Genomic DNA, 109959 nt, shown 5'->3' with positions numbered 1-109959 from the left:
GATCAACAACGCAATCGGCCAACTGAAATCAAGCAGGTAGTGTGCGACGACGGCAATCAATCCGGTCGTCACGAGGACGCCGATGGTTGCGAGTGATAATGCCGCCGGTAACACCGGCTTAAAGTTTTTCCAGCGCGTGTTGAGTCCGCCGTCAAACAAGATGATGACCAGAGCAATCGTCCCAAACAGCCGTGCTTGTTCAAAATCTGCAAAATCAATCCATCCCGTGACATCGGTTCCGGCGAGAATCCCGACAAAAACAAACAGAATCAGGGTCGGGACATTCAGACGAACGGCAAATTTCGTCGTGATGATGGCGAGTAACAGTAAGATGCCGGCAAGTAACAGGACGGTCGCTTCGTTCACATGCACTCACTCCCTTTGATGAAAGGTATCTTTTCTTTAGTATACGCCATTCTCTTGCACCAATTCGGAAAAATAGTTTTCAAGAACATGTGTATAAATCCGAAAAAAAAGGAAAACAGGTAGCATATGGTATCATCGATCCGAAAAGAGGAGGCAGTTTCATGAATATTTGTGTAGTTACAGGAGCAAATTCCGGTATGGGCATGGTCACGATCCAAGCATTACTCGAACGCGGGGACCGGGTCATCGCGACCGTCCGCTCAGCCAAGAAAGCGACGTTACTCGTCCAATTGTTGCGTGAGCATGGTGTCTCCCATACGAACCTGGAGGTTGAAATCGTCCAACTGGATCAACTGGACTCGGTCCGGCAATTCGCCGATTTGGTTTTTGATCGGATCGGCCGTATCGACCGGCTGATTCTGAACGCCGGTGTCATGGTCCCGCCGTACCATCGGACGAAGGATGGATTCGAGTCTCAGTTCCAAGTCAATTACCTCAGCCACTTTTATTTGATTGAACGGTTGCTCCCGCTTCTGGAACAAGGACAGGACCCCCGCGTCATCTCCATTTCGTCACTTGCCGGTGAAGGCGGATTGATCCGGACGGACATCGAACTCGAAGCGATGGCGCATGTCAAAAAGGAACAATACAATCCGATGCGGTCGTACCGGGAATCAAAATTGTTGCAGATGGTGCACATGCGTGAACTGGCGGAACAATACGGAGACCGGGTGACGTTCGTCAGTGTCCATCCGGGTATCGTCAATACGGACTTATTCTATCGCGGAAAATACGGCAAGGTGCTCAAAACCGTCTTAAAGCCAATTGCTCAAATCGGGTATTGGACCGGAAAACTGTATACGCCGGAATACGGAGCCAAAACGGCGTTGTACCTTGCGACGACGCAAGATCGTCTTGAAAACGGAGGGTATTATGCGGATTCGGCACCGCGCCTCAGTAATCCGGTCGTCGAAGACGAAACCTACCGCCGACAAGCGCGGCACCTCTCGAAACAATGGGTCGGGTTAACGTAACCAAAAGAAGGTCTACCGACTCGTGGGAAGTCGGTAGACCTATGTTGTGCAGACTGGGGGTCTGATCACGCTCCTAGCATACAATATAGGAGTATATAATTTTGAAATATGAAAAAAATCACAAATTGATGCTGTCATTTGAAATTTTCATGTAGTTTGTGCAAATCGGTTTTCTTCTGTGCTCATTTTCGTTAGGATGAAGAAGAATTTTTTTTCAGGAGGACTACTATGATTCGACAAGCTACAACACAAGATGTGAAACAGATTGCGGCACTTCTCAGACATAAGGCCGAATTATTACAAGCAGGCGGAAGCGAACAATGGTCCGCGTATCTGAAGGCAGATCTGGACGCGCTCGTCGCAGCAGATCTTTCAGCAGGACGTTTGTACGTATATGAACAGGACAGCCGCCTTCTTGGTTCGATTGCGCTGTTGCCTTCACTCGATTGGGACAAAGCCTTATGGGATGATGCGGAAGGTTTGTATATCCACCGGATTGTCGTCAGTGAATCGGCAAAAGGGTTGGGTGTCGGAAAACAACTGATCCAGCATGTCATTGCTGTCGCGACGGCTGAACAGGAACGTCTCCGGTTGGATTGTGTCGCGACGAATTCGTTTTTAAATACGTATTATCCGTCCTTCGGGTTTGAAAGCCGGGGAATTCGTGACGGTTTTTCGACATATGAGTATCCGGTTGCCGTCCTTTCGCACTGAGACCCTCTTTAGTCAGGACAAGTGACGTGTGCTTTGGTATGGTTAGTAAAAAGAATGATTCGAGGAGTGATCAGATGCGTCTTCAGATTGGTTTCATCGGTTTTGGAAAAAGTACGACCCGTTATCATCTACCCTACGTCATGATTGAGGAAAATTTTGATGTGACGTGGATTTACAATCGAAAAGCAAAACCTGATCTCGAAAAAACGTATGCTGATCAGTTACCCGACGTCCGGTTTACGACGGATCTCGACGCGATGCTGCGGGATCCGGAGCTGCAAGTCGTCGTCATCAATACACCACCCGCCACACATTTCGCCTATGCGCTGCAAGCGTTGCAACACGGAAAACACGTTCTGGTCGAAAAACCGTTTACGGTAACGGAGCAGGAGACGGCGCAGTTGTTCGAAGTCGCCAAGCAGCAGGGAGTTAAACTGCTGGCCTATCAAAACCGGCGTTTTGACAGTGACTTTCAAGTCGTCGAGCAAGTCATCCGGTCCGGTAAACTGGGACGCCTCGTTGAAGTTGTCTCGCATTTTGATCTCTACCGCCCGGAAGCGGCGCCGGCCATCGCGACAAACGAGAATGGCGCGTTGTACGGTCTCGGTGTCCATACGATTGATCAAATTGTCGCCTTGTTCGGAAAACCGGACCAAGTCGGGTACGACATCCGTTCGGTCCGCTTAGCCGGGAATCCGGATGACACGTTTGCGCTTGATTTTTATTATCCGGAACTCAAGGTCAGTGTCCGGACAAGTCATGTCGCCTTAGCCGGCGCGCCGCGTTGGATGTTGCACGGGACAAACGGTACGTTCATCAAACAACACGTTGACCGGCAAGAGCTCGATCTGAAGGCGAATTACTTCCCGGGAGAAGAAGGCTTCGGAGAAGATTCGGAAGATGATTACGGGCGACTGTTGTATCATGATGACCACGGTCACTTGCAGGACGTCCGGATTCCGAGTCCGGTCGGTGATTACGGGAAGCTGTATCGGGCCTTTTACGACAGTATCGTCCACGATAAACCTTTACCTGTCACCGAAGAAGAGACAAAACTCGTCGCACATTTGATGGAACAAGGTTTCTCCCAACCGTCTCCTTTCATTTTGAATGTTAAAAAATGAATTTTTTTCGATATCAATATAATTACATCTCAGCAATCTGCCTAGGCAGAGCTGAGATTTTTTGTTATAAAGGAAAAGATATCACAATTTTTCAGAATTTTCTTATGGAATGTTGATTAATATTTCAAAAAGATGGGAAAAACTGTGTATATTACATCTAAAGGGGGTTTATCATGAAAAAAATCATTTCGTCCTTCATCATTGCGGGGGTGTTGATCGGCTTGTTTAGTCCGTCGCTCATCGCAGAAGCCGCCACGAAGTTGACCGTCACGACCGATGTGTTGCGTGTTCGTGAAAAGCCGTCGACGACGAGCAAGATTCTCGGAAACATCACGAAAGGTGCCGTCTATACGTCAAATGGCACATCCGGCAGTTGGTACAAGATCACGTATAAATCACGGACCGGTTACATACACAAGGACTATGTCCGAACGTCGACGACCTCGAAATATACGTCGACCGGTGCCCGTTATACGACGGTTGGCACGTTGAACGTCAGAACAGGTCCAAGTACAACGTCTAAAACCGTTACGCAATTGAACAAAGGGGTCAAAGTGGCGTCATACGGCACATCCGGCAGCTGGACCCGTATCTTGTACAACGGCAGCTACCGTTATGTTTCGACACAATACTTGACGAAGACTGCTCCAAGCAGTTCATCGAAACAGTTAAACGTACCGTATTACAATCAGTACTCATTGGGTTATCCATCCGGTTGTGAATTCGTTTCGTTGAAAATGGCACTGGAGTACAAGAAGAAGGCGGTCTCTGCTGCTTCACTGTATAACCAAATGCCAAAAAGCATGAAAAATGCCACATACAAAAACGGGAAATACTACTGGGCGGATCCGGAAAAGATGTTTACGGGAAATCCGGCCGGAACCCTCGATTACTACAAGAACTGGGGCATATATCCAAAAGGCATCTTACCGCTCGCGAAAAAATATCGGAGCGGGGCAGCTGATATTTCAAAGCAAGGGGTCAGCAAGATCGAAAGTGAAATCCGCAGCGGAAATCCGGTCATCGTTTGGGCGACGGTTGATTTTAAAAATCCATATGGTTACTTCTCGTGGATCAAACCGGATGGCAAAACATTTACAGGATACCGCAATTACCATGTCATGCTCGTGACGGGTGTCTCAAGCAGCTCGTTTACGGTGTCCGATCCATACCGTGGAAAATATACGGTCAGCCGGTCACAATTTACATCTGTCTACAATACGACAGGACAATATGCCTTATCTGTCCGTTAATCTGTCTGCCGGTGAAGCTTTCCGCTTCACCGGTTTTTTTATTAGACTCCGTAAGTATGAAGCGATGACCGCGTTACGGATTTTAAAGAAATGGGAATTGATTAAAAGACAAGTAAAATAATTACAACCCCTATGCTTTTATCCAGCAAGTCATCCAGAAAGGACCGGTGAGAAGATGGATGAAACACGTTTGGAACAGCTTGAGCAAGAAGTCGCACAGTTAAAGGCACGATTGGATCGATTGGAACAACAACCGGCGGCAGACGCAGGCATGAAAGGCGAACCGGTTTCTTCTGTCGCCCGTCCAGCCGTCCGTCCGGCGTTCGTCAAAAAGCAACGGACACCTGTCGTTAAGAAGGTCCGGACACGGGACGAATGGGAAAATGTTTTGGCAACGGTCTGGTTACCGCGGATCGGGGCGATTTTTGCGGCAATCGGCGCGATTTTCCTGTTTTCGTACGCTTCCGTGGCCGGTTTGATCAGTCCGGCAGTCCGGATCGGAAGCGGAGTCATCATCGGCTTACTCGTCATGGCACTTGGTGAGTTTCAGTATGAGAAGAAACGGCGGGAGCTCGGTGTCGGGCTTGTCGCAACAGGAACGATTGTTTCCTTGTCCGCGTTATTCGCCGGTATGGCCTTATATGAATTTTATCCGCCGCTGTTGGCCTTTTTACTCGAAATCGTCGTGCTTGCGATTGCCTACGGATTGATGTTGTGGATGCGGTCAACGGCGCTACTGATCCTGGTCTCAGTTACCGGTTTTTTGTTACCGTTCCTTCAATTATCCGATGAACCGGACGTCTTCTTGTTTTTACTGTATGAAGTCCTGTTATTTACGGCAGTATGTATTGCCGTCCTGCGTTTAAAGTCGACGAAAGCCTACCCGGTGGCAGCCGGAATCTTTTTCCTGGCGTTGATTTTCGGCAGTCTCACTGTCAATTTTGAGACACGCCCCTTAATTGATGAAATCACCTTACTCATGGCATCCTTCATGGGCTATCTCGGTCTTGCATACGTCGGGACCAGACTTCCGATCACTTACAATTATCCGAGCTGGATAGCGGGCGGGTTCGTCCTGCTCAGTCTGTCCGTGGTCGATTGGCCGTTTGTTTACGGACTCGCGGTTCTGTTTGCACTACTCGCTTACGTCGTCGCGAATCAAACGAAGGATGCCTGGCAAAATGGTGTCGGTCATATCGCCCTGTTGTTTGCGATCTCGCAATTACCGGTCGACACACTCAGTTTAGGCGATCAGTTCCGGACCGTTCTCTATGCGCTCGTAGTCGTCGGATTGTGGTTCGTCGAGCGGCAGCAAGTACCATATCAGCGATTCTTCGGCATCGCTGTGTACTTGATGCTTACGTTGTATACGATTGGAAACTATGAAGCGTATCGACTGAACGGTCAATCGTATGCCGTATCTGTGATGGGGCTGACCCTCGCGACAGCAGCCTTCATCCTGTTACTCGTCCGGACGCACGGGGAAGCGATTTGGCGGAAGTATTGGCAGGTCGTCTTATTTTTCGCAGCGGTTGGTGTCTTCGTGACCTATACGTTGATTGTGATGGAACTGCCGTTTTATGCGGATCTCGACCAGACGGACCGCAGTACGACCTTATCCGTCGCCTATATCCTGCTCTCCTTTGTTCTGGTGGCGATCGGCCGCTGGCGCGGAACGGCTGCCTGGCGCTTGTCGGGTCTTCTGTTGCTGTCGGTCAGTGCCATTAAACTGTTATTGTTTGATTTGTCATTCTTGTCCTTGATTCAAAAAGCGTTTGTCTTCATCGGATTCGGTATCGTGGCGTTTGTCATTTCACGCACGTACTTCAAAAAGCGTCAATCCTGAACAGTGTTCTTCCTTTTCCGTCAGACGGTCACATCTGGCGGGGAAGGATTTTTTTATGGAAACATATTGATAACGATTATCATTATCGACTATACTGATTGATGAACTTACTTAATTATCAGGGGGAACCATCCATGCGACATACAAAATCACTCACCATCGGACTGTTATCGATGACGACATTATTGGCAGCGTGTACCGAACAACCGGCGGCAACGAAACCAGCAGCGAAGCCGGATCCATTCGAACAAGTCGTCGCCGATTACCGGATTTATGCGATCGCGGAACTCGATCAGTTCACGAAAAAGACGGAAGCGTTCACGACAGCGGTCAAGGAAGGAGACCTCGATCAGGCTAAAGCACTGTATGCGCCGGCCCGGATGCATTATGAGCGGGCAGAACCGATTGCTGAGGTGTTCGGCGACCTTGATCCGAAGATCGATGCCCGTGAAGGGGACGTCAAGGAATCGGAGTGGGGCGGATACCACCGGATCGAACAAGGCTTGTTTGAGAAAGGGACGACGAAAGGATACGAAGACTATGCGACACAATTGATGGAAGACGTTCACCTTCTCCGGGCGAAAGTTGAGACGGTCGACGTCACACCGGAACTGCTCGTCACCGGCGCAACGGATTTATTGAATGAAGTCTCGACTTCCAAAGTGACAGGTGAAGAAGACCGGTATTCCCATACGGATTTATATGACTTCGCGGCGAACGTCCAAGGGGCGGAAAAAATCTATCAGTTGCTCAACCCGGCGTTGAAGAAACAGGACCCGGTCCTGTCAAAAGAGATTGCGGCTCGTTTTGCTGATGTCAATGCCTTACTGGAAGCCAAGAAATCCGGCGACGGATACGTCCTCTATACCGACTTGTCGAAAACGGACGTCAACCAGTTAAGCCAGGTCATCAACGAGTTGGCGGAGCCGCTTTCGAAAATGGGCATCGTATTGGAGGGGTGAGTGATGACACGGACTACGTTAGAAGAAGGAGTCACACGTCGTGACGTGCTGAAGGTCGCCGGATTGACGGGGCTGGGCGCAGCATTGTATGCCAGCGGAATCGAACGGTTGTTGCCGCGTGCCTTGACGGCGCAAGCGACGGATCAGGTTCCGTTTTACGGGACATACCAGGCAGGCATTCTGACCCCTGTGCAAAATCATATTCAATTGGTCGCTTTTGACGTACAGACAGACCGACGGGATGAACTGATTGATCTGTTACGCCGCTGGACACGCGCCTGTGCCCGGTTGGCGGCCGGTCTGTCGCTCGGCGAGTCGGACAGCCAATACGTGCCACCGGAAGATACAGGGGAAGCGGAAGGGCTCTCGGCGAGCCATCTGACGTTTACATTCGGCTGCGGTGCCAGCTTATTTGCCGGGGACCGTTTCGGAATCGCCCATAAACGTCCGGCGGCGTTACGTGACTTGCCGACCTTTGACTTGGATCAGTTGGATGACAAGTGGTCCGGCGGAGACTTGATTGTTCAGATTTGCGCCGATGATCAGCAGGTCGTCTTTCATGCCTTACGGAACTTGACCCGGATTGGACGCGGAGTTGTCAAAATCCGCTGGACGCAAGCCGGTTTTCAGCGGTCGAAAGCGGCGGATGCGACTGGCGGAACGCCGCGGAATTTGTTTGGTTTCAAAGACGGGACCGGTAATCCGGATCTGACGAAAAACAAAGTCCGAAACAAGCATCTGTTTTACCAGTGGCAGGATGGTTCCCCTTGGCTGACAAACGGAACGTTTCTGGTCGTTCGACGGATTCAGATGCATCTCGAGGTCTGGGACCGGACGATTTTAAAGGAGCAGGAACGGACTTTTGGACGAGAGCGGGCGTCCGGTGCGCCACTGGGTTCAACCAACGAGTTCGCCTCTGTCACACCGGACCAACGGACGTTACACGGAGAAACACAACTGCCGGCGGATTCGCACACGGCAGTGGCACACGGGACAGGCAAGGAACAGCTGCTACGCCGCTCCTATTCGTATCAAGCCGGGGTCAATGAAACGACCGGCGCTCTAGATGCCGGATTGTTGTTCGTTTCGTTCCAACGCTCACCGGATCAGTTCATCACGATTCAAAAACGACTGGCGGCGTCCGACCGGCTAAATGAATACATCACCCACCGCGGCAGTGCCTTGTTTGCTTGTTTTGGCGGGATTCAAAAAGGAGGGTACATCGGCGATGCGTTATTTGCTTAACTTTCTGATCGTCCTGTTGTGTCTGTTCGGAACGATGCCGCTTGTTCAGGCAGATTCGCAGACCGACGCCTTATATGTATCGATCGGACAAGCAATTGCCGCTGTTCAGGCAAACGACCGGCCGGCGCTTGAGACGTCGATTGTTCGGCTTGCGCAACAAGTCGAGCAGCTCAAAACATCGGATGAGAAAGCGGTGATCCAAAAGGAACTGACGCGTTTACAGGATCAACAGGATGAGCCGTTTTCCAAAATCAGTCCTGTCTTGACCCGGCTGTCGACAGCTGTCCGTGCCTTGGAAAAAACAGCAACGAAGACGGATCCGGCAGCGAAACAACGTCTCAACGCATTATTTTTGCAGACCGACCAACTGCGTGAAGCAAAAACAGCCGCCGAACGGCAACGGCTCCAGTCGCAACTGCTCGCAGCATGGACCGATCGGGAGACAATTGTCCGGGAAACGAGTATCGGACATTACGGACAAGTCGAGATGGGACTGTCCGCCATTCGGATTGCACTTGCGCGTGAACCGTTTGACGAAATCGAATTCCGCAGCGCGCTTGATCAATTTGATCAAAGCATCCAGTCGTTTCTCGACGGGGATGCCGTCAAGGACGTCGAAAAGACGGGACTGCCGGCATTAACGACCTTACTGGAGCAGGCGGACCGGTCACTTGAACAAGGTGACATCAAGGCGGCGAAACAGTCGTTGACGACCTTCATCACACGTTGGCCTAGCGGGGAAGGGGAAGTCCGGACACGCAGCAGCGCGCTCTATACAACAATTGAATCGGACATCCCGGTCTTATTGTCACGCGTCAGTGCAGAGACACGCGTCTCCACTCAGGACGAACTCCGTCCAATCATCGCTTCATTACAAGTGTTGGAGCAAAAGACGACCTATACGTTCGTCGACGCGATGCTCGTCATGTTACGCGAAGGACTGGAAGCTTTGTTGATCATCAGTGCCCTCGTTGCCTTTACCCGAAAAGCAGGCATCAAGGGGGAACGGTTGATTTGGAGCGGAGCGGTCGTCGGATTACTTGCCAGTGGCGGTCTTGCGCTCCTGATTCAATCGTTTTTTTCAACGGCACTCGCCGGTGTCGGACGGGAGCAGATTGAGGGATGGACCGGTCTTGTTGCCGTCTTGATGATGTTAGTCGTCGGTTCATGGCTGCATTCGAAGACGGTCCTGACGTCCCGGAAAGGACAACTCGCGATAGCGTTTGTCGGACGTTCGTTGTTTGCCGTCAGTTTCCTGACGATTTTCCGGGAAGGGGCGGAGACTCTGCTGTTTTATGCGGGGATGGCTCCTGCGATGACACCGCTCGCTTTGACGAGCGGCATTTTACTCGCGATCGGTCTGATCACTGTCGTGTCGGTCGCCGTGATTTATTTCGGCGTCCGTCTGCCGATTAACCGTCTGTTTTTGGCAGCGACGATCTTGATTTACGTCATGGCCTTTAAAATACTCGGTGCCAGCTTGCATGCTCTGCAATTGACGGGCAGTGTGCCGATGCATGTTCTCGCGTCCGTTCCGTCCGTGCCCTGGCTCGGGTTTTACCCGACGTATGAGACAATCCTCCCGCAGGCGGCCCTCGGTCTGTTTATTGTTGTGACGGTAGTTTGGAAACGGCAGTCGGCCGTGCGGTTACGACAAGCCGGTTAACTCATTTTTCGATTCATGTTTTATTCATTATGTTTCGGGAATAACTTTATATCGAGAGTAGATTGTTCGCTCGCATGAAGGAGAGGAAACAACATGATTGAAACACGAATCGTCCGTAACATGACAGCCGTTGACGCAGAAGTGACAAGTCTGAAATCAAGCGGTTATTCGAATAAACAAATTTACATTTTTGCAAAAGACGAAGAGTTGGCAGAACGCATTGCAAGTGATACGCAGACACTCGCTTATCGGGTGACTAAAAAATCATTTTTCGAGACGCTGATGTCAACGGTCCGCAGCAACCGAAAAGACCGGATTGCCCAGTTATCGGAACTTGGAATGACGAAGGATGTCGCCGAAGATCTTGAGGATGAAGTCCGTCACGGTCGGATTGTCATCGTCGGGTCCAAGTCTGATTTGCTCAATCCAGCGTTTGCTGCATCCTACGTCGTGGATGAAGCGACAGATTACGGCGCAGGTGTCCCGAAACTGGAAGAGGAAGAGACGACAACAACTCTTCCGGCTGACCAGAACGTGAAACTAAAGGACGAATAAATTTCGTCAACTAAAAAAGGAGGACGCTGACAGCGTCTTCCTTTTTTAAGTGGATTCCCGTATATCAAGCAGACTGTCAAAAGCAATCCGGCGGTATAATCCTGTCGAGGTTTTAAGTTCAATTAAACCGCGGGCATGAAACAGGGTGGTGACTGAGCCGGTTAAGGCGGTCGCATTTCCATGCTGTAAGTAATCAATCGTCATCGTTTGACCAGTTCGAATCGCGTCTTCTAACATCCGCTGAAAAACAATCTTCGTTTGTGCCGTCGGTAAAACAGGATGCGTTTTGTACAAGTGTTCCAACTGCAGAATATGATTCCGGGTCGTACGTTGTCGCCACTTCCGCTCCGTTCGTTTTTTGGACTGTAACACGTCGCTCCACCTCCGATTGAATCGTTTGAATGTAGATGAACCACTGCATCAAAATATTCCCTGTTTATTTTGGAAATAAACACCGTTTACAGAGAAGCCGCTCCGATTGTCAGGTTGTTGGTCAGCAACTGGTTTTGAATACTCGATTTGCGGAAAAAGACTAGGAGTACGCCAGGAACAGAGGAGGAAATGTCTGATGGAACGCAGTACGTTAATCGCACTCGAAAAACACATATACGCCATTCATCTCGAATTGGATGGCCTTGCACGCTTGATCACCAAACAATTGTTACATCTCAGTCAAGTAGCAGGCTCGGTCGAACATTTTCGACGGATGAGTTTTGATCTCTACAAAAAGCGGGAAACACTGGACCGGATCGCACCACAGGTCTTGTACGAGACGGCGCTTGATTATGAAGATTTTTTGGAAGAAGAGTTTGATGATGTCCCTGCTTCATGGGCACTGTCCACAGACGAAGCTGAGGCGCTGGACCAATTATGGTGGTTCGAGTTTTTCCGGATTCAAGCCGAGATGGAAGACTGGCTGAGCTTGTACTTGATCCGGCGGATTCGGGAGGACATCCGTTACGTCCCTCCGGTCATCGAAAAAAATGCCTACGCACTCTCCGACGACGCCCGGCATGTCTTCTGGCGTCTGTTGCAACGGTCGGTCGCCAAACCGTCCTCGAAAATCAAGGCCAATCAACTTTCCTGCCGGATGGGAATTACAGAAATCGCCCGTTATGCCCGCTTTAACCTGGAGCGGACGCAGCTCGCGATCGAAGAGCTGACGGCACGGGGCATCATCTCGATCGAAGAAGACGATGAAAAATTGAAGTTACGTGTCCGCCTTCAAGTGATTTAAGCCGATGAACCGTTCAATCATCCGTTCGTCGTGACGGGCGGAAGGGCCAATCCAGATGAGATGACCCGGACTCTTCGATTCAATGAACTGGGCATGGGGAATGGCGCGTCGTGCATACAGCGCATGTTCAAACGGAACCGCCCGGTCTGCCTTCGAATGGACGATCAAGACCGGGCATGTGATGTCACGTAACGTCTGGCGCTCAATCTGTTGGGTCAAGTCAAACAGGACACCCCGTCCCGGACCATTCTGAAGACCGACTTGATAAAGCAGCTTCTCGTCGGCCCCGTTTAATTGGAGCCGGATGTCTTCCCGTTGCAAGAGACTGGTCATCTCGACCATCCGAACAGAGGCCTCTTGCGGGAATTTGACCAACTTGTCTTTGACGTAGTGCCACAACAGCTGTTGGATGAGTTGTAAAGGACGTTGTAACAACGGTTGAATGAGCCACGCCTGATAGGGTAAGGAGATTTGGTGCGTCATCGCGCAGGCCAGGACAAGAGAACGTACGGCGGGATTGTTGCTTGCGAGCGCCAGAGCAGTCGGTCCGCCGGCCGAGATGCCGTAGACGGTATATTGTGTAATGTGGCGTGACGCCATCCAGCCTTGATAAAAGGCTGCCAGTTCTACCGGAGACGCCGCCAATTGGAGCGGCGTTTTTCCATATCCGGGACGAGACGGGACGATTACCCGATACCCCGCTTCGATCAATCGTTCGACATGATATACTTCCCGGTAATCGGACTGGGTCCCGTGAATCAACAGGACAACCGGACCGGTTCCGCTGTCCCGATAATCAAATTGTTGGTCGTTCCAATCGGCGATATGCTGCATCCAAATTCTCCTATCTCTTAAATTTTTCCAAATTATTGTTAATCTTCTTTCCTAATTAAGGTATAATCCAATTATAATCAAACATCTTACAGATAGGAAATGAGGATGCCCTGTGCCTAATGAAAAATTATCCAATCGTGACCGGTTATTAGCGGTCCGTGACATTTTTGAACAATATTCGGATGAAGAAAAAACGTTGACGTTGGAAGAATTGAGTACGGAACTGTCGAAGCGGGGACTGATCGAAAAACTGTCCCGTAAGTCGCTGAAGGAAGACATTGCGGCGCTGGCCAAATCCGGCTTTGACATCGTCGCCGAGGAAACCAAAAACGGATTGGCGATTCCATACCATCTTGTCAGTCGTCCGTTTGAGTACCATCACCTGCGCCTGTTGGTTGATGCAATCGCCAGTGCGAAGTTCATCTCCGAGAGCGAAACGCAGATTCTTGTTCGTAACATCCATTCCTTGACGAGCAAACGACTGGCGGAAACACTGAATCCGGTCATCCATACCGTTAAGAAACCAAAAGGCGTCATCCCGTTTTCGATCGACACCATCCAAAAAGCAATCATTGATCAGGATATCATCCGCTTTCAGTACCAAGGGAAGTTCAACGAGCGGACACGGAAGTTCGAATTGCGTAAAGACGGTGATTATTACTTCGTGACACCGGCGCACCTGATCGTCGACAACGGCAATTATTATTTAATCGGTCGGGATGAACGGGTTGAACAAATCCGGACTTACCGCGTCGACCGGATCGTCAACTGCAGTGTCTTTGAACCCGCCCAGACACCGGTGCATGTCGAATCGACTTATCTGAGCAACATGTTTAATATGTATGGAGGGGAAAATGAACAGTTGACCTTGAAGTTCCATGAAAGTGTCATGCCGACGGTCGTTGATCGTTTTGGAACGGACATTCGTTGCCGTCGCATCGAGGACGATTGGTTTGAAGTCAAGGTCAGTGCCTTATTCTCCCAAGGATTCATGATGTGGTTGATTCAATTCGCGGAGCAGGCTGAAATTCTGGAACCGGTCGAATGCCGAGAAGCCTTTAAGGTAAAAGTGACTGAACTGGCGAAAGTGTATCAAACACGGTCCATCGCGCATTAAATCGAGTGGGAACGGATTCAACAGGAAAGAGACTGTCATCTGACAAAACAGATGCCGGTCTTTTTTGTCGTTTTTTGTCGTATATTCATATTTGAATATTTTTAGCCGTTTTTTCCGACTACCATTAAGGATATCTTATCTTTTCGTAGGAGGGACCGCATGCAACACATGGAAAAACCACGGATGGGAAGCTTTATTGCTGGGGTATCGTACCTCCTCTTTATTTGCTTGTCCTATACGACATGGTACTTATTATCAATTTTTGCGTTTAATCTCATCTTCAGTTCCGAATTACTCCTGTCAATGGACTTGGTAGTGTTTGGTTTCAGTCCTTTGTTTGCACTGGGAATCACGATGTTCTCCTTGAGCGTGCTGAAGCGTCACGGTCAACCGAAATTTGCGCCGTACATATTGGTTGTCTATAGTGTCGCGACTAGCGTCTTGATTTATTATTCTGTCATCTACTCGATTTTACCGCGCATCTAACGAGGCTTGCATGGGCTTGTCATTTGGAATATGCTACGTGTATAGCATTCATTTGAGGAGGGGATACGATGAATACACAGTATATCCTAGACTGGATGCCGCTTGTTCTTCCAGTCGCTGCCATCGTCTTTATTGTCATCATTGCGCGTAAAGCATCGAAGATCGATGCAGATAAATAAAAGACTCTTCTTCGGAGTTGTTTCAGGCTGAAGAAAAGGTGCACTCTCTCTTAACAGAAGGAGGGCACTTTTTTTATTTGTCTCAACGCCGTACTGGAATCAGTAGCGCGTCGCTACAAGTGTCTTCTTGATGCCAGATACACCATATAAAAGACCCGAATGCCTGAAAGGGATTATCCTCTCAGACGTTTGGGTCTTTTGGTTAATCGAGTTGTTTCGTCGGGGCCAAGACGATTTCCCGGATGTTCACATGTTGCGGTTGCTCGAAGGCGAACAGGACCGTATCGGCGACGACTTGCGGATCCAGCATTCCAATCCTCGACGCGATTTGCGACTGGGGTCTTGCGACAACACCACGGAATCAATTGATGCGTACTTTATGCGACGAAGCCCCTGCTCGATGAGCAAGGGCTTTTTGTCAGCGTTCGATTTGTTCCCGTACTAACCGGCGGAAGGTCTGAATATCATAAGCCGGTTCACTCGGACTGAACTCGATCCCGTCAATCAGACGGGCGTTGTGCAACGCATCAGGGAACTCGATGCGCGACAACCACTCAAACGTCGTCTCCTCATGACGCCGCGGGAAGGCTTGTTCGAGTTGTGATGCAATCTTTAACAGCGGATGATGACTGTGACGCTTTGGAGCACGCGCACGCGTCTGTTTTGGACGTTGGACGGTTTGTTCCATCTCGATGTGTACGACTTGGCGTTTCCGGATGACGTACAGCGTGACAGCGACGAGGATTACCGTCACGATGACGAGCACGACCCAGATCCAATTGGATGTACCGGCGTCGACTGTCGAGCGTCCGACGTTTTGAACACCTTTGATGTTTTCTAGACCCATCGCTTTGTTCGTCATCTGATCGGCCTCTCGTCCGATCGGTTCCGTCCAGAGAAAAAGTGACCCGAATGCTTCGAATATCGGACGAATCCAGCTGGTGACGGAACCGAACAACGCTTCCTTCATGAAGCGGAACATCCCTGCGAGAATTAGCCCTCCGCCCAGCATCAGAGCAATCGTTGGGAAGATCCTCCGCCATTCCGTCATGTACGTGACGACGAATGGATAGGCGACGACAAGGAATGAAAGCAACAGGGCGCCCGGCGGCGGCATCATTCCGGGGAAGAGAATCACCATGACACCAATGACGAGGGCACTCACCGCATAGCGCCATACAGACTCGACCGTATCAAGAAACGCTGTCCACGTGACGAAGACGAGCGCCAGGACACTTGCGGCCGGAGAAAGAAAGAACAACAGTCCAGCTGCGAGTAACTGGAGACCAATCCGCAACGGACGATGCGGCACGAACGCAAGAGCCGGAAAGGCGAGAGCTGCATACAGCGGAACCGGTAATAAACTCGCAAGGAATATCCACCAGAGAATCATGCGCTCACCCCTTTCTGTCGATGACCGAGATGAATCTCAGCCGTCGTCGACGGAACGCTGCGCTGCAATCGTTTCGTGAAATAGCGCCGTTCAAGCGGTAAATCGTATTCCGAAATCCGTGCCAGACATTCCATCGTTCGCAGGAATTGATGTTTTCCTGTACCGGACGGAACATGGTACCACTGACCGGATCGATTGACCATCGAGATCCAGAGACTGTAAGAAGCCCCTTGTTTCTCGAGCTCGCGGATGATCGTCGCGGCTCTGGACAGCAGCTTCTCGAAGTCGGAGCGAAGCGCGAGCCCGTCTGCTGACAGTCCATCAACGATCACGGCATAATCATGGTTTCGCTTCCGGTCATATTGATAGGAGTAGAGTTCGTTCGTCTTCGCGTAAGCGGACCAATAGATGGATTTCGCATCCCCGGAGTAGGGAACGACGGAGTGAAAGCTTGACCGGTCCGTAAATGGACTTGATCGATCAATCGTCTCACCAGGAATCATCTGCTCGTTCCATTCGACGGAAGCGGGGGCAAAATCAGGAAAGACATGCCCGAGTTCCTGAATGTCTTGTGTCACATAGACCGTCATCAGATGAAACGGGTCTGAAATCATGACGTCAAACGATTGGATGCGGATCGTTCCTCGGTGGGCAGCGAGGACATCAATTGAAAACGGGACAACCGACTGTTTCCCGACATACAAGTGTTGACGCCAAAATTGACTGCTTGCTTCCGCAATCTGAATCTGATCCCCAAGCAAACCGGAAACTGTGATTCGCCCGAGCGGCAACTTCGTCGCATTCGTCAATTCGAAGGGAATCTGGATTTCTTCATCCCGGAAAGCGCGGACGGTCTCAAGAAGGCGAACTTGAATCCGCTTTGCCAGATATTCGAGGTAAAGCGGCATCAACCAGCCGTATAACGTATAGGCAAGCAATATGGCCGCAATCCAGACGGAACCATATAACCCGATGATTAATCCAGTTGCCCCCGTCAACACTAGGATGACCATATGAAAGGATTTTGGTGTGATCAATTGCATGCTTACACCTCAGTCGGTACAGTCAGCGAATCGAGTACCTGCTGGACGAGTCGTTCGTTCGACAGCTTCAGCGTCGCTTCAAGCGTCAGGACGAGTCGGTGGGCAAGCAGCGGGGCAGCGAGATGCTTCACGTCCTCTGGTGTGACGTATGTCCGCTCCTGCATCCATGCACGCGCTTTTGCTGCTTTCAAGAGAGCGAGCGTCGCCCGGGGACTTGGCCCAATCTCAACGTCACGATGGGCACGGAGGGCATCACAGACGTCGAGTAAGTAATTTTCAACGCTGTCCTCGATTGAGACGGCGACGACCTCTTCCTTCCAGTCATTGAGTTGCTCGAGCGGGACTTGAAGTTCGGTTGCTGTGAGATGGGCGCCCCGTAATAACGCTTTTTCCGCCTGACGCGTAAGGGGAGCAAACGAGAGCTTAAACAAGAAGCGGTCAAGCTGGGCGTGCGGCAATGGAAATGTTCCTTGTCCGTCAAACGGGTTCTGTGTCGCAATCACAAGAAAGTGTTGCGGTAACGTATAGGATGTATCCCCAATCGTTACTTGGGCTTCAGCCATCGCTTCGAGTAACGCCGATTGTGTCCGCGGTGTCGTCCGGTTGATCTCATCGACGAGGACGATGTTCGCAAAAAGAGGACCGAATCGTTGTTCGAACGAGCCCGTGAGCGGATTGAACAGTTCCATTCCAAGCAGATCGGTCGGTAACGTATCCGCCGTACATTGGACACGCGAGAATTTCGCTTCAAGTGTCTGTGCAAGTGCCTTGGCCAGTGTCGTTTTCCCTGTTCCCGGACGATCTTCGAGCAGAATATGTCCTTCAGCAAGCAAACCCATCAACAAATGGTCAATCACATCGTCCTGACCTAAGACAGATTGTTTAAGTGATGTACGTAATGTTTGAAACATGGATGATTCCCCCTTTAAGATGCATCGTATTTCTAAAGTGTACGAAAATTCAGAAAAAACCGCCAGTGGTTTTCCCGAAACCGCCCTAAAGAATACGTCTATTTTCTATACTACCATTTTCATCCAAAAGTTTCGTGGAATATCAAAAAAATTGAAACAGGATAATAAAGTCACTTAGCGAATACAGTAAATACAGCTTGTCATGAAAGGGAGGGTGGAAAGATGAAACACCATTCGACAGAACCGAAAAACGCTCAGGTTGAACAACATGATGTTGCTCACAGTCCACTCGATGAGTATCAACGCGCCGTCGCTGGGGGACCACCCAACCGTCGTCCCTTTGCAGCGATTCGTCGACTACCGATTGGATTACGACTGGTTTCTTATACGCTAGGTTCCCTGTTCACGGTTGGAATCATCGCCGGACTACTCATCAGTCTACTAAACTAAAAAAACTCCCTCAGTGTCCTGAGGAAGTCGCTTCATTCTTCAAAAAGATCATCCATCAACGCGGTGATCTCTTTTTTGCGTGCATTCGTCTCGTCGCGTAAGATGCGGATCGAACGACCGGTCCAATCGAGTCGATCGCCAATCGTTGCCTGACGCGGCAAGCGACTTTTCGGCAACGTGATCGTCTCACGTTCGTCTGTCTCGCAAATCGCTAAATCGTCTTCAAAATCCGATAGAGTGAGCCGCATCTGTTTCACCTCCGCGTTCGATTATTCCGGCCGTAAATCGGTCCGGTTCGATTCCTTAATGCCATTACCGGTTGAGATATACTGGATCGTTCCGTTTTTGTCTGTTCGATCAACCGTAATCCGTTCCGTCTTCAATTCTTGTAAGACAGATGGGCGTGGATGACGGTAGGCGTTGTCCTTGCCAGCTGAGATCAATGCCCGCTTCGGATCGACGGCTTGTAAGAAGGGCAGGGAGGACGATGTTTCCGCTCCGTGATGTCCAAGCTTCAGGACATCGGCACTTAGATCCTCATTTGATTCCAGAAGTTGTTGCTCGGTCCGGATCGGTGCGTCGCCCATGAAGAGAAAACGATCCTGTCCGTTCTCGACCCGGAGAACAGCGCTCCAGCTGTTGAGATCCTGTGTGCCGTCGGTGACGGGTGCAAGAAAGGTGAAACGTGCGGCCTCACTTGGAATCGTTAGACCGGCTTTGACCGGCTTGATGGTCACGCCTTCTCGTTTGACGGCAAGCAGAAAGTCGCGGTACGTCTCCGTCGTATGGGTGACGCGCGGCGCGTAGACACTGTCAACCTCAAAGGCATCGAGCACGGTATCAAGCCCTCCGATATGATCGGCGTCCGGATGCGTCGCGACGACCGCGGTCAATCGTTTCACACCGAGCTGTTGCAGGTAGCGGACAACATCGTCTCCTTTGCCGTTGTTCCCGCCATCGATCAGGATCGCGTCATCTTTCGTCCGGATGAACGTACTGTCCCCTTGACCGACATCAAAGCCGTAGACCTCCATCTGGCCTGCCGTCGGGGCAGGGGGCGACTCTTCATTCCGTGTCGTATAGAAGATGACAATCAGGCAGAGAGCAAGTAAAAGGGTCGATCCCCATTTCAACATGTCGGTTGCTCTTTTTCGAACAGATACAATATGCCGTTACGCGGATGACCGAACCGTGGTCCGCGATAACCGCGACGCTTCAAGGCAGCGCGCATCAGAATCATCATTCCGCCGTGCCCAACGAGTAAGACCCGTTCATCGTCTTCGAACATCAATTGATTCAAAAGAACCTCGATTCGTTCGTTTGCATCCTTGATCTCGGCTTGAATCCGTTTACTAAACGGTGCCGCAATACGTCCAAGCACCGCCCAACCCAGGAATGGAAGTCGCAGATTCGACCGAATCGCCGGAAACGGCACTTCCCGTAATAGATCGGTTACGATAATCTCTTTGTCATAAACGCTCCGTGCCGTCTGGACAGCCCGCGGCATGCTGCTGGCATAACAGACGGTCCAGTCGATCTGACCGAGCTCTACAGGCTGGATATCGATGTCTGACGTATCGTAACGTTCAATCCACTTTTCAATGTCACTGGCGCTGATCCAGCCTTTCGTCGGGTATCCTTCCGTCACCCGATGATGTCTCACTAATCCGATTTTTTTCATGGTTCATGCGACGGTCTTGACCGTCTCCCTCACTTTCATTCATCGTTTTACAATGCGGCTCGGATGGCGAGTCCGCATAAAATTGCTCCTAAAATACTGAGCAAGCTCCCGATGATGTAATATTCCGCAAAGCGGCGATCTTCAAACTGTTTAAAACGGGCAAGTGCCTTCAAGGCGATGACGAATCCGATTGCCCCGGTGGCGTTCGTGACGACGAGCAGGGTGATGATCGCCCGTTCGACGAGACCGATATATCGTCCGATGCCGTTCAGTTCCGTCGTATAACTGCGGGCAGAATCTTCGACTTCATGCGTAACGGTCCGTGAGACCCCATCGAGTTGCTCTTTACGTGTCACTTTCCGTTCAAAATGCGCTTCGATCAACCTTGGGGCAAACGGGGCGAGCATCAAAGCGATTCCATGTCCGAGTAACTCTGTCGTCACTAAACTAAAGCAAAGGATCCAAAGTACTTGCTCCGGCCGTGAGAAGGTCAACGACCAGTCGAGTGGCACGAAAATCCAGGTCAAGGCGATGATCGCACCGATATGTAAGGCTTGATCAATCCAGTAGGCAGGCGCTTGCTGGACGCGGCGCTTGAGCGGGGAGGCATCGAGTAGGGCGTGAAACAAAAGGATACTCCCTCCAAGCAATCCGGCGACCTCTACCGGCAGCGTACCTCGCAAGACAAAAAACGTTAATACAAACAGCATGAGAATGCCGTGGACGGCGATGTGACGGAATAAAATCCGTCGGTTCCGGTGTTTATGCGTTGCCATTCGTTTCGTTTGCAACGGAAAATCGGCCAGGAGATGGATGAACAAAAGGCTCAGTAAGACGGTCACCGAATCGCCTCCCAAACTTGGAATTGTTCCAGTGCCTGCGTCAATGCTGCTTCGAGGCGCTTCCGTTGTTTGCGTTGCGAGCGGGAGACGAGTTTTGCGACATTTGCCCGGGCATCCTGTTCCTTGAATCCCATCCGGCGCCCGATTTCTTCATACGTATCATCCGGATATTGATCCATCAATTGATGAAGTTCGATTTGCCGGTCCGTCTTCCCGAAATACGCCGGATAAAGCATCTCGAAATAACCGTTCAGCAGGGCGGTCGGCAGATAAGGGGGACCAGCAAAGGCAATCCGTGACGGAAGCGTCTTTGCCTGCTCCTGCGCCTCGAAGGCATGGATGATCGCACTTCCATTTGCTTCTTCTGCCTTTATTGTCGACATTGTCTCATATTGACCGAAGCCGATACCGATATATCCTGTCAGCTCCTGATTCAATAACTTCAGGATGACCGGATAACTGACCGGATAATCTGCGAATACAGCCAATAAGCTGTCACCGGATTTAATCTGGAAAGGCACGATACTTGTTGGAAATGCCGTGTTCAGATCGTCTGCCAGTGTCCGGAGCGTCTGCAATAAGGCTTCTTTGCTCGAATAATCGCGGGAGCCTTTGACATCAAACGATAAGGCAACAGCTTGCATAACATGTCCTCCTGTCTATATGTTGCCGAAATCATGGCAACATGTCGTTTGTTACCGTTAATAGGGTAACATTTGCGGTGTTACTGTTATTAGAGTAACAAAAAATAACGTGGAAGACCATTAGGACGATGGACTGATTTTTATAGCGACAAGGTGAGACGTTAAAACAGACTAAAGAATCATTTTTTTATTTTAGTTAACATAACATATATTATCACTAGTTATAATATCTTGTCTCATAATTAAGGTAAACTCAATATAGTGAGACAAAACAAAAAAACACGGAGTTATCCGTGTTTTCGGCAATCGTAATGCTGGCTCCGTTCTAAACGATGAATCAACCGGTCCAAGAAAATATGATGGCGGCGTTCGAGCTGTGTGATCCGTTCCAGCGGCAACCACGCGAAATGGAAAAAATCACCGCAATCTTGACCGTCACCAGCAACACAATGCGTCCAACGATTTTCCTGACATTCGATATGTGCGTGGTAAAAATACGTGTAATGAACCCGCATTCGTTCCGGATACCGCATTTCCTCTTCGCCGACGTATTGGACGGTCGCGAGCGAAAGACCGCTTTCTTCCAGTGTTTCCCGTACAGCCGCTTCTTTGGCGATTTCAGCGTCTTCGATGGTACCAGCAGGAATTTGCCAATCACTGTCTGGAGCTGATTGCGGATGAAATACAAGTAGTTCCCATCCCTCTGGTTGTTCCCGTGTGATATAGATTGCTACTTTTTCGCGTCTTCTGAATTTCATCTTCATCACCTCTCCAGTTCGGCAGATTGCACAAAAGCAGCCGAGGAACATGTCCGTAGCTGCTTGATGAAAGAGATATAAGCTAAAGCTCCGAACTGCCCGCTCCACGTTTTTGTGGCGATCATGCCTTGACCATTTTCTTTTATTGTAGCGGTTATCGACAATCGTTTCAATTTGTAAACGACTGAATTGCTGATAATTCGAAGAAAAGTCTGAAAAAGATGCCGTGATGGGCGCTGGAAAGCCAGAAACGAACAGCAATCGGCGAGTTTTCACCCAATTGAACAAAAAAAGATGCCCCTCGTTTAAAATGAGGGGCATCTGACCATCAAACGGTATACCAATCGATCAAGGCACCGAATTTCTCTTCATCGTACGCAAACGAGCCGTTCGACAAACGATCCAGATAAGACAAGGATTGGACTTGAATCGTCTTTTCCTGCTCTTTTCCGATTAAGATGACTTCTTTTGCTTGGGTGACATCGATCAAAGCCGCAACTTGGTGAGGTTTTGATTTTAAATCACGCAGCAGCTGCGTCCCGCGTAAAGCGCGATTCGAAACTTGGAACTGGTCGGCAAGTCGCATTTTCTTCAGTGCGCCCCGCTGCGTCAAGAGGACGATGTTCGGCGCTTGTTTGAAGCCGATCGCCCCTGCGACGACATCCTGGTCCCGCAGATTGATTGCTTTCACACCAGCCGCCCGGACACCTACGACCGGGACATCGTCTTCCGTGAACCAGAGACCAAATCCATGCTGGGTCGTTAAGAACAATTGCTCTTGTCCGGTAGAAACCTTCGCATACAAGACTTCGTCATCGGACCGTAACCGGACACCTTGGAGGGGTTTTGATTTCCGCTGGGCGTTGTAATCACTCAGCTTCGAGCGTTTGACCATTCCTTGGCGCGTGACGAACAGACAGTGCGATGTTTCATCAAACGTCCGGACGAGATCGACGGATAAAATTCGGTCGCCCGGATCAAGTGGAACGAGATTGGCGACGTGTTGTCCCCCATCTTTCCACTTCGTATCCGGCAACTGGTGGACCGGAATCAAGAGATAGTTCCCCTGGACCGTCCAAACGATGACATGATCCGTCGTCATGGCTTGTCCTTGATACAGCAGGCGATCCTGCTCTTTCATCTCCGGCAAGTCGTTGGTCGCTCCGAATGAACGCATCGAAGACCGCTTGATATAGCCGTTTTTCGAGACGAAGACCATCGTTTCTTCGACCGCGATCATGACTTCCGTCTTCAGTTTCAACTCTTCGACTTCCGCTTCGACCGTCGAACGCCGGTTATCCGCAACCTGCTCTTTTAAGACCGTCAATTCCTTGATAATCAACCGGTTTCGCGTTTTTTCGTCGTTGAGAATCTTTTCGAGACGGGTGATTTCTTTTTCGAGCTTCGCAGCTTCGTCCTGTAATTCGACGATATCGGTGTTCGTTAACCGGTACAATTGAAGCATGACGACGGCTTCCGCTTGGCGGTCCGTGAACCGGAACCGCTCGATCAGCTTGTCTTTTGCTTCTGATTTGTTGGATGCGGACCGAATCAAAGCAAGTGTCTCATCGAGGACGGAAATCGCCGTCATCAAAGCAGAGACGACCTCCTGGCGGCGTTTCGCCTGCTCAAGATCAAATGTCGTGCGTCGGATGACCACATCCTTGACGTGGCTGAGATAGGCATCAAGTAAGGCCAGAACGCCCATCTGACGCGGTGTCCGCTCATGAATCGCCACCATGTTGTAGTTGTAGGCGATTTGCAGATCAGTCTGCTTCAGGTAGAAATGGAGCACTCCTTCGGCATCCGCTTCTTTTTTCAGTTCGATGACGACGCGGAGTCCGTCACGGTCCGTCTCATCGCGGACTTCCGCGACTCCTTCGACTTTACGGTCGAGGCGGAGTTCTTCCATCCGTTTGACGAGGTTGGCTTTGTTGACTTCATACGGCAGTTCCGTGATGATGATTTGTTGGCGTCCGCCGCGTAACGTTTCGATCGTCGCCCGCGAGCGGATGATGACTTTCCCGCGGCCGGTTTCGAACGCTTTTTTAATCCCGTCGAGCCCTTGGACGACTCCGCCGGTCGGGAAATCGGGTCCTTGCATGTGGGTCAATAAATCATCGACGGTATGCACGGTTCCGGAGATCCGACCGATCGCAGCGTCGAGCACCTCGCCTGCGTGATGGGGTGGGATTTCCGTCGCATAACCCGCTGAGATCCCGGTCGACCCGTTCATCAGAAGATTGGGTAAGAGAGACGGCAGTACAAGCGGTTCCTCTGTCGTATCATCAAAGTTCAGCGTGTAATCGACAGTCTGTTTATTGATGCCGTCGAGGATTAAGCTCGAGACTTTGGACAAACGGGCTTCCGTATACCGCATCGCTGCCGCACTGTCGCCGTCGATCGAGCCGTTGTTCCCTTGCATGTCGACTAACGGATACCGGAGTTTCCACTCCTGGCTCAGACGGACCATCGCTTCATACACTGATGAATCCCCGTGCGGGTGGTAGTTACCGATGACGACGCCGACTGTTTTGGCGGATTTTCGGTAAGCGCGGTCAAACAGGTTGCCTTCCGTATGCATCGCGTACAGAATCCGGCGTTGCACCGGTTTCAACCCGTCGCGGGCGTCCGGTAAGGCCCGGTCTTGGATGATGTATTTCGAATAACGTCCGAACCGGTCCCCGACGACTTGCTCGAGGGACAGGTTGAGGATGTTTTGCAGGTTAGACATATCAGTTCACACTCTCTTTCGTCACATGTTCATTTTCAATGATCGAGAGGTCTTCCGTCAGCCCAAACGCTACATTGTCTTCAATCCAGCTTCGGCGGTGTCCGACGTTATCGCCCATCAGGACAGATACACGTTTTTCAGCGACAGCTGCATCATCGATCGTGACACGAATCAACGTCCGTGTATCGGGATCCATCGTCGTTTCCCAAAGTTGTGGCGCATTCATCTCACCCAGTCCTTTGTAACGCTGGATCATATACCCTTTGCCGAATTTTTTCGTTGTTTTGGCAAGGGTTTCTTCGTCCCAGACGTACTCGAATTTCTCGGATTTGCCCTTCCCTTTCGAGACGCGGTAGAGCGGCGGCAAAGCGACGAAAACTTTTCCGGCATCGATCAACGGACGCATGTAACGGAAGAAGAACGTCAATAACAAGACTTGGATATGCGCCCCGTCCGTATCGGCATCCGTCATGATGATGACTTTGTCGAAGTTGCAATCGGACAGGTCAAAGTCTGCTCCGACGCCGCTCCCGATCGCATGGATGATCATATTGATCTCTTCATTTTTCATGATGTCGGCGAGCTTCGCTTTTTCCGTGTTCAGGACTTTCCCGCGTAACGGTAAAATCGCTTGGAACGTCCGGTTGCGTCCTTGTTTCGCTGAACCACCGGCAGAATCCCCCTCGACGAGGAATAATTCGTTTTTCTCGGCGTTTTTTGACGCGGCAGGTGTCAGTTTCCCGTTCAGGATGCTCGAACGTTTCTTTTTCTTGCCGTTCCGGGCTTCTTCGCGGGCTTTACGCGCGGCTTCCCGGGCCTGAGCGGCGCGGATCGCTTTTTTGATCAGGAGTGTCGCTGTTTGCGGGTTTTCCTCAAGATACGTCGACAAGCGGCGTGTAATAACGGCGTCGCAGCTCGTCCGGGCTTCCGGAGAACCAAGTTTTGATTTCGTTTGTCCTTCGAACTGCAGGAATTCTTCCGGAATCCGAATCGATACGATCATCGTCAACCCTTCGCGGATATCGTTGCCGTCGAGGTTTTTATCTTTTTCCTTAAGCAGCGTGTTTTTACGGGCATACTCGTTCATGACCCGTGTCATCGCCGTTTTGGCACCGACTTCATGTGTTCCACCGTCGCGTGTCCGGACGTTGTTGACGAACGACAGGACGTTTTCCGAATAGGCATCCGTGAACTGGAACGCGATATCGACTTCGATGTCATTTTCCGTTCCTTCAAAAGCGACTGTCGGATGTAACGTATCTTTGTCGTCGTTCAAATAGCCGACGAATTCGCTGACTCCGTCTTCGTATTGGAACGTGTCCGCTTTTTCCGACCGTTCGTCGGTCAGTGTGATTTTTAATCCTTTCAACAGGAAGGCTGATTCACGCAGGCGTTCCGCTAACGTATCGTAATTGTATGTCAACGTGCTGAAGATTTTTCCGTCCGGTTTAAAGTAGACGCTTGTTCCTTTTTGGCGAGTCGTTCCCGTTTCGAGCAAGGTCGTTTTCGGAATTCCCCCGTCTTCGAACGTTTGCTCAAACTGTTTCCCGTTGCGGTAAATCGTAACTTTTAACTGCGTCGACAGGGCGTTGACAACAGATGCCCCGACACCGTGCAGTCCGCCCGATGTTTTATAACCGCCTTGACCAAATTTACCGCCGGCATGAAGCACCGTGAAGATGACTTCTGCCGTCGGTTTTCCGGAAGCGTGCATCCCGGTCGGCATACCGCGTCCATGGTCGCGGACGGTAATTGCGTTATCTTTATGGATGATGACATCAATCTGTTCCCCGAATCCGGCCAGTGCCTCATCAATCGCATTATCAACGATCTCATACACCAAATGGTGGAGTCCGCGATGATCGGTCGAGCCGATATACATACCCGGGCGCTTCCGGACTGCTTCGAGTCCTTCGAGCACCTGTATGGCATCATCATTATAATTGTTTAAATCTGTCGCCATGTTTTTCACCTCAAATAGAAAAACGCCGAATATTCCAAACGTTCGTTCGTTTTTCTAGTAGTCTGTATCTAATTGTAGGCATCTTCTTGCTATCTGACAAGGATAATCTAGAAAACAAGAAAAAAAGACACCTACTGTCAAGGAGTAGATGTCTTGTCGGATTGCGATTACAAGTACTGGTGTTCAATTTTAATGCAACGATTTTCGATGTATGGAATACCGGCCCCGAGTGCTAAACTTTCCGCTTCGACACTCGATAACCCAAGTTGATTCCAAATCATGCCGACATCACCGTGTGCAACGGCATCTTTGGCGACGTCCGCCAGGAATTCCGAACGGCGGAAGACATCGACGATATCGATGTGTCCCGGGATGCTGGCGACACTCGGATACACTTTCTGACCATTCCATTCGTTTAAGGTCGGATTGACCGGAATGACTTCGTAACCGTGTTGGACCAGGTAGTCCGCAATCCAGTTGGCCGTTTTGCCGGAGTCGCTCGAAACACCAACGACCGCAATGCGTTTTGCATCTTTTAACAATTTACGTGCTTGTTGATCTGAAATCATGTTATGTCCCCCTCATGTTAAATACAGGATAGTCTTAGACTATATACCCCATTCGATTTGGATTAAGCCTCGAAACGGGCACATTCACAACGTCCGAAACCGGGAATTGACTAAAACGCTCTGTACGAAATCGAGATGACCAACTCCCTGTCGGAAGGAAGTTCGTTGCAACTGAGAGCGAATTCGGAACTTTCGATTTGTTCACGTTATTCGGTTGACATAATAGTATTATTGTCCTTGTATGTGCTGAAAAGGATTGTTCAATCAGTTGCATCGAGTCGAATGGTTACCTGTCTCGACCGATTTCGATGCAACTGAGCGCTCCCTGTCTGACAATTTAACATTGCGTGAAATAACTATTTCACGCAAACTAGTGTACCTTCTACCAACGTTTGGTATAGTAGTAACAGAGAGGGGATAGAATGATGAGCTTGTTTAAAAACCTAGGAAAAACCGTAAAACCGATACCCCTTCCCGCCCATACGATGGATCTTCCGGGATATGTCCGGATGCCGGATTTCATCCGGTCCTATATCGACCATTTGGCATCGAAGAATTTCTCGAAAGCGACGATGCGGCGGTACGTCTACGATTTTGATTCGTTTTTTCAGTTCGTCGCGGAAGCATCGGGAGAAGCAATTCAGGCGCGGGATATCACGCAGGACGCGTTTCTTGAAATTGATGGGTCCGGGATTGCCGCTTATGCGGAATACTTAGCTTTAACAAAACAGAACGCCCCGAGCGTCATCAATCGGAAACTGTCAGCACTTCAATCCTTGTTCCGGCATTTGATTGATATCGGTGTCCTGTCGGAAAATCCGGTCGCAAAAATCAATCGTCCGAAACAGGCGAAGCGGGATCCGGTTTACTTAACGAAACGCGAATGGGACGAACTGATGCAGCTGTTGCCGTCGAACGTCGAGATGAATGCCCGGGAAGCCGCGCATTATGAGCGGGATCGCGTTCGGGACGTCACGTTGTTTCAGTTGCTCGGGTACAGCGGGATGCGGCTCAGTGAAATGACGCAATTGACGTGGAGTGCCGTCGATTTTCACGAAGGGACGATTCGGGTCATCGGGAAAGGCAACAAGGAACGGGTCATTCCGCTCGCGAAGCCGGTCCGGGTCGCTTTACGGAAATACGCCGCGCATTACAGTCTGACGATGCGGGGGGCAGAACCGATTTTTCAGAAACAAGGCAAAGCGCTCAGTCCCCGGGCGGTCCAACATATCTTAAAACGGCACGTCGACCGTCTGCGTCCTGTTTTGCCGTTTTTGGAGCGGAAACAGATCACGCCGCATAAATTACGGCATACATTCGCGACGCGCCTGGCGACCGGCGGGGTCGATGTCTTGACGATTCAACAATTGCTCGGACACGAGTCGGTTGCGACGACGCAGGTTTATGCCCATATCGGTGATCAAGAGAAAAAACGGGCAATTGAATTATTTGATAGTGAACGATAATTGTATTATGTCACCTACATCCTAAGGAAAGGAGCAACGGGATGAATTATGGACTAAGTGAACGAAAAATCAAACAAATGTCGGATACCTATGCTTTCCGTCGCGGCAAACGGTATGTCGCCGCTAAAAAAGTCACGTTGCGAAACTACCAATCCGGTGACTTGCTCGTCGAAGCCGCTGTTCAAGGCGAAGACCTGTTCACCGTCACTGTCCGCGTCAAGGAACACGGCGTGGATGCCGGCTGCAACTGTCCGTCACTTGCGATGGATCAATCGTTTTGCGGACATATCGTTGCCGTGTTGCTAGCGATGCATCATGTGCAAGTCTACGGCACACCCGGTGGAAAGCAATCATTAATCCGTCCGTTTGCGACGACACGGCAGACGGAAGATGCCGCGGTGACGGCTTATTTGCAAACATTAAGTAAAACGAAACGGGCAAAAATCAGATTTGATGTCAACGGTTCGGCGATTGTGATGGAAAGCATCACGGCGCAACAACGTTTTATCATCAGTCCGATGTATTTTGACCGGCTCTTGCAAAGGCGTGACCACTTACGGAATCTGGCCGACGTCTGGCTCAGTCCCCCGCTCAAACACCGGCTCGTCAGCGGTCCGCCGACGGTCGAACTGGCGCTGGACCGGGAAGCTGGTGGACTTGAACTGCTCGTGACGTTTAGCTATCAGGGGGTTCGGATTAATCCGTTGCAAGAAACTGATTGGCTCGGACGCGATGGATTGCTCGAAGGGACCGTTCTCCGCTACGTGACGGAGAGTGGTTTCTTGGAGCGGAATGGTCGCTATCAATTAGAGGGAGAAGCGGCGGAATATCAATTTCTGAAAGGTTTGCTCGATCCCCGCGTCGTTTACGGCGAACTCGTCGTCCAAGTGACGGAAAGTATCCGTCAATCCTTACCGAACGGACCGTTTCATCCGCGGATTGATGTCGACACGACGGACCGCCTGGATTGGTTAACCTTCCGCTTTTCCATGGACGGCATCCCGGAAATGGAACTGAAACAGGTCTTGCAGTCGCTTGTCACCCGGAAAACGTATCACCGGTTAAAGAACGGTCAGTTTGTCTCGTTTGAGAACCGGGCGTTTGAACAGTTGCAACGCGTCTTTCGACAACTCGAAGCAGCAGAGCAGGACCAACTTGAAGCGGTGTTGCGCGCGCCGGCTCTGCCGAACCTCAAACATCTGGTCGGCGCCTCCTTCTTGCATGTCCATAAACAATTAACAGAACGATGGCTCGAGCTGAAAAATGGAACAGGAGTCTACCTGAACTTCCCGGAAGTACTCGACCGCCACTTGTATCCATATCAGCGGGCAGGGATCCAGTTCATGGCGAATCTCGCCGGACATGACGGGCACGGGATTTTAGCGGATGAGATGGGACTCGGGAAAACGATTCAGGCGATTGGGTATCTGGAGACGCTGCCGCCGGGACGGGTCTTAATTGTCGCCCCGGCCTCCCTGCTCCATAACTGGCAGGCGGAACTCACGCGATTTGCCCCGACGAGAACGGTCCATCTGTTGACCGGAGCGCGAAAGCACCGCTTGGACCAAATCGAGACAGTACCAGCGGACGGGATTTTTTTGATTTCCTACCCGTCGTTACGAGCCGACATGGAGGCACACCAGGCCGTCGAATACGACGTCGTAATTTTTGATGAGGCACAACATCTGAAGAATCCGGCGTCACAAACCGCTGTCCGCTTGCGCCGGATTCGGGCGAAACGTCGGTTTGCCTTGACCGGAACGCCGCTTGAAAACCGGACCGATGATCTCTGGTCGATTTTCCGGGTCATCTTCCCTTCCTTGCTGCCGGACTTACAGACGTTTCAAACGTGGTCGCATGACGAGATCAAACGATTCATCCGTCCGTTTCTGATGCGGCGGACCAAAGATGAGGTGTTGCAGGATTTACCGAAGAAGCAGATTGTCCATCACTACACAGACCTTGGTCCGACACAGAAAAAGCTTTATGCCTCCTACTTATCTAAACTGCAACTGGAAACGTTGCGTCATTTGGATGAAACGAAACGTGAGGACCGGATCAAGTTGCTCGCCGGTTTGACCCGCTTACGGCAGATTTGCTGTGATCCGGCGTTGTTTGTCGAAGATTATACAGGCGAATCGACAAAGCTCGAACGCCTGCTTGAAATCATTGAAGAAAAAGTAGCGAGCGGACATCGGATCCTGATTTTTTCCCAGTATACGAAGATGCTGGCCCGGATTCGGGAACGACTGGCAGCACGACAACGTGCCCACTTTCTACTGACCGGTGAGACGCCGGTTGAAGACCGGGTCGCACTGTGTGACCGGTTTAATGCCGGGGAAGTCGATCTCTTCCTGATTTCCTTGAAGGCCGGCGGGACCGGTCTGAATCTGGCGACGGCAGATACCGTCATTTTATACGACAGCTGGTGGAATCCAGCCGTCGAGCAACAAGCGGCTGACCGGGCCCATCGCTTGGGACAGCAGTCGCCGGTCGAAGTGATTAAGCTGTTGATGACCGGGACGATCGAGGAAAAGATGGCGGAATTACAAGATCGCAAAGCGACGATGATTGATGCCGTCTTATCGGATCAGAAGCCGGATATTTTAACGATTCGTGAACTCGTCCGTCTGCTCGATTCCCCCGCTTTTATCGATTCAGCAGGTGAGTAACCACACAAATCAAAGAAATTCTTAAAAAAATGAAGGACCTTCAATCCGTTGTCTATCAACAGGTTTGAAGGTCTTTCGACAATCAAATTCAGAAAAAAAGGTTTTAACTTTTGAAAGACAGGGGTATATCTACATTAGCACCGTACAACACGGTCGCTTTTCAATTATTGTTTCTCAATATCAGCGTAATGACCTGGGAGAGAAATGCTACTTACTCACTTCGTTTTTCATTTCTGAATGAAATCCAGTTGAACTAGCATTTAGCGCATGAATTTCTGTTGGAACCTATTGTTCCACTCCTACATTCATTACCTTTTGAGGGCTATACCAAATTCAAGGGGGAAATGAACATGTCAGTAACATTAAAAGTAGAAGAACGCGAAGTACGCCCACGCTCACTTAGAAAGCAATTACGTCATGAAGGAAAAGCTCTTGGTGTCGTGTATGGCTACAAAGTGGAAAGCACACCGATTTCATTCGATGAAAAAGAATTGGTCAAAGTTGTCCGCGAACACGGCGAAAACGTCTTGGTCGCTCTCCAAATCGGCGGTAAAAAGGTCAACACGTTGATCAACAAACTCGATATGGACATCTTTACACCAACGATCAAACACGTTGAATTCATCGCTGTTAAAATGGATGAAGAAACAGAAGTCGAAACGGATATCGTCCTCGTCGGCGAAGCAGCTGGCGCGAAACTTGGCGGATTCCTTTCACAAACACTCTTTAAAGTAACAGTTGCCGCAACACCAGATAAATTACCGGAACGCATCGAAGTGGATGTAACGGAACTTGCAATCGGAGATTCGATTACAGTCGCTGATCTTCCGGAAGAAAAAGATTTCCGTGTCGTCACAGAAGGTGACATCCAAGTTGCAGCGGTCGTTGAATCGACACTTGAAGCTGAACTTGAAGAAATCGAAGAAGCAGAAGCTGAGGCACAAGCAGCTGATGCGGATACAGCGACAGACGATTCAGAACAAACTTCTGAAGAGCAAGCTGAAGAAAACAAAGAAGATAAAGAGTAATCTTTTCTCCCCTCCCCTCGTGGGAGGTTTTTTTTATGCATATTGACAAGTCGCGGCGACAGCCGTACAGTGAAGAAGGTACACATCATTGACACATCCACTAGGGGAGCCCGCTCGGCTGAGACGATTTACTTCGGACCCTTTGAACCTGATCTAGTTCATACTAGCGTAGGAAAGTGGAGCGGAATCCTCGTGCTCTTTTTCTGCAGCTTGCAGGTTACACGACCGCTCTCTTTTCATAGAGGGCGGTCTTTTTTGTGGTTTCTTTGTGGGTGTGCATTCAAAGGAGAAGTGATTATGAACAGTTGGAAAATGAAAGAAATCATCGTCATGATGATGCTCGCCGTAGCTTGTGGTGTCCTCTACTTAGGATGGTCGACGTTATGGTTGCCGATCTCGGCCATCTTTGGACCGGTCGGAGCAAACTGGATGTTCGGCATCTGGGTCATCGCCAGTCCCCTTGTCGCCTACATCATTCAAAAACCAGGCGCGGCATTGATTGCAGAAGTCGTCGCTGCTGCCGTCGAGTTGTTTACAGGGAGTCACTTCGGCTTATCGGCACTGTTGATTGGATTTGCACAGGGAATCGGAGCCGAGATCGCCTTTGCCGTGTTCGGCTACCGGACGTTTAATACGTTCACCTTGATGTTGTCCGGTGTCTTTGCCGCCGTCGGAAGTATGGTCTACAGCCTCATCGTAAATGGATTTGCCTATTATACGACGACGACACTGCTGTTGACGTTTTCCCTGCAACTCGTCAGCGGAGCATTGCTCGGTGGATTGCTCGCCAAACTAATCGTCGACGCGCTCGTTAAAACCGGGACATTGAACGGTTATGCGATCGGACGGCAACGAAAGCAGCGTGCCGCATGATGCAGTGCGCGCACCTGTCCGTCCGTTATCCGGATCAGGATTCTCCGGTCTTACACGACTTGTCGATCACGATTCAAAAAGGAGAAACGACCTTGCTCGTCGGTCCAAGCGGCAGCGGCAAGACGACCTTTTTACACGTTCTTGCCGGTCTGTTGCCGGATACGATTGAAGCAGATGTCACCGGTCACTGGTCGACCGAGGGAACGGTCGGGATTTTGTTCCAACAGCCGGACGATCAGTTTTGTATGCAGACGGTCGGAGCGGAAATCGCCTTTAGTCTCGAGAATCGGCAGATTATCCGCAGTGAGATGGAGGAACGCATCCAGTTGCTGCTGGCGCGGGTCGGACTTGATCTTGCCTTGACGACACCGATTGCCGAACTGTCCGGCGGGATGAAGCAACGGCTCGCGTTGGCCTGTGTCCTCGCCCTTGAACCGGATATCTTATTACTGGATGAACCGACGGCACAACTCGACCCGAGTGGTCAACGGACGATGATGCATCTGATTGAAGAATTGCACCGTGATCCCGACATGACGCTCGTTCTGATCGAACATCAGCTCGATCAGTGCGTGACGTTTGCCGACCGGGTACTTGTCTTTGAAGGAGGTCGCTTATTGCTTGATGGCACACCGTATGACGTGTTTCATCAACAGCGGAATGTGATGACGGCGCTTGGGATTGCGATGCCGCTCCTCTACCCTTACGGACTGGAGACCTTACCGGAACTGTCCGGACAAGCCTGTCATCTGAAGAAACGTCCGGTTGAACGTCGAGCGGTTGGAACGGAGCGGACATTTGAACTGACGCGGGTCCGTGTCAAACGGGGGAAACGGACGATTCTTAACGATTTTTCATGGACGACCTTTTCCGGTCAATGGATCATGCTCGTCGGACGCAACGGGGCTGGAAAAAGCACAGTCCTTGAGACACTGGCGAAATTGCTTCCGTCCCGAGGCGATATCCGCTTGTTCGACACCCCGCTTCGGAGATGGTCGGACCGGACGTATTACCAACAAGTCGGCTTTGTTTTTCAACAACCGGACTTCCAGTTTCTTAAACAGACGGTCACCGACGAACTTGCCATCAGCTGTGCTACCTTTGATCCGGAACGGGTCCAGACAGCCTTGCGTCACTATCGACTGACCGATGTCGCGGATCAGTCTCCCCTCGCGCTCAGTCTCGGGCAAAAAAGACGGTTGAGTGTCGCGACGATGTTACTGGAACGAAAAGCTGTTTTGTTGCTCGATGAACCGACCTTTGGACAAGACGCTGAGACGACGGCACATATCATCGACGTGCTGCATCAAGCCCGTGAGGCAGGAACGACCGTGATCATGGTGACGCACGACATGGAGCTGGTCCACCGTTACGCCGACCGTGTCGTCGTCATCGGCGAGGAACGGGTCCAGTTTGACGGGACGCCGCTGGAGTTGTTTCAGGAAGAAGCACTTTTGGAACAAAACCAACTGTTCCGTCCAATATCGTTTCTGTATCAACAACTCGAGGAGGTGAAACACCGTGCAGGAAAACGACACACCGCTCGCGCGTATTAATCCGGCGGTCAAGCTCGGAACGCTCCTCTATGTGATGGTGTTGCTGATTACGACGTCGAGTCTGCAGGTGACGCTTGCCTTAGCGGTACTTGCTGCCGTCGGGATCTGCAGTTCCGGTTGGCGTTTGCCGACGCTTCTTCTGCGCTTGGCTCCCTATGGTGTCTTGTTTTTGTTGACGTTTTGGATGATGGCGGCGTTCGGCAAAGGCAGCACCGAACTTTGGACGTTCGGCTGGTTTCGGATTACGGAAGAAAGTCTCGATCATGCCTGGTTGATTGCGACCCGGATGCTTGCATTTGTCTTCCTGAGCTTGACGTTCGTTGCAACGACGGATCCGACACGGTTCGTCATGAGCCTGATTCATCAGTGCCGCCTGCCGGTCCGTCTGGCCTACGGTTTTTTAGCCGGTCTACGCTTTATTCCGATCTTTCGGCAAACGATTCGGACCATTCGCCAAGCCCGGCGTGTCCGCCGGCAACGGTCGATCTGGCCCTGGCAAACGTTTTTTGACATCAGCTTGCCGCTCTTTACGACGAGCATCATCCGGTCGGAACAGATTGCGATTGCGATGGAAGCACGACAGTTTCAAACAAACCGGACGTATTATGTCCGACCGATCGTCACCCGCTTCGATCTGTTGTTTTTCGGTCTCATCAGCAGCATCGCGACGTCGCTTCGTCTTTTTGTCTGACCGGCGCAAGATTACTTCCTGCTACATCAGGGAAATACCATCTCAGGTGTAAAGAATTCAAAAAAGGAGGTGAACGTCGTGACACGAATCATTTTAGTAGGTGCGGGCCATGCACATTTAGAATGTATTAAACAAGGCAGTCATCCGGATGTCGACTGGATCGTCATCAATCCTTCACGCTATCAGTATTATTCCGGGATGTTCTCGGGGTTGGCGGACGGGACCTATACGCTCGATGAGACCCGGATCGATGTCAAAGCGTTGTGTGAGCGCCACGGGAAGACATGGATCGAGGACCGGGTTATTCGAATTGACGCGGCGAATAAACAGGTGATATGCCAGTCCGGACAGATTCTGTCGTATGACATCGTGTCGTGTAACATCGGCTCGCGTGACTGGGAGATTGCCGGTGCGCCGCGTGTGACGATAAAACCGAACTACCGGATTGATCAAGCGCTCGAGGTGTTCAGGAATGCCGTTTCCCCTGTCATCGTCGGCAGTGGCGCGGCTGCAGTCGAGATGGCGGCGTCTTTTCGGTCCGCCGGCAGTCCGGTGACGCTGATTCACGAGGAACCGGTGCTCGCGGGTCATCCGGCTGGTCCAAAGGTTGCGAAACGGCTTGATCAACTGGGCGTCAAACGAATCGTCGATCGGTTTGATACGCTGGAAGGTCAAACGGCGTGGTTACAATCCGGTCAGTCGCTCGAGACGGATGCCCTGTTATTTTTAGGGGGTGCCCGTGCGAGCAAACTGTTTCAGGAATCGGATTTGTACTGTGATGCGCGGGGTTTCCTGCTCGTCCATGAGACGTTGCAGGCACTGGAAGATCCGTCAATCTTTGCCGTCGGTGACTGTGCGACACTGACCGCGTATCCGGACACACCGAAAAACGGAGTGACGGCCGTTCGTCAGGCACCGGTCTTGCTGAAAAACCTGCTTCGGTTCGTGAATCAAGAGCGTCTGGTGACGTTTCACCCGCAACGGCGTTATTTGACGATCCTGGCCCTCGGCGGTAAACAGGCGACATTGCTGTACGGGCGTCATCATCAGACCAATCATCTCAGCTGGTGCCTCAAACAATGGATTGACCGCCGGTTTATCCGCAACTATACGAATTAATCCACCAATCACGGATGTCCGTGATTGGTTTTTTTTGTCTGTGCTGACTCCTTGTTCAATAAAATAACCATTTTTATACAGGTCTGATATAGTAATATGATGGATATGAAAACAGAGGAGGAATTGTCATTAAAAAAGGTTTACTGATGGCGGCTCTTGTCTCCAGTCTTATTTTGACCGGCTGCGGACAAGAACGGTTGCTTCAACTGGAACCGGTCCCTGCCTATTGGACCGCGTATGCATTTGCTTCCGGTGAATACATAGAAGAAGAAGTTACCATGGAACAAAAGAAACAATTGTTGCGGACGTGTATGGAGAAAAAAACGGTTCCTCTACCGAAGTCATACCGGACGTTGCAGACATTCGGCATGTTTTTTACATTGAATGATCTAGAGCTTCAACCAACTCCGACCGAAGTGGTCTATCTTGCACAAGGTCAGCAACTGTATGTATCCTGTCGTTCGTCCAAGACACACGAATTACGTGTCCACCGGGTGAAAGCGGCGGATCATCCATGGGTCCGCGTAACAAAGGGTCAGGATCGCGCCTCGATGAAAGCACCGGCTCTCATTCCGCTGACGAAGGAACAACAGGACCGGCATGTCTCCACTAATCGGGACACGACGGCAGAAAATGAATTTGCGCGAGACTTGAAGCCGTTTTACGGTCTTCAATTGCCGGTTTCGGGACAATTGTTGTTTGTCATGACCGAGTCCGGCAAAGAACATGTCATTCGAAATATTCCGATGTCGTCCCTTCACCAGCAAGCAGAGTTTTACCTGGTGAGCCGCCGACATGCCGACGGCTCGACATCCCGTTCGCTGACCTTTTCACGTTACGATTGGGAAATCATGGACCGGCAAATCATGACGGCATACAAATCTGATCTGATCCGCATGAAGCAATATCCTTTGCCGAAAACTTTACCGTTGAATCAAACGATTCCGTTCGTGACGCTCCAGATAAAAGGAGATCAGCAGATGTTAGAAGAAAAGACACTCTCGATACGTTATCAGCCGGTGTATCGTCCGGTCGACGAATACCAAATTGAGGCTGAGCCGACGCAGGGAATGACAGCCTACTTCCATCCGACGATGACATCGTTTGAAAAAGCGAAACGGTCCGAAATGGTCACCCTGCCAAATCAGCTGTCCCGAGCGATTGCCAAAGAGTTAAAAGCTGTCACACCGGAAGAACCGCAAGGAGCAAATACACCGTTCTCGTATATGACGTTGCTTGAAGACGGCAACACTCAAACCTTTAAAGTCTACGTTAAAAAACGCGCCAACAAGACGGATCTTTACTTGCAAGAGCAGCGGACGAAAAAAAGTGCCAAGCTGTCCGGTGATGTGGCGCGGCAAGTCATTGAACAGTTAGAAGAAGAGTGATGCTGAGCGGCTTCTTGCTCCACTAGTAATGATAGGACCACTCAAAAACCCCATCTGCTTCTCCCGGAGGAAAAGCAGATGGGGTTACGTGTCTTTTACAGTTAGACCGTTTGGCTTGATTTGACGTATGAAACCAGTGTTTCCGTGAATTTTTCACGTTCGTCGAGGAACATCCCGTGTCCGCTCTCTTCGAATACTTCGAGACGTGAACCCGTGATGTTTTCATGCATGACTTCCGCGAATTCAAACGGGCAGACTTGGTCTTTTTTACCGTGCATGATAAGCGTGTCCACCGTAATCTTCGGCAGACCGTCACGTAAATCTTCATCACGTAAGGCAATCGCCGATTGGATCGTTCCGTGAGATGAAGCGACGACACTCAAGTTATGGAACCATTGCTGAAGTGGCTCCGGATGTTCTTTCGCAAAGAAAATTTCCCCAAATCCTTTCAGCATCGACGGGCGATCTTGTTTCGTGTCCTCGATCAATGCATCGACTTCGTCTTTTGTCATCCCGTACGGGTAACCGTCGCGTTGTGTGAAGACCGGTGCTGCCGCTCCTGCGAGAACCAGTTTCGAAACTTTTGACTCGCCGTGGTTCAAGAGATACTTCAAGGCGATGCCGCCGCCCATCGAGAAGCCGAGCAAGGTGACGTTCGTCAACTGCAATTGTTCGATGACTTGGTTGATGTCGGAAGCCATCGTTGTGTAATCATATCCGCTGGCTGGTGCGTCTGATTTTCCGTAGCCCCGGTAATCAACGCCGATATAGCGGTATCCTTCTTCAAGAAGGCGGTTTTTCTGATACTCGAACATGTTATTGTTTGCTGGCCATCCGTGTAATAGAACAACCGGTTGTCCTGATCCGATATCTTCTACATAAATCTTCGTTCCATCGACTGCTTGAATAAATGTACCCATTTCTGAAAAACCCCCATTGAATTAATAGTATTGTTTTCGTGCACAATTAGAAGATACCCCATTGATGCAGAAAACTAACATCTTAATATTAAAAGATTTTCAATTTTGAATTTTACTGGAAATAAAATGAGACATACATGGTAAAATATTGTTAAAAGAATGAAGAGGTGAGGATCATCAAAAGACAGATACTCAGCATCAGTCTTGTCAGCAGTCTGTTCCTGACAGGATGCGGATCAGAACGCTTATTGCAGCTAAAGCCATTACCGGATTACTGGGAAGCCATCAATTTTTCGAACGGTTCCTTTGAACCGGTGCCGAAAAAACAATCTGCCCGATTGCTTCAAACGTGCCAAGATACAAAAAATGTCGTGAAGATGCCCAAACAATACCGGACACTCGATACATATGGACTCTATTTTTCCCTGCAAAACATCGGGACCTACACAAGTCCGATTGAACTGCAATATATCGCGCAAGGGAATCAGTTTTATCTGACCTGCCGTTCACAGAAGACGTTCCGCCTCTCGGCTCACCCGATTAAACAAGCGGATCATCCATGGCTGAAGCAAACATCCGGTCAAGACCGTACACCGATTACAGCGCCGACCTTGAACGTTCATACATCCGATAAGGCAACGAAGCGTAAACAAGAAGTTGTGGACGTCTCGAACCAAGTTCAGCGTGTATCGGTAGAACTCCCGTCAAAGGGTCAACTGTTGCTCATCGAGGAAGAGGACGGGCAAAAGGAGACAATCTTTGGCTTGCCGGCTTCTTTTACCTATTCAGAGTTTGAACTGTCGCTTGAAAAGACGACGGATGGTTTGCCGTCGACGACCTTTACCCTGCAGTTCAAGGGAAATCAGTATCTCAATCAACGTGATGTTTTAAGGAATCTGGGCAAACGACCGGTCAAGCTGACCTATCACCCCTTGCCGGACACCTTGCCGGCAGACAAGACAATCCCGTATCTGACATTTCGTTCAACAGACGCAGAACAACCAGTCACTAAAACGATTTCCCTTCGTTACGAGACCGACGTTAAAGATATTCCAGTCCATGGATTTAACGGCATCGGAGACGACAATAAAAAAATCCACGGCTTCCTTCACCCGAACGATACGGCGTTACGTGAAGCCGACTTCCGCCAGTTGTCCTTGTTGTCTGACAAACTGGCCAAACAAGTGGCGGACGAATTAAAAGAGGTCACGCTCGAAACACCTCAAGGCAACCGGGCGGATGTCCGCTACTTGACGTTGATTCAAAGTGGTAAGCTCCAAACGTTTGACGTATACCTCAAAGCGCGGGCAAATAAAACAGATGTCTACCTGAAAGACATCCGAACGAAAAAAGCAGCCAAACTGTCCGGCGAAGTTGCAGCCAATCTCCTGACCGAAGTGGAGGAATGATGATGCGTCAACTGATTCCTGTAGTGATTGGAGCCGTCTTGTTAAGCGGATGTAGTCCGGACGCAAAACCAATCGAGTACACTTACTTACCGGAAGTCTACGACACGTTGAACCTGACGGACCTCAAGGAGGATGATCCGAAGCTTGGTGCCCTCATCAAACAGGTGTGTGCGACCAAACGGGTCGCTCCCCCAAAGGATTATGTAGTCGGCAAACAATATTTCGTTAATCTCGTCAGCCAGTTTCCGGAATCGATGGGTGAGCAAGCCGTCTATTTGAAAACGAAACAGAATCGCTTCTTGTATTGCCACGATTATGTGTCCAAACCGGGGTATCACAAGTTAACTCCAGAACAGGATCGATTTCCATCAAGTAAACTGTTAAAACCTGAAAAAGACATCACGTTTCAACCATTGTCTTCTGATTTTAAAAAAAGTATCAGTTCCTTCCGCAATTCACTGATGACGTCTGCGAGACAATTATCCTTACCGACCACCGGTTATCTCGTCGCACGGGCAACGAATGAACAAACCAAACAGACGGTCGTCACGAACGTGATAGAACTGACACCGTTCGTTGGAGTAGTCCCGATTTTCCTCGAATCGAATATCCAAATGCGAGAACCGTATGAAGTCCAGTTGAATCTGCTGGGTCAACAACGGTATCAAGCCACGTTCCATTCATCCAAGGAGCGAAGTACGATTGACTTCCAGGAGGCGCCACATGCAGACGGCACTTACGGTACGGTCACGGTCAAGGAAAAAAGCGGAAAGGCGACCCGCTACAAGCTGACGGTTAAGCAGGAACAACAACTCCCCTCTGGTCTGGACATACCGCCGGACGATCTTTACGATGCAGACTATTCTTTACCGCGTTTCGCCATTTTCCATGACCGACCATTCGGAAAGCTGAAATTTGAAGCGGACGGAAGTCTCAATCAAGCAGATCCCTTCCCGCTCGAGGGGTATATCGAGACGTCACTCGAAGAATCAAAACAGTTGGTCCGGTTGATTGAGGACAGTGAAGAGACGGAGCAAAAAGGACGATTGGCCGAGCGGCCGTATTTGACGTTACTGAACAAGGGGAAGGCGCAACAGTTTAAGATTTATCTCGACCGGCGAGTCAAGAAAACCGATGTCTATCTCGAAGATGTTCACCGGAAGATCAGTTTTAAGCTGTCTGCTGCCGGACGTGACTTGTTACTGGAGACCTATCACATCAAATGACTTAAAACACCAGATGTTCCACAGCGTAGATGACCCCGCAAAACAAAATAAAGGCGATCCCTTCGTGCAACCACTCTTTGCGGGTCAGCCGTTCCTGTAAAAAGGACGCACAGGCAATCAGCAATGCAAAAAAGTACAGATAGACAAACGCGCCGGACAAGAAAAAACCGATGATGAAAATCATGCCGAACAAGACCGTTAAACTCGAAACGATTCCTTTTCGTGTCGCCATCTTCCGCCACCCCGTATCGGTTAGTTTTTCATCTTTACCCGGTTTAAGATGATCCCATTCCATGATAAAAAAAGCGAGACCCGCTTCCGGAAAATTTCCGAAGAACGGTCTCGCTTTTTCAATTCAGACATGCGTGTGGTCGGCGACGACGGAATATTCCGTGACGGCGTTTGACAGAACCAGCGGCTTGACTTCCGATGTCCCCTCGTCCCGTTTTTTATGAACCCCTTTATACGCCTGACTGGCTTGCCAGGCATGGAAGTGTTCCTGTTTCTCCCACGTCGTCATAATCGTGACGACATCGTGTTCCTCTTGACTGAGGTCGACCAATACCTGCATCCGGACGAACCCTTCCATCTGTTCAATCCCTTTTGTTGTCTGAAAACGTGCCGCGACTTGATCGGCTTTCCCGTTTTGCACCCGTAATTGATTCATCACAATCCACATCATAACGTCCCCCTTTTTTCACGATTGCTTTCAGTATAACGGATTGGCCAGTTCTCCTCCCACCCGGACGTCTTTAATCGAGCGTATTCGACAAACGGCGTACCTGTTCGTGCCCATCCGCATCGACGGCATGGATGTCAAAAAACAACGACCGCGGAAACGCTTCCGGCAACGGTTGAATCGTATGGAAATGATCTTTCCGGTTGATGTTAAATGTCCGCTTGATGCCTGTGAGCGGCAACGTCTGCTCCCGTTCACCGCTTGACGTAACTTTATACGGATCAAACGTTAATTGCTGCATCGTCTGTGACGGATTTTCACCATAGGCGACAAGATAGCGTTTTTGATCCGCTTCCAGCAACCGTCCCTCAAACCAATCGGTCGGTTGCGGTGCTTGACGGATCAGATGGACGACACGATAGGTCGAATCCGTTTGTTTTAAAACAAGTAAAAACTGCACTTTCGCCGTCTTGACGAAGGCGATCGTGTGCCTGTCACCGAGCGGTTCGATCCAGTAAACTTGTTTGGTTGAGAACGGAATCGTTTCCGGTTGCTGCTTCATGACGTCGACCAGCGTTTGAGGGGTCACACCGTAAGCGTCGGGCTGCGCCGTCTGTTTTAATGGTGAGATCAGCAAACCGACGAGACAGGTGATGGCGAAGAATAACCCAATTCGTTGTTTCATGCCGAACCGGAAGACGGAACAAAGTGTTTGACGAGTGTGTACTGCGCAGAACCCGGTGGATAGTCGGGAATCACACCAGTCGTCTCGTATCCGTGTTTTTGATAAAAGGCATAGGCCTGAAAAGAAAAGGTCGTTACAAGCACCCGTTCAACCCCTGATTGACGGGCCAGCTGTTCAATCCGGTGCAACAGTTGGCTGCCGAGACCTTGTGCGCGTAAGTTGTCCGGGAGATAAAGAAACTCCACCTCGAGCCACCCCCAATAGATTTCGCCGTAAATACCTCCGACGATCTGCTCGTCATCAAGTACCATCACATGAACGGGACGAACCGCGGTACGGCGTTTTTCGGCATGGTGCGGAGAATGTTCGTCATTGTACGTGCGGATTTTTTCTTGAAGAAACGTTTTGTAGGGACCGGATTCTTCCGTCCCTTCCTGAATGGTCAGCATCCGCGTCTCCCCCTTCTCATTTTCCGATTGAAAAGCCATCAAAGTAACGGCCGCCGTGTTGTTCCAGCCAGCGTTCGACGAGCCGGATGACGGCTTGTTTTTGATCGAGTCGGAAATAGTCTTCAAATGCAGTCGTCAGCTGATCCGCTTCAGACGGATCGACGGCTGCCAAGCTCCGGATCAGCCATTTCCCTTGTCCGGTCCAGTGACCATGTGCCCGCAGATAAAACTGCGTTGCTTGTTCCAGTAAACGGGCCGCAATCCCGAGTCCTTCCGTCCGGTCTGTTACGCCGATGAAGTCATCCAGTAAATCCGTCAGAAAATAACGGGCCTGACTGGCTTCACTAGCTGAAAATACCGGTGGACCAGCCAGCAGCTCTGTCTTTGCCTGGTGTTTCAGTGTCGTCAGGACAGGATGATCCCGAAGGATTGTCCCTTCCGCCATCATCCGTTGCATCGACGGGCGTCCCCGTTTTTTGTCCTGCTGAAAGAAGGCAAGCACCGTCGTACTGGAATGGATAAAGGCTTCGACGGGATAACCGTCCGCGATAAACGATTCCCGGTACGAGGACGGGACCGTCTCATCGATGATGACAAGATCCAAATCCGATGTGGCGGTAGCTTGACCGCGGACAAAACTGCCGGCGAGCACTGCCGCATCACAGTTCGGATAACGCGTCGCGATGACGGCGCGTGCCGCCAAGAGCGCTTCTTGCAACCGGTCACTCATGGGTTTGATCCAACAGCATCGTGTGATCCGAAGCGAAGACCGCCAGTTCGTCTCCTGGCACAGCGACGATTGAGACGAGTCCTTCCTGCGGTAACTTCATGTCGATCGTCCAGGATTCGTAATAAGTGTCAGAACCGTTGATGACAAGTGTTTTACCGGAGCTGAACGTCAGGAACAGGTGCGGCGCGGCCTTGCCGATGCGGACAGCGATGATGCGTTCGGTATGTAATCTTACAATCAGTTGCAGCATCTCTTCTTTTGGCATATGTCGGACAACCCAGTCCTTCGTCGATTCGACGTCACCGTAATACAGACGGTCGGTTTCAATCCGGATGGAGATGTCGGGAATCGTCGCATCATATAGATTAATCAATTCGATGCTTGTGAAGCCTGTCAAGTGGACAGTGGCAATTTGCGTTCCTGTTAAGTAGGTCGAGACAAGCTTACGGGCCAGTTGATGATCTTCCTTATTCATAATTACACCTCTTTATAAAATATTCGATAGTTGAAATAAATAGAAAGATATACTTTCGGTACTTTTACCCTCTCAATTTACCACATATTAGCAAAGGGCGGGAGAGGGCAACAAAAAACAGATGCCCGCCACGCGGGCGTCATCTGTTTAGTCGTGCTTAGTTGGCCTTTTTTAAGATGTTGAGTAGCCACTTCTGAAGATCCTTGCCACCTTCGTAAAACGAACAATCACGGAGTTCGATCGTATGTCCACCCGCTTGGATCAACTCGTTAAACGTGTTTCCGAGATCACGGTTCTCCCATTGACGCTCATCATTGAGATACTTGAAACCGAAGTTACACTCGACGTTGAAGATGATATGGAACGGTTCCTTAAACGACTGGACGGCACGGATCATCTCAAGGAGAATCATCCGCTTCGGTGTTGATTTTTTGAACGTATCGATGACGGTTGTCCGTCGTCCGTGAAATTCGACGACGCGGACGGCGCGTCCTTCATCCGCTTTGAAATCATAACTCGTCCGAATCGAGACGATGATTTCGCGTTGATCTTGTTGTTGCATCGTATACCACTGCCTTTCTCTCGTTTGAGTATACCACCACCCTCCCCCCGCCTTGAAGTGTTATTTCACAATCCGTCCCAAGAACGATTGAAACCTCCTATTATTTGTCTTATAATGAAAAATATGCTGAAAGGAGCCCGATTGTGAAACCGTTATTTTCCATTATCCTGACGATTTGTTTAATTTTTACGGGCTGTTACTGTACGCTTGACGAGCAGACGGACGGACCCCATTTCAAATCGCGTGCTCGGACGATCTCGAAGTACCATACGTTTGACATCGAATTTTCAAAAGGGTTGCGACCGGACCAAGTTTCAAACCGGACCGTCACGATCACGGATTCGACCGGTGAACGGATGCAGACGGAGCTTGAAATCATCGACGGCAAGGAATTGCGGATCAAACCGCCCCGCTCCGGTTACCAAAAAGGCCGCCGGTACATCATACATATCCGGGATTCGATCGACGCACGTAAACAAGTAAAAAGCAATACGATAAAAGAACGGACCTTCACTGTTGATCGTTAAACAGGAGGCTCCGTTCTTTTTTTAATCGGCGCGTTTTGGAAAAATCGTATAACTGACGGCAATCAGTCCGTCGACCAGAAGGACAAGGAACCAGATCTGAACCGTTTGCAGCAAGGCTTCAGTCTGTTTGAAATCGGCAATCCAAAAGATCATTCCGGTCAACAACACACTTCCAATGATGAATGCCGTCAGGTGGCGGACAAATCCTTCGCGCTCCCGCTGCGCCTTGGAGCGGACGTCGCGGACGACGTCTTTACGGAGAATGAACCGTTGGTAAGTCTGATCCGCCCACGCAATCAGCGATTTACCGAAGGCGAGTGAGACACCGATATAAATGGCGGCGACACCATGGGCCCACGTCGCTTCCGTCCCTTGCCTTAAGTCGTAAACGGTCAAAACAAGCAAGACAAGATCGATGACCGGCGACATCGCCATCAGGCGCAGTCCGAGTCGTTGTTTCCGCCAGCCATAGCGGACGATCAGTCCGGCAAGGATGAAGACCCAAAACATGATTTCACACACGATGATGCCCCATGCAATTCCGTTCATATTGATTCCTCCTTTTTTAATACGGGTGTATTATAAAAATACCACATCCCACTCCGGTTGCCTATCATTTTAATACATTTGTATCAAAAAAATGGTATACTGACGTCATGCCAAAACAAGTCGATCACGAAAAAAGACGACGCCAAATCGCAGAAGCGACCTGGCGTCTCATATCAACTGAAGGAATTGAACAAGCGACCGTCCGTAAGATTGCCCAGGAAGCCGGTTTATCGCTTGGTGCGTTACGGCATTACTTTGCAACTCAAGACGAGTTGCTCCGTTTTTCGATGGAACTCGTCTCGGAACGGGCGCAACAACGGATTACCACCATCTTCGAACAAGGAGGTCCGCCGAAGCAAGTCTTGCTCGATGTTTTACTGGAAGTGTTGCCGTACAAAGAAGAATACCAGCTCGAAATGAGCGTGTGGTTCCAATTCATGATGGCGGCCTATCGTTCTAAAACCGATACCGGCACGGATGATATTTTCCTGATGTGCCTCGTCCTGCTCGAACGGTTGCCGGCAGGTACGTTACGGGACGGAATCGATGTCCGGCTTGAAGCGGAACGGTTGGCGGCATTAATCGATGGTCTGGCGTTTCATGCCTTATTCCGACCGGAACGGTTGACGAAAGACCGCTTGAAGACGATTCTTGTCCACCACCTGAACACCATTTCCCAGTCATGACGACACCCCGCCGCCCTCCTCTCAGGAGTGGACGACGGGGTGTTGTTTGTGTAAGCGGCGTTCTGCCAGGTGAAGCGATCCGGAACGCATCAGACCAAAACCTATGAAGGCGAGCCAAACGCCGTGATTGCCGATCCAGTTGATGGACAGCAGCAGCACGGCAAACGTGATAAATCCTTGAATCATCGAGTTCCGGACCGGTTTCGCTTGGGCGCGTCCGGCGAACACCCCTTCATACAGCATCGCAAATCCTCCGGTCAACGGGAACAGGAGAATCCAGCCGTAGTAGGCACCGGCGACAATCAAAAGTTCCGGGTCAGCCGAAAACAAGCGGAGAAAAGGCTGCTGGAACAGAAACAACAGGAGCATGATGAGGACAATCGACGCTAAACCAAACTGCCGGGTCAGCCGGACACTTTGTTGATAGCCCGCTTCATCGTTGCGTCCGCGCGCTCGTCCGACAAGAATCGTCGAAGCACTGCCGAGTCCGCCAAACCAGTACGCGATGACATACTGCATTTGCAACAGGATTGCATTAGCCGCCAGAATGTCCGGTCCAAACGACGCTCCGGTCCGGGTGAACCAGCCGGTGACGAGCAAAAGAAAAATCGTTCGGATGAACAAGTCGGCGTTGACGCTGAAAAACTGCCGGTAGTCCTGAAGGCGGAATAACAGGTGCCGGTACGTCGGTTTCCAAATCAGTTGCCGGACAATAAAGGATAAGGCCAAGAACACGGTACAGACTTCGGCGATCAGTGTCGCAGCGGCGACGCCGGCAACACCGTAATCAAGACCGACCACGAAGATGACGTCCAGCACAATGTTGATGATATTACTCACGATTTGAATCATCAGAGCCCGTTTCACCTGCCCCTGCCCAATCAGCCAACCGAGTACCGCATAACCGATCAAGACGAACGGCGCACCGTAAATCCGGTAATCGATGTATGTGTTGACGTCCGACAATAACGAGGCGGGTGCGGCTAACAGGTATAATCCGGCAGATGCCAAAGGGGCGCGGCAGACAATCAAGATCAGACCGATTACCAGTCCCAGCAGGACCGGCCGGTATAAAGCGAACTGCAACGAGGTCTCATCGTGGTGGACACTCGCTTGGGCACTGAAACCGGTGGTGCTGACCTTCAAGAATCCGAACAGCCAGTAAATCGTGTTAAAAAAGACGGCGCCAAGCGCGATGCCGCCGATTGCCGCGGCATCCCCCGTCTGACCGATCACGATCGTATCCGTGACGCCAAGCAACGGTGTCAAGATACTCGACAAGATCAACGGATAGGCCAGCACCCCATACTGCCGGGCCGTAACCGGTGCCGTCACCACGCTGCCGCCTCAATGAACGCCTTGGTGTAATCGGGGCGGTTCGGATTCCGTTGCTCCATCGTATCGAACCAATCGGTGATCCGACCATCCTGCAGCACCAGAATTTCGTCGCACAGGGCCGTCACACAGTCGAGCTGATGGGAAATGAAGACGTAAGACATCTGCAAGGACTGTTTTAAGTCCTGCAACAAATCGATCATCTCACGCAAGGCGAGCACATCGAGTCCGGTCGTCGGTTCATCCAGAACGATGACGGCGGGCTCAATCGAAATCGCCCGGGCGATCGCCATCCGCTGCAATTGACCGCCGCTGAGAGCCGCCGGCAGTCGATCGAGCAGGGAGTCGTCCAATCCGACAGCGGCCAGCAATTCGGCTGTCAGACGCTCTTCCGATTCATTTGAGAAATGGTTCAAGTCCGGTTGATGCAGACGATACGGTTCAAGCAGCGAGCGGCGCATCGTCCAATCCGGATTAAAGGAGCCGTGTGGATGTTGAAAAACGGCTTGAATATGCCGGCGTCGGGACCGCTGCGATCGGGTTGAGAACGGTTGTCCGAGCAACAGGACTTGTCCGTCGTCCTGCGCCTGCAGTTGTAATAACACCCGGGCTAACGTCGATTTCCCGCTCCCGCTTTCGCCGATGATGCCGAGGGATCGACCGGCGGAGAGCGCAAACGTGACATCGGTCAGGACGGGTTGATTCCGGTAACGGACCGAGACATGCTCGACCGTCAATAATACGGACATCTTCATGCCTCCTCTTATAAGTGCCTGTTAGTATACAAAGCCTGGGTATAGGGATGCCGGCTCGCGTGAATCGTCTCCGGAGTGACGGCATCGATGATGGTTCCCTCTTTCATGATATACAACGTATCCGCATAATGTAAGGCATGGGTCAGTTCGTGGGTGACGAATAGGACCGTCGCCGCCGTTTGTTGTTGGTAATTGCGGAGCCAGTCTAATAGTTGCCGGGTCGCGACCGGATCGAGGGCCGTCGTCAGTTCATCGGCTAAAATGAGGCGCGGTTTCAGGAAAACAGCAAGGATGATCGCCATGCGTTGGAGTTGTCCGCCGCTGAGTTGATGCGGCAGACGGTCCAGTAAGTCGATGTCGAGACGGAATGAGCGCAGTAACGATTCCGTCTGTTCTTTATCGTAGGCGACATGATGTGCCCGGCACAGATCGCGCATCGTTTCCTTGATTGTCAAAAACGGGACAAAGGACTGCTGGTAGTGTTGCGGAATGTAGCCGATCTCCCGTCCCCGCACCCAGTCCTCCCCTTCTGCAAACGTCACCGTTCCACCGACCGACAGCGTTTCCGGTACCAATCCGAGCAAGTGTTTCAGCAGGAGGGTTTTGCCGCTTCCGCTCGCACCGATCAGACAGATGAATTGATTGGCCGGAAAATCGACGGTGATGGCATGCAACAACGGCTTAGTCGGTGCCGTGACCGTCACGTGATGCAGTTGAATCATGTTCATGCTCCTTTCTTTGCCGTCTGCTGTTGCAGACGGCGGTTCCACCACATCGAAGCATTGACCGTCAGGACGATACACAATCCGGGCCAGATCATGAATCGGGGGGCGGCCTGAAAATACGGACGGGCTTCATTTAACATCGCTCCCCATTCGGGTACGGGAGGCTGGACACCCAAGCCAATGTAGGAGAAGGCGGACAAAAATAAGATGATTTTCCCGATGTCGACACTCATCAACACACGGACTTGCCGCAGGACGGACCATAACAGATGGCGCCGGACGATCATCGCATCCGATAATCCGTTGACCCGTGCCATCCAAATGTACTCGGATTGTTTCGTCGACGAGACGATTGTTTCCGTGAGCCGGGCATAGGACACCCATTTGATCAATAAGATGGCCAGGACGAGACTGTTGATTCCGGCACCTAACAATCCCGCCAATACGAGAGCGAGCACCGTATCCGGGAAGATGATCAGACTTTCTTCGATCCGGTGAATGATCCGTTTCAACAGACCGCCGTAGTAACCGGCAAACAATCCGAGAACCGTTCCGACGGTTGCCGTCAACAACACGGTCACCCCACTGAACAAAAAAGAAATCACTCCCGCCAGAATCAAGCGGGCCAGAAAGTCACGTCCCAGGGCATCCGTCCCGAGCCAATGCTGCATCGAGCTCGATGCGAGGCGTTGCGTGACGTCCGTCGTGTAAGGCGAGTGGGTGCCGAGATAGATCAGCAGAATCCCGATCCACACGCTGAAGATGAACCAACGCAACTGCTTCATCTCACGTCACCTCCCCGCCAATCGGGACGCAGATGTTGCGTCACCAGTCGCATGATCACGTTCAGCGTCACGATGATGGCCGTCGTCACCAGGATATAACCTTGAATCAGCGGATAATCCCGTTGCAAGACGGCGTCGACCATCAATTTCCCGACACCCGGATAGGCGAACAGTACTTCGAGCACGACGACGCCACCGGCCAGGCTGCCGAGCGATAAGGTAAAGACGGCGAGGACCGGGGGCAGACTCCCGCGAAAGGCGTATTTCCAAAAAATCGTCTGTTCGGAGATCCCGCGGGCGTGGGCAATCTGAATGTACTCCTTTGCGAGTTCCGTCTGTAGATTAACCCGTAACAGCTGGATGTAGACACTGGCTAGCGCCAAACTGAGCGAGACAGCCGGCAAGACGACGGATAGTGCCCCGTCCCGCCCCATGACGGGTAACCACGGCAGACGGATGGCAAACCAATCGGTCAAGACGAGCCCGATCCAAAAGCTCGGGACAGCCGCGCCGATCAGGGACACACCGTCAGCAGTCAGTCGGACGACGTGTCGGTTGGAACGGGCACTCCATGTTCCGAGCGGTACGGCGACAAGCAGGGCAAGCACCAAGCCGCTTCCGGCGATTTCAAAGGTTGCCCGGTAACTTTCTCCCAACATCAATAAAACCGGCCGTCCGGTCATGAACGATTCCCCGAGATCGAGTCGACCGACTCGGCTCAGCCAGTCAATGTACTGGGCCAGCAACGGTTCGTGAAAACCGAGTTCTTGGCGGACGGCCTCGATTTGTTCCGGTGACGCACTTAATTCGTCGATATTGAGCAACGTCAAGACCGGATCCCCCGGTAAAAAGCGTAAAAGCGCAAAACTGCCGAAGGTCATGAAAAACAGAAAAAACAGAAAAAACAGGGCTTCTCCTGTTTGACGGACGAAGAGACGTCCCATCTTACCGTACCTCGAGCTGATTCGTGATCATGTAGTATTCGCTTTTTTCCGTTTTCCAGCCTTTGACGTGAGTTTTGTCGTAGGCGACGAGCGTCGAGGGATGGAGTAAAAAGCTGTTCAGTTGCTTGGCATCAACCTCGCGGGCAATCTGTTCAGCGAGGACATTTCGTTCTGCGGGCTTGACGGTTCGCTTCAGACGATCAAGCTGTCGTGTCAGTGACGGATCGTTGACACCGCTGAAGTTCAATCCCCCCTGCGGATGATACGTCGCATGCAAGTAATATCCGGCATCTCCCCGCGGTGCCGTTAAATTGCTGTAGGTCGCAAGATCCCAGTCCCGGTGACTGCTCATGTATTCTTCCGGCACGTCAATCTGTTTGATCTTGATCGTTATTCCGATTTTCTTCGCATCATCCTGCAGGACTTGGGCAATCAACGGTAAATCCGGTCGTGCCGAGTAGGTCAGCAACGTCAACGTCAACGGTTGACCGTTTTTTTGCATTCGACCGTCCTGTAACGTATAGCCCGCCTGCTTTAAATAAGATACAGCCGTCCGCTGTGTCTGTTTTTCGTATGTCGGCGCAAACGGAAACGACTGGATGAACGGACCGGTCGCGACCGTCGCATATCCTTGCAGGACGTGATCGACCAACTCGTCCCGGTCAACTAACGCATCGATGGCTTGGCGAACGGGCAACGACTGCATCGGTCCGTTCGAGACGTTCATCGTCAGTTGATGGACACGGAACGTCTCCACCGCCTCGACCGTCAGTCCTTTGTTCTTCAGCTGATCGACGGATTCGACTTCCGGTCGATAGACGACATCGGCTTGTCCGGACTGCAACGCCATCGTTCGTGCCCCGGCATCCTCGTTGAATAGAAAATCAACGCTCTCCAGTTTGGCCTGCTCGCCCCAGTATCCGTCAAACCGTGTCAAATCAACTTTTGTCCCGGGAGAGAAGTTGCTGACGGCAAACGGTCCGGTGCCGACGGGTTGTGTATCAATCCGTTTTGCATCGATATCAATGATGGCCGTGTTCGGATTGACCAGTTCCGAGATGAATTCGGGGTAAACCGTCCGGGTCTCAATCAGCAGATCCGCGCCGTCAACAGTGATGGATTTGATGTTTAAGGCGTTCTTGACGCCCGCATTCTCGCGGATTGACCGCTCCAGTGAAGCTTTGACGGCGGCCGCATCAAGCGGCTCCCCGTTTTGAAATTGGACGTCTTTTTGTAAAACGATACGCCAAACGGTCGGACTCTCATTCGTCCAGCTTTTGGCAAGCCACGGCTCGACCGTCAGCTTGTCGTCGTCCAGACGGACCAAGGTCTCTGTCACGCCTGCCCGTAACGGGACGTAACTGCTGTCGCGATGCGGATCGAGGGATAACGTCGCGAAATTGTAAACAAACGTCAAGTGCCGATTTTTCGGGGAATCGGTTGCCGGACTGCACCCGCTAAGGAATGCCGTACCGATGGCGACGGTCACGAACATTTGTCGTGACCACTTTTTATATGTAGACATTTATGTTTCACCTCTATTTCGGAATAATTACGTTTTACATCATATCGTAATCATTCCGATTTAACAATAGTCTTTTAAGCATGAACAAAAAATCCCTTCCAGATCTTCCTGTTAAAAAAGATACGCGAAAGGGGTTATGGATTGCATACTGTTCATTTTACAAGACGCGGACAAAGTCCTTGGCTTGCCGTTCAAGTTGTTTAGCGGACTCGGCCAACAGATCAAATTCGTTGACGGTCTGTTCAAGTTGTCCGCTGCTCGTCTTGACCTTGGACGAAATCCGCTCGATGCTCGTCGAAACAGCTTCGATCCGTTTGACGATGCCTTCGATGTTTTCTTTCACCTCTCCAATCGACTGGGAGACCTTATTCGATAAATTCCTGACTTCGGTTGCGACGACGTTAAATCCACGTCCGTGTTCACCCGCCCGTGCCGCTTCGATGGCAGCATTCAAGGCAAGGAGGTTCGTCTGGGCGGCGATTTCCCGAATCGTCTTGACGATGTTGGTGATCGAATCGGCTTCCGCCTGGAGTTGCACGAGATTTGCCAGATTTTCAGTTGATTCCGCTTCGACTTGCTGGACGGTCGCGAGGACATTTAAGCCGTCCTGACGGCCGCTTTCCGACTTAATGGTCAGGAAAGTTGAGGTTTCATTTAATTCCTGAGCCATCCGCAACACGTCCTGTTGCCGGACGGTGATATCGGTCGCGATTTTCGACACGCCGACGACACGACGTCCGTCGTCGGAGAAGATCGGCATATAGGTTGCTTCCAGCCACTTATGTTGTCCATCGGCAGCCTTCCGTTCGATTTTATCCTGATAGGTGATGCCTTGCATCAACTTCCGCCAAAATACTTCATAAGCCGGACTGCTTGTATATTCGGGAAAACAGAGATCACGATGGTACTTACCGATTAACTCGTTGACTTCGTATCCCATCGTTCGGGCAAACAGCTCGTTGACATAGGCGACTTTGCGCCGGTCATCAAACCGAATGATGGCTAAGTTTTGTTCGATGGCACGAACGACTTGTGTATCCGTGACTTGAGTTGCTTGATCTTGCATCGACATATCTGTCCCTCCCTAAAGTTCGACTCGCTTGTCAGCATAATGCTTACACTGTCTTATTATCCCTCCTATTGTCTAATTCCTTCCATTTTAAACTGTAATCCAGTAAATAATTTATTGGTATGCAAAGATTTTGTAAGTCCTCTCGGGTCATGGCACCGTAAGGCTTCATTAAAAAAGGTCCCCTGCAAGGGAACCTGAGGACAATTCTTTAATAAGCGCTCCAACCGCCGTCGGCAACGACAATCGCTCCATTGACGAAGCTGCTTTCTTCCGACACGAGGAACAGTGCCAGCTTGGCAATTTCTTCAGGTTTCGCGGTACGTGGATTTAAGCCCATCCCGAGCATCGTCCGTCCCATTCCGAAGTCGTTGATGTTGGTCATCGATTGACCGATGTTCGTCTCGACCGCTCCCGGCGCAATCCCGTTACAGCGGATTCCTTCGTTCGCATAGAGATAGGCTGTGTTTTTGGTCAATCCGACGACGGCATGTTTCGATGCCGTATAGGCGGCCCCGGCCCGCGCCCCGTTTAAACCGCCGATGGAAATGTTGTTGAGAATGATGCCGTGCCCCTGTGCCCGAAAGATCGGCAGGACGAGACGCATTAACCGCATGACGCCGGTCGTATTGACGGAAAAGACCCGTTCCCAGCGTTCGTCCGTGACGTCTTCGACACCTTCCATTCCGTCCATGATTCCGGCATTATTAACGAGAATATCCAGTTTTCCGTACGTTGACAGCGTGTCGTCGATCAATTGGCGGACGGCGGCTTCTTCCGCGACGTTCGTTTCTACGGCGATTGCCGTTCCGCCGTTTTTCGTGATTGCTTCAGCAACTTCTTGTGCCCCCGCGTAATGAATGTCCGAGACGACGACATGTGTCCCTTCTGCTGCAAACAACTCTGCCATGGCTTTTCCCATTCCGGAAGCGGCTCCGGTGACGATGATGACTTTTCCCGATACACGCATGATGCCTCACCCTTTCTGATTGGATTCACCCTTACCTTCTTCTTTTCCCGTTTTTGGTCTGGAAAGTCATGTTGCATCACGAAATTCGACGAATAGTCCTTCGGTTGAACACAAAAAAACCAGAAACCCGTGACCGGATTTCTGGTAATACGTCTTGGTTTATTTTAATTCACGGCTTGTTTTTTCTTCTGCCTGTTCGTTTTTACTTTTTGCATCAAACTCGGCCCGCGTCATGACGTCTTCGACGTGCATGTTGACTTCGACGACTTCAAGACCTGTCATATCACCAATCGCTTTTTTGATTTTAGCGACGGTTTCTTGGAAGATGGACGGGATGTTTTTGCCGTATTCGACGATGACACGCAGGTCAAGCGCCACTTGCCGCTCGCCGACTTCAGCGCCGACTCCTTTTGTGATGTCTTCTGTGCTGCGGAGACGATCCGTCAAACCGCTCATGAATCCACCACTCATCGATAAGATGCCCTGTACTTCGTTTGAAGCAATCCCGGCGATTTTTTTGATGACCTGATCTTCGAAAGTCAATTTGTTTGTACGTACCTCTTCATTTTGTCCAGTCGTGTTTAATGATTCGTTTGCCATTTGAAATCTCTCCTTTTGAATAAAGTGTAAGTGTAAGTGTATTTATATGAATCAGTCCCGGTTAAAGAACTGAATCCATCCTTCAATATCGAGTGCTCCGTCGCGCCATTTCCCAATCAGAAAACCGATGGCGGTAAACACAAGGAGCAACAGCGTTGGTCCGAACCCGATCGTCAGGAACAGAACCGCAATCACGAGTCCAACAAGACCACCGATTAAGCGAAACCGATACGGATAGAGTTGTTCTTTCGTACTCATGTTCATTCCCTCCTTTAGACGACACGTTCTGACGTTTTGGTTTTGGTATCACTGATTTTGACTTTTGTACTCGTTACCGGCAGTTCAAGCAGGGATTCAACGGCATGTTTTGCCCGCTCTTGAATCTCTTTGCCGATCGTCGGTAATCCTTCTTGACCAAAGACCGAGCAGTCCACCGTTAAGGCGACCGTCTCTTTTTTCGAATGAATATCGGCGCGGACGCTTGGGGTTCTTACACCATTGAGTCCCCGAATCGATTCGAGTGCGGTCCGTTCAATCGTTTCTTTCGAAATCGTGATGTTGCCGTCTCCTGTCCGGATCAACAACCGTTGACCTTTCGAGCGGCTGAGTAATCCCGTGAATAAGAGAATGACGAATACGAAAGCTAAAAATCCACCAATCGAGAGAACCGTGTAACTGTACCATTGTTGATCTTGCCATTGTTCGAGTAACGGGCTGAGGCGAGGAACGTCATAAACGCCGAGTACGAGCAGGGCGACGCTCACTAACCCAAGTAGACCGATGAGAACGAGTAAAAAGCGATTGAACCCATTCATCTTCATCTCTCCTTTTAGGTTGTAAATTTCTTTCACACAAGACTTTCGCTAGCTGAAATATTATGTGTATGGTGTGTTTATTCCCGTTCACTAGACCCCAAAACATTTATTTCCGCATTTTAATAAAGTTCTATTATTCTGAAAATTTAGCATTGAGGTCGTGTTAATCCAGTGTTTAATCTACTATATTCGATAAAAAAAGCTCCTTTCATCCGGAATAGAGAAAGGAACTTTCATAAACCCTAACACTTTAAGTTGACTATCATACTAAAAAATAAATGTCAATATCATTTTACTTCGACAATGAACGCGACGTTTCCGTCGCCTTGCTTCCACCACCCGTAGATATGGTAGATGTAGCGACCTGGTTTGTTCGGTACGGTCAACCGTTCATTTTTCAGCTGAACCGTTTTGTTTGTTCCGTCTTCCAGCCAACGTTCGCTTTTGATACGTTCAGGCGACGGACCGTCGTTAAAGGCCACTTCAATCGTTGCTCCCGGTTCGACGACCGTCGGTGTATGTTTTGCCGTCATTTCAAGTGGTGTTGAATAAACGGTATCGGCACATTGACTGATGAAGAGACCATTCCAACAATAGGATCCACTCGTCACCTCGATCTCTTTCCCTTGAACGGACACGTCCGGTTCCGGTGGTGAACCACGAAACGGTTCAAAAAATAAAATCAAGCCCACTATCACTAAAAGACCAATCCACAATCCTTTTCGCATCTTTTTTAGTCCTTTCCGACCCCGAACTGTTCGTCAGAGGTTTGTTTGTATCGAAAACAGGTTAATACTTTTAGGGTTGAGTCAAAAAATATGTAGGAGGTTTTTTTCATGGTTGAAAACAAAGTCGTCATCATTACAGGTGCATCAAGCGGAATCGGGGAAGCTACGGCTAAGTTACTGGCGAAACAAGGAGCACGTCTTGTCCTCGCAGCACGCCGGGAAGATCGACTGCAAACATTACAAAAAGAAATTGAAGAGCTCGGTGGAAAAGCCGTTTACCAAGTGACCGATGTAACGGATTCGGCACAAGTCGAAGAACTTGCCAAACTGGCACAAGACACATTTGGTTCGGTTGACGTTCTCGTCAATAACGCCGGTTTAATGCCGTTGTCGAAGTTGAATAAAAACAAACAAGACGAGTGGAACACGATGGTGGACGTCAACATCAAAGGTGTCTTGTACGGAATCGGTGCCGTCTTGCCGTATATGCGTAAGCAACAACGCGGACACATCATCAACATCTCGTCGATTGCCGGACACGACGTCATGCCGTCAAGCGCCGTCTACAGCGGGACAAAATTTGCCGTCCGTGCGATTACGGAAGGTCTCAGAAAAGAAGAATCGGTCGAAAACAACATTCGGGCGACGATCATCTCACCTGGAGCCGTCGATACGGAACTGAAGGATCACATCACTGATGAAGAGATCAAACAAGGGATCGGCGACTTAAAAGCAATGGATGCGGATGCGATTGCTCGTGCCATCGCCTACGCCGTCAATGAGCCGGACGATGTTGCGGTCAACGAAATCTTGATTCGTCCGACAGCGCAACAATAAGTCGCACAAAAACACCGTCTCCGGTCTGGAGCCGGTGTTTTTCGTTTAATCGAGCAACTGCTGCGCAATCAACTGATAGGACCGGAGCCGTTTGTGTTGGTCAAAGGCGTTGTTGATCAACAAAAACTGATCGGTTTGATACCGGATTGCCAGTTGCCGTAATTCCGTCGCCACCTGCTCCGGTGTCCCGACGATCGTTCGCCGACGGTCATGCTCAATCCGTTGTTGTTGTTCCGTGTTCCATCGTTTCGTATCCGTCGTCGCAAAAGACGGGACGATCGAATGACCAAGACGGATTCCTTGTATCCAGGCATCCTGTGTCCGCGCCAATCGTTCCGCCTCTTGTTCCGTCTCGGCACAGATGACGAAGACGCAAACGATGACGTTTGGTTGACGCCCGTCGACGGTGATGAATTCGTCGCGGTAAGTCTGTAACGTTTCTTCCCAGCGGTCGGGATTGATGAAGTGGCCAAAGACGAGACCGTGTCCCCGTTCGGCGGCAAGCTTTGCACTGCGCGGAGACAACCCGAGAACAGAGAGCGGAAGCTCATCTGTGATACGGGGCGTCGTCTTGACAATCCGGTACGGATGGCGCGACGACAAGGAATCCGTCAAAAAGCCGTTGACTTCGTCAAGCAGCCGCGGAAATGCGGCTGCCTCGTTGTCTGCCCCGTCCGTCAATGCACGCCGTGTCCGTTCACTGCCACCCGGTGAATTGCCGATCCCCAGTTCAATCCGGTTCGGATAAAAGGCGGCTAACGTTGAAAACGTCTCGGCGATTTTTAACGGACGGTATTGCGGCAGTAAAACACCACCGGACCCGAGTTTGATCCGTGACGTCACGGCCCCCATCCGGGCGATGAACAGTTCCGGAGCCGCGCTCAGCAGACCATTGGTGTTATGGTGTTCGGCAAACCAGTAGCGTTCATAGCCGAGGCGCTCCGCCTCGATGACCAATTGTTGCGTCATTTCCATCGTCTGTTCAATCGTATCACCTTCATGTAACGGGACTTGATCTAAAATTCCTAAGCGCATCTGATCGCCTCCTCACACCTTAGTGTAAGCCGTCGCCACGCTGAATTCAAAAAGGAGGTCTCGTTACGTGCGGACCAGCCGGCGGTCTTCGATGATCAATCCGTCCCGCATTTCGATTTTCCGGTTCGCCCGCTCTGCAAGTGCTGGATCATGGGTGACGAACAAGACGCCGCACCCCTTCTCTTCATTCAGACTCCGTAACAGGTTGAAGATGATCTCGCCGGTTTCCGTATCCAGATTGCCGGTCGGTTCGTCAGCGAGTAACCATTTCGGCTCATGGACCAAAGCGCGGGCAACCGCGACACGTTGCTGTTGTCCGCCGGATAATTGGGACGGCAGCGAACCGGCTTTATCCGCCAGCCCCACTTTTTCGAGGAGCGACAGCGCGCGTTCCTTTTTATCATACGTCACCTTTCGTCCGAATAAGGGCGCCATGACGTTTTCGAGTGCCGTCAAGGTCGGAATCAGATGAAACTGTTGGAAAATGAAGCCGACGTTCTCAAACCGGAAGTCGGACAGTTCCCGACTCTTCAAGTGATGAATCGATTGGTCACCGTACGATAACGTTCCGTTCGTCGGCCGGTCGAGTGTCCCGATCAAGCTGAGTAAGGTTGACTTTCCGGAACCGGATGGACCGATGATCGAGATGAAATCACCTGCTTCGAGTGTCAGGTTGATGTCCGTCAAGGCATGTGTTTCGATACCGTCTCCGGTAAAAGACTTTCCGATCTGTTGGCAAATGAATGAATCTTGCATGTTTGTCCTCCTTGTCGTACTGGGATGTCTACATAATTCTCCTTTTATTTGGGAATTCCTGCAAAAAAAGACCTTCTTTTACGGAAGGTCTTTTAAGAAGACATCGACGGGTGATTCGACGAACGTTTTTTGAGATACAACCATTCGTACGGGACGATGTAAAACAAACAGGCAAGTGTCGCGAACTGAATGATGCCCCCGAGGTTGCTTCTCGATTCAACAAACGACATCTGACCAAAGTAATCATAAAAGCCGATGAACAACAGAATCGTGAAGACACCTGCTGTCAGATAGATCAAGAGACGTAAGGACAATGGATAGTGCCTTGTAATGAACAGCATCGGAAGACCAATCGCAAACGTAAACAACGTCGTCGCAAACGTTCCGAATTGGTATAAAAATTCATTTTCGATCGTCGTCACAAAGGCGTATGCCGTGAATAATAAAAAGGAACCAATCGCACTGACGGCTGAATAACTGACCAGACGCATGATAGTGTTTCTCCTCTCCTATGGAAACGATTACAAAAAAGTCCGGCAGACATCATCTTGCCTGAGCAAGATGGTGCATGACATCGGCCAATGTTTCGGCTTCAAGTTCGGCTTCGAGTGCCCGTTGCGCCCGCATGAAGGTGTTGTCGAGCGTCGATTGGATATTTCGACCGACGGGACAGGCCGGATTCGGGTGTTCGTGGATCGAAAATAAGTTATCCTTGGATTCGACCGCCCGGTAAATCATCAACAATGTGATGTCTTCCGGACGTTTCGTCAACATCGCTCCAGACTTTCCTGCTGTCGTCGCGAGCAGTCCAGCTTGCCGCAACGAGCCCGTCAATCGCCGAATAACGACCGGATTCGTATTGACACTTCCGGCGATGAATTCGGAAGACATGGCTTGATCCGGGTGGGACGCAATCAACGACAAGATATGAACGGAAACGGCTAATCGACTGTTAATCATCTGTTTCACCACCAATGCTTCTAGTTTAATAAGGACGACCTTTAATGTCAATTTCCTTGACAACCGTAATTTCTGTAACTAAAATAATTACATGTATCAGCTACATATTCCTTAAGGAGGCGTTTGTAATGAAGATTGCGATTATTGGAGCCAGCGGAAAAGCCGGTCGTGTTCTGTTGGAAGAACTGGCAGGACGAGGTCATGCCTTGACGGCAATCGTCCGGAATGCAGCGCGGACGAATCATGAGACGGTCCTTGAAAAAGATGCCTTTGCCTTATCAAAGGACGACTTATCGGGTTTTGATGTCGTCATTAATGCCTTTGGTGCCGCACCGGGACAAGAACAACAGCACGTCGAGCTGGGACAGCATCTGATTAAACAGCTGCAAGGGACACGAACCCGTTTGCTTGTCGTCGGTGGAGCCGGCAGTCTCTATGTCGATCCGGAACAAACCATCCAGCTGGCGGATACACCGGAGTTTCCCGACGCGTATCTGCCGACCGCAAAAAATCAAGCGAAGAATTTGGAAGACTTACAACAAACGACTGACCTGCACTGGACCTTCATCAGTCCGGCGGCCTTCTTTGATCCGGACGGTGAACGGACCGGTCAATACCAGCTGGCACATGATGTCTTGACGTTGAATAGTGCCGGAGAGAGTTATGTCAGTTACCGGGATTATGCGGTTGCTGTAGCGGATGAAGTCGAACACCACCGTCACGACCAACAACGCATTTCAATCGTCTCGAAATGACGTTTTTCCCCACCTGTTCCTACAGGTGGGGATTTTCGTGTATCGTTAAGGAAGATAAATATGATGAATAGGAGGAATGGACAGTTGACACGTTTTCCAGAAGTTATCGATTTAATCGCTTTGTTTCGTTCTGAACCGGTTGTCTCGGATGCAAGTGAAGCAAGCGATTTGTTTTACAACGAGACGACCTATCGATTTACGAATGCGTACGAACAATTCATTGTCGTTGTCTCCCCTGCCATGCAGGAAGTATCTATTCAAGTCACTCATCTAGATAGCGGTCACTTGATTTCATCATTGTCCTTAAAACAGGTAAAGACCTTTGAAATCATGCAAGATGATGCGCATGCGTCACGGATACTGTTGACCCTCGATCAAGGTGATATCCTTCAAACGGTTGAAATCGATTTGCGACCGCGGTTTTGTCAACAGATTCAGGAACACTGGGTTCGGTAGAGCTAGTACTTACAGTCAGTAGAGTGAGTGATGTTTTTTTTGGAAAAGATCGAGAACGCGATTGTCTCAGAATTCAGCGTCCAGGCGACGGAGATCGTCCCCTTTCCTTTCATCCATCTCTGATTTCCCTTATACTAGGAAGTGACCGATCGTTAAATATCGTATGAAGTTCGTTCAACGTAGCACCTATCTTCCCTAAAAAGGAACTATTTTGGCACTTTCTGTCTGAATGGTTTTTTGGTGTATTATGATTTCAGTGAGGAGAAAAACATGATTATTGGCTATATGCGACCATTTTTTGAAGATCCGGCTTGTGAGAAACAGGCGGCAATACTCGGAACGTATGAGGTCGATGACACGAGGAGAGAAGACCACAGTTCTTCCAAACGGCGTCACGTTCTCGATCAAACATTGGAGGATTTAGCGCAAGGGGATGTCCTGCTTGTCTCTCACTTGTATGTATTAGCCGATTCATCCCGGCATCTCATCGAAGTTTTAGACCTTCTTGACAGCAAACAGGCGTTTTTATGGTCAATCCGGGAAAACATCGACACCCGTCAAGCCTTGCCCCATTCATTTCGCGAAATCGTCCAGCACCTCGTCGCGCTGCAGAGTGATGTCGTCAGCATGACGACACGCGAAGGCTTATCAAAAGCAAAGGAACTCGGCAAACAGACGGGACGACCACGTAAACCGGACGAAAACGTCAAACGGGCGATTGAGATGTATCAAAGCAAGCAATACAGTTTAGCCGATATCCGTGAAAAGACCGGTATCAGTAAAAGTACGTTGTACCGGTATTTGGAACAATGACGACGTCCCCTTGTACTTCAGTACGAGGGGGTTTGTCCCATATGAGAGGAGCAGCAACATGCCAAAGGAGTATGAGGACTTACGAAAAACGTTACACGACCGCTTCATCCGCTATCCGGACCGCCACCCGGCGCTTACCTGGTCAACGGTTGAAGTTAAGCTGACAGACGATCATCTTCGTGCACTCGACTGGATGGAACAGACCGGCGGCGAACCGGATGTGGTGGTCATGCCGGACGGTCAGTGGCTGTATGTCGACTGTGCGGAAGAGAGTCCAACCGGACGGCGCAGCTTATGTTACGACAACGAAGCACTGGAAAAACGGAAGAAAAACAAACCGCTCGGCAGCGCCGTGGCGACAGCAAGCGAGTACGGTGTGGCCGTCTTAACGGAAGACCACTACCGTCATCTGCAGACGGTTGGGGCGTTTGACCTGAAGACGTCGAGCTGGATCGAGACTCCGGAGTCCATCCGCATGCAAGGCGGCGCCCTCTTTTGTGACCGGCGGTACGGCAACGTCTTCACTTATCACAACGGGGCGGACTCGTATTATGCGAATCGCGGATTTCGGACGTATCTGACGTTTTAACGTTCTAAAGAGTATCGTCTACTTTTATTCTGGTAGATTATACTCTTTTGTCTGTTTATGTCTAACAACTAATTGTGATTACGGAACGATCACCAGCGATACCACTCTCTCTTGATCTTCGTTGTCTCCTGATAACTGATGGTACTTTTCCATCAATGACCGGAGTTCGGATTGAAACTCATTAAATGATTCATCAGGTAAATTCAGTTTAACTAGCGAAAACGTTGATTTGTCTTGTAATCCCTCCTTCACGCTATTGTCATGATAGTTTTTATAATTCTGTAAGATATACACAAAGTAGAAGGATATGAAGTTGGCTTTTTCCGTGTACGTTGCAGAAGTCCAGTCCTCTTCTTTGATTCTGTAACCTGTTGTATTCAAGGCATATATCTTTTCCTCTACTTTTCCAACACGTTGATTTCCAACAATTTTTAGTAAAGAATCCTCGATCATCGAGTTTACATGCCGATACAGAGTGGCTTGTGGAATTTCTTTGAGCAACTTGTGGAGTTGCATGATCGACAATCCTTCGTCACGGTCAATCAACTCCAACGCGATTTTAAATCTTACCTGGTTTTTAAATAAATCAAAATCCATCGAATTTTATCCCCTTACACATCATAGTAAACGATACTTCTTTTTTTATTGTCCTTTTACGAGAAAATCCCATTCGTAAGCTCAGTTCATTCTATAGGGAATGTTTTGAATAAAATGATCCAACTTGATGCCAAAATAAGTTTCAATGTCCGATTTTAAATCGTTCTCCAATCGGAATAAAGCGACAACCAAGTCATTTAGAGGCAGCACGTTATATACATCTACCTCTCCCCAGATGGATGTGATTCTTCCTCGACTAGAAAAAGGCAACATGGACAGGATGGCTCCATCTTTATCATCATGCTCGACGGAATAGTAATGAAACTCTGGAACGTTAGTGGGTTTCACCTGTTCTTTCCAACGATACAATGCTTTGTATAACTCCAAAATCGGAACCGATATGTTTAAATAAGCGATTTGATTTATTTGAATCACAAACCATGCTTCAATCGAGAGAATCGCTGAAACATCTCTAGCCGATTGTTTTGAAAGTTCGTTGGGGCGGCTGATAAAAGTATAAGAAAATAGGATTGAATCAGGAATCATGACCATATTTCATCATCCTTCCTATCGATTTTCTGGCGTTTTTCCTTTGTCTTATAGTTCCTTATTAGTGAACATACCATATGCCCATGGATGTTCGGAATTTAATTTATCATTTTCATGAAAGGAAAAAATAGGATTGACTTATATATTATCATTATCGATAATGATAATATAAAGAGGTGACTATATGAATACAGATGTAACTGTTTTGTTGGAAATCGATTGGTATCAGATTTTCCCTTTAATCCTCCCAATTCTCCTGTTTAATTTTTTATTGATTGGCCTTGCTCTTTTGGACTGGTTTAAACGAAAAAAACATATTGCTGCACCATACGTCTGGTTAGTTGTCATCGTATGCATGCAGACAGTTGGTCCCATCGCGTATTTGATAGTTGGAAGGAGAGTGATTCGCGATGATCATAATTGATAATCTCCATAAGACGCTGGAGAACAGAAAAATCTTAAAGGGAATCAATCTATCGATTGCAGAAAATGAATGTGTCGGTTTAATCGGTCCTAATGGCGCAGGTAAAACGACACTTATAAAATGCATGACAGGAATTTTATCATACGAAAACGGCAGTATACGAATGGATTCCCAACCTATTGAACAGCACAAAAAGGATATTGGTTATCTCTCTCAATACACGGATTTTAAGGCGTGGATGACTTGTCGTGAATCTTTACTGTTTTTCGGGCAACTGTCAGGTCTTGAAAAAAAACTAGTACAAAAAAGAATTCCTACACTTTTGGAAGAAGTCGGCCTTTTCGGTAAGGATCATTTTAAGGTCGAACAGTTATCGGGTGGAATGAAACAACGACTGGGAGTCGCTCAAGCGATTTTACACAATCCGCGTCTTCTTATTTTGGATGAACCAATGTCTTCCCTCGATCCGATTGGCAGAAATGAAATGAAAAAACTAATGGAGCGTCTCAAGTTGCATACCACGATTCTTATTTCGACGCATATTTTAGATGATACCGGCGAAATTTGTGATCGATACATCATCATGAAGAATGGACAGGTCATCGGTAATATCAACAGTCGATTGCAACATGTCGATCGGAGAAAGGTTTTATTACAGGTTAAGGATATGAAAAACATTGATCGACTTAAGATGCATTCTGACTTTGAATCTGTGCAATTCCTATCTCCGCACACCATTCTTTTATCCGGTGATAAAGAATTCGTTTTAAAGAACGTCATTAAGGCATGTACGGCTCAATCTATAGAGGTTATCACGATTGGATTTCACCAAAAGGACTTAGAACAAGTATTTATTGAGATGGTGTCAGAGATATGAATAATCTTTTTATTCTCGTCCGAGCTGAACTGGCAGAAGCATTGAAGGAATATAAATTTATTTGGTTAACCTTGTTTTTCGGCACTCTCGGTGTCACGCAACCGCTCATTAATAAGTATATGGACGTCATTCTTAATCATATTGGTGACACATCTGGAATTGTTATTGATCCAAACAGACAAGTACCCAACGCAACAGACGTCTTTTTATCGACCATCTCCGGTCAATTCAATCAAATCGGTCTGATTATTTTAATTATCAGCTTTATGGGTCTGATTGCAACAGATCGTAACAGTGGTATGCAAGACTTTATATTGACTCGACCGGTTTCCTTGTACAGTTATCTTTATTCAAAATTAATTGGTCATTGGTTGATTAGCATGTTCTCTATTTCAGTCGGAGTACTTGTTTCTTATCTATACACCGTTTATTTGTTTGGGACGTTTTCTTTTCTGAAGCTACTCGGTTTTTTAGTATTGTACAGTCTGTGGATTCTTTACCTTATCAGTCTAGTGATTTTAATCAGCACGTTTGTTAAAAATCAAATTCTGATTGCTATCCTAACCATTACTTTTGCACTTTTTTGGATCTTCACTAAAAATTTTAGCCATGCATTATCTCAGATTGTCCCAGCAAAGATCTTGACGCTGGCCGAGCATCAGTTACTTGATCTCCATGAATTGAACTACGTAAGTGTCTTCATTTGTCTAATGTTAACGGTACTGAATATCAGTTGGGCTGGCGCAAAATTCAATAAATTTTAATCAGTTCAGGTGAAACGATCAAGTGAGTTGTCGAATTGCATTGTATAACATATACCTGGCCAAACGTACTTTCGACTAAAGCAGTGGGTAGAAGACACATTTATCAAAAAACGGTACCGGAGATTCCGAGTACCGTTTTTACATATATTTTTCATCGCCCGTTAAAGTAAGTAAAATTCCATTTTATGTATATAATAGTCAGGTGGTTTGTTATAATTTACTGTGTCTCATAAATCAGCGTTCCATTTGTTGTTAGGATATAGATCTTTTAGTGAATCAAATCAATGTACATAAGGCAGGTGAGCATCTTTGTTGTGGACAGGCATTACGATTGGAATTGGAATTACATTACTTTGTCGATGGCTCTTCAAAAAAGTTAAGCCGGTGTCACCTGTCCAATCGACTATTTCTACCTTTGGCAACCATTCCAAAGACATCATGTATATCTTCGAGGTGAAGCCCGTCTATCGGTTTCGCTACATCAGTCCTTCACTGGATGACCATATCGGTGCCGGAACCGTAAAAGCGAGTTATGCCGACCCGTCAGAGTGTTTCGACCGAATTCATCCGGAGGACGTCGAAATCCTGATGTCTAAATTATCCGGTAACTGCAATTACGAGGAACCGTTCACCCAACGTTGGCGGACGAACGACGGGACATACACCTGGTTTGAAGAGTACACGACACCGATTTACGAACGAGGAGAACTCGTTGCCGTTCAGGGCGTCATCCGCAATATGGACGCGGCAAAAACCAAACAACGGGAACTCGAGCAACTGTACCGGCAAGATCCGTTGACGGGTCTCTTGAACCGGCATACCTTTGATGGATTACTCAAAGAAATGATGCAAGCGTCCCCTGTCCGGCTCGGTGTCATCGCGCTGGATCTCAATGACCTCAAACAGATCAATGACCGATTTGGCCACGTCGCTGGAGATGCCTTGTTGCAACAGACCGCGCTTTGTCTGTCACGGTGTGCGTTTGAAGCGTACCGCCTCGGCGGCGATGAGTTTGTCATCATTTGCCGGGATCATGCGGAGCAGGATTGCCTGCTCTTGGTCGAACAGTTGCGCTCCGAATTCATCAAACACGAGTTGTCGGTCGCGATCGGATTTGCCTACAATCCGGCGACAACCGATCTCGCGGATGTCCTCCGAAAAGCGGATCAGGCGATGTACCGGGATAAACAGACGACGAAATTACTCGTTTGACTGTTGCAACACCTGGTTCAATTGGTGATTAAACAAATCGGGCTGATCGAGGTTCGCGGTATGGCCGGCATCTGGAATCAAATGAATCTGTGTGTTGGGATACTCGCGTTGGAAGCGGGATGCACCGGTGACCTCATGCTCTTGCACCATGCCGTTTAAAATGAAGACGGGAGCTTGCAGATGCTGTAACGATTGTTTGGTCATGGTAGGATAACGGAACGTCATCTGATGCAACACACGTTGCATCGTCTCTTGCCAACGTGTCCCGTGCAAGTCTTCGAACTGAGCGGCAATCAACGGCTCATGTTGTTTGATGTCGAGAAAGTAAGTGTATTGTTGTGCCATGACGTCCGTAAGTTCTTCCGGTACGACCGGTGTATATCCGGTCAAGATGATTCTACCAACCAACTCCGGTGCTTTCAGTGCGACTTGAATCGCGAGTGACGCCCCAAGAGACAGACCGACGAGATGACCGGGTCCGGTTTCGCGGATGCGGTTGATCAGACTGACCGTCGCCTGCTCGATGTATTCCACGGCTGCTGCATCTTCTGACGTACCATGTCCGGGTAAATCCATCACGATGATGTCATATTCTTTCTTGAAATAAGCGATTTGTTGTTCGAAATGGGTTTGTCCTGTTCCCATGAATCCGTGTAAAAAATAGATCCGTTTCATCGTCACACATCCTTTATTTGGTGTTGGTCAAGCGTTCGAATCGCCGCGATGACGAGATCCGGCCGGTCCAAGTGAATCGCATGACCTGCTGTTGGAGCGAAGATTAATTCAGCTGTTGCTGTCAACTTGGCTTGCCGTGCAATTAATCGATGCCACGTTTCTTCGAGTCGGCGGAGTTCGTGTTCCGGTAACCCGTCTTCGATTCCGTCTGAAATGCTTTGCTCCTTGTCCCGACCGAGGACGATCAGTGGCAGTTCCGGAAATTTGTCCGTCCGCATCCGTGCCGCATCCGTTTTCCAGTGCGTGACTTCTGTCGCCATCATCGCATAGAGGGCAGGATCGAGTTGGAAATCGAGCAGCGCTGACTGAACCGTTTCCGGTAAGCGTTGTTGCGCCGGCGTCAATGCCGGGTGGATCAACAGACGCAGCTGGTCGCTTGTTTGTGTTGCATAACGCCGGCATTGTTCAATCCAGGTGGCATCCGACGACAGAGTATCGAGTACGGGTGTATTGAGGTCATCAAGTTCGTGTAAATCAACTGACGTCGAATCGACCAAAAGCAACCCTTTTACCTGATCGGAATACCGGATTGCGAACTCTTGGGCAATCAATCCGCCATAGGAGTGACCGATCAAGAGAATTGGTTCGTCTACGTTGCAATGGGTCAAGAGCCTTTGCAGTTGTTGAACCGCGTGACTTGTCCGGTGAATCCCGTCACCTTCCTGCCAGGAATGCCGGTGGAAGCTGAGAATCCGGTTGGTTGGTCGCAATGTTTGAACGATCTCATACCATTCTTCATAAGAACACCCCATTCCGGTCAAAATCACGGTGGGTGTCCCGGTTGTGCCTGTATCCAAGTACTGTACTTGATGCAAAGAAGACACTTTTGTACGCATACCAGGTCTCCTCTCGTGTCGTTGTTGATAAAACAGGCAGTCCTACTGGTGTTCTGTAAAAGTTAAGGATATCCTTTTTGTTTTCTTTAAATAATTTAGAATAATAATTCGGTAATTGAAATATACATAATGAGTAGGAGTTGCGTGTCCATGACCATCTCGGCTGTTTTATTTGATCTCGATGGGACGTTACTCGATCGCACCACTTCGCTACGACGCTTTTTGGCCGTCCAACACGCCAAGCGAATTGCCCCGCGTTCGACTTGTCCGCTTGATCTGTACCAACACCTTTTTCTGGCACTGGATCAAAACGGTCACGTGTGGAAGGATATCGTCTATCAACAATTAATCGTCCACTTACACCTTGAGGGTGTCACCGTGTCCGAGTTGTTGCACGACTACGTCTCCGAGTTTGCAAAGACGAGTGTGCTGTTCCCTGAGACACGTCACATGTTGGAGCAGTTGCGCGTGTCCTGTCGGATCGGGCTCATCACGAACGGTCGGAGCGACTTGCAACGTGCCGTCATCAACCACCATCAATTGCAGACGTTTTTTGACCCGATCTTGATTTCGGAAGAAGTCGGTCTTTCCAAACCGAACCCTGAACTGTTCTTACGTCCTTTGATCCACTGGGAGCTTGCCCCGGAAAATGTTTTGTATATCGGGGATCATCCGCTTCACGATATCCAAGGAGCAGAAGCAGTCGGGATGACGGGTATCTTAAAAACAGATCATCCGGTTGTCGCCAGTCCGTCTTCCTATACAGTGAACGACTGGTCGGAACTCGAACCCTTGCTCATCCAACTTAACTTAGAAAGAAGGTCACGCTCATGACAACTGCCTATCAGATCCGCCCGTACCAAGATCAGGACTTCCCCGCCATTCAGCGCTTAAATGCTGAGGAAGGCTGGACCCAGCTCGTCCGTCTCCATGAACGGACCCAACTCGCTTGGCGACACTCAAACGCTGCGCTTGTCGTCGAACATGCGGGAGAGGTCATCGGTTATGTCCGTGGAATGACAGACACTCAGGTCACGTTATACATCTGTGAATTACTGATTGATGCCGATTTCCGTGGCCAAGGTCTGGCTCAACAGCTGTTCGCCCGTCTTCATGACCGGTATCCGTCGACCCGGATCGAAGTCCTCGCCTCAAGCAGCTCGGAAAGTTTTTACCGGGGTCAGGCATTTCGTCCGTTTTACGGTTTCCGGAAATCGTTTGAGTGATGCGGTTCACCTAATGCATTTCCGCCCAAACGGTTTCAAATGCGGTTCCCTTCACATCAAAATAAGCATGTATCGGTGCGTAAAAAAGATAGCCCTCTTTCATTAATTGGAACTGATTCGTGACTCCGTCGGCCAGTGTCACGTCAACCATCCGCAACTCCGGATGGTTCTGAATGCTGGATGGCAGTTCGGAGTCGGCCAGTGGCGTTGCCGTACTTAGACCAGTCAACAGATTTGTCCAGGAAGCGGACGGTGCAAGCGACGCTTTCCGCTCCGAATCCCGCGTCCGTTCGGTCTGATAGCTGATGTGCGTGATCGTTTGATCGAGACGAAGGTGTCGGAAATAGTCCGGTCGAAAGGTCGTTTGATCAAGGACCCGGACGATTCGTTGCCCATCCTCCTGACCGATTGCAAGCAGTCGGATGGAAGGGTCATATCCTTCCAGCTCGTAAATCGTATAGTCCGTCAGGTTCGAGGCGAAGGATTGTTTTGATAAAGTCGTTTCGTTTTCTTCAGTCAACGTGTTTTCGGACGTCCCTAACTTCCGACCGCGCAGTTGAGACACTGCTTGTCCGCTGATTGTCGTGTCCGCCTGGATATACATCTTCTCCTGATAGACGAGTCCGGGCAGCATCGAGGCGGTCGATTGGTCGATCGGCGTCTGGATCCAAGATTCGAGTCGGTCATATTGCAACAGACCAATCAGCAGGCTAGCTGCCAAAATCAGTTGCGGTAAACGATGCCTCCGTTTTTTGCGGCGGAGCCCCTGCTCCATCCGGGCGTGAACGGTATCCGGTACGGGAATGTCTTTGAACACGGTCTCAAGTTGCTGTTTCATCCGGATTCTCCTCCTTTCATTTGCTGCCGTTGCAGTTTTTGAATTGCCCGGTATAACGTACTTTTCACCGTACTGACCGGAATGTCGAGTAAGTCAGCGATTTCCTGAAAGGAATAATCGGCTTGGTATCGCAAGAGCAATAAAGACCGTTCTTTGACCTCAAGTCGTTCGAGCAAGTCCGCCAGATAAAGTTGATCGACGACCAGATTCTCAAAGGAGGAACTTTCGATATCGTCGACAGCCCCTGTGTCCTCATATGTCAACGTCAGCTGTTGATGTTTTTTTAACAGGCACAAGGCCGAGTTGATCGTGATCCGGGTCAGCCAGGTCTTGAAATACGTGACCTCTTTTAAAGACTTTCGGTATTTCCAGGCGCGGAAGGCGACTTCCTGGACGTTTTCGAGTGCTTCTTGCTCCTGTTTCAAGTACACATAAGATATCCGATAGATGTATTGTTCTTCTGCATACAAAGCAGTCAAGAACATTTCATCCGTCCAAGTGCCTGCTATTTTTTTGCGCAACACCCTTCCTCCCTCCTTTCCCTTCTAACCGTTAGACTCTGGATTGTTCCATTTGGTTTCAAAAAATCAAAATTATGTAAATTTTCTTTTCTTGTCATGAAAAGTTCGTTACGCTGATAGGACATACGATACGTAAAATGAAAGGATGATTCCAATGCCGACATGGCAACAAAATATCACAGCACTCATGCGCCAGCATGAGATTTCCGGAACGGTACGCGTAACGCAATCGGAACAACCGTTACTGGCAACGGCACATGGTTACGCCAACCGGACATACAACATTCCGAATCAACATTCGACCCGGTTCGGGATCGCTTCAGGATGCAAGCTGTTCACAGCTGTCGCGATTCTTCGGTTGGTCGAAAACAATCAACTGGCGTTAGAAGACGAAGTGTCGAGCTTTCTTGTGTTGGACGGCATCGATTTGCAGGGCGTGACGATTCATCACTTGTTGACACATACGTCCGGAATCGTCGACTATTTTGACGAAGAGACGATGGATGACTTCGAAGAGCTGTTTACGACATTTCCGATGTACCGATTGCGTACACCACGTGATTTTCTGCAACTGGCCGGCAACCGTCCCCGTGTCAACGAGGCGGGTGTCCGTTTTCAATACAACAATCTCGGTTATGTCTTGTTGGGTATGTTGATCGAAACCGTCAGTGGTCAATCCTTCCCCGAGTTCATCCAACACCATATCTTTGACCGGGCGCAGATGAAGCGATCAGGTTATTTTTCCTTTGACGCCTTGCCTGAACATACGGCAATCGGATACATCGATCAGACCGATGGATCGTGGCGGACGAATCAATACGCGCTTCCGGTCATCGGTGGACCTGATGGCGGGGCATTCGTGACAGCCGATGACTTAGAACGCTTTTGGCAGGCCTTGACAAGCCATGCCCTCCTGTCCCGATCCTTCACTGAACTGCTCTTCCAACCACATGTGATTGAACGGGAAACATCGGGGTATGGATACGGTGTCTGGCTTGATCTGACCGGTGCCGGAGACGTCTGGAAATACCACATCATGGGTTATGATCCTGGTGTCAGCTGTCACTCCGCCTACTACCCGCATGATGCTACGATTGTTTCTGTCTTATGCAATCAGTCAAAAGGTGCCTACACGATCAGCAAGGCTGTCGAAGAAACGTTGTTCAAGTGCGCAAAGGAGGAGCGTTCATGAATTTTTACACGGCAAGCAGCTTCCGCAACATCAAAGACGTCCAATTCATAAATGACCGACTGATCAAGCAAGGTCATCACCTGACGTACGATTGGACACAATCGGAACGGGTCAATATGCCGGCTGCCCTGCAACGGATCGGACAGCTGGAACTCGATGCCGTCCGGGCGAGCGATTGCTTGATTTTAGTACTCCCTGCCGGAAAAGGCAGCCACGTCGAGCTCGGGATTGCCCTTGCCAACCAGATTCCGGTGTTCCTTTGTATGCTCGATTCGACGAGTTGGACCGGTTCGGAAGCGAGCACGTTTTATCACATCGGTGATGTCAGACCGTGCTTCGGTCAGGTCAATGACTGGGTCCGGACCATCCTCGACGCGATGGCTGAGCTGACAGTCCGATGAGGCGGATCGTTCTTCTGACCGTCGGCAAGACACATGCCGGAAAATCAACGTTTGCCGATCGCTTGTCCCGGTTGTACCCATCGTTTCTTATCATCGATCAAGACGTGCATGCCCGTTTCCTGAACACCCATTATCAAAAATTGTTACCGCTCGACGGTCCAAACCGCTTAAAACATCAACTGACGGACACCATTGTCGAACATGCCCGTCGTCAGTCTGACCTGCATCTGATTGTCTGCAATGCCAACCTGTCAAAAAAACAGCGCATCCGCTTTTTACAACAGTTTCCAAAGGATCAGTACCGAACGATTCTCGTTCACTTTGACCTTGCCGAAGAAGTTCTGTTGGCGCGGGTTGACGCTTCCATAAAGGATCGGGCGGAAATCCGCGGTGCAGAAGATTACCGGCAGATCTTGTCCCGTCAACGATTGGAACGTCCTGAACCGGATGAGGCAGATCAGGTGATCCGGATCCGCACGCAAACCGACATCGAGTCTTTTCTGCAGGACACTGCCTGGTTCATAAATGAGAAAACGTCGAAAGGACCTGTTTGAGCAAACGGCTCAAGCAGGTCCTTTTTGCGGTATTTGAATTTGGGCAGACGTTCCTTGACCGGTTGTGCTGTCAAGAGTCACTGCCCCGCCGTGTAATTCGACGATCCGTTTGACAATCGACAAGCCAAGTCCGTGACCATCCGTTGTCCGTGAGGTCTCGCCTTGATAAAAACGGTCAAACACGAATGGGAGCTCCGCCGCCGAAATGCCTTTTCCTTGATCGGTGATGGTCAACGTGACATCCGTTGCTTGTGTCAGCCGAATCGACAGGATGCCGTTTGCCGGTGAGAAATAAACTGCATTTTGCAGAAGATTGAGTAAAACCTGTTGCATCAGTTCCTCTTCCCAGACGACCGTCACTTCCGCCAACTCGAGATCGAGGATCAGATGTTTGTCTGTCCACTGGGATTCCAGTAACAGCAAAGCATGACGGACCTGCTCGTCAAAACGATAGGCTTTCCGCTGGATGATTGACTGATGATCGAGGCGCGATAACCGGACAAGATTCGAGGTCAGGCGGGACAGACGGTCACTTTCCTGTCCGATGATCCGGATGTAATGCTGTTGCTTGTCTTCCGGAAGACCGGGCTGTGCCAGTAACCGGCTGAACCCATGGATCGAGGCGATCGGTGTCTTCAGTTCATGGGAAATCGCCGCCGCCAAATCTTTTGCCAAATATTCGTTTCGTTGCAAGGCGACGGTCATCTGGTTAAAGTTCTGAATCAAGTTCGCGACTTCATCATTCCCCTGATCCGGAATCTGAATGTCGTAGTTGCCTTGCGTCACTTCAACAGCGGCTTCGCTGATCCGTTTGATCCGTCGGGTCACAAGCCGGACGGCAAACCAGGTCAGGAAAAAAGCGACGGCAATCGTCAGACCGATTCCAACCAAGGACGAGTTGCGAATACTTGAGACAAGGTCCTGGTCCGGGTTGGGTGTCGCCACCAAGTAACGTTCGCCGACCTGCCGAATATGAAGCGGACGCTCCGAAAAGGTTCCGGCGACAGCCACTTCTCCTTTCTGTCGGAGCGTCTCTGTTTCAGTTTCAGACAGTGAGACCATGGTTTGTAAACGGTCGGCCGAGACTTCCGTCGTCTCGATCACCGATTGTTCGACGTAGCGGCTGGCTGAAGCGAAGGACAGTTCTTGTTCGACCATCAACCGTTCGACGGTACCCGTCCGTTCCGCCAGTTGTTGTGCGACGTCTTGGCGGACCGAATCGAATTGGAAAAAGAACGTCGCCCCGAGCGGAATCAATAACGGCAACAGCAGCAAGCCAAACAAGATGAGGAAAAACCGACCGGAGATGGACTGGAAAAACGGTTTCATAACACGACCCCTTTGTAGCCGAGTCCCCAGACCGTCTCGATCGTAAAGACTTCATACTGATTAAATTTATCCCGTAACCGTTTGACATGGACATCAACCGTTCGGCTGTCACTTTCAACATCATATCCCCAAATCTCATCCATTAACTGTTGGCGTGTGAAAATCTGTTTCGGTTGGGACAACAGACGATAGAGCAATTGAAATTCCTTTTGCGGTAACGCCAGTTCGCCGTCCGGTGTGACGACGGTCGCATCCTGCATCCGTAACGTCAACGTCTTCACGACAAGTTCCTGTGTCGCGACGATTTTGGATCGCCGAAGCAAAGCATGAATCCGTAACAGCCATTCATCAAGATCGACCGGCTTGACCAGGTAATCATCGACACCGGTCACGAATCCTGCTTCCTTATCAGCAAACGTATCGAGGACCGTCAGCATCAAAATCGGCAGATCATACCCGGCTTGGCGTAACGCACGGACGAGTTCGACGCCCGAAACATGCGGCATCATGACGTCCGTGACAAGCAGATCAATGTGTTGTTCGTCAAAGCAGGCAAGCGCTTGTGCTCCGTCTGCGGCTTCGATCGTCCGGAATCCTGCCGCACGTAAAGTCTCGCCTAACAGGTACCGGACATGTGGATCATCTTCTGCAATCAGGATGGTAACCATCCCACACCTCCTTTACGCATTGCGCAGGGCTTCAATCGGATGGAGCAACGACGCTTTTCGAGCGGGCGCGTATCCGAAGACGACCCCGACGAGCATTGAAAAACCGGCTGCGAGGAGCAACGTCCCGACGGAAATCGTAAACGTCGTTCCAATCAACAGACTGACGAGGTATGCTAGACCGACCCCGACGATGATGCCGATTCCACCACCCATCAAGGATAATAAGATCGACTCGAGTAAAAATTGGAGCCGAATCGCCCGTGGACGTGCGCCGAGTGCTTTGCGCAGACCGATTTCCGTCGTCCGCTCCGTGACCGAGACGAGCATCATATTCATGATTCCGATGCCGCCGACAATCAAGGAAATCGAGGCGATGCCGGTCAACAGCAACGACAACATCGTATTGATTTGATCAATTGAATCAAGAGCTTCATCAAGACTGACGATCGTATAGCGGTCTTCCTGTTCATTATAGAATTGATACATTTTCGCGGACAGATCCCGTTTGACGGTCGCGACGTCGGCCGACTCCTCCTTGAAGACATCGACTTGTTGCACCGTGTCGATGTCAAGCGTCCGCAGTGCCGTCGTATACGGAATCACGACTTCCTCCGAGTCGGCATCACTCACGCCGATGACCTGATACGTCAAACCGTTCAGGAACAGCGACTGTCCGACCGGTTCCTGTCCCGGAAAAAGTGTCCGGGCGACGGAGGGACTGATGACGGCGACGACGGTTTCCTGCTCGACATCACTGATTTTGATTTCCCGTCCCTGCGTGACATCGGCCGACTCTTGATAATAGATGTGATTGCGGCCGCTGATCGTCACGTCATCGAGTCGGGCGTCTGCCGACCGGATCGATAATTGAGTCGTCAACGTCGGGGCAATACCGCGTGTCCCGTCGACTTGATTTAACTCTTCCAGTTGCCCTTGGGATAATCCTGCTTTTAACGGAGACGCCGTCGTTTGAATCGTCAATTTGTTTGCCCCGAACGTCGAGACTTCGGCATTGATCGAGGCGGTCGCCCCGTTGACGATTGAAATCAGGGCGATGATGGAAGCGACACCGATGATGACCCCGAGTGTCGTCAGAAAGGACCGCATTTTATGATGGACGATATTCGTCCAGGCCATCCGAAAGGTTTCGCGTATCATGGATGACTCGCCTCCTGTACCTGTCCGTCTTCAATCCGGACGATTCGTTTCGCCTGTTTCGCAATCGTAATGTCGTGGGTGATCATGACGATTGTCTTCCCTTCGTCCGCCAACTCGTGAAACAAGCCCATGATTTGCTGACCGGTCTTTTGGTCGAGTGCACCGGTCGGTTCATCCGCCAGCAGCAGCGTCGGTTTCGTGACGAGTGCCCGGGCAATCGCGACCCGTTGTTGTTGCCCGCCGGACAACTGATGCGGATAGACACTCCCCTTTTCCCCGAGTCCGACCCGGGTCAGCAAATCGACCGATCGCTGGCGTCGTTCTTTTGGCGAGACACCCGCATAAATCAGCGGCAACTCGATGTTTTGCAAAACCGTCAATCGCGGTAACAGTTGGAACTGTTGAAAGATGAAGCCGACTTCCTGATTCCGGATCCGGGCAAGTTCATCTTCTGACAGTTGACTGACATCCTGGTGTTGCAGGTGATAGTTGCCGCTCGACGGGATGTCGAGACAGCCGATGATGTTCATCAAGGTCGACTTACCGGATCCCGACGGACCGAGGATCGTCACGTATTCCCCGGCCTCGATCGATAAATCCACATCTTTCAAGACCATTTGCCGGTTTTCGCCTGCTCCGTAAGCTTTCGTAATCTGTGTTAACTCGACGACGGCCATTACGATGCACCTCCCGGAGGAGTCGGTAACAGACCCGAACTGCCTTGTTCAGTCGGCAACACGACATAGTCATCAACGGACAGACCTTGTTTGATTTCAATGTCTTGCCCGTCCGTCACTCCGGTCGTGATGAACCGGCGGACAACTTCGCCTTCTTCTTCGACGTAGACGTACGGACGGTCATTTTCCGTATACTCGACGACATCAAGCGACAAGACGGGCGCCTCCTTGACCAATTGTTTGTTGATGCGGGCCTCGACGGTCATGCCGACACGCAGTTGGTCCGGCCCATCGATCGTGACGTCCGCCGTGAAGTACGACAATCCATTTTCCATGACCGCTTCTTTACCGACCGATTCCACCGTACCGTCTACAATTTCATCCAAGCCGTTTACACGCAACTCGACCGACTGATCTTGTTTGAGGCGATGGATATCCTGTTCGTCGACCTTCAGTTGAACGGTCAAGTCTCTGTAGTCCGTGATGACGGCGAGTGACGTGTTGGGTCCGTAGATGGCATTTGGTTCGACATCAAGCTTGGCGATCTCACCCGTAATCGGGGCTTGATACGTTTTGCCACTCACGCTTGAAAACAGAGTGTCCCCCGCTTTGACTTGTTGTCCGACTTTAACCTCGACCGCCTTGACTTCGACCAGCTCATTACTGACGACCGTACTGCGCTTGTCGGCTATGACTTGTCCCGTGAAATGATAATACGTCTGCAACGTTTTTTGTTTGACTTGCTCCCGTTTTAATCCATCCGCTGACGATTGTTGCCCCATCGCTGCGACACCGGCTGTCCCAATCAGCAGGATGACTAGCAATCCGATCCACCATTTTCGTTTTTTTGTCTGCTTCATCTGTTTGTTCCTCCCTTGTCTTGAATACTCATACTGTAGAAGGAAGTTATGAACCAATTATGAATTCGGAGGGCATTTGATTAAAAAAAGTCTTTTCTTGAATAGACAAAATTTTCAAATAACATTACACTTATTTTACCTTAATTTGTAAAAGGAGTGGTTTGGTGGATATCTTAGTTAAAGACGTTTCGCATACCTTCAGCCAGGCGGGATTACAGAGTGAAGTCTTAAAAGCGTTGACCTGTCAGTTTTCCGCGAGTGACATCACCGCCCTTGTCGGTCCGTCCGGCTCAGGGAAATCAACGTTTTTAAGTCTGATCGGCTCACTTGACCGGCCGACATCGGGGCAGATCGACTATGACGGACAGGACATCACGAAGTGGAAGAACCGGCAATTGTCGAAGTTCCGGGCGCAGGAAATCGGTTTTGTCTTCCAACAGTTTCATCTTTTGCCCGCTTTGACGGTCAAAGAAAATCTGCTCGTTCCCTTACTGAAACAAAAAACCGACTTCAACAAACAAGACCGGATTGCGGAAATCTTGGAAAAAGTCGGACTGACCGCGAAACAGGATGCCTTGCCGGCGCAATTGTCCGGCGGGCAACAGCAACGGGTCGCGATCGCTCGAGCTCTGATCAATCGGCCGCGCTGGATTCTCGCCGACGAACCGACCGGTAATCTCGACTCGGTCAACGGGGAGACGATCTTTCAACTGTTGCTCGATCTCCATCAAGAAGAACAATGCGGCATCCTGTTCGTTACGCACGATTTGGCACTCGCGGAGCGGGCGGATCGGATTGTGTTCATGCAGGATGGACAGATTGTCGAAGATCGGCGGAAGCAGACGGTTCGGAGTGTGTGAAAAAATAATAATAGAGGAGGTTCGAAATGTTACGTTTTGTCCTGAATCACTGGCGCCGGCAACGGTTTAAGTTCATTCTGACGCTTGTCGGAGCGCTCATCATTAGTGCCGGACTCAGTCTGATGTTCAACCTGACCGACTCCAGTCAAGGAACAGTTGAACAGACGTTACAAAAAAAATGGTCATCGGCTTATGATATCGTCGTCCGGCCAAAAGGCAGTCAAATGACGACCGAATCTAATAATCTATTGGAACCCAATTATCTAAACGGCATCAACGGCGGGATTTCTTTGGATCAATATGAAACCATCAAACAGATGAAAGAAGTTGATATTGCGGCACCGATTGCTGTCATGGGCTATGCCAACACGTTTGTCATGTTCAAGAAAGCCATGACGTTTCCGAAGGAACCCGGTATTTACCGCTATAAGAGAACGACATACACCGAGACTGGCCTTGGCAAAGAACAGCAATTCGAAGAGCAGATCCATATTGCTCAAGGAACAAAGATCCAATTACCAGAAAAAGTCCCCTTCTCAACCTCGCCGGTGGACAGCTTTCGGGATGTTTCTGCCGGTAACCCGGTTCTGATTGTCGCTGTCGATCCGAAAGAGGAAGCCCGACTAGTCGGACTCGATCAAAGCGTCAGTTCTAAAAATAATTCCCGGTATTTTTCACAGTTGGATCAACATGAGTCACCTCGAGGGGCTGACGACAATATTATTCCGGTTCTTGTCAATCCGCATTCCTTTAATAAAGGGACGTATGAATTTACGATTGAAAAGCTGGATGCCCCTTATAAAACTGAGCAAGATCAGCAAAAGCTGGTCCAAGAACTGGTCAAAAAACAGCCGGACGGTGACCGTGTAAATTCTATCCTTCAAACGTATCCAGCCAAATTGACGCAACGCCTTGAGATGCCGTCTTCTAAAGTCGAAGAAACATATCTCAAAACATTGTCGGAAGGGACAAACCTCCAGACGTTTGTTACAGAAGATGCTCCAGGCGCCCAGTTGCTGTATAAATCAGGTCCGCTTCAGTTCAAAGAAACCAAAAGTCCATATCCGACGCGCTGGAAAAATGCTTTTGAAGTCAGCACATCTGCGATTCATTTAAAAAACTGGTACTTTTCGGACTCGACACATCCTTCAAAAGGATATCGGTCACTTGTCTCGACCGGAAAAAAAGTTAAAAATCCGACTGAAATGGAAATTCCATTTAAGTACCCTTACCTCACCTTTAAAGTCGTCGGTCTCTATGATCCGAACAAAATCAAAGTCTCTAAAGATCCGCTTAATGAACTGCCGATGGAAACGTACCGTCCATCCTCTGCCGATCTCGTCCTCGATGCGGAAGGTGAACCGGTCAATCCGGCAACATCAATCGATACATCCGGCAATCCCGTTGGTTTGCTGACGAGTTCACCAAACATCCTGACGACACTCGACAGTGCACGTGGCGTCATGGGCGAACAAGCGATTTCGTCGATTCGCCTCAAAGTCAAGGGCGCAACGACCGTCAGTGAAGAGTCGGAACAACTGCTGCAAGACGTGAAAAAGCAAATTGAGCAGGAAACTGGATTGATGGCTACCATCACGAAAGGTTCCTCTCCCCAGCCTGTTGTCACGAAAGTCGTCGATAACGGCAAGACACTCGGTTGGATTGAACAGCCGTGGATTCACATCGGCGCTGCCATGACAATCTTCCGCGAGACGAGTGTCGGCTTCTCCGGTGTCATCTTCGCCATGCTTGCCGTTGCGATCGTTTATGTCCTTGCGACAAGTTACGTCTCGATGCTTGCCCGACGGAAGGAATTTGCCGTCTTGCTCGCACTCGGCTGGCGGACAAAAGACTTGTACCGGATTGTGTTAATTGAAGCCTCGCTCCTTGCTGGATTTGTCTCGGTCATTGCGTTACTCGTCGAAAGCATCTTCTCGTATGTCCGAAACGAGACGATGAACGGGTGGAGCTTACTTTGGATTACCCTGTTCAGTCTCGTGATTTACTTTGCCGGTGCCGCCTGGTCTGCCTTTACGATCCGGAAAATTTCGCCGTACGAAGCCATCAAGACAGGTGAATATGCGTCATCGTCCCACGTTAAACTCGGTCTCCGTTCGACCTGGACGCTCGCACTCAAAGAGATCTTTGGCAAGTGGAAGCGGAATGCGCTGTCGATTTTATCGATTGCCTTGCCGACGGCTCTGTTGACATTCTTCCTGTTCGTGACGTTCCACCTGCAAGGCGTGCTGTATACGTCGTGGCTCGGTCAGTTCGTCGCCTTACAGGTCGGTCCGATGCATTACGTGACGATGGGTGTCGCGATTACGATTGCCATCCTGACGACCGGCGAAATCATGTGGCAAAACGTCACCGATCGGCGGGCGTCGCTTGCCATCCTGAAAGCCGTCGGTTGGACGAATCGCTCCGTCCGCCAATTGATTGTGTTAGAAGGGATGCTGATCGGGTTCGTCGCCGGAATCGTCGGACTAAGTATCTCTTACATCACGATTTATGTCTTGTATGATCTCGTCCCGTGGGATGAGCCGTTGTTGATTGCTGTCTCCCTGCTCCTGCCGGTGCTGTTCGGAACGATTGCTTCGCTCCTGCCGGCGCAAATCGCAGCACGCGTCAATCCCTATCAGGAATTGAAAGATGCAGGATAATCAGAATCAGTAGACAACCTGAAGACCGGCTCTCGCCATACGAGGTCCGGTCTTCAGGTCGTTCTGGTCGTGTGGTTTGTCAGGCGTGCCGTCCCTTGATGGATGAGCCAGGCAACAACCAAGATGAACGGGAAGAATTGTAACGGAAATAAAAACAGCAGCAAGGTTGCGGTGACAAACGGCTGTTTGAGGATGATCGTACAACTGGCGGCGACACTGACTGCAATCAGCAAGCCCGGTGTATACGGAAAGACGGACGCTAAGGCAAATGCCATCGCTGTACTGGAAAAGACTGCCGGAAAGATTTTTCCGCCCCGCCATCCGAACGAAAAACAGACATGGGTCAAAAATGCTTTCCCGACGGCGATGCTGATTAAGAAGAAGACCGATTGATCGAAGGCAATCCGCGAGAACTCAAGAATTTTTTGTTCACCGGAAAATAAGAAATAGGACGACATGCTGCCGAACAGACCTAAGATTGCACCGGCGGCCAAAGCTAAACCCAGTGGATGTGGATAGTTTCGTGCCACAATGTCCGTCCAGCGGCCAAATAACAAAAACAAGTATCCGAATCCCGTCCCGATCATGACTGCCGGAAGCAGGAAGTACATCACCTCCACCGTCCAGTTCACGTTCGGTGTACTGATGGAAAATAAGATTTCGTGCGGGAACAGTCGATTCAGTGTCGTAAAGGCGAAAATCCCGCAGGCTGTCGTCAGTGCATACAACAAGACTTTGCTGGATTTACGCTTGAAATTGGTCCGGTTCACCCCGTCTTCGAGTGCTTCACTGACGCCGATCAACGGTGCGTAAAAAATCGTTGATAACATCGCTCCGATCCCAAGATCAAGCAACTCTTTTTTCTTCTGCAGGGTCCAGGTCATCCGGTCACCGGCCCACGTCATCAATCCGCCGAGAATGCTGATCAAGGCTGCTTCCGGACCGAGACTTGCTCCGAACGTCAAAACCAGCAAGGCAGCCACGGTATTTTTGACGACTGCCCCTTCATACGCAACCCGGCCTGTCGTCTTGAATTCCTCAAGCGTCTGATGCATCGTCCGGGGATAGTCGCCGATGTACGTCTGGAACAGACCAATCAACAGTCCGCCGAACAGGCAAATCCAAAACGGGTAAAACGGCGTGTCCAGCTGTTCCGGAATCGTCGTCCACGTCACATGAATCAGCAGATTCGACAATGCCAGAAAGAGCGACGCAAGTGCCCCGACAATCAGCCCGAGCAGACAACTGTAGAGGACGAATACCAGATTAAAGTTCATCTGCTTCACTCCTTATTCGCAAATACTGCCCGTCACTTCCGGTCTGGTTTGTTTTTGTTTAAGTGGAATTCTTTTAACGCCCGGTTAAAATTCACAATCAGGGCACTAATAACGCCGATTCCAAGCAAGACATACCCCATCGTAAAAATCTTGCCGATCGGCGTGACCGGATGAATATCACCATATCCGACCGTCGTCAGCGTCATGACGGAAAAGTACAGCGCGTCGAGATAACTCAGCTGTTCGACGCTGTGATAAAAAAACATCCCGACCGCCAGCAAAAAGGCGACGGAGAACATGACGGCTTTTTGTTCATCTTGACGAAACAGGATTTTCAGGACGTAATACATATTGCGTAACAGAATGAAAAAGGCAATCATCGCATCCTTCCTCTCCTCACAAGCAGACTTGACACGTGACGACTATCGTTCCTTTACCTTATCTATTGAACTACCCGAAAAAAGGGAGAACGATTCTTAAATCGTCTCCCTTTGCATCCATCCTCTTGTTCGGTTTCCAATCTGTTTGTCCACTCCCTTATTTCGGACGATAGAATAAGGTAATATGAAGGTTCCTGCAAAACATTCATCTACCTTAGAGGAGGTCAGAAACATGCGTATTCAAATCATCGGTGGTTCCGGTACCGGGAAAAGCACGCTCGGCAAGTGGATCGGGCAACAAGAAAGTATCCCCTGGATCGACAGCGATCATTATTTGTGGAAAGATCACACATTTACCGAAAAACGATCGGTCGCGGAGCGGTATGCCTTATATACACCGGATATTGAAAACCATCGACAGTATGTCGTCTCCGGTTCCGTCTTTTCGTGGAATTCGACCGGCTTCGACAACCGGGAGTTGCTTGTCTTTTTACGCTTGGATGAAACGACACGGATGAACCGTTTAATCCAGCGGGAACAAGAACGGTATCCTGATTTCACGGGAACGAATGCATTTCTCGACTGGTGCAGCACGTACCTGACGGCGACGGATCCGGCGATGATTGGGACGCTAGCCGAACACCGTCTGCAAATAGAACAATCCGCTTCTCCTGTCATTGAAATCGATGCGGCGTTACCGACGGACGAGATCTACAGGCAAATCAGACACGCCTATCAGCAACTGCAAACCGCACTGTGAATTTTCGTATACTTACCGAAACCAATCGGCTCCCTCCCGTGTCAGAAAATCGAGTTCCCGTTCGTAATGCGTGACATGTCCCTCTTCAATCATCCGCTGAAAGGCTTCGTCGCCTTCCGTTGCTTTCCGCTGAATCGTCGCAATCAGTGCCTGGATGCGGAGCAACACCGTTTCGTACAAGGCGGCTTTTACGTCTGGTTTTCCGTAAGCCGTCAAAAACAATTCGATTCGCCGCCGGATGCGTTCCTGATCTGTGATTCGATCATAGAGCACAGGCTCCCCTGTTTCCGTCATTTGATGGCGGCTTAACGGAACAAACGTATACATCGTATACGCGATATCCCAAATCCGTGGTCCCGGGGCGGCGACGTCGAAATCGATGATGCCGATCGGCCGCTTATTTTGAAAAATGACGTTATAGACGGCAAAATCATTATGGCAAATCAGTTCAAGTGGCTCGGGTGTTCCGTCGAGCGGTGGCCAATCATGTGGGATTGGAAAATCCGCGACGGCTTCGTGATAAGCACGTAATAGGCGTGCCGTTTCTTCCAAAACGGTATCCGAGCGCATGTATGGCTCGAGCGGATAATTCCCGGCCTCGCCTTTAATGTACGAGACGATTTCCCGATTTTGTGCGTCAATCCCTAAAAACCGTGGACTCCCTGTAAACCCTCTTTTCTCAAGATGGTGTAACAACCGATGAATCCGTTCACTGTCCGGTTTTTGTTCGCGTCTGACTGTATCCCCGATCCGTGAGACGTCGGAGACATTCCCGCCCGTCAATTGTTCTTCCTGCTCAGGTTGTGTCATGTGGTATCCTCCCCTTTCCGTTGACTCAGTGCCGCAACGAGAATCGATGCCCCGACTAAACTGATGACAAGATCGCTTCCTTTGAGCAACGCGAAGTCAAAATGCCACAACGTGTCAACCCCGTTCGTGATCACCATCCCGATGACATACAGCGTGATACTGAGCGGAATCATTCGTTTAATGAAACGTGGGACGCGAATCCAGATCCGTAACAAGCGTTCACCTGTCTTACTCATCATTTCATCCCCTTACACCCTAAAATTTCCCTGTTCTTGACTAGCTTATCATGTCTGGGTCGATCACTCAAAGTGTTCGCTGGCCTTGACAACTGGTAGACTAAAGGATAGAAAAGTCAGGAAATGGAGTCGATATTTATGAAAGCTATGACCATCACACAATACGGTCACGTCCCGCTTGAACTTACAGAACAGCCCCGTCCGCAGGTCAATCCCTACGATGTGCTCATCGAAATTCATGCCGCAAGCATCAATCCGGTTGATTTTAAGATTCGTGACGGGAACGTCAAACTGTTGATTCCTTATCAGTTCCCGTTGATTCTCGGCAATGATTTTTCCGGTATCGTGACGGAAATCGGTTCTGCCGTCACGAAGTTTCAGATCGGGGATGCCGTTTACGGTCGTGCCGAGAAGAACCGGATCGGCACGTTTGCTGAATACATCGCAATCGATGAACAGATGCTCGCTTTGAAACCAGCCACACTTTCGTTTGAAGAAGCGGCGTCGATTCCGCTGGTCGGCTTGACGTCCTATCAGGCGTTACATGACATTCTGCAGCTGACACCCGGACAAAAAGTTTTGATACACGCTGGTGCCGGAGGCGTCGGAACGTTTGCGATCCAACTGGCGAAAGCGATGGGACTATATGTCGCAACGACGGCAAGCCCCGACGGACATGAGCTTGTCCAGTCACTTGGGGCCGATAAAATCATTAATTACCGGACCGAAGCCTTCGAGGACCTGTTGCACGATTATGACGGCGTCTACGATACGATTGGCGGCGAGACACTCCGACGGTCGTTTAAGGTTGTCCGTCCGGGTGGACACATCGTCTCGATTTCCGGACTGCCGAATGGCCGGTTCGGTAAGTCCTACCGGTCCAGTTTTCTCAAGACTTCATTATTTAGACTGTTAACGCTCCGCGAGACACTTCTTGAACGAAAACATGATGTCACCTATACGTTTTTGTTCATGCGACCGAGTGGTCAACAACTTGAACACATCACGGAATGGATCGAGAGTGGACAAATCAAACCGATCATCGACCGGGTGTATCCGTTTGAAGACGCCCAAGCGGCGCTCGAGTATTCAGAGTCCGGTCGTGCCAAAGGCAAGGTCATTTTAAAAATCAAGTAATAGACTAAAAACGGTCCAGCAATCACCCGACGATGGGGTGTTTGCCAGACCGCTTTTTATTGATAGCTTATTTAAATTTATTCATCGACTTAAACAATAAATGATATAATATGTTAAAAATAGGATAATTAATTCTAGAGATAGGAAGGAAGAAATCAATGGACATACGTACCGGCACCCCGTACAAACATTATTTTTGGAAACGGTTTTTCCTGCTGTTCATTCCGCTGTTTTTGATCGGGATTCTACCTGAGCCGTTCATCACAGAAAATCCATTCAACAGTCTTGAAGATTATGGCGAATTTGCCTTCGTCTTTTTGTTGTATCTGATTGTGATGTCCGGAATTTCCGCTTTTTTGGTCTCGATGCGTTGGAGAAGAAAACAAAACCGTCGATGATGACCACTTCGACTAAAAGGAGACACAGATCATGCGCTGGAAAACAGCTCTTACGGCAGCTTTAATGGTGTCGCTTGTCGTCAATGCAGGATGTACCGATTCTGATTCAGCCAAGCAACCGTCGAAAATCAAGGCAGACCCGCAGGTGGCTGAGCCGATGCCGAATCTTGAACCGGTCAGTGCCCCTTTGTCTGACTATGGAAAATATGTGCCGCTGAAGCGACAATCAGAAACGGTTACGCTTGGAAGCCATCAGACATACAATCTGAGCCCGTTCTTTACCGGACAAACCGTCGTCATTGCGCCGGACTACCTGTATCAGCAATCGATCTACTATACGCACGTTAAACAAACGAGTGATACAACCATTAACAGTTACATTTACCGCTACAGCCAAGGGTCGAACGATAACCAAGTGCTGCATACGGTCAACCGGACGATCGGTATGATGACCGGAGTGTCGCATTACCTGTTTTGGGTCGAATACAATCAAACCAAGTCCGGACAAAAATGGGCGATTCGCTTGATGGACTTGAAGACGGAAAAAATCAATACGCTTGATCAAGGCATCAGCCGTTATGACACGGCGATTCCTTATCTGGATGCGTCCTCAAAACGGGTATCCTGGATGACGCATGAAGCGACACCGACCCGAACGAAAACCATCCTCAAGTCGTTTGATGTGGCGGAAGACGCCATCATCATCCATCAGCAATATATGTTAAAAGAAGGCGAAAAACGGAATGGACAGTACCCATTTGACTTCCGCCGGAGCGATGCTGGGCTGATTTTGCATACAAGTACGTTTAAGAACGGTCATAAAACGCCGACGCTCGAGACGTTTGACGGTGCATTCAGCCGACGAATGAACGGACTGATTGATTTTGAACACAATAAAAAGTATGTTGCAATCGGCGAAGAAGGCTCCGCTCTCTTCATGCCTAAGAAAGGACAACAACCGGGGTACCAGTTCAAACCGTCGGACAACCGGTTGACGGTTGATGCATTCCGCTTTTTATCGGCTGATCGGGTCATTTTCCGGGAGAGTATGACGCGACTCTGGTACGCCGATCTTGCGCGCGGCACCGTTGTTCCCTTGACGGAAATGGCCGATACGACGTCCAAACCGATTTATGTCAACGGGAAGCTCGCATATGGGGTATCGGACGACGAACAGATTGAATTCCATGTCATCGATTTAAAAAAATGATTGGTTAAGACCGTTCCTTTCGTGCTAAAAGGACGGTCTTTGTTTTGTCCGGAGGGGTCCATTTCGAGCGTTCGGTATGCTACACTTTTGGTAATAATTAGTCATGAGGAGGAAATACGATGACGAAACATCGGTTGTACACAACAGCGTTTTCGAGTGTCTATCCGCTTTACGTGACAAAAGCGGAACGCAAGGGTCGGACGAAACAGGAAGTCGATACGATCATTTGCTGGCTGACCGGTTACTCGGAGCAACAACTCGCAACGCTGGCAACAGATCAGACAACATTCGAAGCCTTTTTTGCGGAGGCGCCGGACATGCAGGAACGTCGATTGTTAATCAAAGGTGTCGTCTGTGGCGTCCGGGTCGAAAACGTCGAAGATCCGTTGATGCGGGAAATCCGCTATCTCGACAAGTTGATTGATGAACTGGCAAAAGGAAAAACGTTCGAGAAAATCTTACGGTAAGAATCGAAGGGGGAAAAATCGTATGCTGACTACCATTGCGTCACTCTTCGCTCTCGTCACGATGTTAATGAGCGGTTTGTACGGCTATGTCTATTTTCAGAAAAAACAAGAAGGCATCCCGCTTTCTCCCCGCACGAAAGCGGTCTTTACCTCGTTAATCATCATCTTCGGTACGGCGTCACTTCTGATCACTCAGTACTAAAAAAAACCGGACACCTCAGTCAGGTGTCCGGTTCTTCTGTCTGCTCTCGTTAAAAACGTTCCTCCAACCAAAGCAAGGTGTCCGCTATCATCTGATCCGACACGGTATGGTTGATGAATGGATATTTGAAAAACGTCAAATTATTGTTCGTTCCAACAGACTGTTGGACATAGTGTTCTTGCGTTTCAATCGGAATGACCGCATCGCGTTGTCCATGTACGAATAACGTTGGTGTAGACTGTTCTTGCAGGACAGGATCATACGCTTGCAAGCGTCGTTCTTCTTCCGGCGTTAAATCGTCTCTTTTGTCACGGCTTCGGAAAAACTGTTCCGAAAAGAGGAAGGAGCCGGACCCGTTGATGTTAATCACCCCTGCGCTACCGTTGTGTTTAGCAGCAGCTCCGCTTGCGATGAATCCTCCCATCGAGACACCAAGCCAAATGATGTCCTCTCTTGGAACGTTCAGCTGCTGAACGAGTGTGCTCGATTCCTCGATGCTTTGAAACACGACTTCCCAAAAGTGACGTTCGACGATTTCTTGACCAAAATACGCACCTAGCGCATCACGGCTGTCATGCAGGTGGAGTTCCGGCACAATGACGGTAAATCCTTTATCAGCAAGCATGTCGGCAAATTCCTCGTATTTGGTAATACTTGATCCCCAGCCATGATATAAACAAATCGTTTTGCGGTATTTTTGATGTTTGGCTGGATATGTCCGAATCGACAGAACGGAATCATTTAATGTATGCATCGGTATGTCCCCTTTTCGACTTAGATATAAATCGATTACAACTATGTAAGTTGCATGAATTATCCATTTTTTGTTATGTTTGTGAACGAGAGGAGGAGAAACATGCACTTACTCTGGTTCAATCTGATCATGTTTTGCTTTTACTTCCCCAGCCTGATTCTGCACGAATACGGCCATGCGATCGTTGGTCGCTTGGTTGGGCTACGACTAAAATCCATTTCCATTGGTAAAGGCGACCCCTTCTTACGAATCGGTCATTTTTCCGTTGCCCGAAAGCAATTTTGGGAGGGACTCTACCAAGCTCATCCGTCAGAGATTCCGCTCCGTCGCGGACAAAGAGCCGCCTTGTTACTAGGTGGAGTTGGCGCCAACTTTATCGGTGGTGTATTCGTCTTTATTCTGAGTCAACTCTTCCCAAGTCCAATCATGCATCTGTTGGCTCTGCCCTTCATTCAGATGTCAGTCATTTTCGTCCTGTTAAATCTGATTCCGATCCGCTTGACAAGTGGTGTTCCAAGCGACGGACTGCAGTTGAAGCAACTGTTTTTCAACAAAAATCAACGGATATCCTGACAGGAGTTGAGTTCATGTTAAAACCATTGCTGTTTGCAAGTAGTCTACTGCTCGTCGGATGTGTTTCTTCCGAGCAACCGAAAACCGTTCCGTGGGGGGAAAATACACCCGCTCAAATCGAGCGGCTGAAAGCTCATGATATTGAGTTTACGGTCAAGGGCGACCAGTTACTGATCCCGCAAGATCAGGTCGAAGAAGCAACGAAGTGTTGTACTTAATAGAAAAATAATCCAAATGGCTATTTCCTCATAATATGCAGGAGTTAGCCGTTTTTCGTTACTGAATTATCATGTAATTCATCATCAAATCAAAACACCGTCCTCGACCGTAAACGCCTTAAACGCGACGGGTGACGACAACCGGATCCAGGTCGACGGTTTACCGTACTTCATCGAGGCATCGATAAACGTTTCCAGTGTCTCGACGGACGGCGTATACAATTTGACCATGAAGTTAAACGTTCCGGCGAGCCGATGGCACTCGACGACATCCGGGTGGTCCTTACAAAACGTGATAAACGCGTCGCATCGCGTATCTTCGAACATCAAAATCGCCATGATTGTTTTTTTAAGCGCAACGGGATTGATGACGGCGCGGTACCCTTCGATGACACCGCGGTCCTCGAGTTTCTTGACGCGTTCGTTGACGGCAGGCGTCGAAAGACCCACCGTTTTGCCGAGTTCCGTCCAGGACATCCGCCCGTCTGCCTGCAACGTCCGGATAATTGCGTAATCAATTTCGTCCATTTTTAAAACCTCCTAATATTATGAAGACATATCTTAAAATTACCATTCATTTTCAGGTGAAGCTACTGAAAAACAAACAAAACCAGCTGTTCGGTCCCGTTTTTCTTTCGTACAATTAAGACAGATCAAACGAGACGTGAGGTGAACGACATGCAGGCAACAAATTGCACCCGCTGTGCGGAGACATTTGAAGAAGGTCAGGAAACGTACCACTGTTCGCACAACTGTACCTTTTGTAAAGAGTGTACCGAGACGATGAATTCGATTTGTCAAAATTGCGGGGAAACATTAGTCCGGGTAGAACAGTAATACATACAGCAAGGGAGCGGATCATTGGAATCCGCTCCCTCCTTTCGTTATTCATGTGTCGACACCTTGCGTTCTGCCAGCCGATCCTTCGCCTGTTCCTGATGTTTCTGAATCGTACTTTCTCCGACCGCTTTTGCCAGTCCCCGCGTCGGCAGATTGACATACATCGTCTCGTAGTTACTGATTTCAAACGTCTCATGGAAAATCCCGACGGCATGACTTGCCCGGGCCGACTGATTAAACTGTTTCCACGCGGTCAGGTGACGGTTACCGTGCGAATAGGCAATCAGAGCGTCGGAGGAACGCCAATACTGAATCAACGTGACTGACCGCCAACCGACGAGCATCTCATGCGACAACAAACCGACCTGCTGTTCATAACATTCCTTGATCATCGGTGTCATCGCCTGAACGGCCGGTAACCATTTCCGGACCGCTCGCAGACGGTTGATCCGTAACCCGATGATAAATACGACGACGTCTTCATTCGGTGTCGCGATCACGCGTTTCATCGTCTTTTCCTCCTTCAAGTGTCTGAATCGACGCCGCACACCATTCGAGCAAAGCTTGTGTCTTTCGTTTACCGTAATCGAGCGTCAACAGCCAATACATTGCTTCGTTTGTTTCAGGATAGGCACGAATCGTTTGTTCAATCATGTGGTACGTCTCCAACCGTTCCCGGAGCAGAGCGGCATGCTGGTCGATTTTTTGAATCGTTGTTTCTTTTGACTCATGACGGGCAAAATAGAGTTTCAGCAACAGTTCATTCCGCTGGACCGGCAGTTCTGTCGTCGGCTCCTCGACCCAGCGTCTGAGGTCGGCCTCTCCGTCCAGTGTCAGAACAAAGGTCTTCCGGTCATCCCCTTCTCCGGTTTCTTCAACGATTAATCCTTCCTGCGCCAACGTCTTCAGCATCGGATAGACCTGTCCGAAGCTGATCTTCCAAAAATGATTGAGACTTGTATCAATCGTATGTTTCATTTCGTAGCCTGACGTACAGCCGCTCGCAAGTAATCCTAAAATCGCATACCGGGTCATGTTTTCTTTTGGCATCGGTTTCTCCTATATCTTTTAGATAGTATCTTTTAGATATATATTCCCGGTCTTTCAATTACTAAACGAATATTCAGAATTTTTAACAGTTGATTTCATTTCTTTCACCAAGTATGTTACCCTATTTACAATTATTAACAAAGGAGGTACATGATGCACGCGATTCAAAGTTACTTCATCCTGTATTTAAAAATCATGGTGACGGATAAAATTCCTTTTTTGTGGACGATCGGACTGCCGCTTGTGCTCGCACTGGCGTATGGCACCCGAAATGACTTTACATATGCCGACTTCCTGTCCTTCATCCCGCTGTTCTGGGGCTATATCATCTTATCGACGTACTTGAACGGAATCGGACTCCAACTGGCTCGGATGCGGGAACGAGGGTTGATGAAAACCTATATCATGATTTCCGGAGATAAGCTGAGCTGTATTCTTGCGATGATCCTTGTTCAAGTCGTGTTCGCCGCTGTCAGTCTCGTCTTCTTTACGGTGACGGTGTCGCTCGTAACAGGATTCTTTTCGTTTCAACTGATCGGACTTTCCCTGCTCGTCCTGCTCGGCAGCCTGCCGCTCGCTTTTGCAAGTACATTGCTGACACTTGTGCCGTTTAAGATCTCCAGCATGGCGACACTTGCCAATATCGTCATGTATCCGTTGTTTTTAGTGTCAACCCGCCAGAGCGAGCAGTGGTTCAGTTACTTAAATCCGTTTTATACGATCCGTCAGTTGTCGTTTGAGATCCTTCACTTTTTCAAAGACCTCGATGTGTCAGTCAACGGACCGATTTTGCTGTTGGCGCTGATTCTTTATCTGCTGAGCGGTCTTTTCGCCATCAAACGTTTTAACTTATTGTCCATCTTGACCCGTTAAGGAGGAAACCCATGTTTGTTCAACACCTGCAATTTGCTTATCCAAAGTCCCGTGCGTTATTACACGACGTGACGTTTACGCTGCAACCAAACAAGCTCAATGTGTTGATTGGCATGAACGGCTCCGGGAAAACTACTTTATTTGATTGTATGACGGGTGCGTTGCGTCCGCAGGCAGGTGACATTGCCCTGCCGGACCAATCCGATATCCTCTATCTGACGCAATCCATCTATTATTCCGATGAATTAAAGGGAAAGGACGTCGCCTATTTCATCGGCCGGCTCGCCCAACTCACTGATTTTAAAAAACAAACGACCTACAGTGCTTCGTTACAGAGCCGACGCGAAATCGATTTATTCCATCATCTCTGGCAAATGAAGGTCGGGAAGATGTCGGCTGGCGAAAAGAAATGGTTGTTCGTCACATTGTTGACGACGATCCCCCGCGCATTGTACATGTTTGATGAACCGACGAGCGGTGTGGATCCCGCCACCCGCCTGCACATCATGCGCCGCTTCGAAAAGTTGATTGCCGACGGTCGGACCTGTTTGTTTTCGACTCATCAGCTGCATGACTTATTGCACACGGATGCGCATGTCATTTTCCTGCATGACGGATCGATTGTTTATGAAGGAGATTTTCAGGACTGGTTACAGACGTTTCAAACGACCGATCCGGACGTCGCGTTCACAAAAATGCTTGACCTCGCAACTGAACCGGAACGTGCCAACACGATGCCTTAAGGGAATCGTGTTTTTTCTTACATTCTTGTAAGCTCCCCTTCTTTTTTAGGGCAATGGATTCGTTTCGCTATACACTAATAGAGTTTTCATTTTCCTAAAACAGAACGGGAGTTTTCCGCTATGCCTTATTTTTTAAAACTCAGCTTATTCAGCCTTGTCCTGCTGCTTGTAGGATGCAGTCAACCGGAATCGGAACCAACGCCCCCGGTTCCAGCACCAAAAGAATTGATCCGAAGTGAGACGTTTTCGCCGCTCGGACAAAGCAACAGTTACGATTTAACGGCTTTCTATCAGCGGTATCCTTACCTGTCCGGTCCGAGTTACATCGATGAAACCGCCTTGTATTTTTACGCCTCAAACGAGAAAAACAGCTTCATTTTCCGTTATTCCTTAACGGATCAAAAGCTGCAACAATTGTATACGACGAAGCAATCCATTTACAAACTGGTCGGTGTCGGACGGCAGTTATTTTGGATCCGTTATCAAGATCATGCGAATGACAGCACATGGACACTCGAGACCATGGATTTAGCGACCGGTTCCATCCAACAACTGGATCAAGGAACCGAGCCGGAGCATTTTTACCCGGATTTGCAGACGACAGCGACGCATGTCTCCTGGATCAAGCATCTGAAAAAGAACCGTCAGACACAGTCGCTCGTCCAAAAATATGATGCAGCGACCGGGTACGTCACGACACAAAAAACATTGACGTTGAAGGAAACAGCAACCCGGACCGGAGCATATGCGCAACATCTCCGGGACGGAGACGGCGGAATTCTCCTCGATCAAACGACATACAAAGCGGATGAGAAAACGACCGCCTACACGACACTTTCCGGAAAAATGATCAAAAAAACCACGATGCCGCTTGATTTTGCTTATGGGCGGCACTATCTCGCAACGGGTGCGGAAGGAAACGCTCTGTTCCAGTCGCATGGATCGAACCGGACATCGTATTACTATACGACACCGGAACCATATGATCTGATTGATGCCTTTTGTTTCCTGTCAGCCGATCATGTCGTCTTCCGGGAAGAACAGCATCAACTCCTTTATGCGGACCTGATAAACGGAACGGTTGTCCCACTGACGGACAAGGAAGGCGAGTATTCGAAACCGGTTTTCACGAACGGTCGACTCGGTTACAGTATGCTTCGGGATGACGGAACATTACATTTCCACCTCATACAACTCAAAAAATAAGGAAAAACACAAAAACCCGTCCTGTCATGGAACGGGTTTTGTCGTCTTTCTTACATTCACTGTTGCTCCGCGTACGCTTTAAAACGATCAAGAATCGCCTGCCAGCCCGCTTGTTGCATTTCGGGCGGATTCATCGACTCCGCTTCAAATGTTTCAACAACTTCCGTTTCATCACCATTCGCCGTAAACAGAATCGTCACGTGGCGTCCGTCGTCAATCGTATACGCTAACTTTTCATAAAGGATGACCTCTAGGTAGACGCCGGAAAAATCAAAGCCGACACTTCCATCCTTTGCCGCCATGTGACTGGAAAAACGACCACCTGCTTGAACATCATTCGTCGCTTCTGTCGTATGCCAATCGTCCGAAGCGGCATTCCAGGCTTTGATGTGTTCCGGTTCCGTCCAATACGTCCAGACTTCGGCGACAGGACGTTGGATTACGGTCTGGATTTGAATTTCTTGAGCTTGGTTCATATGAATCACTCCTCTGTAAGTTCAGAATCTGTTCTTTGTTTAACGTTCTGCTTTAACTGAGCAAATCCTTCTTTTAAAAAATGGTTTATTTTGTCAATCATTCAGGTATACTAGCCTTACAGTTAATAAAAGTTAACCGGTTAATAAAAAGGAGTGTTAATGATGGAACAGCAGGCGATTTTGATTCTCGAACAGTACGAACAACTCAAAGTCATCAGTGATCCGATGCGGACAAAAATGCTGATGCATTTGATTGAACAACCACATACCGGTCAGCAATTGGCCCAAAAACTTGACGTCTCCCGGGCAAAGATTTTGTATCATCTGCGGGAACTCGAAAAGTATCAGTTGATTCAACTCGTCGAGGAAGAAGTCCGAGGCGGAAATGTATTGAAGTTTTATCAGGCAGTCGCCCGCGGATTCATTCCGGCTGATCATCTCCTGAATCTTGTCGAGACGAAACAAGCGACACGCCAGTCTTATGTCGAGGTGCTTGACCGAGCGAAAACACGTGTCTTGACGGCGCCTGACCGCTCGTTTGTCCCGCGTTCCTCTGACGTGGAGGACTGGGAAAGCCTGTCGTTCCAACAAGAACTCCGACTTTCACCTGAACAATTCTTGACGTTTACGAAACGGTACCGAGAACTGTTGCAGGACATCGAACAGTATCCGTCGACGGCTGAAGCGGACAAAAAATTATATTACGTGATGGCAACGGCTTTTGAGATTGAGGCACCGTTAATTCAAGCGGACCAGGAGGGAGGACATGCAGGCGACTGAGCAAAAAACGCATCACCCGCTCTTGCGGAACAGTTCGTTTCGAGCGCTTTGGCTCGCCAGCACCTGTTCCTTCCTCGCCTTATCGACCTACTTATTTGCCGAGCAATGGTATATCCTCCGCGTCTTGAAACTTGATGCTTATTTAGGTCTCGTCTTGATGCTGACATTGTTGCCGCGGATATTCTTGATGGTAATCGGCGGCGTGATTGCCGATCGATTCAAGAAATCAATCATTTTACGCTATTCCAGTCTGCTGCGATTCACCTTTGTTCTGCTGTTGCTGTCCGTCTATCACTTCGAGCTGTTGACGATCGTTCCACTCGCTGTATTTGCTTTTACGTTCGGTTGTATCGATGCGTTCTTCTCCCCTGCCAGTGCGTCTCTGTTGCCCCTTCTCGTTTCGAAAGAAGATTTGACACGGGCTAATTCGATTCTTCAAACCTCCAATCAGATGGCGTTGTTCTCCGGACCGTTGCTTGGCGGCGTACTGCTGACCTTTTCTTCGTTTCACTTCATATTTTTGACGGTTGCACTGTTTCTTTTGCTCGCATCGCTCTCTACCCTTTTCATTCGCGAACATCCCGTCGACAATCCGACTCGGACCTCCGCTTGGCTTGAGCTCGTGCAAGGATTTCATTATGTGTTTGCCGACCCATACTTAAGACGGATCCTCTTCCTGCTGATTATCATCAACTTCTTCTTTTTTGGTCCTTTGCTGATGGGGATTCCCCTGTTGGTCGACCGGGTTTTATTGGGTGAAGCCCTTGATCTGAGTTATCTCCAAGGTGCGTATCAGCTCGGCATGTTGCTTGGGGCTGCCTGGATCGGCTTCACCTACTCGATCAACCAGTCGTTTCGCTTGTTGCTGTCGTTGATTGGTCTGCTTGGAGTCGGTCTTGGGTTACTCGGACTAATCGGACACGTCTGGCAAGGCGTTCTACTGCTGCTGACAATGGGAGGCATCTCCTCCATCATCAATGTTCTGATATTGACGACGATTCAAACGACGACACGACCACAGATGATGGGACGGGTCATGAGCCTTGTCAACGCCTCGTCAAACGGTTTGGTTCCATTGTCTTATGCGGCCTTGTCTCTTTCGCTGTCATTTGATGTCCGTCTCGAACAGATTCTCTTGTTATGCGGCTGCGGTATCGTTTTTGTGGTGTGTGCTGCCTTCGTTCGAATTCGGTGAACGCGTCAAAAAAGTCATGTCCCGTCCGTTTCAGGGGGATATGACTTTAACTTGTCGAAATGAATAAACAGGAACGAAGAATCATGAGCCATTGAAACAAAACTAATCCGTGAGGAGGATTGCCTATATGAATATAAACATCCGTCAACTGTCAGCTCATGAGAGTCCTCCGATGGAGCTTTTGCTATTAGCGGACCCGTCTCAGAAACTAATCGAAGAATATTTGAAAAGAGGTCGTTGTTTCGTAGCTGAAACAAGGAATCAACTGATTGGGGTACATGTGCTTCTACCCACGAGACCGCAAACGATCGAAATCGTAAATATTGCAGTAGACGAGAAGTATCAAGGCAACGGCGTCGGAAAATATCTCTTAAAACATGCAATCCAAACCGCGCAAGCGATGGGCTACACAACCATCGAAATCGGGACAGGAAATTCAAGCATTGGCCAGTTGGCACTTTATCAAAAATGTGGATTTCGGATTGTTGGAGTTGATCTAAATTTCTTCTTGCGGCATTACGAAGAAGACATTATGGAAAACGGTATCCGGTGCACAGATATGATTCGGTTATCTCAAGACATACAAGAGTCTCTCCATACTCCTCTAGAACAACTCGTCGTCTATCATGAATGGAAACACAGAAGGAGCAATTGGTGCAATGAAGTTTGTCCCAGAAAAACGATTTGAAGCGATAAAAAAGTGGCCCTTCTCGATAAAGAGAATAACCACCATCTTGTCTTCAGTATTAAGTCATGTCCGAGCTTAGGGCATGACTTTTGCGTTTAAATAACTGTCGTGAATTTTTTTGCCGTTTCATTCAGTTCATGCGCCAATTCGCTGACGGTCTCAAACCGTTGTAACGTCTCTTCCATGACGGAGACACTGGACGAGGCATCGGCGTTTGCCCGCGTGATGCCCTGTTGAATCCGTTCCAGTTCCTTGTTCATCTGTTCCGTCGTGTCGCGAACGTTAATGACGGCGAGTTCAACGAGTTTTGAGAGGTTACGGACTTCTGTCGCGACGACGTTAAAGCCGCTTCCGTGCTCACCGGCGCGTGCTGCTTCGATCGAGGCGTTCAGCGACAATAAGTTGGTCTGGGCGGCAATCTCTTTGATCGTCCCGGTGATCTTTGTGATTTCGGAAGACTGTTCCTGCAGATTCGTTAAGGTCTGTAAATTTTCCTTGGCATCATCCGCCATCTTCTCGATCGTTTGTTTGAGTTGCCGGCTTTCCTGTTTGCCTTGCATGGAGCGGGCATCCAGATCCGTTGCGATGCCGGCAAAAGACGTCGCATACTCTTGGATGGTTTCTTGCCGGTCCGTGATATCAGAAGCAATCTTGACGACGCCGACGACTTTGTTTGCTTCATAAATCGGCATATAGGTCGCCTCCAGCCAAATCGAGTCGCCACGGGCGTCAATCCGCTCGATTTTATCAGCCGAGCTGAAACCGGACAGCAGTTTGCTCCATAATTTTTGATACGCCTCACTGTTTGCAAAATCCGCTCGGCAAAACAGGTGGTGGTGCATGCCAATCATCTCATCACGTTTGTACTTCATCGTCTTCGCGAACAAATCGTTGACATCAACGACCCGGCGTTGTGTGTCAAAACGAATCATTGCGACATTGTGGGTCAGAGCTTCCAAAATATCAGCAGAAGCAAGGGTTGGGTTTGTTAGTTGAGGTGTCGTCACGTGGTTAATCTCCTTCAGGTCATCATTTCAAATTTCATCCATTTAGTTACGAAACTATTTTATAGAAAAACGTTTTTGTTTGCCATTTATCATAACAAGTCCCATTTCCGCTTCACATGAATCTGCTCAGATTGAGGAAAACATTGACCATTCTCTCAAAACAGGTCTTTTTTGGGAATAATTTTTCCCTTCTTTAGAACTTAATACCAATCACGAATTGCTTTCGTCAGGAAGTGGTTCGTGAAGATCCGATGCACTAAAAAAAGCCCTCTCCGATTCACGAGGAATCGAGGAGGACTTGCTTATTTCAAAGTGAAACCACGGTCATTCAAAAGGTTTTCCCATTCGCTTAAGTACATGTAATCCTTTGCGCCGAGCGGATTGTCGAGCTTCGTGATGAACTCAAGACTGTTGCCGTCCGGATCATTAAAATGGATCTTCGCATGGGCATGCTGGGCAATCGGCATGACGAACGGTTCCGTTCCTTCAAAACCAAACGCCTTACGTGGCGTATAACCACGCTCCGTCAGCCAATGGACCGACTCACGTAAGCCGTCGAGTGAGACTTGAAAGGCGATATGCCTGATCGACGGATGGTACGGCAACTCAACTTGGTCCGCTTGCCAGAGACCAAGCCAGCTTTGCTCTTCGACAATCCAAAGAAAAGCGATTTTTTCATCCACGATGTGATCAAGCTTCAACCCAAGTCCTGTATAAAACGCGATGGACCGCTGTAAGTCGCGGACGGGCAGATGTGCTTCATATAGGCCAAGAATCATCGCCGTTCACGTGGCTTGACGTATCCGTTCAACGCTTCGATATAGCGGCTTGCCGAACGGGCGACGGCTGCATTCGCATCCGTAACGACGATCTTATGGAATGCATCGTAAATCTGATTAAAGCGGACGTCTTTTAAGGCGGACGCCATTTCAGCGACGGTCGTTGCCGGTAACGGAATCAGGTTCGGATAACTGTACATGAAGCTGACCCACGCCCGGTCGGCGACGACACGGACGATATCTCCCGTCAGTAATATCCCACGCCCGTCGTTGCCGGTTGTCCATTCGAGAACGGTCGCCCCGTCAAAATGACCGCCGATCCGGTGTAAGATGACATCCTCACTTAACGCGAGTTGATTGCCGGACCAGAAAACAATCTGTTTACTCGGTCGCGTCACCCACTCTTGATCCGCTTCGTGGATATACAGCGGGATACCAAATGTTTCCGCCCATTCGACCTGAGTCGCATAATAATGCGGATGCGATAACGCCATCGCATCGAGTTGACCCACTGCATCGATGACAGTCTGATCGAGATAGGTTACGCAATCCCAAAGAATCCGTTTTGTTCCCGTTACAAGATAAGCCGTCTGTCCGATTCCGAATTTCGGCGTCGTGACCAGACTTTGAAGTCCCGCTTGTTCTTCTGTCATCGTCGTCTGATACGTCCCGGACGAAATCATGTCCGACAGTGTCGTCCATGACTGACCGTTCGGATTGACGTATTGCCGCTCATCCGTACAAATCGGACAAACGTCGTCCCACGTCATGTTTTCATCCATCTGTACCCCGCACGTCGTACAAATCAAGTACTGCATCGAATTCCCCCTGCTGTTTACTTTTTTCTGAGACGCATCACTGCCCAATAAATCAGTGCGAAAATGACCGCTCCAATCACAAATCCGAGTAAGACACTGCCGTCAAACGTTCCTTTCACAGCGTACACAATGCTTAAGCCGATTAAGGCGCCGCATACAATCATCAAGATGCGGATCATCAGATTCGAGGTTGCCATGTTCATCCCCCCCTTTCGAATAGGGTGCTACAATGTCCTTGGCGCATCCGCCATCGCGTTCGCGAGAATCATGTAAATGATTAAATTGATCGGAAGCGGAATGACAATGAAAATCAGGCGGACGGCCAATGACGAGATACCGAAGTGTTCCGCGAGTCCGCCGCACACCCCTTGAATCGATCGATCCGTCGCTGATCTGCGTAATGATTGTGTCAATCGTCTCCCCTTCTTTCTCTGATCGTATGTTGGGTTAATCATCCATATGTTACAATAATTAGTATAACGTAAGAGCGACTGGTTTGCAGGGGGCAACCTCGTCGAACCAGCATTCGCTAGAAAGGAACGATGAGATGGATATCTGGTATTTAATCCAAGAGCGAGCCGTTCCGGTCACGATTCTCGCATTACTGATGATGGGAAGTGCGGTCGTCGTCTTTACGGTATGGAAAAGAGGTCTTGCCTTGTCGATGCCGCTGCGTCTGTTTACGACCATCGTTTGTTTAGTCTGCATTGTCGTTTCAGCCGGCTTACTGCTTTTTACGCTGTTCCTTGGGTATAACTCTTGAGAAGATGCACCCTATACGATTAAAAAGACGTTACTTCCCCGTTCGGAAAGTAACGTCTTTTTTTATTCTCTTTCATCAAAGGTCAGATTGACCGGTGTACGCGGTAACGACGTTTGACCCAGTTGGTTCGTGGAAGGAATGTTGGTCTCCACTTCATGGAACGAAAACGAGTCCGCCCATACAGTGCCTGCTTCCTCTAGCAGAAAACCGAAATGGAGCGACAGCGCCTCGTCCGGGACATCCAGTACGATGGCACAGTAAGTCCAGTCGGTCTCACCAGTTAAAGAACGGTCGGACATATTGTCGAACTGCAGCGGATCGCCGCTGATATCATCGACTCTAAACCACGCTCCGGCACGACCTGTTGCTTCCGTCTTTAAAAAACCGGCGAACATCATCCGTTTCCCGCGATAATCGACCGCTTGAATACTTTGCATCATCGTTGCAAATTTCCCTGTCGCCGATCCGTCGGACACGTGACGTAATTTTCCGGATTGAACCCCTTGATGTACGATTTCTGAATCGGTCTCAAAGTGGTACTCCTCGGTATGGGTACCGCTCATGAACCATCCTGTCAGTTGATTCGTTTGCATGTGTTGTCGCTCCTTATCGGTTAATGTACTGATGATTTGACGATAGCGCCGCGGCGGTAAACCATATTGTCCTTTGAAAACACGGGTAAATGCTTCTTGTGACTGATAGCCGCAGTGAAACGCGAGCTCTAAAATCTCAATCTCCGTTAATCGTAACAACCGTGCGCTGTCCGTCACACGCCGTGTCCGGATATAGTCTCCGACGGTCTGACCAATCCGTTTTTTGAATAAGCGCCCAAAATGAAACGGGGAATATTGAGTGAAGGCGGGCAGTTGCTCCGATAAATCATCTGCGTAAAGATGTGTTTCGATATAGTGCATGACGGTTTGCCAGTCTTGTTCGTTGATGGAAGCTCCCTCCTTTTCCGGATTATGTCATCACTCGTGCTGATTTCATTGTAACGAATCAAGTTTATGCCAATTTGATATTTTTTGCGGTCTTATTCAAATCAGTAAAAAAAGCCGACCTCAGTCGACTTAGCTCCTTCATTTTTTAACGGCCTGTTCAAACGTTTCTTCTGTCCGGTATTCTTTATCCTGCCAAATCCACCGTTTGGCTTTTCCTGTTGCCAACCGATACGTATTTTTCTCGAACTGATTGCCGGAACTCGTTTTGAAAAAATGGGCGACAAACAGATTATCTTGCCCCGTCGTAAATGTATTGCGGTCAATCCGGTTGTCTCGGACATCATGCTGGACCAGCAGTTGTCCCCCTTCCAGCCCTTTCGTATCATTGCCGGTGACTTGATTGACCGTAATCCGGACCTGTTTCGTTCCGCCCCGCTTCTTGTCGTATCCGCCGATCGATATGCCGGTAAACCGGTTTTGTTTGACCAGATTGCCGCGGACCGTGACTTGTTCTGCGTATTTTCCCGCATGTTCACTCGTCACTTCGATGCCGATATCATTCCGCTCGACGGTATTGTTTTCGATTGTCAGTCGTTTTCCACCGTCGACATAAATGCCGGCTGCATTGTACTCCTTGCCGTAAAAAGGATTTCCATAGCTAGAGCTGTCGGAGACAACATTCCCGGCAATCGTTCCGTTCCGTGCATAATCCTCCGCCGGATTCGTCGCGACCCCTTCATATCCGATTAAGTCGATCCCGATGTTATCGTTGCGCCGAACGATATTGTTCGTGACGGAAAATCCATCGATGTTGCCGTTCAGCACCAAGGCTTCGCTTGCGCCCAGCCGGTTGTCTTCGACCCGATTTCCCCGGACGGTGATTTGCTTCAAGCGACCGGTTCCATAAATCGCAATCCCGTGGGCGTTGCCGTCTTTGGCGTTCGTCCTAATCCGACGGACCTGATTGTCGATCAATTGAATGTTCCGCCCTGTGCCGGTGATAAACATTCCGATCGGCGTCTCATTGGTTCGTGTTGTTTCAATGTCTGCGACCACCAGTCCTTGAATCGTCACGTACTGTCGATTTTCAATCCGGACGAGTGCCGTGTCCCCGTCTTTCTGCTTCAGCGCCTTCCCACTTAACACCACTTTCTCCTTTTGATAATTCCGGAAGATGACCGGTGCATGTTTCGTCCCGCTATGCTTGACCGTCAACGCTTCCGTGTACGTTCCTTTGCGAAGGTACACCGTCGTTCCGGCTTTCGCGAGCTGACTGGCTCTTTTCAGCGTTTTCAGCGGTTGTTTGATTGAACCGGCATTCGTATCCTTGCCGGTTGGCGCGACATATAGAACTTTTTTGGCAGCTGTCGACTCCGCCGGTTCTTGATTCCAAGTCGCCGAACACCCGAACAGTCCGAGTGAAAGCAAGAGAATAAATCGTTTTTTCACGTAAATCTTCCTTTCCTTGAACACTTTTCTGATTTTTAATATCATCCATTCCCCTTACACTTAATATACCTACATATGAAGGGCGTGACATGGATGTTGAAGCAAGTGCTCGTCGGTTCATTATCGGCACTTTTACTTGCCGGTTGTAGCTCGGAAGAAGCTGTGCCGAAAAAGTTGTCAAACCGACGGAACTGCCGTTGACACTTAAATTGGATGAGTCCAAAAAACCATCTGATTCAATTAAGAACGAGGTCGTTTATAAAAACAGACCTGTCTCTTCGTAAAAAGAGGCAGGTCTGTTTCGTTCAGTGCCGCTGATGCGGCAAGGGAATCGTCAATGGTTTGAAGTCCGGTCCGAGCAGGATTTTCATCAAAAAAATCAGCTGTCCGGTGTGATAGGCATAATGCGCGAGCTGCCGTTCAATCGCGTCGACGACAAGATGCGGTTCACCGCGGATCAAAACGGTTCGTTCCAGATCGTCCGGTGTCAAGGAAGCAAGCGTCGATTCAACAAGTTGCCAGCCGTCGTTCCATAGTTTTAGCAAGGTCTCTTTATCATGCCCCTGGTCGACGAACTCGGCGTCCCGGTTGCGATTTGGCTTTTCCCCGTCTGTCGTCAAAAAGTCGGTCCAGCGTGAGGTCATATTGTTTGTCATATGTTGGATCAACAACGCGACGCTGTTCGTATCCGGTGCCAGTATCTGATGGAACTGTTCCTCGTTCAGCCAGCCGAGTGCCTGCTCCGCCGGTTCCCGGACCGCCCGGAACCGTGCTTGAATTGCCGTCAAATACACCTCTTCAAAAGCCATTTCATTCCCTCCCTTTACTGTTAATCCATCACGAAGTCCACGCCATTTGCTCCACTGACCGGTATCGTCCGTAACGTTTTTAAGTTATCATCCGTGACGATCAATCGCCCTTTTCCGGAAAGTGATGTTTTACTTTCAGTGAAATACGACGTCTTCTTATACGGATTCCGGTACAGGTAACGGTAGTACTTGCCCTGCTTCCAAAAATCCGGTCGGACCGTTTCAACTCGGAACGCTTGTCCGAACGTCCACTGGACGAGCCGTTGATCGGTATCATTTTCACCGGTGCCGATGATTTGATAACCCGTCTGGTTGTTGATCATCCGCATCGGTTCCGTCGCCCAGTAGTTGACATCATCCAATACTGAAAATGACTTTTGCTGCATCGTTCCGTCCGTCTTCAGCTTGATCATCACGCCGTCGGTCGTCGCAAAATACGCGGTATCTTTCGCGCCGTATAACGCCGTATAAGCATACGGTTCGTCCGCTTTTCGAATGACGCGTGATTTTCCGGTCGTCTGGTCGAGCAGGACCATTCCGGCCGCTTCTTCTTTATCATCCTCAGATCCGTTGTTGGCATAAGCAATCGTCTGATCCAATTCAAGGATCGGTGAATCAAAGACCGGCATCAGCCGGTCTTCAATCGGATACCGTTTGCCTGTGCGGACGTTGATTAACTGAATTTTTTCCTTTGGCTTCGAGGCATTCGATTCCAGCCAGACATCTTTCCCGTAATGGGCAACGGATGTTATCGCTGTATTCGGGACCTGATGTTTTGTAAACGTGCCCCGTTTTAAATCGTACGTAAAAAAGTGATCTGCTTCGATGCCTTGCGGGTGATGCGCATAAATGCGTCGCGGGTCGGTTCCTTTTTGTGACAGCCTCATCCAATAGAAATCCGGGTCAGCAATCGCTTCCCTCTTCAGCTCTTTACCCGTTTTCGACAATGTCGTCATCAATCCCGGTTCCTGCGGATCATCCTGTGTTTCTTTAAAACGATTGATATCGCTTCCATACAGCAGGATGACCTGACCGTCTTTCGGCTTAAACGTCATCGTCGTGAGATCCTTCGAAATGACCGGATAGGAAACTGCTTTTGGTTCCTCCGGACGCAATCCGACATATAAAGCATCTGCACTGATAAAAACGGCCAGGCCTGCCGATCCGTACAGCATTCGTTTTTTCCATGGTTGGAGCATGTTTATTCACTCATTTCATTTGTCGTTTTCACCTTCCATTGTACCGCTTTTTATGTAAAAAAAATCTTCTGAATCAGATTTTCATTACCAATTGACCTATTGTTTCACAAAAAAAGACACTGCCGGATGGACAGTGCCTTCGTGTCGTTTCAATCATCTCGCTGTGACGCCACCGTCGACCGGAAGACCAATCCCGGAGATATGGCTCGCTTCATCCGTCGCAAGGAACACGACGGCATGCGCAACTTCTTCGGCTTGCCCGACGTGACCAAGCGGAATCACCTGTTCAAAATAGTCTTTATAGGCGACCATCGACGGCGCACTCATCTTCGTCTCGATGTAACCTGGATAGACGGCATTGACCCGGATGTTGTCCTTGCCGTAATCGACAGCCGCTGCCCGCGTGACCGCATCGATCGCGCCTTTAGACGCCGTATACCCGCCGGCTCCCGCCATTCCACTGATCGCAGAAATCGAGGCAATGTTGACGATCGAACCGCCTGTTTCTTGCATCAACCGAATCGCTTGTTGCATCCCGAGCAGGACACTGTTGACGTTGATGTTGAAAATCCGGGACCAGTCGGTTTCATCCTGCTCTAAAAACGGGGTACTGAGTGCAATGCCTGCATTGTTGACCAACACATCCAGTCGATTAAACTCCCGCTCAATCATGTCGATGACGTCTTGCCAACTTTCACGGGAAGAGACGTCATGTCGTAAGGCATATGCTTGACCCCCTTCAAGCAAGATCTGTTTGACGACAGCACGGACGGCCTCTTCATTGATATCTGTCGCGACGACGATAGCGCCTTCACGCGCCGCCAGCAGTGCAGTGGCTTCTCCCATGCCACTCCCGGCACCGGTCACTAACGTGATTTTTTCTGCTAATCGATTCATCTTCATTCACTCCATTTCTGAATTACTGCTGCATCGCTAAAAAATCGGGACTTGTCGGATTGCCGATATAATGTCCGCCTTCAATCTGAAGGGTTTGTCCGGTCATGAATTTTGATTCGTCTGACGCGAGATAGACGACGGCATGTCCGATGTCATCGGCTTCGCCGTGATACGGAAGAGCATTGTATTTTTCGAAGGTCGCCAGCAGACTTGGACTCATGTTGGCTTTTGCCGCCGGTGTCAAAATCAAACCGGGAGCAATCGCATTACAGCGGATTAAATCCTTCCCGTACTGTGTCGCGATATACTTCGTCAACTGGACGACGGCAGCTTTTGACGTCCCATAGGCAGAACGGATGCTGTCACCTGCAAAAGCAGACATCGAAGCTGTATTGATGATCGATCCACCACCTGCTTCCTTCATATGTGGAATGGCATATCTTGCGCCAAGCAAAACACTTTTGACATTCACGTTCATCAAACGGTCCCATTCTGCCAAGTCCATTGCGACGACATCTAAGTCTTTCTGAAGGTTTGTCAGGCCGACGTTATTAAACAATACGGTGAGTCTGCCGTACGTCTCGACGGTAAAATCGATGGCGGATTGAATCGATTCCGCTTCAGACGCGTCCAAGAAGACAGCAGAAGCTTGTCGTCCTTGCTTCCGTAACTTAGCCGCTACTTCTTTTGCTCCATCGACGTTATAATCTGCGACGACGACGGCTGCTCCTGCTTCGGCGAGCAAAGTCGCGGCCGATAAGCCAATCCCTGACGCACCACCTGTTACCAACGCCACTTTCCCCGCTACTCGACTCATCGTTTCACTCCGTTCTCTCGTTTCGCCCGAATGTGGGTCAAGAGTTTTTCATTGATTGCTAAGTATTGACGAATCTCGTCTTCATCTAACACGTCATACAGTTTGAGGTACTGTTGTTTTCCAATTGCTTGGGCTTCACGTAAGACTTGCTCTCCCTGCTCCGTGATTTGGAGCAAAACTTGTCGGCGGTCCTGTTCGTTATAGACCCGTTCGACCAATTCAAGTTGAATCAGTTTTTTAGCGATGTTCGTCATCGCGCCTCCTGTAAAACCAAGTGTTTCTGCTAACTTCATCTGATTTTGAGGACCTTTCCGTTTCAGCTCACCTAACGTCAGAATCGGCGAAATTCCGACATTGTAGGGAAAACGAGTATTCCAATCGATGATGGCTTCATTTGTCACGGCTTCCACTGTATGAATCATTTTAAAGAGTTGATCTTGCTCCATTGGTTCGACATCCTTTCTTGATCGTTTATCTTATAAGCAAAAATCTATTCGTTTCTTTATCGCATTGAATAATTTAACACTAAACTATTTAACTGTAAACATTTTTTGCGAGTTTATTTTATGTGGCGATATTTATTCTACCCCTTAACTTTTTTTACTACGTTTGCTATAACTTATTCAAAATCTAACCGATAACTTAGATAAGCAACACGTAAACTATCATCAGGAGGCTTATATGGACAAGACACGGACTCATTCCATCAGAACACGTCTACTTCTCATCATCAGCTTGATCCTCATTCTTTTCTTTGTATTCAGCAGTCTTTCCCTTTACCTCACGACCAAACAAACCGCTCTGTCGACGCTCAAAAAAACGGCGGAACAGGATGCTTTACGAATCGCCAGAAACGTCGATTCCGAAGCCTATCAGAAATTCTTAACGAATCCAACCAATGATGCGACGTACGATCAATTACGCGAATCACTGGATCAACTGCGACAGCAAAACGGTCTCTTGTACGCGTACACCGCGACAATCGACGACAATCAAGTCAAGTTGTTGATTGACGGGCTTCCGGTTGCTGACGCCGCTAAGATCAATGATCCGGCAACAGGGGCTGTCGCGTCCGATATGAAAGAGGTCTTAGAAGGGAAAACGCACTCGACCGATGTCATCGATGATCCGAAGTTCGGTCAGTACATCAGTGTCTATGTCCCGTTAAAAAGTACGACGGGTGATATCATCGGGATTTTAGGGGTCGATATTGCGGCAAAAGACGTCGAGACCTTGACGACGACGCTGTTAAAACAGACGTTGCCGCTGTTTCTCGGTTTACTCGTCTTACTCTTACTGTTGACACTCGGGTCACTGTATTACATACTCGGTCGAAAACTGAAACCGCTTGAAACGCTTCAATCCGTTGCGCGAATGATTGCCGACGGAAAACTTTCGCAAGCCGATCAGACGATGCAACAACTGAAGATTCCGGCAAAAGATGAAATCTACACGCTCGCCCGTTCGATTCAGCAGATGAACGAAACACTCCGCCTGATGATCGTCGACATCAAACGG

Annotated in this window: 129 protein-coding genes, 1 pseudogene and 1 riboswitch (2 of these 131 only partly in view); of the genes and pseudogenes, 58 read left to right on the top strand and 72 right to left on the bottom strand. The window is 49.5% G+C overall.

The genetic code is table 11. The features are described 5' to 3' along the window. On the bottom strand, nt 1-366 hold the start of the coding sequence (locus D3D03_RS05195; RefSeq protein WP_119923030.1) for a potassium/proton antiporter. It extends 1116 nt beyond the left edge of the window; only the first 366 of its 1482 coding nucleotides appear in the window; the start codon lies at nt 364-366; its stop codon lies off the left edge, out of view. A 161-nt stretch (nt 367-527) separates the two neighbouring features. Here D3D03_RS05195 and D3D03_RS05190 point away from each other — a divergent pair, with 161 nt between their 5' ends. The 9 genes from D3D03_RS05190 (at nt 528) to D3D03_RS05150 (ending at nt 10765) form a co-directional block, all read left to right on the top strand. Further along, nucleotides 528-1400, top strand: coding sequence for an SDR family NAD(P)-dependent oxidoreductase (locus D3D03_RS05190; protein ID WP_119923029.1), 873 nt, complete (start codon nt 528-530; stop codon nt 1398-1400). A 228-nt stretch (nt 1401-1628) separates the two neighbouring features. Next, entirely contained in the window at nt 1629-2114 is a 486-nt protein-coding gene (locus D3D03_RS05185; RefSeq protein WP_119923028.1) for a GNAT family N-acetyltransferase, read from the top strand. Nucleotides 2115-2188: 74 nt separating this feature from the next. Continuing rightward, nucleotides 2189-3238, top strand: coding sequence for an oxidoreductase (locus D3D03_RS05180; RefSeq protein WP_119923027.1), 1050 nt, complete (start codon nt 2189-2191; stop codon nt 3236-3238). A 173-nt stretch (nt 3239-3411) separates the two neighbouring features. Then, complete coding sequence (locus D3D03_RS05175) at nt 3412-4491, top strand: C39 family peptidase (protein WP_119923026.1); 1080 nt, start codon at nt 3412-3414, stop codon at nt 4489-4491. 175 nt (nt 4492-4666) lie between these two features. Then, entirely contained in the window at nt 4667-6337 is a 1671-nt protein-coding gene (locus D3D03_RS05170; protein ID WP_119923025.1) for a DUF2339 domain-containing protein, read from the top strand. A gap of 134 nt (nt 6338-6471) precedes the next feature. Continuing rightward, the gene (gene efeO, locus D3D03_RS05165) at nt 6472-7299 is read left to right on the top strand and encodes an iron uptake system protein EfeO (protein WP_119923024.1); all 828 of its coding nucleotides are present in this window, start codon (nt 6472-6474) and stop codon (nt 7297-7299) included. Between the two features lie 3 nt (nt 7300-7302). After that, nucleotides 7303-8544 (top strand): iron uptake transporter deferrochelatase/peroxidase subunit, encoded by a 1242-nt coding sequence (gene efeB / locus D3D03_RS05160; protein WP_119923023.1) that lies wholly within the window; start codon nt 7303-7305, stop codon nt 8542-8544. Beyond that, a complete protein-coding gene (locus D3D03_RS05155; protein ID WP_119923022.1) occupies nt 8528-10210 on the top strand; it encodes an FTR1 family iron permease in 1683 nt (560 codons plus the stop codon). The genes efeB and D3D03_RS05155 overlap by 17 nt, the downstream gene beginning before the upstream one ends. Nucleotides 10211-10303: 93 nt before the next feature. Next, nucleotides 10304-10765 carry a YflT domain-containing protein gene (locus tag D3D03_RS05150; RefSeq protein WP_119923021.1) on the top strand — a complete coding sequence of 154 codons (462 nt, stop codon included), beginning with the start codon at nt 10304-10306 and terminating at the stop codon, nt 10763-10765. A 45-nt stretch (nt 10766-10810) separates the two neighbouring features. Here the strand turns inward: D3D03_RS05150 and D3D03_RS05145 are convergent, their stop codons facing one another. Then, on the bottom strand, nt 10811-11137 hold the full coding sequence (locus D3D03_RS05145; RefSeq protein WP_119923020.1) for a YolD-like family protein: 327 nt from the start codon (nt 11135-11137) through the stop codon (nt 10811-10813). Nucleotides 11138-11333: 196 nt separating this feature from the next. Here D3D03_RS05145 and D3D03_RS05140 point away from each other — a divergent pair, with 196 nt between their 5' ends. Next, nucleotides 11334-12002, top strand: coding sequence for a hypothetical protein (locus D3D03_RS05140; RefSeq protein WP_119923019.1), 669 nt, complete (start codon nt 11334-11336; stop codon nt 12000-12002). Here D3D03_RS05140 and D3D03_RS05135 read toward each other — a convergent pair. Further along, on the bottom strand, nt 11976-12836 hold the full coding sequence (locus D3D03_RS05135; RefSeq protein ID WP_119923018.1) for an alpha/beta fold hydrolase: 861 nt from the start codon (nt 12834-12836) through the stop codon (nt 11976-11978). The two genes, D3D03_RS05140 and D3D03_RS05135, sit on opposite strands and share 27 nt — an antisense overlap. A 112-nt stretch (nt 12837-12948) precedes the next feature. Here D3D03_RS05135 and D3D03_RS05130 point away from each other — a divergent pair, with 112 nt between their 5' ends. Together D3D03_RS05130 and D3D03_RS05125 are read left to right on the top strand one after the other, a co-directional pair. Beyond that, the gene (locus tag D3D03_RS05130; protein WP_119923017.1) at nt 12949-13953 is read left to right on the top strand and encodes a helix-turn-helix transcriptional regulator; all 1005 of its coding nucleotides are present in this window, start codon (nt 12949-12951) and stop codon (nt 13951-13953) included. Between the two features lie 159 nt (nt 13954-14112). Next, nucleotides 14113-14439 carry a hypothetical protein gene (locus D3D03_RS05125; protein ID WP_119923016.1) on the top strand — a complete coding sequence of 109 codons (327 nt, stop codon included), beginning with the start codon at nt 14113-14115 and terminating at the stop codon, nt 14437-14439. A gap of 597 nt (nt 14440-15036) precedes the next feature. Here the strand turns inward: D3D03_RS05125 and D3D03_RS05115 are convergent. The 3 genes from D3D03_RS05115 to D3D03_RS05105 are packed head-to-tail and all read right to left on the bottom strand — an operon-like array spanning nt 15037 to nt 17965. Beyond that, nucleotides 15037-16011: a hypothetical protein gene (locus tag D3D03_RS05115; RefSeq protein WP_119923015.1), complete on the bottom strand. Its 975-nt coding sequence runs from the start codon at nt 16009-16011 to the stop codon at nt 15037-15039. Next, the gene (locus tag D3D03_RS05110) at nt 16008-17054 is read right to left on the bottom strand and encodes a DUF58 domain-containing protein (RefSeq protein WP_119923014.1); all 1047 of its coding nucleotides are present in this window, start codon (nt 17052-17054) and stop codon (nt 16008-16010) included. The genes D3D03_RS05115 and D3D03_RS05110 overlap by 4 nt, the downstream gene beginning before the upstream one ends. A 2-nt stretch (nt 17055-17056) precedes the next feature. Then, nucleotides 17057-17965, bottom strand: coding sequence for an AAA family ATPase (locus D3D03_RS05105; protein WP_026832871.1), 909 nt, complete (start codon nt 17963-17965; stop codon nt 17057-17059). Between the two features lie 222 nt (nt 17966-18187). Here D3D03_RS05105 and D3D03_RS05100 point away from each other — a divergent pair, with 222 nt between their 5' ends. Beyond that, the gene (locus D3D03_RS05100) at nt 18188-18415 is read left to right on the top strand and encodes a hypothetical protein (protein ID WP_119923013.1); all 228 of its coding nucleotides are present in this window, start codon (nt 18188-18190) and stop codon (nt 18413-18415) included. Between the two features lie 32 nt (nt 18416-18447). Here the strand turns inward: D3D03_RS05100 and D3D03_RS05095 are convergent, their stop codons facing one another. The 9 genes from D3D03_RS05095 to D3D03_RS05055 all read right to left on the bottom strand — a co-directional run bounded on the left by D3D03_RS05095 (nt 18448) and on the right by D3D03_RS05055 (nt 27606). Next, complete coding sequence (locus tag D3D03_RS05095) at nt 18448-18663, bottom strand: DUF3006 domain-containing protein (RefSeq protein ID WP_119923012.1); 216 nt, start codon at nt 18661-18663, stop codon at nt 18448-18450. A 21-nt stretch (nt 18664-18684) separates the two neighbouring features. Continuing rightward, nucleotides 18685-19548, bottom strand: coding sequence for a ComEC/Rec2 family competence protein (locus D3D03_RS05090; RefSeq protein ID WP_119923103.1), 864 nt, complete (start codon nt 19546-19548; stop codon nt 18685-18687). Then, entirely contained in the window at nt 19545-20063 is a 519-nt protein-coding gene (locus D3D03_RS05085) for a histidine phosphatase family protein (RefSeq protein ID WP_233550646.1), read from the bottom strand. The genes D3D03_RS05090 and D3D03_RS05085 overlap by 4 nt, the downstream gene beginning before the upstream one ends. A gap of 80 nt (nt 20064-20143) precedes the next feature. Next, the gene (locus D3D03_RS05080) at nt 20144-20938 is read right to left on the bottom strand and encodes a DUF3307 domain-containing protein (RefSeq protein ID WP_119923011.1); all 795 of its coding nucleotides are present in this window, start codon (nt 20936-20938) and stop codon (nt 20144-20146) included. Next, nucleotides 20935-21582 (bottom strand): hypothetical protein, encoded by a 648-nt coding sequence (locus tag D3D03_RS05075; RefSeq protein WP_119923010.1) that lies wholly within the window; start codon nt 21580-21582, stop codon nt 20935-20937. The genes D3D03_RS05080 and D3D03_RS05075 overlap by 4 nt, the downstream gene beginning before the upstream one ends. A 287-nt stretch (nt 21583-21869) precedes the next feature. Next, nucleotides 21870-22340 carry an NUDIX domain-containing protein gene (locus D3D03_RS05070; RefSeq protein ID WP_233550645.1) on the bottom strand — a complete coding sequence of 157 codons (471 nt, stop codon included), beginning with the start codon at nt 22338-22340 and terminating at the stop codon, nt 21870-21872. Nucleotides 22341-22668: 328 nt separating this feature from the next. After that, nucleotides 22669-25074, bottom strand: a complete 2406-nt coding sequence (gene parC / locus D3D03_RS05065) for a DNA topoisomerase IV subunit A (protein ID WP_119923009.1) — start codon at nt 25072-25074, stop codon at nt 22669-22671. Between the two features lies 1 nt (nt 25075). Continuing rightward, on the bottom strand, nt 25076-27037 hold the full coding sequence (gene parE / locus D3D03_RS05060) for a DNA topoisomerase IV subunit B (protein ID WP_119923008.1): 1962 nt from the start codon (nt 27035-27037) through the stop codon (nt 25076-25078). Between the two features lie 167 nt (nt 27038-27204). Further along, complete coding sequence (locus D3D03_RS05055) at nt 27205-27606, bottom strand: CoA-binding protein (RefSeq protein WP_012370464.1); 402 nt, start codon at nt 27604-27606, stop codon at nt 27205-27207. A gap of 425 nt (nt 27607-28031) precedes the next feature. Between D3D03_RS05055 and D3D03_RS05050 the strand changes: the two genes are divergently transcribed. The 8 genes from D3D03_RS05050 to D3D03_RS05015 all read left to right on the top strand — a co-directional run bounded on the left by D3D03_RS05050 (nt 28032) and on the right by D3D03_RS05015 (nt 38399). Next, entirely contained in the window at nt 28032-29072 is a 1041-nt protein-coding gene (locus tag D3D03_RS05050) for a tyrosine-type recombinase/integrase (RefSeq protein WP_233550644.1), read from the top strand. 41 nt (nt 29073-29113) lie between these two features. Continuing rightward, nucleotides 29114-31744, top strand: coding sequence for a DEAD/DEAH box helicase (locus D3D03_RS05045; protein ID WP_119923006.1), 2631 nt, complete (start codon nt 29114-29116; stop codon nt 31742-31744). Between the two features lie 350 nt (nt 31745-32094). Further along, the gene (locus tag D3D03_RS05040; protein ID WP_119923005.1) at nt 32095-32772 is read left to right on the top strand and encodes a 50S ribosomal protein L25/general stress protein Ctc; all 678 of its coding nucleotides are present in this window, start codon (nt 32095-32097) and stop codon (nt 32770-32772) included. Nucleotides 32773-32864: 92 nt separating this feature from the next. Continuing rightward, a riboswitch (TPP riboswitch) is annotated at nt 32865-32964 on the top strand. Between the two features lie 105 nt (nt 32965-33069). After that, nucleotides 33070-33645 carry an ECF transporter S component gene (locus D3D03_RS05035; RefSeq protein WP_026832884.1) on the top strand — a complete coding sequence of 192 codons (576 nt, stop codon included), beginning with the start codon at nt 33070-33072 and terminating at the stop codon, nt 33643-33645. Further along, a complete protein-coding gene (locus D3D03_RS05030; RefSeq protein ID WP_233550643.1) occupies nt 33642-35201 on the top strand; it encodes an ABC transporter ATP-binding protein in 1560 nt (519 codons plus the stop codon). The genes D3D03_RS05035 and D3D03_RS05030 overlap by 4 nt, the downstream gene beginning before the upstream one ends. Next, nucleotides 35167-35892, top strand: a complete 726-nt coding sequence (locus D3D03_RS05025) for an energy-coupling factor transporter transmembrane component T family protein (protein ID WP_199699994.1) — start codon at nt 35167-35169, stop codon at nt 35890-35892. The genes D3D03_RS05030 and D3D03_RS05025 overlap by 35 nt, the downstream gene beginning before the upstream one ends. A 78-nt stretch (nt 35893-35970) precedes the next feature. Next, complete coding sequence (locus D3D03_RS05020) at nt 35971-37011, top strand: NAD(P)/FAD-dependent oxidoreductase (protein ID WP_119923004.1); 1041 nt, start codon at nt 35971-35973, stop codon at nt 37009-37011. Between the two features lie 146 nt (nt 37012-37157). After that, nucleotides 37158-38399: a hypothetical protein gene (locus D3D03_RS05015; protein WP_119923003.1), complete on the top strand. Its 1242-nt coding sequence runs from the start codon at nt 37158-37160 to the stop codon at nt 38397-38399. Between the two features lie 101 nt (nt 38400-38500). Here D3D03_RS05015 and D3D03_RS05010 read toward each other — a convergent pair whose 3' ends face one another. Next, nucleotides 38501-39319, bottom strand: coding sequence for an alpha/beta fold hydrolase (locus tag D3D03_RS05010; RefSeq protein WP_026832888.1), 819 nt, complete (start codon nt 39317-39319; stop codon nt 38501-38503). A 167-nt stretch (nt 39320-39486) separates the two neighbouring features. On the opposite strand from D3D03_RS05010, the gene D3D03_RS05005 reads away from it, so the two are divergent. After that, nucleotides 39487-40728 carry a hypothetical protein gene (locus D3D03_RS05005; protein ID WP_233550642.1) on the top strand — a complete coding sequence of 414 codons (1242 nt, stop codon included), beginning with the start codon at nt 39487-39489 and terminating at the stop codon, nt 40726-40728. Nucleotides 40729-40730: 2 nt separating this feature from the next. Further along, the gene (locus tag D3D03_RS05000) at nt 40731-41954 is read left to right on the top strand and encodes a hypothetical protein (RefSeq protein ID WP_119923002.1); all 1224 of its coding nucleotides are present in this window, start codon (nt 40731-40733) and stop codon (nt 41952-41954) included. 1 nt (nt 41955) lies between these two features. On the opposite strand, the gene D3D03_RS04995 is transcribed toward D3D03_RS05000, so the two are convergent. From D3D03_RS04995 to D3D03_RS04965, 7 genes are all read right to left on the bottom strand, one after another. Further along, nucleotides 41956-42186: a hypothetical protein gene (locus tag D3D03_RS04995; protein ID WP_028106200.1), complete on the bottom strand. Its 231-nt coding sequence runs from the start codon at nt 42184-42186 to the stop codon at nt 41956-41958. A gap of 123 nt (nt 42187-42309) precedes the next feature. Continuing rightward, on the bottom strand, nt 42310-42633 hold the full coding sequence (locus D3D03_RS04990) for an antibiotic biosynthesis monooxygenase (RefSeq protein WP_119923001.1): 324 nt from the start codon (nt 42631-42633) through the stop codon (nt 42310-42312). A gap of 73 nt (nt 42634-42706) precedes the next feature. Beyond that, nucleotides 42707-43318 (bottom strand): hypothetical protein, encoded by a 612-nt coding sequence (locus tag D3D03_RS04985; RefSeq protein ID WP_119923000.1) that lies wholly within the window; start codon nt 43316-43318, stop codon nt 42707-42709. Next, nucleotides 43315-43767: a GNAT family N-acetyltransferase gene (locus D3D03_RS04980; protein ID WP_119922999.1), complete on the bottom strand. Its 453-nt coding sequence runs from the start codon at nt 43765-43767 to the stop codon at nt 43315-43317. Before D3D03_RS04980 ends, D3D03_RS04985 begins: the two co-directional genes overlap by 4 nt. 16 nt (nt 43768-43783) lie before the next feature. After that, entirely contained in the window at nt 43784-44497 is a 714-nt protein-coding gene (locus D3D03_RS04975; RefSeq protein WP_119922998.1) for a nucleotidyltransferase domain-containing protein, read from the bottom strand. After that, the gene (locus D3D03_RS04970; protein WP_026832896.1) at nt 44490-44972 is read right to left on the bottom strand and encodes a hypothetical protein; all 483 of its coding nucleotides are present in this window, start codon (nt 44970-44972) and stop codon (nt 44490-44492) included. Before D3D03_RS04970 ends, D3D03_RS04975 begins: the two co-directional genes overlap by 8 nt. 157 nt (nt 44973-45129) lie before the next feature. Continuing rightward, nucleotides 45130-45534: a hypothetical protein gene (locus D3D03_RS04965; protein WP_026832897.1), complete on the bottom strand. Its 405-nt coding sequence runs from the start codon at nt 45532-45534 to the stop codon at nt 45130-45132. Between the two features lie 143 nt (nt 45535-45677). Between D3D03_RS04965 and D3D03_RS04960 the strand changes: the two genes are divergently transcribed. Next, on the top strand, nt 45678-46061 hold the full coding sequence (locus tag D3D03_RS04960; RefSeq protein WP_026832898.1) for a hypothetical protein: 384 nt from the start codon (nt 45678-45680) through the stop codon (nt 46059-46061). Nucleotides 46062-46082: 21 nt separating this feature from the next. Here D3D03_RS04960 and D3D03_RS04955 read toward each other — a convergent pair whose 3' ends face one another. Beyond that, on the bottom strand, nt 46083-46610 hold the full coding sequence (locus D3D03_RS04955; RefSeq protein WP_026832899.1) for a hypothetical protein: 528 nt from the start codon (nt 46608-46610) through the stop codon (nt 46083-46085). Nucleotides 46611-46717: 107 nt separating this feature from the next. Between D3D03_RS04955 and D3D03_RS04950 the strand changes: the two genes are divergently transcribed. Continuing rightward, on the top strand, nt 46718-47296 hold the full coding sequence (locus D3D03_RS04950) for a TetR/AcrR family transcriptional regulator (protein WP_119922997.1): 579 nt from the start codon (nt 46718-46720) through the stop codon (nt 47294-47296). A 21-nt stretch (nt 47297-47317) separates the two neighbouring features. On the opposite strand, the gene D3D03_RS04945 is transcribed toward D3D03_RS04950, so the two are convergent. From D3D03_RS04945 to D3D03_RS04890, 12 genes are all read right to left on the bottom strand, one after another. Then, nucleotides 47318-48631 carry an MATE family efflux transporter gene (locus D3D03_RS04945; RefSeq protein ID WP_158583687.1) on the bottom strand — a complete coding sequence of 438 codons (1314 nt, stop codon included), beginning with the start codon at nt 48629-48631 and terminating at the stop codon, nt 47318-47320. Next, a complete protein-coding gene (locus D3D03_RS04940; protein ID WP_158583686.1) occupies nt 48628-49380 on the bottom strand; it encodes an ABC transporter ATP-binding protein in 753 nt (250 codons plus the stop codon). Before D3D03_RS04940 ends, D3D03_RS04945 begins: the two co-directional genes overlap by 4 nt. Nucleotides 49381-49394: 14 nt before the next feature. Then, nucleotides 49395-50108 carry an ATP-binding cassette domain-containing protein gene (locus tag D3D03_RS04935; protein ID WP_158583685.1) on the bottom strand — a complete coding sequence of 238 codons (714 nt, stop codon included), beginning with the start codon at nt 50106-50108 and terminating at the stop codon, nt 49395-49397. Between the two features lie 2 nt (nt 50109-50110). Beyond that, the gene (locus D3D03_RS04930; protein ID WP_119922993.1) at nt 50111-50896 is read right to left on the bottom strand and encodes an ABC transporter permease; all 786 of its coding nucleotides are present in this window, start codon (nt 50894-50896) and stop codon (nt 50111-50113) included. Next, nucleotides 50893-51840, bottom strand: coding sequence for an ABC transporter permease (locus D3D03_RS04925; protein ID WP_119922992.1), 948 nt, complete (start codon nt 51838-51840; stop codon nt 50893-50895). The genes D3D03_RS04930 and D3D03_RS04925 overlap by 4 nt, the downstream gene beginning before the upstream one ends. Before the next feature lies 1 nt (nt 51841). Continuing rightward, nucleotides 51842-53365, bottom strand: coding sequence for a nickel ABC transporter substrate-binding protein (gene nikA, locus D3D03_RS04920; RefSeq protein ID WP_233550641.1), 1524 nt, complete (start codon nt 53363-53365; stop codon nt 51842-51844). A gap of 157 nt (nt 53366-53522) precedes the next feature. Next, nucleotides 53523-54437, bottom strand: coding sequence for a methyl-accepting chemotaxis protein (locus tag D3D03_RS04915; protein ID WP_233550640.1), 915 nt, complete (start codon nt 54435-54437; stop codon nt 53523-53525). A 208-nt stretch (nt 54438-54645) separates the two neighbouring features. Then, nucleotides 54646-55404, bottom strand: a complete 759-nt coding sequence (locus tag D3D03_RS04910) for an SDR family oxidoreductase (RefSeq protein WP_119922990.1) — start codon at nt 55402-55404, stop codon at nt 54646-54648. 159 nt (nt 55405-55563) lie between these two features. Then, a complete protein-coding gene (locus D3D03_RS04905; RefSeq protein WP_026832909.1) occupies nt 55564-56004 on the bottom strand; it encodes an Asp23/Gls24 family envelope stress response protein in 441 nt (146 codons plus the stop codon). Between the two features lie 51 nt (nt 56005-56055). Next, nucleotides 56056-56262, bottom strand: coding sequence for a DUF2273 domain-containing protein (locus tag D3D03_RS04900; protein ID WP_026832910.1), 207 nt, complete (start codon nt 56260-56262; stop codon nt 56056-56058). Nucleotides 56263-56276: 14 nt separating this feature from the next. After that, nucleotides 56277-56819 (bottom strand): alkaline shock response membrane anchor protein AmaP, encoded by a 543-nt coding sequence (gene amaP, locus D3D03_RS04895; RefSeq protein ID WP_028106213.1) that lies wholly within the window; start codon nt 56817-56819, stop codon nt 56277-56279. A 287-nt stretch (nt 56820-57106) separates the two neighbouring features. Continuing rightward, nucleotides 57107-57547, bottom strand: a complete 441-nt coding sequence (locus D3D03_RS04890; RefSeq protein ID WP_119922989.1) for a hypothetical protein — start codon at nt 57545-57547, stop codon at nt 57107-57109. 108 nt (nt 57548-57655) lie between these two features. Here D3D03_RS04890 and D3D03_RS04885 point away from each other — a divergent pair, with 108 nt between their 5' ends. Beyond that, complete coding sequence (locus tag D3D03_RS04885) at nt 57656-58384, top strand: SDR family oxidoreductase (protein WP_026832913.1); 729 nt, start codon at nt 57656-57658, stop codon at nt 58382-58384. Nucleotides 58385-58429: 45 nt separating this feature from the next. Here D3D03_RS04885 and D3D03_RS04880 read toward each other — a convergent pair whose 3' ends face one another. The 4 genes from D3D03_RS04880 to D3D03_RS04865 all read right to left on the bottom strand — a co-directional run bounded on the left by D3D03_RS04880 (nt 58430) and on the right by D3D03_RS04865 (nt 61135). After that, a complete protein-coding gene (locus D3D03_RS04880; protein ID WP_119922988.1) occupies nt 58430-59419 on the bottom strand; it encodes an LLM class flavin-dependent oxidoreductase in 990 nt (329 codons plus the stop codon). A 63-nt stretch (nt 59420-59482) separates the two neighbouring features. Then, complete coding sequence (locus D3D03_RS04875) at nt 59483-60175, bottom strand: ABC transporter ATP-binding protein (RefSeq protein ID WP_026832915.1); 693 nt, start codon at nt 60173-60175, stop codon at nt 59483-59485. A gap of 92 nt (nt 60176-60267) precedes the next feature. Then, nucleotides 60268-60666: a hypothetical protein gene (locus D3D03_RS04870; protein ID WP_119922987.1), complete on the bottom strand. Its 399-nt coding sequence runs from the start codon at nt 60664-60666 to the stop codon at nt 60268-60270. A 52-nt stretch (nt 60667-60718) separates the two neighbouring features. After that, nucleotides 60719-61135 (bottom strand): Rrf2 family transcriptional regulator, encoded by a 417-nt coding sequence (locus D3D03_RS04865; protein ID WP_119922986.1) that lies wholly within the window; start codon nt 61133-61135, stop codon nt 60719-60721. 128 nt (nt 61136-61263) lie between these two features. Here D3D03_RS04865 and D3D03_RS04860 point away from each other — a divergent pair, with 128 nt between their 5' ends. The 4 genes from D3D03_RS04860 to D3D03_RS04845 all read left to right on the top strand — a co-directional run bounded on the left by D3D03_RS04860 (nt 61264) and on the right by D3D03_RS04845 (nt 63748). Then, complete coding sequence (locus D3D03_RS04860; RefSeq protein ID WP_026832918.1) at nt 61264-61890, top strand: NAD(P)-dependent oxidoreductase; 627 nt, start codon at nt 61264-61266, stop codon at nt 61888-61890. An 84-nt stretch (nt 61891-61974) separates the two neighbouring features. After that, entirely contained in the window at nt 61975-62346 is a 372-nt protein-coding gene (locus D3D03_RS04855) for a hypothetical protein (RefSeq protein WP_119922985.1), read from the top strand. Between the two features lie 270 nt (nt 62347-62616). Continuing rightward, entirely contained in the window at nt 62617-63159 is a 543-nt protein-coding gene (locus tag D3D03_RS04850) for a recombinase family protein (RefSeq protein WP_026832919.1), read from the top strand. 58 nt (nt 63160-63217) lie between these two features. Continuing rightward, a complete protein-coding gene (locus D3D03_RS04845) occupies nt 63218-63748 on the top strand; it encodes a DUF4256 domain-containing protein (protein ID WP_119922984.1) in 531 nt (176 codons plus the stop codon). Between the two features lie 78 nt (nt 63749-63826). Here the strand turns inward: D3D03_RS04845 and D3D03_RS04840 are convergent, their stop codons facing one another. Together D3D03_RS04840 and D3D03_RS04835 are read right to left on the bottom strand one after the other, a co-directional pair. Continuing rightward, nucleotides 63827-64345, bottom strand: coding sequence for a helix-turn-helix domain-containing protein (locus tag D3D03_RS04840; RefSeq protein ID WP_026832921.1), 519 nt, complete (start codon nt 64343-64345; stop codon nt 63827-63829). Nucleotides 64346-64426: 81 nt separating this feature from the next. After that, on the bottom strand, nt 64427-64897 hold the full coding sequence (locus D3D03_RS04835; protein WP_119922983.1) for a DUF7878 domain-containing protein: 471 nt from the start codon (nt 64895-64897) through the stop codon (nt 64427-64429). 181 nt (nt 64898-65078) lie between these two features. Here D3D03_RS04835 and D3D03_RS04830 point away from each other — a divergent pair, with 181 nt between their 5' ends. The 4 genes from D3D03_RS04830 (at nt 65079) to D3D03_RS04815 (ending at nt 68171) form a co-directional block, all read left to right on the top strand. Then, nucleotides 65079-65318 (top strand): PLDc N-terminal domain-containing protein, encoded by a 240-nt coding sequence (locus tag D3D03_RS04830; protein ID WP_119922982.1) that lies wholly within the window; start codon nt 65079-65081, stop codon nt 65316-65318. After that, a complete protein-coding gene (locus D3D03_RS04825; RefSeq protein ID WP_119922981.1) occupies nt 65305-66195 on the top strand; it encodes an ABC transporter ATP-binding protein in 891 nt (296 codons plus the stop codon). The genes D3D03_RS04830 and D3D03_RS04825 overlap by 14 nt, the downstream gene beginning before the upstream one ends. Continuing rightward, the gene (locus tag D3D03_RS04820; RefSeq protein ID WP_119922980.1) at nt 66192-66959 is read left to right on the top strand and encodes an ABC transporter permease; all 768 of its coding nucleotides are present in this window, start codon (nt 66192-66194) and stop codon (nt 66957-66959) included. Before D3D03_RS04825 ends, D3D03_RS04820 begins: the two co-directional genes overlap by 4 nt. Before the next feature lie 312 nt (nt 66960-67271). After that, the gene (locus D3D03_RS04815) at nt 67272-68171 is read left to right on the top strand and encodes a sensor domain-containing diguanylate cyclase (protein ID WP_147367714.1); all 900 of its coding nucleotides are present in this window, start codon (nt 67272-67274) and stop codon (nt 68169-68171) included. Here the strand turns inward: D3D03_RS04815 and D3D03_RS04810 are convergent. Together D3D03_RS04810 and D3D03_RS04805 are read right to left on the bottom strand one after the other, a co-directional pair. Further along, nucleotides 68160-68846: an alpha/beta fold hydrolase gene (locus D3D03_RS04810; protein ID WP_119922978.1), complete on the bottom strand. Its 687-nt coding sequence runs from the start codon at nt 68844-68846 to the stop codon at nt 68160-68162. The two genes, D3D03_RS04815 and D3D03_RS04810, sit on opposite strands and share 12 nt — an antisense overlap. Nucleotides 68847-68848: 2 nt before the next feature. Next, nucleotides 68849-69742, bottom strand: a complete 894-nt coding sequence (locus D3D03_RS04805) for an alpha/beta hydrolase (RefSeq protein WP_119922977.1) — start codon at nt 69740-69742, stop codon at nt 68849-68851. A 150-nt stretch (nt 69743-69892) separates the two neighbouring features. On the opposite strand from D3D03_RS04805, the gene D3D03_RS04800 reads away from it, so the two are divergent. Both D3D03_RS04800 and D3D03_RS04795 read left to right on the top strand, forming a co-directional pair. Next, a complete protein-coding gene (locus D3D03_RS04800) occupies nt 69893-70576 on the top strand; it encodes an HAD family hydrolase (RefSeq protein WP_158583684.1) in 684 nt (227 codons plus the stop codon). Then, entirely contained in the window at nt 70573-70968 is a 396-nt protein-coding gene (locus tag D3D03_RS04795; RefSeq protein ID WP_119922975.1) for a GNAT family N-acetyltransferase, read from the top strand. The genes D3D03_RS04800 and D3D03_RS04795 overlap by 4 nt, the downstream gene beginning before the upstream one ends. A gap of 10 nt (nt 70969-70978) precedes the next feature. Here D3D03_RS04795 and D3D03_RS04790 read toward each other — a convergent pair whose 3' ends face one another. Next, nucleotides 70979-71806, bottom strand: coding sequence for a hypothetical protein (locus D3D03_RS04790; protein WP_119922974.1), 828 nt, complete (start codon nt 71804-71806; stop codon nt 70979-70981). Continuing rightward, entirely contained in the window at nt 71803-72330 is a 528-nt protein-coding gene (locus D3D03_RS04785; RefSeq protein ID WP_119922973.1) for an RNA polymerase sigma factor, read from the bottom strand. The genes D3D03_RS04790 and D3D03_RS04785 overlap by 4 nt, the downstream gene beginning before the upstream one ends. Before the next feature lie 151 nt (nt 72331-72481). On the opposite strand from D3D03_RS04785, the gene D3D03_RS04780 reads away from it, so the two are divergent. From D3D03_RS04780 to D3D03_RS04770, 3 genes are read left to right on the top strand one after another with little or no spacing between them, the layout of a single operon-like run. After that, nucleotides 72482-73519 carry a serine hydrolase domain-containing protein gene (locus D3D03_RS04780; protein ID WP_119922972.1) on the top strand — a complete coding sequence of 346 codons (1038 nt, stop codon included), beginning with the start codon at nt 72482-72484 and terminating at the stop codon, nt 73517-73519. Then, entirely contained in the window at nt 73516-73920 is a 405-nt protein-coding gene (locus tag D3D03_RS04775; protein WP_119922971.1) for a TIR domain-containing protein, read from the top strand. Before D3D03_RS04780 ends, D3D03_RS04775 begins: the two co-directional genes overlap by 4 nt. After that, nucleotides 73917-74474 (top strand): AAA family ATPase, encoded by a 558-nt coding sequence (locus tag D3D03_RS04770; RefSeq protein WP_119922970.1) that lies wholly within the window; start codon nt 73917-73919, stop codon nt 74472-74474. Before D3D03_RS04775 ends, D3D03_RS04770 begins: the two co-directional genes overlap by 4 nt. 9 nt (nt 74475-74483) lie before the next feature. On the opposite strand, the gene D3D03_RS04765 is transcribed toward D3D03_RS04770, so the two are convergent. From D3D03_RS04765 to D3D03_RS04745, 5 genes are read right to left on the bottom strand one after another with little or no spacing between them, the layout of a single operon-like run. Then, the gene (locus D3D03_RS04765; RefSeq protein WP_119922969.1) at nt 74484-75803 is read right to left on the bottom strand and encodes a HAMP domain-containing sensor histidine kinase; all 1320 of its coding nucleotides are present in this window, start codon (nt 75801-75803) and stop codon (nt 74484-74486) included. Then, nucleotides 75800-76471, bottom strand: coding sequence for a response regulator transcription factor (locus D3D03_RS04760; protein WP_119922968.1), 672 nt, complete (start codon nt 76469-76471; stop codon nt 75800-75802). The genes D3D03_RS04765 and D3D03_RS04760 overlap by 4 nt, the downstream gene beginning before the upstream one ends. Before the next feature lie 12 nt (nt 76472-76483). Continuing rightward, complete coding sequence (locus tag D3D03_RS04755) at nt 76484-77629, bottom strand: ABC transporter permease (protein ID WP_119922967.1); 1146 nt, start codon at nt 77627-77629, stop codon at nt 76484-76486. Then, nucleotides 77626-78306 (bottom strand): ABC transporter ATP-binding protein, encoded by a 681-nt coding sequence (locus tag D3D03_RS04750; protein ID WP_119922966.1) that lies wholly within the window; start codon nt 78304-78306, stop codon nt 77626-77628. The genes D3D03_RS04755 and D3D03_RS04750 overlap by 4 nt, the downstream gene beginning before the upstream one ends. Continuing rightward, nucleotides 78306-79166 carry an efflux RND transporter periplasmic adaptor subunit gene (locus D3D03_RS04745; protein WP_119922965.1) on the bottom strand — a complete coding sequence of 287 codons (861 nt, stop codon included), beginning with the start codon at nt 79164-79166 and terminating at the stop codon, nt 78306-78308. Before D3D03_RS04745 ends, D3D03_RS04750 begins: the two co-directional genes overlap by 1 nt. 164 nt (nt 79167-79330) lie before the next feature. Here D3D03_RS04745 and D3D03_RS04740 point away from each other — a divergent pair, with 164 nt between their 5' ends. Continuing rightward, complete coding sequence (locus D3D03_RS04740) at nt 79331-80026, top strand: ABC transporter ATP-binding protein (RefSeq protein ID WP_233550639.1); 696 nt, start codon at nt 79331-79333, stop codon at nt 80024-80026. Nucleotides 80027-80052: 26 nt separating this feature from the next. Then, a complete protein-coding gene (locus tag D3D03_RS04735) occupies nt 80053-82689 on the top strand; it encodes an ABC transporter permease (RefSeq protein WP_119922964.1) in 2637 nt (878 codons plus the stop codon). 53 nt (nt 82690-82742) lie between these two features. On the opposite strand, the gene D3D03_RS04730 is transcribed toward D3D03_RS04735, so the two are convergent. Then, on the bottom strand, nt 82743-83966 hold the full coding sequence (locus tag D3D03_RS04730; protein ID WP_119922963.1) for a chloride channel protein: 1224 nt from the start codon (nt 83964-83966) through the stop codon (nt 82743-82745). 32 nt (nt 83967-83998) lie between these two features. Continuing rightward, the gene (locus tag D3D03_RS04725; RefSeq protein WP_119922962.1) at nt 83999-84346 is read right to left on the bottom strand and encodes a potassium channel family protein; all 348 of its coding nucleotides are present in this window, start codon (nt 84344-84346) and stop codon (nt 83999-84001) included. Nucleotides 84347-84578: 232 nt separating this feature from the next. Here D3D03_RS04725 and D3D03_RS04720 point away from each other — a divergent pair, with 232 nt between their 5' ends. After that, complete coding sequence (locus D3D03_RS04720) at nt 84579-85106, top strand: shikimate kinase (RefSeq protein WP_119922961.1); 528 nt, start codon at nt 84579-84581, stop codon at nt 85104-85106. A 12-nt stretch (nt 85107-85118) separates the two neighbouring features. On the opposite strand, the gene D3D03_RS04715 is transcribed toward D3D03_RS04720, so the two are convergent. After that, nucleotides 85119-85916 carry a phosphotransferase gene (locus tag D3D03_RS04715; RefSeq protein ID WP_119922960.1) on the bottom strand — a complete coding sequence of 266 codons (798 nt, stop codon included), beginning with the start codon at nt 85914-85916 and terminating at the stop codon, nt 85119-85121. Continuing rightward, on the bottom strand, nt 85913-86152 hold the full coding sequence (locus D3D03_RS04710; RefSeq protein WP_233550638.1) for a hypothetical protein: 240 nt from the start codon (nt 86150-86152) through the stop codon (nt 85913-85915). The genes D3D03_RS04715 and D3D03_RS04710 overlap by 4 nt, the downstream gene beginning before the upstream one ends. A 138-nt stretch (nt 86153-86290) precedes the next feature. On the opposite strand from D3D03_RS04710, the gene D3D03_RS04705 reads away from it, so the two are divergent. From D3D03_RS04705 to D3D03_RS04685, 5 genes are all read left to right on the top strand, one after another. Further along, nucleotides 86291-87289 carry an NADP-dependent oxidoreductase gene (locus D3D03_RS04705; protein WP_119922958.1) on the top strand — a complete coding sequence of 333 codons (999 nt, stop codon included), beginning with the start codon at nt 86291-86293 and terminating at the stop codon, nt 87287-87289. Between the two features lie 158 nt (nt 87290-87447). Beyond that, nucleotides 87448-87687: a hypothetical protein gene (locus tag D3D03_RS04700; protein ID WP_026832944.1), complete on the top strand. Its 240-nt coding sequence runs from the start codon at nt 87448-87450 to the stop codon at nt 87685-87687. Between the two features lie 31 nt (nt 87688-87718). After that, nucleotides 87719-88897: a hypothetical protein gene (locus D3D03_RS04695; RefSeq protein WP_119922957.1), complete on the top strand. Its 1179-nt coding sequence runs from the start codon at nt 87719-87721 to the stop codon at nt 88895-88897. 119 nt (nt 88898-89016) lie between these two features. Beyond that, a complete protein-coding gene (locus D3D03_RS04690) occupies nt 89017-89364 on the top strand; it encodes a DUF2200 domain-containing protein (protein WP_119922956.1) in 348 nt (115 codons plus the stop codon). A 22-nt stretch (nt 89365-89386) separates the two neighbouring features. Next, complete coding sequence (locus tag D3D03_RS04685; protein ID WP_119922955.1) at nt 89387-89566, top strand: hypothetical protein; 180 nt, start codon at nt 89387-89389, stop codon at nt 89564-89566. Between the two features lie 49 nt (nt 89567-89615). Here D3D03_RS04685 and D3D03_RS04680 read toward each other — a convergent pair whose 3' ends face one another. After that, nucleotides 89616-90320, bottom strand: coding sequence for an alpha/beta hydrolase (locus D3D03_RS04680; protein WP_119922954.1), 705 nt, complete (start codon nt 90318-90320; stop codon nt 89616-89618). A gap of 102 nt (nt 90321-90422) precedes the next feature. Here D3D03_RS04680 and D3D03_RS04675 point away from each other — a divergent pair, with 102 nt between their 5' ends. Together D3D03_RS04675 and D3D03_RS04670 are read left to right on the top strand one after the other, a co-directional pair. Then, nucleotides 90423-90893, top strand: coding sequence for a site-2 protease family protein (locus tag D3D03_RS04675; protein ID WP_119922953.1), 471 nt, complete (start codon nt 90423-90425; stop codon nt 90891-90893). A 14-nt stretch (nt 90894-90907) separates the two neighbouring features. Then, nucleotides 90908-91111 carry a hypothetical protein gene (locus D3D03_RS04670; protein ID WP_119922952.1) on the top strand — a complete coding sequence of 68 codons (204 nt, stop codon included), beginning with the start codon at nt 90908-90910 and terminating at the stop codon, nt 91109-91111. Nucleotides 91112-91195: 84 nt separating this feature from the next. On the opposite strand, the gene D3D03_RS04665 is transcribed toward D3D03_RS04670, so the two are convergent. Then, nucleotides 91196-91639, bottom strand: coding sequence for an Lrp/AsnC family transcriptional regulator (locus D3D03_RS04665; protein WP_119922951.1), 444 nt, complete (start codon nt 91637-91639; stop codon nt 91196-91198). A 150-nt stretch (nt 91640-91789) separates the two neighbouring features. Here D3D03_RS04665 and D3D03_RS04660 point away from each other — a divergent pair, with 150 nt between their 5' ends. Beyond that, nucleotides 91790-91948 carry a DUF1272 domain-containing protein gene (locus D3D03_RS04660; RefSeq protein WP_012370403.1) on the top strand — a complete coding sequence of 53 codons (159 nt, stop codon included), beginning with the start codon at nt 91790-91792 and terminating at the stop codon, nt 91946-91948. A gap of 47 nt (nt 91949-91995) precedes the next feature. Here the strand turns inward: D3D03_RS04660 and D3D03_RS04655 are convergent, their stop codons facing one another. Further along, nucleotides 91996-92460, bottom strand: a complete 465-nt coding sequence (locus tag D3D03_RS04655) for a DUF4188 domain-containing protein (RefSeq protein ID WP_119922950.1) — start codon at nt 92458-92460, stop codon at nt 91996-91998. Continuing rightward, complete coding sequence (locus D3D03_RS04650) at nt 92432-93001, bottom strand: PadR family transcriptional regulator (protein WP_119922949.1); 570 nt, start codon at nt 92999-93001, stop codon at nt 92432-92434. Before D3D03_RS04650 ends, D3D03_RS04655 begins: the two co-directional genes overlap by 29 nt. 153 nt (nt 93002-93154) lie before the next feature. On the opposite strand from D3D03_RS04650, the gene D3D03_RS04645 reads away from it, so the two are divergent. From D3D03_RS04645 to D3D03_RS04635, 3 genes are all read left to right on the top strand, one after another. Then, nucleotides 93155-93874 carry a hypothetical protein gene (locus D3D03_RS04645; RefSeq protein WP_119922948.1) on the top strand — a complete coding sequence of 240 codons (720 nt, stop codon included), beginning with the start codon at nt 93155-93157 and terminating at the stop codon, nt 93872-93874. A gap of 11 nt (nt 93875-93885) precedes the next feature. Next, nucleotides 93886-94617, top strand: a complete 732-nt coding sequence (locus tag D3D03_RS04640; protein ID WP_119922947.1) for an ATP-binding cassette domain-containing protein — start codon at nt 93886-93888, stop codon at nt 94615-94617. A gap of 120 nt (nt 94618-94737) precedes the next feature. Beyond that, a complete protein-coding gene (locus D3D03_RS04635; RefSeq protein ID WP_119922946.1) occupies nt 94738-95823 on the top strand; it encodes a TolB-like translocation protein in 1086 nt (361 codons plus the stop codon). A gap of 56 nt (nt 95824-95879) precedes the next feature. On the opposite strand, the gene D3D03_RS04630 is transcribed toward D3D03_RS04635, so the two are convergent. Then, a complete protein-coding gene (locus D3D03_RS04630; protein WP_119922945.1) occupies nt 95880-96299 on the bottom strand; it encodes an SRPBCC domain-containing protein in 420 nt (139 codons plus the stop codon). 162 nt (nt 96300-96461) lie between these two features. On the opposite strand from D3D03_RS04630, the gene D3D03_RS04625 reads away from it, so the two are divergent. The 3 genes and pseudogenes from D3D03_RS04625 to D3D03_RS04615 form a co-directional block, all read left to right on the top strand. Beyond that, a complete protein-coding gene (locus tag D3D03_RS04625) occupies nt 96462-97079 on the top strand; it encodes an ArsR/SmtB family transcription factor (RefSeq protein WP_119922944.1) in 618 nt (205 codons plus the stop codon). Further along, nucleotides 97066-98274: an MFS transporter gene (locus D3D03_RS04620; RefSeq protein WP_119922943.1), complete on the top strand. Its 1209-nt coding sequence runs from the start codon at nt 97066-97068 to the stop codon at nt 98272-98274. The genes D3D03_RS04625 and D3D03_RS04620 overlap by 14 nt, the downstream gene beginning before the upstream one ends. A 133-nt stretch (nt 98275-98407) precedes the next feature. After that, a pseudogene (locus tag D3D03_RS04615) lies at nt 98408-98857 on the top strand (GNAT family N-acetyltransferase); the annotation flags it as partial. A 200-nt stretch (nt 98858-99057) separates the two neighbouring features. On the opposite strand, the gene D3D03_RS16985 reads toward D3D03_RS04615, so the two are convergent. The 5 genes from D3D03_RS16985 to D3D03_RS04590 all read right to left on the bottom strand — a co-directional run bounded on the left by D3D03_RS16985 (nt 99058) and on the right by D3D03_RS04590 (nt 101979). Next, complete coding sequence (locus D3D03_RS16985) at nt 99058-99969, bottom strand: methyl-accepting chemotaxis protein (RefSeq protein WP_119922942.1); 912 nt, start codon at nt 99967-99969, stop codon at nt 99058-99060. Nucleotides 99970-100271: 302 nt separating this feature from the next. Next, nucleotides 100272-100748, bottom strand: coding sequence for a VOC family protein (locus D3D03_RS04605; protein WP_119922941.1), 477 nt, complete (start codon nt 100746-100748; stop codon nt 100272-100274). After that, a complete protein-coding gene (locus D3D03_RS04600) occupies nt 100745-101566 on the bottom strand; it encodes an MBL fold metallo-hydrolase (protein WP_119922940.1) in 822 nt (273 codons plus the stop codon). The genes D3D03_RS04605 and D3D03_RS04600 overlap by 4 nt, the downstream gene beginning before the upstream one ends. A 17-nt stretch (nt 101567-101583) precedes the next feature. After that, complete coding sequence (locus tag D3D03_RS04595; RefSeq protein ID WP_119922939.1) at nt 101584-101763, bottom strand: hypothetical protein; 180 nt, start codon at nt 101761-101763, stop codon at nt 101584-101586. A gap of 27 nt (nt 101764-101790) precedes the next feature. Next, nucleotides 101791-101979 carry a PspC domain-containing protein gene (locus D3D03_RS04590; RefSeq protein ID WP_119922938.1) on the bottom strand — a complete coding sequence of 63 codons (189 nt, stop codon included), beginning with the start codon at nt 101977-101979 and terminating at the stop codon, nt 101791-101793. A gap of 134 nt (nt 101980-102113) precedes the next feature. Between D3D03_RS04590 and D3D03_RS04585 the strand changes: the two genes are divergently transcribed. Further along, entirely contained in the window at nt 102114-102329 is a 216-nt protein-coding gene (locus D3D03_RS04585) for a hypothetical protein (RefSeq protein ID WP_119922937.1), read from the top strand. 62 nt (nt 102330-102391) lie between these two features. Here the strand turns inward: D3D03_RS04585 and D3D03_RS04580 are convergent, their stop codons facing one another. The 7 genes from D3D03_RS04580 to D3D03_RS04550 form a co-directional block, all read right to left on the bottom strand. Then, entirely contained in the window at nt 102392-103243 is an 852-nt protein-coding gene (locus D3D03_RS04580) for a helix-turn-helix transcriptional regulator (protein WP_119922936.1), read from the bottom strand. Between the two features lie 165 nt (nt 103244-103408). Continuing rightward, nucleotides 103409-104719 carry a right-handed parallel beta-helix repeat-containing protein gene (locus D3D03_RS04575; RefSeq protein ID WP_119922935.1) on the bottom strand — a complete coding sequence of 437 codons (1311 nt, stop codon included), beginning with the start codon at nt 104717-104719 and terminating at the stop codon, nt 103409-103411. Between the two features lie 305 nt (nt 104720-105024). Further along, the gene (locus D3D03_RS04570; RefSeq protein WP_119922934.1) at nt 105025-105528 is read right to left on the bottom strand and encodes a DUF1572 family protein; all 504 of its coding nucleotides are present in this window, start codon (nt 105526-105528) and stop codon (nt 105025-105027) included. A gap of 20 nt (nt 105529-105548) precedes the next feature. Further along, complete coding sequence (locus D3D03_RS04565; RefSeq protein ID WP_119922933.1) at nt 105549-106727, bottom strand: hypothetical protein; 1179 nt, start codon at nt 106725-106727, stop codon at nt 105549-105551. 153 nt (nt 106728-106880) lie between these two features. Further along, nucleotides 106881-107624 (bottom strand): SDR family NAD(P)-dependent oxidoreductase, encoded by a 744-nt coding sequence (locus D3D03_RS04560; protein ID WP_119922932.1) that lies wholly within the window; start codon nt 107622-107624, stop codon nt 106881-106883. 22 nt (nt 107625-107646) lie between these two features. After that, entirely contained in the window at nt 107647-108441 is a 795-nt protein-coding gene (locus tag D3D03_RS04555; RefSeq protein ID WP_119922931.1) for an SDR family NAD(P)-dependent oxidoreductase, read from the bottom strand. Further along, a complete protein-coding gene (locus tag D3D03_RS04550; protein WP_119922930.1) occupies nt 108438-108887 on the bottom strand; it encodes a MarR family winged helix-turn-helix transcriptional regulator in 450 nt (149 codons plus the stop codon). The genes D3D03_RS04555 and D3D03_RS04550 overlap by 4 nt, the downstream gene beginning before the upstream one ends. Nucleotides 108888-109122: 235 nt before the next feature. Here D3D03_RS04550 and D3D03_RS04545 point away from each other — a divergent pair, with 235 nt between their 5' ends. After that, nucleotides 109123-109959, top strand: the 5' end (the start) of a protein-coding gene (locus D3D03_RS04545; RefSeq protein ID WP_119922929.1) for a methyl-accepting chemotaxis protein. It continues 909 nt past the right edge of the window; 837 of the gene's 1746 nt are visible here — the first part of the coding sequence; the start codon lies at nt 109123-109125; the stop codon falls past the right edge of the window.

This window comes from Exiguobacterium sp. RIT452 (assembly GCF_003598705.1).
Classification (GTDB): Bacteria; Bacillota; Bacilli; order Exiguobacteriales; family Exiguobacteriaceae; genus Exiguobacterium_A; species Exiguobacterium_A undae.
Note: the sequence above shows the minus strand (reverse complement) of the source record. Positions and strands in the feature narration are given on the sequence as shown.

Excerpts from the sequence above, each read along its gene's own strand:
- D3D03_RS04760 (WP_119922968.1), bottom strand. The coding sequence starts at position 76,471 with ATGGTTACCATCCTGATTGCAGAAGATGATCCACATGTCCGGTACCTG.
- D3D03_RS04830 (WP_119922982.1), top strand. The coding sequence starts at position 65,079 with ATGAATACAGATGTAACTGTTTTGTTGGAAATCGATTGGTATCAGATT.
- D3D03_RS04720 (WP_119922961.1), top strand. The coding sequence starts at position 84,579 with ATGCGTATTCAAATCATCGGTGGTTCCGGTACCGGGAAAAGCACGCTC.
- D3D03_RS05000 (WP_119923002.1), top strand. The coding sequence starts at position 40,731 with ATGCGTCAACTGATTCCTGTAGTGATTGGAGCCGTCTTGTTAAGCGGA.
- D3D03_RS04635 (WP_119922946.1), top strand. The coding sequence starts at position 94,738 with ATGCCTTATTTTTTAAAACTCAGCTTATTCAGCCTTGTCCTGCTGCTT.
- D3D03_RS04975 (WP_119922998.1), bottom strand. The coding sequence starts at position 44,497 with ATGAGTGACCGGTTGCAAGAAGCGCTCTTGGCGGCACGCGCCGTCATC.
- D3D03_RS05190 (WP_119923029.1), top strand. The coding sequence starts at position 528 with ATGAATATTTGTGTAGTTACAGGAGCAAATTCCGGTATGGGCATGGTC.
- D3D03_RS04770 (WP_119922970.1), top strand. The coding sequence starts at position 73,917 with ATGAGGCGGATCGTTCTTCTGACCGTCGGCAAGACACATGCCGGAAAA.
- D3D03_RS04620 (WP_119922943.1), top strand. The coding sequence starts at position 97,066 with ATGCAGGCGACTGAGCAAAAAACGCATCACCCGCTCTTGCGGAACAGT.
- D3D03_RS04870 (WP_119922987.1), bottom strand. The coding sequence starts at position 60,666 with ATGCGTCTGGTCAGTTATTCAGCCGTCAGTGCGATTGGTTCCTTTTTA.
- efeO (WP_119923024.1), top strand. The coding sequence starts at position 6,472 with ATGCGACATACAAAATCACTCACCATCGGACTGTTATCGATGACGACA.
- D3D03_RS04675 (WP_119922953.1), top strand. The coding sequence starts at position 90,423 with ATGCACTTACTCTGGTTCAATCTGATCATGTTTTGCTTTTACTTCCCC.
- D3D03_RS04605 (WP_119922941.1), bottom strand. The coding sequence starts at position 100,748 with ATGATTCTTGGCCTATATGAAGCACATCTGCCCGTCCGCGACTTACAG.
- D3D03_RS05100 (WP_119923013.1), top strand. The coding sequence starts at position 18,188 with ATGAAACACCATTCGACAGAACCGAAAAACGCTCAGGTTGAACAACAT.
- D3D03_RS04585 (WP_119922937.1), top strand. The coding sequence starts at position 102,114 with ATGGATATCTGGTATTTAATCCAAGAGCGAGCCGTTCCGGTCACGATT.
- D3D03_RS04915 (WP_233550640.1), bottom strand. The coding sequence starts at position 54,437 with ATGTCGATGCAAGATCAAGCAACTCAAGTCACGGATACACAAGTCGTT.
- D3D03_RS04730 (WP_119922963.1), bottom strand. The coding sequence starts at position 83,966 with ATGAACTTTAATCTGGTATTCGTCCTCTACAGTTGTCTGCTCGGGCTG.
- D3D03_RS04940 (WP_158583686.1), bottom strand. The coding sequence starts at position 49,380 with ATGTCCGTATTATTGACGGTCGAGCATGTCTCGGTCCGTTACCGGAAT.
- D3D03_RS04595 (WP_119922939.1), bottom strand. The coding sequence starts at position 101,763 with ATGGCAACCTCGAATCTGATGATCCGCATCTTGATGATTGTATGCGGC.
- D3D03_RS05150 (WP_119923021.1), top strand. The coding sequence starts at position 10,304 with ATGATTGAAACACGAATCGTCCGTAACATGACAGCCGTTGACGCAGAA.
- D3D03_RS04985 (WP_119923000.1), bottom strand. The coding sequence starts at position 43,318 with ATGAAACAACGAATTGGGTTATTCTTCGCCATCACCTGTCTCGTCGGT.
- D3D03_RS04725 (WP_119922962.1), bottom strand. The coding sequence starts at position 84,346 with ATGATTGCCTTTTTCATTCTGTTACGCAATATGTATTACGTCCTGAAA.
- D3D03_RS04710 (WP_233550638.1), bottom strand. The coding sequence starts at position 86,152 with ATGAGTAAGACAGGTGAACGCTTGTTACGGATCTGGATTCGCGTCCCA.
- D3D03_RS04570 (WP_119922934.1), bottom strand. The coding sequence starts at position 105,528 with ATGGCTTTTGAAGAGGTGTATTTGACGGCAATTCAAGCACGGTTCCGG.
- D3D03_RS04555 (WP_119922931.1), bottom strand. The coding sequence starts at position 108,441 with ATGAGTCGAGTAGCGGGGAAAGTGGCGTTGGTAACAGGTGGTGCGTCA.
- D3D03_RS04980 (WP_119922999.1), bottom strand. The coding sequence starts at position 43,767 with ATGCTGACCATTCAGGAAGGGACGGAAGAATCCGGTCCCTACAAAACG.
- D3D03_RS04825 (WP_119922981.1), top strand. The coding sequence starts at position 65,305 with ATGATCATAATTGATAATCTCCATAAGACGCTGGAGAACAGAAAAATC.
- D3D03_RS04930 (WP_119922993.1), bottom strand. The coding sequence starts at position 50,896 with ATGAAGCAGTTGCGTTGGTTCATCTTCAGCGTGTGGATCGGGATTCTG.
- D3D03_RS04580 (WP_119922936.1), bottom strand. The coding sequence starts at position 103,243 with ATGCACTATATCGAAACACATCTTTACGCAGATGATTTATCGGAGCAA.
- D3D03_RS04865 (WP_119922986.1), bottom strand. The coding sequence starts at position 61,135 with ATGATTAACAGTCGATTAGCCGTTTCCGTTCATATCTTGTCGTTGATT.
- D3D03_RS05035 (WP_026832884.1), top strand. The coding sequence starts at position 33,070 with ATGAACAGTTGGAAAATGAAAGAAATCATCGTCATGATGATGCTCGCC.
- D3D03_RS04885 (WP_026832913.1), top strand. The coding sequence starts at position 57,656 with ATGGTTGAAAACAAAGTCGTCATCATTACAGGTGCATCAAGCGGAATC.
- D3D03_RS04925 (WP_119922992.1), bottom strand. The coding sequence starts at position 51,840 with ATGGGACGTCTCTTCGTCCGTCAAACAGGAGAAGCCCTGTTTTTTCTG.
- nikA (WP_233550641.1), bottom strand. The coding sequence starts at position 53,365 with ATGTCTACATATAAAAAGTGGTCACGACAAATGTTCGTGACCGTCGCC.
- D3D03_RS05115 (WP_119923015.1), bottom strand. The coding sequence starts at position 16,011 with ATGATTCTCTGGTGGATATTCCTTGCGAGTTTATTACCGGTTCCGCTG.
- D3D03_RS05110 (WP_119923014.1), bottom strand. The coding sequence starts at position 17,054 with ATGCAATTGATCACACCAAAATCCTTTCATATGGTCATCCTAGTGTTG.
- D3D03_RS05075 (WP_119923010.1), bottom strand. The coding sequence starts at position 21,582 with ATGCAAGCTGTTGCCTTATCGTTTGATGTCAAAGGCTCCCGCGATTAT.
- D3D03_RS04685 (WP_119922955.1), top strand. The coding sequence starts at position 89,387 with ATGCTGACTACCATTGCGTCACTCTTCGCTCTCGTCACGATGTTAATG.
- D3D03_RS04890 (WP_119922989.1), bottom strand. The coding sequence starts at position 57,547 with ATGCGAAAAGGATTGTGGATTGGTCTTTTAGTGATAGTGGGCTTGATT.
- D3D03_RS04805 (WP_119922977.1), bottom strand. The coding sequence starts at position 69,742 with ATGCGTACAAAAGTGTCTTCTTTGCATCAAGTACAGTACTTGGATACA.
- D3D03_RS04560 (WP_119922932.1), bottom strand. The coding sequence starts at position 107,624 with ATGAATCGATTAGCAGAAAAAATCACGTTAGTGACCGGTGCCGGGAGT.
- D3D03_RS05135 (WP_119923018.1), bottom strand. The coding sequence starts at position 12,836 with ATGCAGCATATCGCCGATTGGAACGACCAACAATTTGATTATCGGGAC.
- D3D03_RS05015 (WP_119923003.1), top strand. The coding sequence starts at position 37,158 with ATGGCGGCTCTTGTCTCCAGTCTTATTTTGACCGGCTGCGGACAAGAA.
- D3D03_RS04955 (WP_026832899.1), bottom strand. The coding sequence starts at position 46,610 with ATGAACGGAATTGCATGGGGCATCATCGTGTGTGAAATCATGTTTTGG.
- D3D03_RS04970 (WP_026832896.1), bottom strand. The coding sequence starts at position 44,972 with ATGAATAAGGAAGATCATCAACTGGCCCGTAAGCTTGTCTCGACCTAC.
- D3D03_RS04775 (WP_119922971.1), top strand. The coding sequence starts at position 73,516 with ATGAATTTTTACACGGCAAGCAGCTTCCGCAACATCAAAGACGTCCAA.
- D3D03_RS05185 (WP_119923028.1), top strand. The coding sequence starts at position 1,629 with ATGATTCGACAAGCTACAACACAAGATGTGAAACAGATTGCGGCACTT.
- D3D03_RS04840 (WP_026832921.1), bottom strand. The coding sequence starts at position 64,345 with ATGGATTTTGATTTATTTAAAAACCAGGTAAGATTTAAAATCGCGTTG.
- D3D03_RS04735 (WP_119922964.1), top strand. The coding sequence starts at position 80,053 with ATGTTACGTTTTGTCCTGAATCACTGGCGCCGGCAACGGTTTAAGTTC.
- D3D03_RS05155 (WP_119923022.1), top strand. The coding sequence starts at position 8,528 with ATGCGTTATTTGCTTAACTTTCTGATCGTCCTGTTGTGTCTGTTCGGA.
- D3D03_RS04835 (WP_119922983.1), bottom strand. The coding sequence starts at position 64,897 with ATGGTCATGATTCCTGATTCAATCCTATTTTCTTATACTTTTATCAGC.
- D3D03_RS04965 (WP_026832897.1), bottom strand. The coding sequence starts at position 45,534 with ATGCAACAACAAGATCAACGCGAAATCATCGTCTCGATTCGGACGAGT.
- D3D03_RS04665 (WP_119922951.1), bottom strand. The coding sequence starts at position 91,639 with ATGGACGAAATTGATTACGCAATTATCCGGACGTTGCAGGCAGACGGG.
- parC (WP_119923009.1), bottom strand. The coding sequence starts at position 25,074 with ATGTCTAACCTGCAAAACATCCTCAACCTGTCCCTCGAGCAAGTCGTC.
- D3D03_RS04765 (WP_119922969.1), bottom strand. The coding sequence starts at position 75,803 with ATGAAACCGTTTTTCCAGTCCATCTCCGGTCGGTTTTTCCTCATCTTG.
- D3D03_RS04600 (WP_119922940.1), bottom strand. The coding sequence starts at position 101,566 with ATGCAGTACTTGATTTGTACGACGTGCGGGGTACAGATGGATGAAAAC.
- D3D03_RS04810 (WP_119922978.1), bottom strand. The coding sequence starts at position 68,846 with ATGAAACGGATCTATTTTTTACACGGATTCATGGGAACAGGACAAACC.
- D3D03_RS04690 (WP_119922956.1), top strand. The coding sequence starts at position 89,017 with ATGACGAAACATCGGTTGTACACAACAGCGTTTTCGAGTGTCTATCCG.
- D3D03_RS05175 (WP_119923026.1), top strand. The coding sequence starts at position 3,412 with ATGAAAAAAATCATTTCGTCCTTCATCATTGCGGGGGTGTTGATCGGC.
- D3D03_RS04680 (WP_119922954.1), bottom strand. The coding sequence starts at position 90,320 with ATGCATACATTAAATGATTCCGTTCTGTCGATTCGGACATATCCAGCC.
- D3D03_RS04995 (WP_028106200.1), bottom strand. The coding sequence starts at position 42,186 with ATGGCGACACGAAAAGGAATCGTTTCGAGTTTAACGGTCTTGTTCGGC.
- D3D03_RS04875 (WP_026832915.1), bottom strand. The coding sequence starts at position 60,175 with ATGCAAGATTCATTCATTTGCCAACAGATCGGAAAGTCTTTTACCGGA.
- D3D03_RS04750 (WP_119922966.1), bottom strand. The coding sequence starts at position 78,306 with ATGGCCGTCGTCGAGTTAACACAGATTACGAAAGCTTACGGAGCAGGC.
- D3D03_RS04990 (WP_119923001.1), bottom strand. The coding sequence starts at position 42,633 with ATGTGGATTGTGATGAATCAATTACGGGTGCAAAACGGGAAAGCCGAT.
- D3D03_RS04860 (WP_026832918.1), top strand. The coding sequence starts at position 61,264 with ATGAAGATTGCGATTATTGGAGCCAGCGGAAAAGCCGGTCGTGTTCTG.
- D3D03_RS04790 (WP_119922974.1), bottom strand. The coding sequence starts at position 71,806 with ATGAAACAGCAACTTGAGACCGTGTTCAAAGACATTCCCGTACCGGAT.
- D3D03_RS04630 (WP_119922945.1), bottom strand. The coding sequence starts at position 96,299 with ATGAACCAAGCTCAAGAAATTCAAATCCAGACCGTAATCCAACGTCCT.
- D3D03_RS05045 (WP_119923006.1), top strand. The coding sequence starts at position 29,114 with ATGAATTATGGACTAAGTGAACGAAAAATCAAACAAATGTCGGATACC.
- D3D03_RS04565 (WP_119922933.1), bottom strand. The coding sequence starts at position 106,727 with ATGCTCCAACCATGGAAAAAACGAATGCTGTACGGATCGGCAGGCCTG.
- D3D03_RS04695 (WP_119922957.1), top strand. The coding sequence starts at position 87,719 with ATGCGCTGGAAAACAGCTCTTACGGCAGCTTTAATGGTGTCGCTTGTC.
- D3D03_RS05180 (WP_119923027.1), top strand. The coding sequence starts at position 2,189 with ATGCGTCTTCAGATTGGTTTCATCGGTTTTGGAAAAAGTACGACCCGT.
- D3D03_RS04625 (WP_119922944.1), top strand. The coding sequence starts at position 96,462 with ATGGAACAGCAGGCGATTTTGATTCTCGAACAGTACGAACAACTCAAA.
- D3D03_RS04935 (WP_158583685.1), bottom strand. The coding sequence starts at position 50,108 with ATGATTCAACTGCATCACGTGACGGTCACGGCACCGACTAAGCCGTTG.
- D3D03_RS04780 (WP_119922972.1), top strand. The coding sequence starts at position 72,482 with ATGCCGACATGGCAACAAAATATCACAGCACTCATGCGCCAGCATGAG.
- D3D03_RS04950 (WP_119922997.1), top strand. The coding sequence starts at position 46,718 with ATGCCAAAACAAGTCGATCACGAAAAAAGACGACGCCAAATCGCAGAA.
- D3D03_RS04795 (WP_119922975.1), top strand. The coding sequence starts at position 70,573 with ATGACAACTGCCTATCAGATCCGCCCGTACCAAGATCAGGACTTCCCC.
- D3D03_RS05070 (WP_233550645.1), bottom strand. The coding sequence starts at position 22,340 with ATGAAATTCAGAAGACGCGAAAAAGTAGCAATCTATATCACACGGGAA.
- D3D03_RS04820 (WP_119922980.1), top strand. The coding sequence starts at position 66,192 with ATGAATAATCTTTTTATTCTCGTCCGAGCTGAACTGGCAGAAGCATTG.
- D3D03_RS05105 (WP_026832871.1), bottom strand. The coding sequence starts at position 17,965 with ATGTTTCAAACATTACGTACATCACTTAAACAATCTGTCTTAGGTCAG.
- D3D03_RS05010 (WP_026832888.1), bottom strand. The coding sequence starts at position 39,319 with ATGGGTACATTTATTCAAGCAGTCGATGGAACGAAGATTTATGTAGAA.
- D3D03_RS04655 (WP_119922950.1), bottom strand. The coding sequence starts at position 92,460 with ATGAAACGCGTGATCGCGACACCGAATGAAGACGTCGTCGTATTTATC.
- D3D03_RS05125 (WP_119923016.1), top strand. The coding sequence starts at position 14,113 with ATGCAACACATGGAAAAACCACGGATGGGAAGCTTTATTGCTGGGGTA.
- D3D03_RS04850 (WP_026832919.1), top strand. The coding sequence starts at position 62,617 with ATGATTATTGGCTATATGCGACCATTTTTTGAAGATCCGGCTTGTGAG.
- D3D03_RS04905 (WP_026832909.1), bottom strand. The coding sequence starts at position 56,004 with ATGGCAAACGAATCATTAAACACGACTGGACAAAATGAAGAGGTACGT.
- D3D03_RS05170 (WP_119923025.1), top strand. The coding sequence starts at position 4,667 with ATGGATGAAACACGTTTGGAACAGCTTGAGCAAGAAGTCGCACAGTTA.
- D3D03_RS04550 (WP_119922930.1), bottom strand. The coding sequence starts at position 108,887 with ATGGAGCAAGATCAACTCTTTAAAATGATTCATACAGTGGAAGCCGTG.
- D3D03_RS04640 (WP_119922947.1), top strand. The coding sequence starts at position 93,886 with ATGTTTGTTCAACACCTGCAATTTGCTTATCCAAAGTCCCGTGCGTTA.
- D3D03_RS04900 (WP_026832910.1), bottom strand. The coding sequence starts at position 56,262 with ATGAGTACGAAAGAACAACTCTATCCGTATCGGTTTCGCTTAATCGGT.
- D3D03_RS04705 (WP_119922958.1), top strand. The coding sequence starts at position 86,291 with ATGAAAGCTATGACCATCACACAATACGGTCACGTCCCGCTTGAACTT.
- D3D03_RS04845 (WP_119922984.1), top strand. The coding sequence starts at position 63,218 with ATGCCAAAGGAGTATGAGGACTTACGAAAAACGTTACACGACCGCTTC.
- efeB (WP_119923023.1), top strand. The coding sequence starts at position 7,303 with ATGACACGGACTACGTTAGAAGAAGGAGTCACACGTCGTGACGTGCTG.
- D3D03_RS04660 (WP_012370403.1), top strand. The coding sequence starts at position 91,790 with ATGCAGGCAACAAATTGCACCCGCTGTGCGGAGACATTTGAAGAAGGT.
- D3D03_RS04670 (WP_119922952.1), top strand. The coding sequence starts at position 90,908 with ATGTTAAAACCATTGCTGTTTGCAAGTAGTCTACTGCTCGTCGGATGT.
- D3D03_RS04800 (WP_158583684.1), top strand. The coding sequence starts at position 69,893 with ATGACCATCTCGGCTGTTTTATTTGATCTCGATGGGACGTTACTCGAT.
- D3D03_RS04700 (WP_026832944.1), top strand. The coding sequence starts at position 87,448 with ATGGACATACGTACCGGCACCCCGTACAAACATTATTTTTGGAAACGG.
- D3D03_RS04715 (WP_119922960.1), bottom strand. The coding sequence starts at position 85,916 with ATGACACAACCTGAGCAGGAAGAACAATTGACGGGCGGGAATGTCTCC.
- D3D03_RS04910 (WP_119922990.1), bottom strand. The coding sequence starts at position 55,404 with ATGCGTGTATCGGGAAAAGTCATCATCGTCACCGGAGCCGCTTCCGGA.
- D3D03_RS05040 (WP_119923005.1), top strand. The coding sequence starts at position 32,095 with ATGTCAGTAACATTAAAAGTAGAAGAACGCGAAGTACGCCCACGCTCA.
- D3D03_RS04755 (WP_119922967.1), bottom strand. The coding sequence starts at position 77,629 with ATGATACGCGAAACCTTTCGGATGGCCTGGACGAATATCGTCCATCAT.
- D3D03_RS05140 (WP_119923019.1), top strand. The coding sequence starts at position 11,334 with ATGGAACGCAGTACGTTAATCGCACTCGAAAAACACATATACGCCATT.
- D3D03_RS04745 (WP_119922965.1), bottom strand. The coding sequence starts at position 79,166 with ATGAAGCAGACAAAAAAACGAAAATGGTGGATCGGATTGCTAGTCATC.
- amaP (WP_028106213.1), bottom strand. The coding sequence starts at position 56,819 with ATGAATGGGTTCAATCGCTTTTTACTCGTTCTCATCGGTCTACTTGGG.
- D3D03_RS05095 (WP_119923012.1), bottom strand. The coding sequence starts at position 18,663 with ATGCGGCTCACTCTATCGGATTTTGAAGACGATTTAGCGATTTGCGAG.
- D3D03_RS04645 (WP_119922948.1), top strand. The coding sequence starts at position 93,155 with ATGCACGCGATTCAAAGTTACTTCATCCTGTATTTAAAAATCATGGTG.
- D3D03_RS05030 (WP_233550643.1), top strand. The coding sequence starts at position 33,642 with ATGATGCAGTGCGCGCACCTGTCCGTCCGTTATCCGGATCAGGATTCT.
- D3D03_RS04650 (WP_119922949.1), bottom strand. The coding sequence starts at position 93,001 with ATGCCAAAAGAAAACATGACCCGGTATGCGATTTTAGGATTACTTGCG.
- parE (WP_119923008.1), bottom strand. The coding sequence starts at position 27,037 with ATGGCGACAGATTTAAACAATTATAATGATGATGCCATACAGGTGCTC.
- D3D03_RS05055 (WP_012370464.1), bottom strand. The coding sequence starts at position 27,606 with ATGATTTCAGATCAACAAGCACGTAAATTGTTAAAAGATGCAAAACGC.
- D3D03_RS05050 (WP_233550644.1), top strand. The coding sequence starts at position 28,032 with ATGAGCTTGTTTAAAAACCTAGGAAAAACCGTAAAACCGATACCCCTT.
- D3D03_RS04880 (WP_119922988.1), bottom strand. The coding sequence starts at position 59,419 with ATGCGCTTAGGAATTTTAGATCAAGTCCCGTTACATGAAGGTGATACG.